Annotated in this window: 85 protein-coding genes and 1 pseudogene (2 of these 86 only partly in view); 38 read left to right on the forward strand and 48 right to left on the reverse strand. The window is 68.5% G+C overall.

Features of this window, described 5'->3' with window-relative positions:
- From AB0M87_RS08770 to AB0M87_RS08790, 5 genes and pseudogenes are all read right to left on the reverse strand, one after another.
- Positions 1–792: the 5' portion of a LacI family DNA-binding transcriptional regulator gene (locus AB0M87_RS08770; RefSeq protein WP_365851192.1), read on the reverse strand. Its footprint begins 210 nt before the window's first position; only the first 792 of its 1,002 coding nucleotides appear in the window; it begins with the start codon at positions 790–792; its stop codon lies off the left edge, out of view.
- Positions 793–923: 131 nt separating this feature from the next.
- On the reverse strand, positions 924–2,816 hold the full coding sequence (locus AB0M87_RS08775; RefSeq protein WP_365851193.1) for an arabinofuranosidase catalytic domain-containing protein: 1,893 nt from the start codon (positions 2,814–2,816) through the stop codon (positions 924–926).
- A gap of 211 nt (positions 2,817–3,027) precedes the next feature.
- A pseudogene (locus tag AB0M87_RS08780) lies at positions 3,028–3,911 on the reverse strand (aminoglycoside phosphotransferase family protein).
- 135 nt (positions 3,912–4,046) lie between these two features.
- Entirely contained in the window at positions 4,047–5,258 is a 1,212-nt protein-coding gene (locus AB0M87_RS08785) for an amidohydrolase (RefSeq protein WP_365851194.1), read from the reverse strand.
- Positions 5,255–6,679, reverse strand: coding sequence for an MFS transporter (locus AB0M87_RS08790; RefSeq protein WP_365851195.1), 1,425 nt, complete (start codon positions 6,677–6,679; stop codon positions 5,255–5,257). Before AB0M87_RS08790 ends, AB0M87_RS08785 begins: the two co-directional genes overlap by 4 nt.
- A gap of 142 nt (positions 6,680–6,821) precedes the next feature.
- On the opposite strand from AB0M87_RS08790, the gene AB0M87_RS08795 reads away from it, so the two are divergent.
- Positions 6,822–7,841 (forward strand): Lrp/AsnC family transcriptional regulator, encoded by a 1,020-nt coding sequence (locus AB0M87_RS08795; RefSeq protein WP_365851196.1) that lies wholly within the window; start codon positions 6,822–6,824, stop codon positions 7,839–7,841.
- Between the two features lie 20 nt (positions 7,842–7,861).
- On the opposite strand, the gene msrB is transcribed toward AB0M87_RS08795, so the two are convergent.
- The 4 genes from msrB to AB0M87_RS08815 form a co-directional block, all read right to left on the reverse strand.
- Positions 7,862–8,269: a peptide-methionine (R)-S-oxide reductase MsrB gene (msrB, locus tag AB0M87_RS08800; protein ID WP_365851197.1), complete on the reverse strand. Its 408-nt coding sequence runs from the start codon at positions 8,267–8,269 to the stop codon at positions 7,862–7,864.
- Positions 8,270–8,277: 8 nt separating this feature from the next.
- Positions 8,278–9,672: a UDP-N-acetylmuramate--L-alanine ligase gene (gene murC, locus AB0M87_RS08805; protein WP_365851198.1), complete on the reverse strand. Its 1,395-nt coding sequence runs from the start codon at positions 9,670–9,672 to the stop codon at positions 8,278–8,280.
- A 69-nt stretch (positions 9,673–9,741) separates the two neighbouring features.
- On the reverse strand, positions 9,742–10,194 hold the full coding sequence (locus AB0M87_RS08810; protein WP_365851471.1) for an indole-3-glycerol phosphate synthase: 453 nt from the start codon (positions 10,192–10,194) through the stop codon (positions 9,742–9,744).
- 123 nt (positions 10,195–10,317) lie between these two features.
- Complete coding sequence (locus AB0M87_RS08815; RefSeq protein ID WP_365851199.1) at positions 10,318–11,133, reverse strand: pyrimidine reductase family protein; 816 nt, start codon at positions 11,131–11,133, stop codon at positions 10,318–10,320.
- A gap of 58 nt (positions 11,134–11,191) precedes the next feature.
- On the opposite strand from AB0M87_RS08815, the gene zapE reads away from it, so the two are divergent.
- From zapE to AB0M87_RS08835, 4 genes are all read left to right on the forward strand, one after another.
- Positions 11,192–12,271, forward strand: a complete 1,080-nt coding sequence (gene zapE / locus AB0M87_RS08820; protein ID WP_365851200.1) for a cell division protein ZapE — start codon at positions 11,192–11,194, stop codon at positions 12,269–12,271.
- Between the two features lie 32 nt (positions 12,272–12,303).
- Positions 12,304–12,729 (forward strand): OsmC family protein, encoded by a 426-nt coding sequence (locus tag AB0M87_RS08825; protein WP_365851201.1) that lies wholly within the window; start codon positions 12,304–12,306, stop codon positions 12,727–12,729.
- Positions 12,730–12,978: 249 nt separating this feature from the next.
- Complete coding sequence (locus AB0M87_RS08830; protein WP_365851202.1) at positions 12,979–14,592, forward strand: endo-1,4-beta-xylanase; 1,614 nt, start codon at positions 12,979–12,981, stop codon at positions 14,590–14,592.
- Positions 14,593–14,703: 111 nt separating this feature from the next.
- Complete coding sequence (locus AB0M87_RS08835; RefSeq protein WP_365851472.1) at positions 14,704–17,460, forward strand: glycoside hydrolase family 48 protein; 2,757 nt, start codon at positions 14,704–14,706, stop codon at positions 17,458–17,460.
- 80 nt (positions 17,461–17,540) lie between these two features.
- Here AB0M87_RS08835 and AB0M87_RS08840 read toward each other — a convergent pair whose 3' ends face one another.
- From AB0M87_RS08840 to AB0M87_RS08855, 4 genes are all read right to left on the reverse strand, one after another.
- Entirely contained in the window at positions 17,541–19,598 is a 2,058-nt protein-coding gene (locus tag AB0M87_RS08840) for a SpoIIE family protein phosphatase (protein WP_365851203.1), read from the reverse strand.
- 149 nt (positions 19,599–19,747) lie between these two features.
- A complete protein-coding gene (locus AB0M87_RS08845; protein WP_365851473.1) occupies positions 19,748–19,927 on the reverse strand; it encodes a hypothetical protein in 180 nt (59 codons plus the stop codon).
- A gap of 386 nt (positions 19,928–20,313) precedes the next feature.
- Entirely contained in the window at positions 20,314–20,478 is a 165-nt protein-coding gene (locus AB0M87_RS08850) for an ATP-binding cassette domain-containing protein (protein ID WP_365851204.1), read from the reverse strand.
- A 55-nt stretch (positions 20,479–20,533) separates the two neighbouring features.
- Positions 20,534–21,211, reverse strand: coding sequence for an AIM24 family protein (locus AB0M87_RS08855; RefSeq protein ID WP_365851206.1), 678 nt, complete (start codon positions 21,209–21,211; stop codon positions 20,534–20,536).
- A 71-nt stretch (positions 21,212–21,282) separates the two neighbouring features.
- Between AB0M87_RS08855 and AB0M87_RS08860 the strand changes: the two genes are divergently transcribed.
- The 4 genes from AB0M87_RS08860 (at position 21,283) to AB0M87_RS08875 (ending at position 27,460) form a co-directional block, all read left to right on the forward strand.
- A complete protein-coding gene (locus AB0M87_RS08860; RefSeq protein WP_365851207.1) occupies positions 21,283–21,999 on the forward strand; it encodes a peptidyl-tRNA hydrolase in 717 nt (238 codons plus the stop codon).
- 121 nt (positions 22,000–22,120) lie between these two features.
- On the forward strand, positions 22,121–25,711 hold the full coding sequence (dnaE, locus tag AB0M87_RS08865) for a DNA polymerase III subunit alpha (protein WP_365851208.1): 3,591 nt from the start codon (positions 22,121–22,123) through the stop codon (positions 25,709–25,711).
- Between the two features lie 114 nt (positions 25,712–25,825).
- Positions 25,826–26,026: a DUF1918 domain-containing protein gene (locus tag AB0M87_RS08870; RefSeq protein WP_365851209.1), complete on the forward strand. Its 201-nt coding sequence runs from the start codon at positions 25,826–25,828 to the stop codon at positions 26,024–26,026.
- 108 nt (positions 26,027–26,134) lie between these two features.
- Positions 26,135–27,460: a DUF692 domain-containing protein gene (locus AB0M87_RS08875; RefSeq protein WP_365851210.1), complete on the forward strand. Its 1,326-nt coding sequence runs from the start codon at positions 26,135–26,137 to the stop codon at positions 27,458–27,460.
- Between the two features lie 173 nt (positions 27,461–27,633).
- Here AB0M87_RS08875 and hemQ read toward each other — a convergent pair whose 3' ends face one another.
- Both hemQ and hemG read right to left on the reverse strand, forming a co-directional pair.
- Positions 27,634–28,365 (reverse strand): hydrogen peroxide-dependent heme synthase, encoded by a 732-nt coding sequence (gene hemQ / locus AB0M87_RS08880; RefSeq protein ID WP_365851211.1) that lies wholly within the window; start codon positions 28,363–28,365, stop codon positions 27,634–27,636.
- Between the two features lie 4 nt (positions 28,366–28,369).
- On the reverse strand, positions 28,370–29,803 hold the full coding sequence (gene hemG, locus AB0M87_RS08885) for a protoporphyrinogen oxidase (protein WP_365851212.1): 1,434 nt from the start codon (positions 29,801–29,803) through the stop codon (positions 28,370–28,372).
- A gap of 128 nt (positions 29,804–29,931) precedes the next feature.
- Here hemG and AB0M87_RS08890 point away from each other — a divergent pair, with 128 nt between their 5' ends.
- Together AB0M87_RS08890 and AB0M87_RS08895 are read left to right on the forward strand one after the other, a co-directional pair.
- A complete protein-coding gene (locus AB0M87_RS08890) occupies positions 29,932–30,909 on the forward strand; it encodes a DUF4349 domain-containing protein (protein ID WP_365851213.1) in 978 nt (325 codons plus the stop codon).
- Between the two features lie 48 nt (positions 30,910–30,957).
- Complete coding sequence (locus AB0M87_RS08895) at positions 30,958–32,337, forward strand: FAD-dependent oxidoreductase (protein WP_365851214.1); 1,380 nt, start codon at positions 30,958–30,960, stop codon at positions 32,335–32,337.
- 8 nt (positions 32,338–32,345) lie between these two features.
- On the opposite strand, the gene hemE is transcribed toward AB0M87_RS08895, so the two are convergent.
- Positions 32,346–33,407, reverse strand: a complete 1,062-nt coding sequence (gene hemE, locus AB0M87_RS08900; protein WP_365851215.1) for a uroporphyrinogen decarboxylase — start codon at positions 33,405–33,407, stop codon at positions 32,346–32,348.
- A 92-nt stretch (positions 33,408–33,499) separates the two neighbouring features.
- On the opposite strand from hemE, the gene AB0M87_RS08905 reads away from it, so the two are divergent.
- From AB0M87_RS08905 to AB0M87_RS08930, 6 genes are all read left to right on the forward strand, one after another.
- On the forward strand, positions 33,500–34,150 hold the full coding sequence (locus AB0M87_RS08905) for a DUF3000 domain-containing protein (RefSeq protein ID WP_365851216.1): 651 nt from the start codon (positions 33,500–33,502) through the stop codon (positions 34,148–34,150).
- Positions 34,151–34,397: 247 nt separating this feature from the next.
- Positions 34,398–35,054, forward strand: coding sequence for a response regulator transcription factor (locus tag AB0M87_RS08910; RefSeq protein ID WP_365851217.1), 657 nt, complete (start codon positions 34,398–34,400; stop codon positions 35,052–35,054).
- Between the two features lie 103 nt (positions 35,055–35,157).
- Positions 35,158–36,438, forward strand: a complete 1,281-nt coding sequence (locus AB0M87_RS08915; RefSeq protein ID WP_365851218.1) for a ribonuclease D — start codon at positions 35,158–35,160, stop codon at positions 36,436–36,438.
- Positions 36,439–36,606: 168 nt separating this feature from the next.
- A complete protein-coding gene (locus tag AB0M87_RS08920) occupies positions 36,607–37,827 on the forward strand; it encodes an acetyl-CoA C-acyltransferase (RefSeq protein WP_365851219.1) in 1,221 nt (406 codons plus the stop codon).
- Positions 37,824–39,956 carry a 3-hydroxyacyl-CoA dehydrogenase NAD-binding domain-containing protein gene (locus AB0M87_RS08925; RefSeq protein WP_365851220.1) on the forward strand — a complete coding sequence of 711 codons (2,133 nt, stop codon included), beginning with the start codon at positions 37,824–37,826 and terminating at the stop codon, positions 39,954–39,956. The genes AB0M87_RS08920 and AB0M87_RS08925 overlap by 4 nt, the downstream gene beginning before the upstream one ends.
- A 313-nt stretch (positions 39,957–40,269) precedes the next feature.
- A complete protein-coding gene (locus AB0M87_RS08930; RefSeq protein WP_365851474.1) occupies positions 40,270–41,055 on the forward strand; it encodes an endonuclease/exonuclease/phosphatase family protein in 786 nt (261 codons plus the stop codon).
- On the opposite strand, the gene AB0M87_RS08935 is transcribed toward AB0M87_RS08930, so the two are convergent.
- The 3 genes from AB0M87_RS08935 to AB0M87_RS08945 form a co-directional block, all read right to left on the reverse strand.
- The gene (locus tag AB0M87_RS08935; RefSeq protein ID WP_365851221.1) at positions 41,015–42,460 is read right to left on the reverse strand and encodes a hypothetical protein; all 1,446 of its coding nucleotides are present in this window, start codon (positions 42,458–42,460) and stop codon (positions 41,015–41,017) included. The two genes, AB0M87_RS08930 and AB0M87_RS08935, sit on opposite strands and share 41 nt — an antisense overlap.
- Positions 42,461–42,525: 65 nt before the next feature.
- Positions 42,526–46,341 (reverse strand): bifunctional glycosyltransferase family 2 protein/CDP-glycerol:glycerophosphate glycerophosphotransferase, encoded by a 3,816-nt coding sequence (locus tag AB0M87_RS08940; RefSeq protein ID WP_365851222.1) that lies wholly within the window; start codon positions 46,339–46,341, stop codon positions 42,526–42,528.
- A 339-nt stretch (positions 46,342–46,680) separates the two neighbouring features.
- Complete coding sequence (locus AB0M87_RS08945) at positions 46,681–47,223, reverse strand: hypothetical protein (RefSeq protein ID WP_365851223.1); 543 nt, start codon at positions 47,221–47,223, stop codon at positions 46,681–46,683.
- Positions 47,224–48,071: 848 nt separating this feature from the next.
- On the opposite strand from AB0M87_RS08945, the gene AB0M87_RS08950 reads away from it, so the two are divergent.
- Complete coding sequence (locus AB0M87_RS08950; protein ID WP_365851224.1) at positions 48,072–49,163, forward strand: LCP family protein; 1,092 nt, start codon at positions 48,072–48,074, stop codon at positions 49,161–49,163.
- 35 nt (positions 49,164–49,198) lie between these two features.
- Here the strand turns inward: AB0M87_RS08950 and AB0M87_RS08955 are convergent, their stop codons facing one another.
- The 9 genes from AB0M87_RS08955 to ngcE all read right to left on the reverse strand — a co-directional run bounded on the left by AB0M87_RS08955 (position 49,199) and on the right by ngcE (position 60,827).
- Positions 49,199–50,242, reverse strand: a complete 1,044-nt coding sequence (locus AB0M87_RS08955; protein WP_365851225.1) for a hypothetical protein — start codon at positions 50,240–50,242, stop codon at positions 49,199–49,201.
- Between the two features lie 195 nt (positions 50,243–50,437).
- Positions 50,438–52,360: a 1-deoxy-D-xylulose-5-phosphate synthase gene (gene dxs, locus AB0M87_RS08960; RefSeq protein WP_365851226.1), complete on the reverse strand. Its 1,923-nt coding sequence runs from the start codon at positions 52,358–52,360 to the stop codon at positions 50,438–50,440.
- A 205-nt stretch (positions 52,361–52,565) separates the two neighbouring features.
- Positions 52,566–53,855, reverse strand: coding sequence for a sugar ABC transporter permease (locus AB0M87_RS08965; RefSeq protein WP_365851227.1), 1,290 nt, complete (start codon positions 53,853–53,855; stop codon positions 52,566–52,568).
- Positions 53,852–54,640, reverse strand: coding sequence for an ATP-binding cassette domain-containing protein (locus tag AB0M87_RS08970; RefSeq protein ID WP_365851228.1), 789 nt, complete (start codon positions 54,638–54,640; stop codon positions 53,852–53,854). Before AB0M87_RS08970 ends, AB0M87_RS08965 begins: the two co-directional genes overlap by 4 nt.
- A 158-nt stretch (positions 54,641–54,798) precedes the next feature.
- The gene (locus AB0M87_RS08975; RefSeq protein ID WP_365851475.1) at positions 54,799–55,905 is read right to left on the reverse strand and encodes a sugar ABC transporter substrate-binding protein; all 1,107 of its coding nucleotides are present in this window, start codon (positions 55,903–55,905) and stop codon (positions 54,799–54,801) included.
- 132 nt (positions 55,906–56,037) lie between these two features.
- Positions 56,038–57,237 carry an ROK family transcriptional regulator gene (locus tag AB0M87_RS08980; RefSeq protein ID WP_365851229.1) on the reverse strand — a complete coding sequence of 400 codons (1,200 nt, stop codon included), beginning with the start codon at positions 57,235–57,237 and terminating at the stop codon, positions 56,038–56,040.
- Between the two features lie 251 nt (positions 57,238–57,488).
- Positions 57,489–58,409 carry a carbohydrate ABC transporter permease gene (locus AB0M87_RS08985; protein WP_365851230.1) on the reverse strand — a complete coding sequence of 307 codons (921 nt, stop codon included), beginning with the start codon at positions 58,407–58,409 and terminating at the stop codon, positions 57,489–57,491.
- Positions 58,409–59,332 (reverse strand): sugar ABC transporter permease, encoded by a 924-nt coding sequence (locus AB0M87_RS08990; protein WP_365851231.1) that lies wholly within the window; start codon positions 59,330–59,332, stop codon positions 58,409–58,411. The genes AB0M87_RS08985 and AB0M87_RS08990 overlap by 1 nt, the downstream gene beginning before the upstream one ends.
- Before the next feature lie 49 nt (positions 59,333–59,381).
- Positions 59,382–60,827 (reverse strand): N-acetylglucosamine/diacetylchitobiose ABC transporter substrate-binding protein, encoded by a 1,446-nt coding sequence (gene ngcE, locus AB0M87_RS08995; protein WP_365851232.1) that lies wholly within the window; start codon positions 60,825–60,827, stop codon positions 59,382–59,384.
- Positions 60,828–61,298: 471 nt separating this feature from the next.
- Here ngcE and AB0M87_RS09000 point away from each other — a divergent pair, with 471 nt between their 5' ends.
- Complete coding sequence (locus AB0M87_RS09000; protein ID WP_365851233.1) at positions 61,299–65,126, forward strand: GH92 family glycosyl hydrolase; 3,828 nt, start codon at positions 61,299–61,301, stop codon at positions 65,124–65,126.
- A gap of 72 nt (positions 65,127–65,198) precedes the next feature.
- Here the strand turns inward: AB0M87_RS09000 and yicI are convergent, their stop codons facing one another.
- Positions 65,199–67,451: an alpha-xylosidase gene (yicI, locus tag AB0M87_RS09005; protein WP_365851234.1), complete on the reverse strand. Its 2,253-nt coding sequence runs from the start codon at positions 67,449–67,451 to the stop codon at positions 65,199–65,201.
- Positions 67,452–67,711: 260 nt separating this feature from the next.
- On the opposite strand from yicI, the gene xylA reads away from it, so the two are divergent.
- From xylA to AB0M87_RS09030, 5 genes are all read left to right on the forward strand, one after another.
- Complete coding sequence (gene xylA, locus AB0M87_RS09010) at positions 67,712–68,881, forward strand: xylose isomerase (RefSeq protein WP_365851235.1); 1,170 nt, start codon at positions 67,712–67,714, stop codon at positions 68,879–68,881.
- Between the two features lie 194 nt (positions 68,882–69,075).
- Positions 69,076–70,338, forward strand: a complete 1,263-nt coding sequence (locus AB0M87_RS09015) for a sugar ABC transporter substrate-binding protein (protein WP_365851236.1) — start codon at positions 69,076–69,078, stop codon at positions 70,336–70,338.
- 13 nt (positions 70,339–70,351) lie between these two features.
- Entirely contained in the window at positions 70,352–71,308 is a 957-nt protein-coding gene (locus AB0M87_RS09020) for a sugar ABC transporter permease (protein ID WP_365851237.1), read from the forward strand.
- A gap of 5 nt (positions 71,309–71,313) precedes the next feature.
- The gene (locus tag AB0M87_RS09025) at positions 71,314–72,162 is read left to right on the forward strand and encodes a carbohydrate ABC transporter permease (protein ID WP_365851238.1); all 849 of its coding nucleotides are present in this window, start codon (positions 71,314–71,316) and stop codon (positions 72,160–72,162) included.
- Between the two features lie 8 nt (positions 72,163–72,170).
- Complete coding sequence (locus AB0M87_RS09030) at positions 72,171–73,550, forward strand: GH1 family beta-glucosidase (RefSeq protein ID WP_365851239.1); 1,380 nt, start codon at positions 72,171–72,173, stop codon at positions 73,548–73,550.
- Positions 73,551–74,069: 519 nt separating this feature from the next.
- Here AB0M87_RS09030 and acnA read toward each other — a convergent pair.
- Positions 74,070–76,784: an aconitate hydratase AcnA gene (gene acnA / locus AB0M87_RS09035; RefSeq protein ID WP_365851240.1), complete on the reverse strand. Its 2,715-nt coding sequence runs from the start codon at positions 76,782–76,784 to the stop codon at positions 74,070–74,072.
- A 299-nt stretch (positions 76,785–77,083) separates the two neighbouring features.
- On the opposite strand from acnA, the gene AB0M87_RS09040 reads away from it, so the two are divergent.
- From AB0M87_RS09040 to AB0M87_RS09050, 3 genes are all read left to right on the forward strand, one after another.
- A complete protein-coding gene (locus AB0M87_RS09040) occupies positions 77,084–78,613 on the forward strand; it encodes a UDP-N-acetylglucosamine 1-carboxyvinyltransferase (protein ID WP_365851241.1) in 1,530 nt (509 codons plus the stop codon).
- Between the two features lie 107 nt (positions 78,614–78,720).
- A complete protein-coding gene (locus AB0M87_RS09045; RefSeq protein WP_365851242.1) occupies positions 78,721–79,128 on the forward strand; it encodes a VOC family protein in 408 nt (135 codons plus the stop codon).
- 187 nt (positions 79,129–79,315) lie between these two features.
- Entirely contained in the window at positions 79,316–80,152 is an 837-nt protein-coding gene (locus AB0M87_RS09050) for a lysozyme (protein WP_365851243.1), read from the forward strand.
- A 164-nt stretch (positions 80,153–80,316) separates the two neighbouring features.
- Here AB0M87_RS09050 and AB0M87_RS09055 read toward each other — a convergent pair whose 3' ends face one another.
- The gene (locus AB0M87_RS09055; protein ID WP_365851244.1) at positions 80,317–81,270 is read right to left on the reverse strand and encodes a YafY family protein; all 954 of its coding nucleotides are present in this window, start codon (positions 81,268–81,270) and stop codon (positions 80,317–80,319) included.
- 63 nt (positions 81,271–81,333) lie between these two features.
- Here AB0M87_RS09055 and AB0M87_RS09060 point away from each other — a divergent pair, with 63 nt between their 5' ends.
- From AB0M87_RS09060 to AB0M87_RS09075, 4 genes are all read left to right on the forward strand, one after another.
- Complete coding sequence (locus tag AB0M87_RS09060; RefSeq protein WP_365851245.1) at positions 81,334–81,813, forward strand: hypothetical protein; 480 nt, start codon at positions 81,334–81,336, stop codon at positions 81,811–81,813.
- Positions 81,810–82,265: a hypothetical protein gene (locus AB0M87_RS09065; protein ID WP_365851246.1), complete on the forward strand. Its 456-nt coding sequence runs from the start codon at positions 81,810–81,812 to the stop codon at positions 82,263–82,265. Before AB0M87_RS09060 ends, AB0M87_RS09065 begins: the two co-directional genes overlap by 4 nt.
- A 656-nt stretch (positions 82,266–82,921) precedes the next feature.
- Positions 82,922–83,590, forward strand: coding sequence for a HEAT repeat domain-containing protein (locus tag AB0M87_RS09070; RefSeq protein ID WP_365851247.1), 669 nt, complete (start codon positions 82,922–82,924; stop codon positions 83,588–83,590).
- A gap of 6 nt (positions 83,591–83,596) precedes the next feature.
- The gene (locus AB0M87_RS09075) at positions 83,597–84,601 is read left to right on the forward strand and encodes a HEAT repeat domain-containing protein (protein ID WP_365851248.1); all 1,005 of its coding nucleotides are present in this window, start codon (positions 83,597–83,599) and stop codon (positions 84,599–84,601) included.
- A gap of 13 nt (positions 84,602–84,614) precedes the next feature.
- On the opposite strand, the gene AB0M87_RS09080 is transcribed toward AB0M87_RS09075, so the two are convergent.
- Both AB0M87_RS09080 and AB0M87_RS09085 read right to left on the reverse strand, forming a co-directional pair.
- The gene (locus AB0M87_RS09080) at positions 84,615–85,511 is read right to left on the reverse strand and encodes a sucrase ferredoxin (RefSeq protein WP_365851249.1); all 897 of its coding nucleotides are present in this window, start codon (positions 85,509–85,511) and stop codon (positions 84,615–84,617) included.
- A gap of 10 nt (positions 85,512–85,521) precedes the next feature.
- Positions 85,522–86,727, reverse strand: coding sequence for a cupin domain-containing protein (locus tag AB0M87_RS09085; protein ID WP_365851250.1), 1,206 nt, complete (start codon positions 86,725–86,727; stop codon positions 85,522–85,524).
- Between AB0M87_RS09085 and AB0M87_RS09090 the strand changes: the two genes are divergently transcribed.
- On the forward strand, positions 86,661–87,011 hold the full coding sequence (locus tag AB0M87_RS09090; protein ID WP_365851251.1) for a hypothetical protein: 351 nt from the start codon (positions 86,661–86,663) through the stop codon (positions 87,009–87,011). The two genes, AB0M87_RS09085 and AB0M87_RS09090, sit on opposite strands and share 67 nt — an antisense overlap.
- Before the next feature lie 358 nt (positions 87,012–87,369).
- Here AB0M87_RS09090 and AB0M87_RS09095 read toward each other — a convergent pair whose 3' ends face one another.
- From AB0M87_RS09095 to AB0M87_RS09120, 6 genes are all read right to left on the reverse strand, one after another.
- Positions 87,370–89,223 carry an RICIN domain-containing protein gene (locus tag AB0M87_RS09095; RefSeq protein ID WP_365851252.1) on the reverse strand — a complete coding sequence of 618 codons (1,854 nt, stop codon included), beginning with the start codon at positions 89,221–89,223 and terminating at the stop codon, positions 87,370–87,372.
- A gap of 67 nt (positions 89,224–89,290) precedes the next feature.
- Positions 89,291–91,027 carry a trehalase family glycosidase gene (locus AB0M87_RS09100; RefSeq protein WP_365851253.1) on the reverse strand — a complete coding sequence of 579 codons (1,737 nt, stop codon included), beginning with the start codon at positions 91,025–91,027 and terminating at the stop codon, positions 89,291–89,293.
- 79 nt (positions 91,028–91,106) lie between these two features.
- Entirely contained in the window at positions 91,107–91,931 is an 825-nt protein-coding gene (locus tag AB0M87_RS09105) for a carbohydrate ABC transporter permease (RefSeq protein WP_365851255.1), read from the reverse strand.
- Positions 91,928–92,911, reverse strand: a complete 984-nt coding sequence (locus tag AB0M87_RS09110) for a sugar ABC transporter permease (RefSeq protein WP_365851256.1) — start codon at positions 92,909–92,911, stop codon at positions 91,928–91,930. Before AB0M87_RS09110 ends, AB0M87_RS09105 begins: the two co-directional genes overlap by 4 nt.
- 21 nt (positions 92,912–92,932) lie before the next feature.
- Positions 92,933–94,174, reverse strand: a complete 1,242-nt coding sequence (locus AB0M87_RS09115) for an extracellular solute-binding protein (RefSeq protein WP_365851257.1) — start codon at positions 94,172–94,174, stop codon at positions 92,933–92,935.
- Between the two features lie 130 nt (positions 94,175–94,304).
- Positions 94,305–95,333 carry a LacI family DNA-binding transcriptional regulator gene (locus AB0M87_RS09120; protein ID WP_365851258.1) on the reverse strand — a complete coding sequence of 343 codons (1,029 nt, stop codon included), beginning with the start codon at positions 95,331–95,333 and terminating at the stop codon, positions 94,305–94,307.
- A gap of 479 nt (positions 95,334–95,812) precedes the next feature.
- Here AB0M87_RS09120 and AB0M87_RS09125 point away from each other — a divergent pair, with 479 nt between their 5' ends.
- Positions 95,813–99,484: a LamG-like jellyroll fold domain-containing protein gene (locus AB0M87_RS09125; RefSeq protein ID WP_365851259.1), complete on the forward strand. Its 3,672-nt coding sequence runs from the start codon at positions 95,813–95,815 to the stop codon at positions 99,482–99,484.
- 97 nt (positions 99,485–99,581) lie between these two features.
- Here the strand turns inward: AB0M87_RS09125 and AB0M87_RS09130 are convergent, their stop codons facing one another.
- Entirely contained in the window at positions 99,582–100,637 is a 1,056-nt protein-coding gene (locus AB0M87_RS09130) for a rhamnogalacturonan acetylesterase (RefSeq protein ID WP_365851260.1), read from the reverse strand.
- Positions 100,638–100,804: 167 nt separating this feature from the next.
- On the opposite strand from AB0M87_RS09130, the gene AB0M87_RS09135 reads away from it, so the two are divergent.
- Positions 100,805–102,481, forward strand: a complete 1,677-nt coding sequence (locus tag AB0M87_RS09135) for a rhamnogalacturonan lyase B N-terminal domain-containing protein (RefSeq protein WP_365851261.1) — start codon at positions 100,805–100,807, stop codon at positions 102,479–102,481.
- 136 nt (positions 102,482–102,617) lie between these two features.
- On the opposite strand, the gene AB0M87_RS09140 is transcribed toward AB0M87_RS09135, so the two are convergent.
- Genes AB0M87_RS09140 through AB0M87_RS09155 form a run of 4 tightly spaced genes read right to left on the reverse strand, consistent with a single transcriptional unit; the run spans position 102,618 to position 105,940 of the window.
- Positions 102,618–103,541, reverse strand: a complete 924-nt coding sequence (locus tag AB0M87_RS09140; protein ID WP_365851262.1) for an acetamidase/formamidase family protein — start codon at positions 103,539–103,541, stop codon at positions 102,618–102,620.
- A 59-nt stretch (positions 103,542–103,600) separates the two neighbouring features.
- Positions 103,601–104,434: an alpha/beta hydrolase gene (locus AB0M87_RS09145; protein ID WP_365851263.1), complete on the reverse strand. Its 834-nt coding sequence runs from the start codon at positions 104,432–104,434 to the stop codon at positions 103,601–103,603.
- 1 nt (position 104,435) lies between these two features.
- On the reverse strand, positions 104,436–104,834 hold the full coding sequence (locus AB0M87_RS09150) for a RidA family protein (protein ID WP_365851264.1): 399 nt from the start codon (positions 104,832–104,834) through the stop codon (positions 104,436–104,438).
- Positions 104,831–105,940 carry an acyl-CoA dehydrogenase family protein gene (locus tag AB0M87_RS09155; RefSeq protein ID WP_365851265.1) on the reverse strand — a complete coding sequence of 370 codons (1,110 nt, stop codon included), beginning with the start codon at positions 105,938–105,940 and terminating at the stop codon, positions 104,831–104,833. Before AB0M87_RS09155 ends, AB0M87_RS09150 begins: the two co-directional genes overlap by 4 nt.
- 81 nt (positions 105,941–106,021) lie before the next feature.
- Here AB0M87_RS09155 and AB0M87_RS09160 point away from each other — a divergent pair, with 81 nt between their 5' ends.
- The 3 genes from AB0M87_RS09160 (at position 106,022) to AB0M87_RS09170 (ending at position 109,008) form a co-directional block, all read left to right on the forward strand.
- Positions 106,022–107,677 carry an AMP-binding protein gene (locus tag AB0M87_RS09160; protein WP_365851266.1) on the forward strand — a complete coding sequence of 552 codons (1,656 nt, stop codon included), beginning with the start codon at positions 106,022–106,024 and terminating at the stop codon, positions 107,675–107,677.
- Between the two features lie 85 nt (positions 107,678–107,762).
- Positions 107,763–108,110 carry a VOC family protein gene (locus AB0M87_RS09165; RefSeq protein WP_365851267.1) on the forward strand — a complete coding sequence of 116 codons (348 nt, stop codon included), beginning with the start codon at positions 107,763–107,765 and terminating at the stop codon, positions 108,108–108,110.
- Between the two features lie 79 nt (positions 108,111–108,189).
- Entirely contained in the window at positions 108,190–109,008 is an 819-nt protein-coding gene (locus tag AB0M87_RS09170; protein WP_365851268.1) for a GNAT family N-acetyltransferase, read from the forward strand.
- Here the strand turns inward: AB0M87_RS09170 and AB0M87_RS09175 are convergent.
- Entirely contained in the window at positions 108,995–111,295 is a 2,301-nt protein-coding gene (locus AB0M87_RS09175) for a bifunctional salicylyl-CoA 5-hydroxylase/oxidoreductase (protein WP_365851269.1), read from the reverse strand. The two genes, AB0M87_RS09170 and AB0M87_RS09175, sit on opposite strands and share 14 nt — an antisense overlap.
- Positions 111,280–112,107, reverse strand: coding sequence for an enoyl-CoA hydratase family protein (locus AB0M87_RS09180; RefSeq protein ID WP_365851270.1), 828 nt, complete (start codon positions 112,105–112,107; stop codon positions 111,280–111,282). Before AB0M87_RS09180 ends, AB0M87_RS09175 begins: the two co-directional genes overlap by 16 nt.
- Positions 112,108–112,399: 292 nt before the next feature.
- On the opposite strand from AB0M87_RS09180, the gene AB0M87_RS09185 reads away from it, so the two are divergent.
- A complete protein-coding gene (locus AB0M87_RS09185; protein ID WP_365851271.1) occupies positions 112,400–112,834 on the forward strand; it encodes an ATP-binding protein in 435 nt (144 codons plus the stop codon).
- Here AB0M87_RS09185 and AB0M87_RS09190 read toward each other — a convergent pair.
- Positions 112,806–114,233: an amino acid permease gene (locus tag AB0M87_RS09190; protein WP_365851272.1), complete on the reverse strand. Its 1,428-nt coding sequence runs from the start codon at positions 114,231–114,233 to the stop codon at positions 112,806–112,808. The two genes, AB0M87_RS09185 and AB0M87_RS09190, sit on opposite strands and share 29 nt — an antisense overlap.
- Positions 114,234–114,399: 166 nt before the next feature.
- Positions 114,400–115,343: the 3' portion of an ornithine carbamoyltransferase gene (gene argF, locus AB0M87_RS09195; protein WP_365851273.1), read on the reverse strand. It continues 64 nt past the right edge of the window; only the last 944 of its 1,008 coding nucleotides appear in the window; the start codon falls outside the window, past its right edge — the gene reads right to left on this strand; the stop codon is at positions 114,400–114,402.

Consider the following 115,343-nt stretch of genomic DNA (forward strand, 5'->3'; position numbering starts at 1 on the left):
GACGTTCACGCCCAGTTCGAAGAAGCGGGCGAGCACGCCGATCGCCACGAAGTCGTTGTACGCGATCACCGCCGTGGCGCCGCTCTCCAGCGCTGCCGGGGCCTTCTCGTACCCTTCGTCCGTGGTGGAACCGCAGGGCACCGAGCACACCTCGACACCGAACGCCTCTGCGCCCGCGAGGGCTCGCCGCCGCTCGTGATGGGCCCAGGCGTTCTCCGGGCCCTCCAGGTAGACCACTTTGCGGTGGCCGAGCCGGGCAAGATGCCCGCAGACGGCCATGATGCCGCCGAAGCAGTCGACGTTGATCGAGTGCAGCGCCAGGCCCGCGACGTCACGGTTGGTGACCAGCATCGGGACGCCCCGGCCCACCAGCGCGGCCAGGTCGGCGCGCGGCATCCGAGGCGAGCAGAGCAGCAGCCCGTCCGCATAACGGATCAGGTCCTCGGACAGTTCGCGCTCCACGTCCGCGTCCTCGTCGGAGTCCATCACCAGCACCCGGCTGCCGGTGGAACGGACCAGCAGGGAGACCGACTTGATGACGTCGTGGAAGTACGGATTGGCCAGATCCGGGACCAGCACGCCGATCGTGCCCGACCGGCCGCGCGCCAGGTCCTGTGCGGCGGCGCTCGGCCGGTAGCCGAGCCCGCCGATGGCCAGTCTGACCCGCTCGGCGAGGACGGGGGCCACCGTGTCGACCCCGTTCAGCACCCGGGATACGGTCGCGACCGAGGTACCCGCCTCCCGGGCGACATCGCCGATCGTGACCCTTCTGGCGCGATTCGAGGCAACCATCAGGAGCCACTCCTTGTACGCCCAGGGCCCGCACGGCCGGGATACCGCTTTCTCGACTCCGAAAAGTAGCAGAGCCGGACGGTGAGTGACCCCGCCGTGCGCCCCCGTACCCGGACCGGCGCCGCGGGATCTCAGTTCAGGGCGAACCTCTGGGCGGCGGTGCCGTTGCAGTTCGCGATCTGCAGGCGGGTGCCGTTGGCCGTGACGCCGTTGGGTGCGTCCAGGCAGCGGCCGGACTGCGGGTTGATCAGCGAGCCGTCGGCCTGCTGGTTCCAGACCTGCCCGCCGGCACCGTCGCAGTCCCACAGCTCGACCTTCGTACCGTCGGCGGTGCCGTTGCCGACGATGTCCAGACAGCGGCCGAGCGTCCGCAGCGAGCCGTTGGAGTTGTGGTACCAGTGCTGGTCCACCGCCCAGGACTGGCAGTCCCACAGCTGGACCGCGGTGCCGTTGGTGCCGGAGTCGTCGGCGGCCACGTCGGTGCACTTACCGCCGGGACCGGCGATCGGAGCGCCCGCGTTGACGGAGAACCGCTGGGCCGGTGAGCCGTTGCAGTCCCAGATCCGCAGCCGGGTGCCGTTGGCCGTCGCGCCGTTGGGCGAGTCCAGGCAGCGGCCGGACTGCGGGTTGAAGAGCGAGCCGTCAGTACGCTGCACCCACTTCTGGCCGCCCACCCCGTTGCAGTCCCAGAGCTCGACCTGGGTGCCGTTGGCGGTGCCGTTCCCGTTGATGTCCAGGCAGCGGCCGATCGTGCTGAGGGAACCGTTCGGGTTGTGCGTCCAGTGCTGGTCCTCGGCGTAGGACTGGCAGTTCCACAGCTGGACCGAGGTTCCGTTCCTGCCGGTGTCGTCCGCGGCGACGTCGACGCACTGGCCGCCCGGGCCGGTGATCGTTCCCTGCGGACCGTTGGGCACGCTGGTCTGGCCCGAGTAGCCGACCGAGACGATGTTCGCCTGGACCGCGTTCTCGGCGGCGTTGGTGGGGTAGCCGGAGACCATCACGCCCTCGAAGAACGTGCCCATGTTCCAGTTGCTGTTGTCACCGCCGGTGCCGAGGATGATGCCGCCCTCCTGCTGCATCGGCCGGTAGCCGCCCCGCGTCGGCAGAGCGCCGTCCCATTGGGTCCTGAGGCCGCCGGACTGTGCGTTGCCGCCCTTCAACGCGTAGGTGGTCTGCCCGTCGTTCTTCAGCATGGCGGTGACGTACGTGCTGTTGTTGCCGGTGTTCGCGGTGTTGGAGCCGTTGTCCCCCTGGAACATGCCGTTCTCCAGGTCGGCCTCGACCCAGGGACCCGATCCGGTGCACGGTGCGAAGTAGCAGGTGGTGGCGATGGACACGGCGTCCATGTGGCCGTTGCCGGTGTCGGCGGGGGTGCTCTCCGCGTTGCCGTAGTCGAAGCAGCAGGCTGAGCCCACGTGCGTACCGCTGGCCACCATGTAGGCGCCCTCGGCCTGGCCGTTCACGGCGACGCCGGACGCGGCTCCGGTGGAGCGGTAACCGACCCCCGGAGAGATCCAGATGCCGTACACCTTGTGGCCGCCGGCCGTGACCGATAGCTCACTCGCGTCCGCCCCACGATCGGCGCCCATGCCCGCGGTGCCCGCGGGCCCCGGGGTGAGGTCGTTGTGCCGCGAGGTCTGGTCGTAGACCTTCGTGATGGCGCACGTACTGTTCCCGCAGAACGTGTCCTGCTGCTCGGCATTGGCGTAACCGCCCTGGGACAGCAGTCCGATGGCGGCGGTGGCCCCGTCCGACGCGCGGGTGACCCGGTACAGGGGGCCGTTGTACGACGAGACGAGGGCGCGCACGGTGCTGTGCGCGGCGACGCACGGGGTACCGGCGGCGCCGTAGATGTCGCACGGCAGCGAACCGGCGGCCTGCGCCGTGCCGGGGAGGCTGATCAGAGCCCCGACAACGAGCCCGACGGCCGCCACGGTCGACAACAGTGCGTGCCAGTACCGGTGGACTCGTCGAATCACCGTGCCCTGGACGGCTCTCGCAGCAGCAGATCTCTTTGTGCGCATGGCATGCTCCTGGATTGGGGGGAAGGGAGCTAACTCATCTACGCGGCCCGCGAGTTGACGCCGCCGGGCGGTTGGACTGGACCAGAAGCTACGCGCACTGGTCGATTGGGTCAATGTTTGTTGCTTTGGTTTTCTCCGCCTTGGCGGCGATGTGCGAACGTGTTGCTTTCCCCGGGCTCCGGAGCCCCCGATGCGGACCCCTGGCGGCCGCCTAGCCGATGAGGGCTTCGCTGATCTGCCGGGTGGTCTGCGCGGCGACCCGTGGGTCGGTGGCGGCATAAGCGGAGTACGCGTTCAGGCCCGTGGCCAAAGCCCAGCCGCGCCCCCGGGTCCAGGTGGCGTCGTCCACGCCGAGCGCGGAGCGGAAAGCGGCCCGGCTTCCGGCCGACATCAGCGTGAAGGCGATGGTCAGATCACAGGCCGGGTCGCCGACGCCGAGCCCGCCGAAGTCGATGACCGCGCTGAGATGGCCGTCCACGGTGAGCAGATTGCCGGTGTGGAAGTCACCGTGAAACCACACCGGAGGGTGCTCCCATCCGGGAGCGCTCAGTGCCGCGTCCCACAGCTCGGTCATGGCCGCAGTGTCGAACAGCCCGTCGACCCGGGCGATAGCGGCCCGGGTCGCGCCGTCTCGAGCGATGAGATCATCGGCTCCGCCGTGGACCGGGCCTCCCTCGGGTGTGAGCCCCTGAAGGGCGGTCAGAACTCCGCAAGTTGGACGGCGGACCGGGTGGAGCCGGCCAGCATCTCGACGGTCGCCGTCTCACCGTCCAGCCAGCGCGATACCGACCACGGCCACGGATAGCCGAAGTCCGGCTCGCCCACGCCCACCGGCACGGGGACAGCCAGGGGCAGGCGCGGGGTGAGCCGGGGCAGCCACTCCGCCTCCTTCTCGGTCTGGCCGACGGCCCCTGCATGGCGGGGCAGCCGCACAGACAGCTCCTCTCCCAGCCGGTGGATCACATGGTCGGAGCCGGCCGGGTCGAGCAGTGCCAGCGGCAGCTCCGCCCAGTGAGGGAACTGCGTATCGACGAGCCGCCTGGCCAGTGCGGAATCGATCACGGGGCGGGTCGCCGTACTTCTCCCGGTTACCAAGAACGACTCCTGCGGTCGGCCCGCTCCGCGCGGCGGGCAGCGAAGGCCTATCACAGTGCGCGCCGAGCTCACCTGTCGAGCGGTTTTGAGGCGTGGCCAAGCATCCGTTGGTCCGTCGGGGGCGGTCTTTGGCCGTCAGGGACGCGTCCGCCGGGCAGCAACCCCGTCGATGAGACGGCGTCGCTGAGTGTCCGTGGTGGCGAGTTCGGCGCCGACCAGGGCGAGAGCGGTCGCTCCGTCGACGACGGCCCGGTCGGCGCCCGGACTCTTCCCGTAGCCGGTGAACTCGGGGGTGTGCTGCTTGGCTCCCTGGGTGTCGTAGCCGATGGTGGGGTGGATGGCGGGTACCTGGAGCGAGACGTTGCCCATGTCCGTCGAGGCAAGCCACTCCCCGTGCCGCGACGTCACCGTACGACCCAGCCCGCGGGCCGCGCGGGCGTACGCGTCGGTCATGTACGGGTCCTGGCGCAGTTCGGCGAAATCCCTTCCGTGGTTGTGCAGCTCGAGCTGCGCCCCGGTCGCCAGGGCGCCGGCCTCGAAACAGGCGCGTACCCTGCCGCGCACACTGGTCAGCTGCTCCAGCGTCGGAGCGCGGACCTCATAGCGGGCGCGGGCGCGTTCGGGGATGACGTTCACCGCCTGTCCGCCCTCGGTGACGATGCCGTGCACCAGCGCGCCGGGCGGCAGTTGCTGGCGCAGCAGGCCGACGGCGGTGTGGGCGAGGGTCATCGCGTCAAGTGCGTTGACGCCTTCCCAGGGTGCGACCGCAGCATGCGAGGGCGTTCCCCGGTAGGTGATCTCCCAGGCACCGATGGCCAGTGAGGAAGCACCGACGCTGTCCTCCGGTGCCGCGTGCACCATCATCGCCGCAGCGACGTCGTCGAACGCTCCGGCTTCCAGCAGCAGCGCTTTGCCGCCAATGTCCTCCTCCGCGGGGGTGCCGATGAGTTTGACGGTCAGGCCGAGTTCGTCCGCGACGGCGCCGAGCCCGAGGGCCGCGCCGACCGCCGCCGCGCCGTTGACGTTGTGCCCGCAGGCGTGCCCGATGCCGGGCAGTGCGTCGTACTCGGCGCAGAGTCCGAGCACCAGATCACCTGACCCCCGGGTGCCGACCAGCGCGGTGGGCAGTTGGCCGACTCCCCGGGTGACCGTGAACCCTGCTGTGTCCAGCAGCTCGGCAATCTTCGCTGCCGAGCGATGCTCCTGGAGGGCCGTCTCCGGCTCGTCGTGCAGGCTGTGGCTGAGAGCCCGCAGCCGGCCGCGCCAGGAACCGATGGATGACGCCACGGCCTGCCGCACCGTGCCGGAAGCAGGCGTGCGGGAATCAGGGATCCGGATGTCCGTCATGCCAGGCCTCCGCTCGGTGCTGTGTGGTCGGACTGCCGTCCGGCGGCCGCACGGGTGCCGGCGGTCCGGTGGCTGCGGTAGCAAAGGGCGAGCGCCGCGCCCAGCACACCGACGCATGCGCACGCTCCCCAGCTCCAGAGGTAGCCGGAGATCCCGATGTACGCGGTGCCGCGCACCGCGTGCGCCGCGAAGAACGCGCCGATCACCGCGGCCCCGATCGCCGCGCCCAGGGACAGCGCCAGCTCGTTGAGGCCGACCGCCAGTGCGGTCTCCTGCTCATCGACGATCTCTGCCGCAAGGGTGCGGGTGATCGACTCGAAGAGTCCGGTCGCCAGGCCCACGACGAGTACCGCCGCCAGGTACTCGGCGAGCGTGTCGTGGAAGAGGATCAGGCCCAGGAAGCCCAGCGCGATGAGTGCCCCGCCCAGGGCGAGGACGGCACGGTCGTCCACCCGGCGGGCAAGCCGCGGGGTCAGCGTGGAGCCGACGAATCCCGCGATCACCATGGCCAGCGAGACGGTGGCGATCGTCTGCGGCCCCATCCCCAAGCCGTAACCGGCCTGCGACGGCGAGGCGCCCAGGAAGAGGGCGTTGGCTCCGAGAAAGCCGATCGTCGCGAAAGCGGCACAGAAGGTGTAGCCGCTCACCACCGCCAGCCGGCGATTGCTCAACATCCGTACGCTCACCAGCGGATGAGCCGACCCGCGCTCGACCGCCACCCAGGCGGCGAGCACCACAACGGCTCCCGCGCAGGTGCCCAGAGTCAGCGGCGAGGCCCATCCCCACGCACTGCCTTGGGCCAGCACCAGGACGAGCGCCACCAGACCTGCCGTCAGCAGCGCCGCCGCACCGAAGTGGAAACGGCCGCCCCGCGCCGCATCGCTGTCGGGCAGCAGCAGACCGGCGACCACCGCGAGGACCGCGACCGGGACGGCCACCCACAAACCGGCTGCCGCATGCCGTTCGCTGAGCACGCCCGCCACCAGGCCGCCCACGCCGATCGAGATCAGCAGGACGCCCACCAGCAGCGAGATCCCGGTGCGGTTCCGCTCGGGTGCGTTCGACCGGAGGATCCCCACCAGCAGCGGGAAGAAGCCCACCAGCGCGCCCTGCAGAACCACCCCGACAGCCAGCGTGGCCGCTGAGGGCCACCCGGCCATCAGCAATGAGCCGCCTGTCACCATCGCCAGGGCCACCCGGAGCAGCCTGCGATGACCGTACAGATCACCCAGCCGGGACAACAGCGGCGTCATCACCGCGAATGCCAGCTGGGACAGCAGGTAGATGTTGTTCTGACCGACGGAGCCGATGTGCAGCCGCAGCCCGAGTTCGGGCAGCAGCGGCGTCAGGTAGCCCTGCACGATTCCGCTGAACAGCACGACGACCGCCATCGTCGCGAGCATGGCCGGGCCGGAGCTCACCGCCCCTGGCCGGCGTCTTCCCACTGGAGTGGTCACAACCTCACCTCGTCGGGTAGCCGGAACCAACAGTGGTGGCTACTGTGCGGGCGAAGGTACATGTGGGCCGGAACATCGATCGATTCGTACGTGCGGAGCACTCCTGATGCGAGAAACGGTCACCGCCAGCGAGCTGGACCTCGCCCTGGTGAACGCCCTGCAGCTGCGGCCCCGGGCGGCGTGGTCCGAGCTGGCGCCGGTGCTCGGCGTGACCGCGGGCACCCTGGCGCGGCGCTGGGAACGGCTGACCGGGTCGGGGCTCGCCTGGATCTACGCGGCGCCGGGGCGCGAGTTCTCGCGCAGCAGATGCACCGCTTTCGTACTGATCCGCTGCAGCCCGGGCGCGCGGTCCCGGCTGGCGGGCCGGGTCAGTGAGTTCCAGGAGGCGGCCACCATCGAGGTGACCGGGCCCGGCAGTGCGGATCTGCTGCTGGACGTCCTGACCCCTGACCTCCCCTCACTCAGCCGGTTCCTGACCGAGAAGCTGGACAGACTGCCCGGCATCACATCGGTAAGCTGCCTCTTCGCCACCTCGCTGTACGTCGAAGGAAGCCGCTGGCGCCTGCGTTCCCTGGACCCGGCTCAGCTCACCGCGCTCCACAGCTCCGCGTCAGCGGTGCGCGAGCCGCTGCGAACCGTCGAACTCGACCCCGTCGACCGCTCGTTGCTCCGCCACCTGGTGCGGGACGGGCGACTCGGCTGGGCCGAGCTGGCCCAGCTCAGCGACACGAGCCCGGCCACCGTCCGTCGCCGCCTGCGCCGTCTGACGGACTCCGGCGTGCTCACTTTCCGGTGCGATATCGCCGCACCGCTCGCCGGCCGCCCCGTCCCGGTCTCCTTCCTCGCCCAGGTGCCCGCGCGGGACATCGCAACGGTGCACCGCACGCTTGCCGCGTTCCCCGACTGCCGTCTGGTCGCCGGGGTGACCGGGCCGGCGAACGTCTTCGCCACCCTCTGGGTGCACGACATCGGCGACATCCAGCGCCGTGAGACCGCTCTCTGTGCCCGGCTCCCCACCCTGACCGTCACCGACCGCATCGTCGGGCTGCACACCGTCAAACGCATGGGGCACCTGCTCGACCACGACGGCAGCCGCACCGGCACACAGCCGATCTCCCCGTGGTAGGCGGGACGGCTGCCGGTCGCTCAGCCCTCGTCCGGGGTCAGCCTCAGCGAGATCGAGTTGATGCAGTACCGCTGGTCGGTCGGTGTCGCGTAGCCCTCGCCCTCGAAGACGTGACCGAGGTGTGAACCGCACCGGGCGCAGCGGACCTCGATGCGGCGCATGCCGTGCGAGCGGTCCTCGATGAGCTCGACGGCGTCGGTGTCCTTCGGGTCGTAGAAGGACGGCCAGCCGCAGTGCGACTCGAATTTCGTGTCCGAGCGGAAGAGCTCGGCGTCGCACGCCCGGCAGGAGTAGACGCCGGTGGTCTTGGTGTCGGTGTATTCACCGACGAACGCGGGCTCCGTGCCGGCCTTGCGCAGCACCGCGTACTCCGCGTCGGACAACTCCGCCCGCCACTGCTCGTCCGGCTTATCGATGTCGTACGCCATGACGCTCCTCAGCTCGAGAGATGGTCCAGGATCTGCGGGCCGAGGTCCGTGACATCGCCCGCTCCCATAGTGAGAACGAGATCGCCGGGCTTCGCCATTCCCGCGACGATCGTGGCGACCTGCGCCTTCTCGTGCACTGCGGTCACATCGGCGCCGGCCGCCCGGGCCGCGTCGATGATCAGTTCGCTGGTGATGCCGGGGATCGGGTCCTCGCGGGCCGGGTAGATGTCCAGGACCACCGAGGCGTCGGCGAGGCCGAGCGCCCGGCCCATCTCACCGCCCAGTTCCTGGGTGCGCGAGAAGAGGTGGGGCTGGAAGACCACCAGGATCCGGGCGTCACCGGCCGCGCCGCGCATCGCTTCCAGGTCGGCGGTCATCTCGGTCGGGTGGTGCGCGTACGAGTCGATGACCTGGACGCCCGCGGCCTCGCCCTTGAGCTGAAGGCGGCGCTTGACGCCGGTGTACTTGCCGAGCGCCGACGCCAGGTTGTGGGCCGGGACACCGAGTGCCACCCCCGCCGCGAGGGCGGCGACCGCGTTGTGGGCGTAGTGGCGGCCGGGGACCGACACCGTGAAGGTGAGGTACTTGCCGTTGAGTACGACGGTGACCTCGCTGGTCAGACCGCGCGGGGTGACCTTGTGGACCCGTACGTCGGCCGACTCGGACTCGCCGTAGGTGACGACCTCGATCCCGGCGAGGTCGCGGACCCGGGCGGTCAGCTCGACCGCACCCGGCTGATCCGCCGCGATGACCAGGGTGCCGCCGGGAACGACCTTGCCGACGAAGGTCTCGAAGGACTCGTAGATCTCGTCCATGGAGGCGTAGTTGGCGTGATGGTCGAGCTCGACGTTGAGGACGATGGCGACCTCGGGGTCGTACTTCTGGAAACTGCGGTCGCTCTCGTCGGCCTCTGCGACGAAGATGTCCCCCTTGCCGTGCCGGGCGTTGGTGCCGGGGCCCGCCAGCTCGCCGCCGATCGCGTACGAGGGGTCGAGGCCGAGCTCGGTCAGCGCGACGGCCAGCATCGAGGTGGTCGTCGTCTTGCCGTGCGTACCGGCGACCGCGATGGAGCGCCGGCCGTGCATCAGCGCGGCGAGGGCGTCCGAACGGTGCACCACCGGGACGGACAGCTCGGCGGCGCGGACGAGTTCCGGATTGTCCTCGCGGATGGCGCTGGAGACCACGACGCAGCCGGCGTCGTCCGCCAGGTGCGCGGCCGCGTGGCCGATGTGCACGGTGACCCCGAGCCCGCGCAGCGCCTCGGCGGTCGGCGACTCACGTGCGTCGCTGCCCGCCACCTCGGCGCCGCGCTCGGCGAGGATCTTGGCGATGCCCGACATCCCGGCGCCGCCGATGCCGATGAAGTGCGGTCGGTCCATGGCGGTCGGCCTACCGGATGCCATACGGATGTCTCCCCAAGGTGTACGGAACGAGCTGTGCGGAACGAAGCCGGTGCGAAAAGGAGCCCCAGCCTATTCGCTGTGCGCGAAGAGCTTGAGCACCGGTACGCCCACCTTGTGCCGGGCCCGCGAAGCCCAGTCGCGGTGGAAGAACTCCTCCACGTAGTGCGGCGCGGTCAGCACGATCACCTCGTCGGCCTTCGTGTCGGCGACCACGGTCGTCAGCACGTCGAGCGGGTGCTTCTCGACGACCTGCCCGACCGCCGTACTACCCGCGGCCTGCAGCGCGTGCAGTGCCTGCTGCAGAGCGACCTCCGCGGGCCCCCTCGCGGCTTCGCCCTCCGGCACCTCCGCCTCGTGGCCCACCTCGTCCAGCTCGCCCAGCGCCACATCGTCCATGGCCCGCAGCAGGACGTCGGCCTGATCGCCCCGGGGCTGCATGAGCACGACGAAGGAGACGGCCTCGTCACCGTGCAGCGTGGTGACGAACTCCACGTCCTGGGAAGTCAGAGGTTTCTCGATCATCAGTACGCTCGTGAACACCACGTTGAGCCCTTCTGCTGAAACCATCCTCCCCCGCGCTCGCACGGGGCTGCGAAAACAAGTGTGCCCAATGAAGGGAAAGCGGAACGCTGGATTCCGCATATCTCAGTCCCGTAGGTACCGGGCAAACAGAAAGCCGTCCTCCTCCAGCAGTGAGGCCAGCGAGAAGCGTTCCGGTACTTCGAGACCCAGCCCGCCCACGATGCGCTGGGCGTCACCCGATGTGACCATCGGGGAGACCGTCAGACAGAGCTCGTCCAGCACTCCGGCCGCCACGAACTGACCGAGCATCCGCGGGCCGCCCTCGGTCAGCAGCCGCCGGTACCCCCGGTCTGCCAGCTCCCGCACCGCACGGGCCGGGTCCACGATCGCCGCTTCGCCCGCGATCACGACCGTGACGCCCGCCTGCTCCGCCGCGTGGATGCGGTCCGACGGGGCCCCCGCCCCGGTGATCACCAGCGTCGGTACCAGAGGGGCGGTGAACAGCGGAAGCGAGAAGTCCAGGTCCAGACCGGCGCTCACCACCGCGATGGCCGGCGCCGGGCCCTGCCCGGCCGCCTCCCTGCGTGCCGCGAAGGCCTCGCGTGCACGGGCCGGGCGGTAACCCTCCAGGCGTACGGTCTCGGCGCCGACCACGACCACGTCGGCGAGGCCGCGCAGGGTGCCGAAGATCCGCATGTCCGTGTCGGTGGAGATCGGCTGCGAGCGGCCCTCGTGCTGGGCGGCCCCGTCGAGCGTGGAGACCATGTTGGCCCGCAGCCACGGGCCGTCGGCGGGCTCCGCCGGATACGGGTACGCATCGGCAAGCTCGTCGATGCTCCACGCGTGCGGAGGTGCCGTGGAGAGGGTGGGGTCCTTCGGGTCCGTGGAGCCCACACCGGTCACATCGGGCACGTCGGTCACAGGGAACAGGCGTCGCATGTCACGCAGTGTGGCACGGCGCTCGAGACCGCCCGGTAAATGGGGGCGGTCTAAGCTGGTGACTGTGTCCTCGTCCATAGCCGAAGTGGTTCCCCAGTCCCTGTGCGCCCGCGAGCCGCGCGTTCCCGCCGACCGCCTGGTCGCCGAGATGGTGCCGCCGCCACGCTTCGATGCGGTGCGCTTCGACACGTATGTGCCGGACCCGAAGCAGCCCAGCCAGACCGAAGCGGTGAACGTGCTGAGCGGCTTCGCGGCCGGGCTCGGCGGGGCGACCGCCACCGGGTCCGGGCGCAAACGCTGGTTCGGCGGCAAAAAGAAGCCCAATGCGCCCACCGGGCCGCGCGGGGTCTATCTGGACGGTGGATACGGCGTCGGCAAGACCCACCTGCTCGCCTCGCTCTGGCACGCGACCCCGGCCGCCCCTGAGCAGAAGGCCTTCGGGACCTTCGTCGAGTTGACCAACCTGGTCGGCGCGCTCGGTTTCCAGCAGACCGTGCAGACGCTGAGCGGTCACCGGCTGCTGTGCATCGACGAGTTCGAACTCGATGATCCCGGCGACACCGTCCTGGTCTCCTCGCTGCTCAGCCGACTGGTCGATGCCGGGGTCGCCCTGGCCGCCACCTCCAACACGCTGCCCGGCAAGCTCGGCGAGGGCCGGTTCGCCGCCGCCGACTTCCTGCGCGAGATACAGGGGCTCTCGGCGCACTTCCTTCCGCTGCGCATCGACGGTGACGACTACCGCCACCGCGGCCTGCCCGCGGCCCCCGCTCCGTACGACGACGAGCAGGTCACCAAGACGGCGTACGCCACCGAGGGCGCCTCGCTCGACGAGTTCCCCGCGCTCCTCGACCACCTCGCCCGGATCCACCCCAGCCGCTACGGCGCGCTCACCGAGGGCGTCGATGCCGTCTGCCTGACCGAGATGCAGCCGGTGGCCGACCAGTCGACCGCGCTCCGTCTGGTGGTGCTCGCCGACCGGCTCTACGACCGGGAAGTCCCGGTGCTCGCCTCCGGCCTGCCCTTCGACCAGCTGTTCAGCGAGGAGATGCTGAATGGCGGATACCGCAAGAAGTATTTCCGCGCGATCTCCCGGCTCACGGCGCTGGCGCGCGACGCAAAGGGGCTGGTGGCACAGTAGGTTGGGGCCACGCCACCAGAAGGGAAACGAACATGGCCACCAAGCGTGTCGCTCATACGGTCTGGGAGGGCGAGCTCTTCAAGGGCTCGGGCACCGTCACCTTCGACAGCTCGGGCATCGGCGACTACCCGGTCACCTGGGCCTCCCGCGCCGAGCAGCCGAACGGCAGGACCAGCCCCGAGGAGCTCATCGCGGCCGCCCACTCCAGCTGTTTCTCGATGGCTCTCTCCAACGGACTGAACGGTGCGGGCAATCCGCCGACCAGGCTCACCACCCAGGCCGAGGTCACCTTCCAGCCGGGTGAGGGCATCACCGGCATCCATCTGACCGTGCAGGGCGAGGTGCCGGGCCTCGACGCGGACGGCTTCACCGCCGCCGCCGAGGACGCCAAGGCCAACTGCCCGGTGAGCCAGGCGCTCACCGGCACGAAGATCACCCTCACCGCCAAGCTGAGCTGACCCGCCGCGGCCCGAGCGGACGGGTGCGGTGCCGGGGCCGCGCCATACACAGCCCCGGCACCGCCGATGCGCGGACCGACGCGCGGCGCTCGGATCCGCGCACAGAACGGTGGGCGAGAACTCTTGACAGGTGCACCCCCCTAAGCCACCGTGGGAGCGCTCCCAGTCATCCGGAGCCGCGCGCCGCACGTGCAGCACTGTTCTGTCCTCCGCACGTCCCCACACCAGAGCCGCGAAGCGGGACACACCATGCCGTCACTTCTCCAGTTCCTGCCGTCCCCCACCAAGCGGGCGCCCATGGGAGCGCTCCCACTCCTCCTGGTCGCCGCCCTCGCCTTCGCCGGTCCCCAGCCGGCCGCCGCAGCAGGCCCACCGGCTGCGGCAGCCCCCGTCGTCACGTCCACGACCGCAGCGTCGATGACGCTGGACGCGCTCGCCGAGGCCCACGGCCGGTACTTCGGATCGGCCACCGACAACCCCGAACTGTCCGACGCCGCCTACACGGCCACCCTGGGCAGCGAATTCGGCCAGATCACTCCCGGCAACTCGATGAAATGGGACACCATCGAGCCGCAGCAGGGGCAGTTCAACTTCGCCAAGGGCGACGCGGTCGTGGACTTCGCCCAGCAGCACGGCCAGAGCATCCACGCGCACAACCTCGTCTGGCACAGCCAACTCCCGAGCTGGGTCTCCGCCCTGCCGACCGGTCAGGTGCGGGCCGCCATGGAGAACCACATCACCACGGAGGCCGGGCACTACAAGGGCGAGGTCTACGCCTGGGACGTCGTCAACGAGCCGTTCAACGACGACGGCACCTATCGCACCGACGCCTTCTACAACGCGATGGGCACTGCTTACATCGGCGACGCCCTGCGCACCGCGCACGCCGCCGACCCCGGCGCCGAGCTCTACATCAACGACTACAACATCGAGGGCAGCGGCGCGAAAGCGGACGCCATGTACCGCCTGGTCAGCCAGTTGAAGGCGGACGGCGTACCGATCGACGGCGTCGGTTTCCAGACCCATCTCGCCGTGCAGTACGGCTTCCCCTCCGGGATGCGGGCCAATCTGCAGCGGTTCGCCGACCTCGGTCTCGATGTCGCCGTCACGGAGCTCGACGTCCGTGTGCAACTGCCCGCGGACGCCGCCAAGTCGGCCACCCAGTCCGACTACTACCGGCAGGTCGTCGAGGCCTGCCTCGGCGTGGCGCGCTGCGTGGGCATCACCGTCTGGGACTACACGGACAAGTACTCATGGGTGCCCAGCACCTTCCCCGGCCAGGGGTCGGCCTGCCTGTACGACGAGAACCTGCAGCCCAAGGCCGCCTACGACGCCGTCCGTGCGGCCCTGGGCGGCGGCAGCGGCGGAGGCGACGACGGCGGAGGTGGTGGCACCGGCAACAGCGCGCTCCTGGTCCAGTACCGGAACAACGACCAGAACGCCACCGACAACCAGATCAAGCCGGGCCTTCGACTGGTGAACACCGGTGGCGGCGCCGTCGATCTGTCCACCGTCACGCTCCGCTACTGGTTCACCGCCGACGACCCGGGCGGCTCGCCGGCCGCCACCTTCGACACCTGGTGCGACTACGCGGTGATCGGCTGCGGCACCGTCACCCACCGGGTGGCCGCCGCATCGGGCTCGCCGGCCGGCGCCGACCACTATCTGGAAGTCGGCTTCTCCTCGGGCAGTCTCGCCGCCGGTGCGTCCACCGGTGACATCCAGCTGCGGCTGAACAAGACCGGCTGGACCGCCTTCGACGAGTCGGACGACTACAGCCGTACGACCGGCGCTTCCTACGCGGACGCACCGCGGATCACCGCCTACCTGGGCGGCGCGCTCGCCTACGGCATCGAGCCGTAGGCCGGCGCTCCCTGCGCTTCCGCACCACCCACCCTCATTTGGCATGCCCACACCAAAGAGTTAGCTGTGCCCGTTTCCCGAAGAGCATTCACCGGTGCGATCGGCGGTTCGCTGGTCGCCCTCGGCATGGGCCAGGGCCTGGCCCATGCCGCCCCCGACCAGGCAACGGACGACGCGGCGGCGGTCGGCACCGCGGCCGCCGACGACACGTACACCCAGGCCTTTCTGACCCAGTACGGCAAGATCAAGGACGCGGGCAACGGCTACTTCAGCGCCGACGGCATCCCGTACCACTGCGCCGAGACGCTGATCGTGGAGGCGCCGGACCATGGCCACCAGACCACGTCGGAGGCCATGAGCTTCTGGATGTGGCTGGAGGCCGCGTACGGCAGGGTCACCGGTGACTGGGACCCGTTCAACAACGCCTGGGCGGTGGCCGAGAAGTCGCTGATACCGGCCGACGTGGACCAGCCGAGCAACGACTCGTACAACGCGAGCTCCCCGGCCACCTACGCACCGGAGGCACCGGAGCCGTCGGCCTATCCGACAGCGCTGGACTCCTCCGTGTCGACGGGCTCCGACCCGATCGCCGGCGAGCTGGCCTCGTCGTACGGGACCAAGGACATCTACGGCATGCACTGGCTGATGGACGTCGACAACATCTACGGCTACGGCAACAAGCCGGGCAGCGGCGGCGAGAACGGTCCCGGCGCGGGGCCCTCGTTCATCAACAGCTACCAGCGCGGCGCCCAGGAATCCGTCTGGGAGACCATTCCGCAGCCCACCACCGATCTCTTCAAGTACGGCGGCACGAACGGCTATCTCGACCTGTTCGTCAAGGACTCCGCCTACTCGAAGCAGTGGAAGTACACCAACGCCCCGGATGCCGACGCGCGCGCCGTGCAGGCCGCCTACTGGGCCTACACCTGGGCGAAGGCACAAGGCAAGGAGGGACAGATCGCCGGTTCGGTGGCGAAGGCCGCCCGGATGGGCGACTACCTGCGCTACGCCATGTTCGACAAGTACTTCAAGCAGATCGGCGACTGCACCAGTCCGACCGGCTGCTCGGCGGGCTCCGGCCGCAGCGCGCAGCACTACCTGCTCTCCTGGTACTACGCATGGGGTGGCGCCCAGCCCGGTGGCGGCTGGGCCTGGCGGATCGGGGACGGCGCGTCCCACCAGGGGTACCAGAACCCGCTGGCCGCCTGGGCGCTGTCGAACGTACCGGTGCTGACCCCCAAGTCGGCCACCGCGAAGGGGGACTGGCTCAAGAGCCTGACCCGCCAGCTGGAGTTCCTGTGCTGGCTGCAGTCCTCCGAGGGCGCGCTCGCCGGTGGCTGCACGAACAGCTGGGAGGGGCGGTACGGCACCCCGCCGGCCGGCACCCCGACCTTCTACGGGATGGCCTACGACTGGGAGCCGGTCTACCACGACCCGCCCAGCAACAACTGGTTCGGCTTCCAGGCCTGGGGCGTGGAGCGAATCGCCGAGTACTACTACGTCACCGGGAACGCCACCGCCGAGACGATTCTGCGGAAATGGGTGGCCTGGGCCTCGTCCGAGACCACGGTCGGCGCGGACGGCAGCTACTCCTTCCCCTCCAACCTGAGCTGGACGGGCAAGCCCGACACCTGGAACGCCACCAGCCCGGGGGCCAACGCCGGACTGCACGTGTCCGTGGTGGACTACAGCAACGACGTCGGTGTCGGCGCCTCCTACGTCAAGACGCTGACGTACTACGCGGCCAGGGCAAAGGACGTGGACGCGGCGGCCCTCGCCAAGTCACTGCTCGACGCGATGGCGCTCAACGGCGACGCCAAGGGCATCGCGGTGCCGGAGACCCGCACCGACTACAGCCGTTTCAAGGACGAGGTGTACGTTCCCACCGGCTGGAAGGGCACCATGCCGAACGGCGACCCGGTCGAGCCGGGCGTCACCTTCATCGGGATGCGCTCCTGGTACAAGGATGACCCGGACTGGCCCAAGGTCCAGGCGTATCTGGACGGTGGCAGCGCCCCCTCCTTCACTTACCACCGCTTCTGGGCGCAGGCCGACCTCGCCCTGGCCTTCGCCACCTACGCCGAACTCCTGGTGGACGGCGGCGACAACGGCGGCGGCAGCACCGACACCCGGCCTCCGTCCGTACCGGAGAACCTCGCGGTGGGGACGGTCACCAGCAGCAGTGTGGCGCTGTCCTGGTCCGTGTCCACGGACGACACCGGGGTGACGGCGTACGACGTCTTCCGCAGCGGCACGAAGGTGGGCAGCGCGACCTCGACGTCCTACGCGGACACCGGTCTGACCGCGGCCACCGCCTACAGCTACACGGTGTCGGCGCGTGACGCGGCGGGCAATTCGTCGGCCCTGTCGGCCGCCGTCACGGCGACGACGAAGTCCGGCGGCGGTACCGGCGGCGGTGCGGTGAAGGTGCAATACAAGAACAACGACCAGAACGCCACCGACAACCAGATCAGACCGGGCCTGGTCGTGGTCAACACCAGCAGCGCCCCGGTGGATCTGTCGAAGCTGACGCTGCGGTACTGGTTCAGCTCGGAGGCCGGCGCGAGTTCGTTCGGCACCTGGTGCGACTACGCGGCGCTGGGCTCCGGTTCGATCACCCACAAGGTGGTGGCGGCCGGCGGTTCACTGACCGGCGCCGGCTACTACCTGCAGGTCGGCTTCAGCTCCGGCAGCCTCGCCGCCGGGGCGTCCACCGGTGACATCCAGCTCCGCCTCAGCAAGACCGACTGGTCCAACTTCAACGAGGCCGACGACTACAGCCACGGCACCAACACCGCATACGCGGACGCCCTCAAGGTCACCGCCTACGTGGGCTCCACGCTCGCCTGGGGAACGGAGCCGACGTGACCGGCTGACCCACGGCTCGGCCACGGGGCCTCCTGGTCGCCGTGGCCGACGGGCACCCGTCCGTATCGGGGCGGTCCGTCTCAGTCCCCGTCGAGCAGTTGTTCCGTCCAGATCGTCTTGCCGGAGGAGGTGTATCTGCTCCCCCAACGATGCGTCAGCTGGGCGATGAGGAACAGCCCCCGGCCGCCCTCGTCGGTGAGGCGGGCGCGGCGCAGGTGCGGCTGGGTCTGGCTGGGGTCCGACACCTCGCAGATCAACCGCTGGTCCTTGATCAGACGCAGCCCGATCGGGGCCCCGGTGTAGCGGATCGCGTTGGTGACCAGTTCGCTGACGATGAGTTCCGAGGCGAAGACCAGCTCGTCCAGCCCCCAGTCGGCCAGCTGGGCGGCGACCAACGTCCTGGCCCGGGCCACCTCCTGCGGATCTGCGGACAGCTGCCACGCCACGGTGCTCGACGGTGGCAGTTCCCGCGTCCGAGCCAGCAGCAGTGCGATGTCGTGGTCGGGCGGGGTGTCGGTCAGCCCGGCAAGAATCTGTCGCCCCACATCGGCCAGCGGCTGCCCGTCGGCGGCGGCCGACCGTGTGCCCGTACGCACCGCCTCGAGACGGTGCGCCGACGGCAGGGCCCCCGCCCTGAGCAAGCCGCTGTGAAACGCCAGCACGTCACCCGGCTGCAACTGGAGCGTCACCGCCTCGAACGGTTCTCCACCGGTTCCCAGTGCCGGACCGCAGCCGACCGGCACCTCTTCGGCGGTCTGTTGTCCGGCGCGGGCGAGCATCGGCGCCGGATGTCCGGCGCAGGCCACCACGCAGACCCGGGTGACCGGATCGTATGTCGCGTACGTGCAGGTGGCACCGCGCACGGCCCCGGCGCCCCCGGGGTCATCGTGGCCGGCCCGATCGCTGCTGCCGAAGCGCATCACCAGGTCGTTCAGATGGCTCAGCAACTCGTCCGGCGCGGGGTCCAGATCGGCCAGCGTCTCCACGGCGGACCGCAGCCGTCCCATCGCCGCGGTGGCGCCCAGACCGTGCCCCGGCACAGTGCCGACCACAAAGGCCACCTGGGCCGACGAGAGCTCGATCACGTCGTACCAGCAGCCGCCGATGCCCGCCGGGGTGCTGGCCGGCACATACACCCCGGACGTCTCAGCGGCCGTGCTGTTCGCCGCGGTCCGCGGCAGCAGACTCCGCTGCAGCATCTCGGCGGTGCGCCGCTCCTTGGTGTAGCGGCGGCCGTTGTCGATGCTCAGCGCGGCGCGTGAGCTGATCTCCTCGGCGAGTACGGCGTCGGTGGGGTCGAAGGGCCGCCGGTCACCGGCGCGCCAGAGTACGACGATGCCGAGTACCAGGCCCCGCGCCCGGACAGGGGCGACCAGCAGCGACGTCGCGGCCCGGGGCAGCACCAGCCGGGACAGTTCCTCCTCCTCGGCCAGCGCCAGGCGCACGTCGCTGAGGTCCGGCAGAAAGCCCGCCGGTCCCTTGAGCAGTTGTCCCCGGATGAAGCTGGTGACCTTGAAGGTGTCACCGAGTGCGTGGATCTCTTCGGGCCACTGACCGTCGGCAGCGGCGACCGCCAGCCGCCGCATGGTGATGTCGACGGTGAAATCGCCGGGTTCGTCACCGACGAGCACCGCCTCGGGGATGTCCACGGCTGCCAGGTCCGCGAGATTCGGTACCAGGATGTCGACCAGGTCCCGGGCGTTCCCCGCGATGTCCAGCGAGGCGCCGATCCGGGAGGCTGCCTCGTTGAGCAGGTCCATGCGTTCCCGTGCGCGGGGGTCCGACGTGGCGGGCGGCAGCGCGGCGGGCTGCGGATCCGGCGTGTCAGCGCCCTGCAGCGACTGCAGCCTGACCAGCAGCCGGGTTCCGGCCGGCTCGACCGGGAGCAGCGGGGACACGCCCAGCAGCGTGTCGACGGTCCCGCCGCCGGGACGCAGCAGCGCCGCCCGCCCGAACCGTCGCTCGCCTCCCGCGGATTCCGCCGCGAACAGTTCCCACTGAGCCGGGTCCTCCAGCATGCTGACGAACGGCCGCCCGCGGACTTCTTCCGCCGTCGTGTCCAGCAGATCGAGTGCGGACCGCGTGCAGCTCAGCACAGAGCCGTCGGTGTCCAGCAGCATCTCCGCTGGGCTTTTCACCGCGGGCATCCACCGGGGTGACCGGTTGCCACTCATCTGTGACTCGATTCCTGTGCTGCCGGCCGGGCGTGCCTCCATTCAAACCCGTGCCGCCCCCCACTGCCCGGCGCCGCGCTGTGGACGACCCGCCGGACCAGCGGATTCCGCTGCTAACCGGAACAGACCGTGCGGCCGGCCTCCTGCCACTGACAGACGGGGCAGAGCGTCGCGCCACGCGTCGATTCCGGGTATTCGGTCGGCTTGCGACACAGCACGCACTCCGCGTACGGCGGGCCACCGGGGGCGGGGGCCCGAGGGGTCCCGGGGGTTTCACAGGAGGACTCGTCCATTTGGGGGAGCTTAGACCGACCGGCAAAGGGGAGGGCGGCGTCGGGCGGTGAGCTCGGCCGCCGTGGCTGTCCGGCAGCGGCGACCACCGCGCCGACCAGGGGCAGCACCCGAGTGTGCACCGTGTCCGTCTGCGAGCCCGACACCAGGCCGTGCACCGCCGCGCGAGCGGGCGAGCCGCGCTTCACCAGGAGCAGGATCGAGGCGAGCACGGTGGCCGGGAACAACCGGCCTCTGCTGTACAGCACCGGCCGGGTGAGCAGCGCACCGGCCGCTGTGCCGGTCAGTACGCAGACCAGCGCGGCGAGCAGTCCCGTGACCCCTGCCGGGGCCACGAAAGCCGGTGGCGCGAGCGGCGGCGACGGGCTCCGCAGGCCGTGGATCCGTCTCAGGGGGACGAGATGGCGGGGACGTACGCGGCGCGGGGGCGTTCCGTGGCACGGCCCTCGGTCGGTCTCCCGATTCCGGCGATCAGCCGCAGCAGAGTCGACTTGCCGCTGCCGTTCGCCCCCTCGACGCGAACCGGGGAGCGCGCGGGAAGGCCGAGATCCACCCCGCGCAGCAGCCGGGGCCTCCCCCGCCGTAACGGCGGCCGGCGTGTCGCAGTCTCAGTGTTGCTGCGCCTTCTCCGGCCGGGCCTCGCTGGGCCGTACGATCACGAATCCCTCACCCTGGAGCATGAGTTGGACCGCCTCGCCGGATCCACCGCGGATCATGGAGCCTATCGACTGCGAACGGTGCAGCGAGGTCTGCAGGTGGGTGGACCAGCCGACGACCGCGTCGGTGTCCACGTAGACCGGCTGCTGGGCGGTGACCGGGATGACGATGGGGTTGCCCTCGCAGATCACGGCGAGCTTGCCGTGGCCCGCGAAGACGCTGTTGAAGAGTCCGCCACCGGCCATGCCCGCCCCCTTCACCGTCTTGATCTCGTAGCCGAGGGTGGAGTCGAAGCAGAGCACGTTGCGGCCGTTGATGGTCAGCGAGTCGCCCTGTTCGATGTCCACGATGAAGCAGTTCGCCGCCTCGTGGGCGAACCAGGCCTCGCCCTGTCCGGTGACCGACATCAGCGGGAGTCCCTCGCCGGTGACCGCGCGCTTGAGCATCCCGCCTATGCCCTGGCCCTTGCGTTCGAACTGCAGATTTCCACGGAAAGCGATCATCGCGCCCTGCCGCGCGAGCATGTCACCGTTGACTGCGTACTTGATCGATTTGGCGTTCTGCAGGGTCATCCCGGGGGTGGTCGCCTGCTGCGCCATGTTCTCGTTCTGGAAAAGATCGCTCTTCATGGGTGCATCCTCACCCGGAGGGTTCCCCTCCGCCAAGAAGCCGTGCGGCACAGGCTGGCAGACTGGGGCGGGTGAGCAGCAACGACAGTCCTTTCCTGGCGGAGCCGACGGCCCGCGACGAAGCCCCGCAGTTCGTCCTCCCGTTGGTGGTGCACATCGAGAAGGCGGACCCGCCGGCCCGCACCGATGCGCTGGAGACGTCGGCCCGGGCGGTCCTGGTGATGCTGTCGGACGAGCGGTCGCTGGGCGACGGTGAGTGGGCACAACGGATCCGCGACTGGCAGGATGCCCGGATCCGCAAGGTCGTGCGACGGGCGCGCGGGGCGGAGTGGCGCAAGGCGTCGGCGCTTCCCGGCATCACGGTCACCGGCGCATCGGCCGAGGTGCGGGTCTTCCCTCCGGTGCCGCTGGACGGCTGGCCGAAGGAGCTGGCGAAGCTCCAGGTCAGCGGCACGGACCTGGACGACCCGGCGCCGCCGCCCGCCCCGGACCCCACCGCCCCGGTGCTCTGGCTCAACCCGGACCTCGACATGTCGGCCGGCAAGACCATGGCCCAGACCGGCCACGGAGCCCAACTCGCCTGGTGGGAACTCTCCGGCCAGGAACGCACCGCGTGGCGCGCGGCGGGCTTCCCCCTGTCGGTCCGGACCGCCGCACCGGGCCGGTGGGGCGAGCTCACCTCGAGCGGGCAGCCGGTGGTTTTCGACGCGGGGTTCACGGAGATAGCCCCCGGGGAAACCGTGGCCGTCGAAGGACACCACCGGGTGTTGGCTGCTTCGGAGTCGTAGCCGCTGGTCACGCCGGTGACCGCTTTTCGATCACGATCGGAGCCCCCCGCGGCGCCTGATCCGACAGGTTCGGAGGGATAGGGTGGGTCCTTCCCCGCCCCACCCCGGAGGTGCCTTCCCGGTGACCGATTCCTTCGTCCACCTGCACAATCACACCGAATACTCGATGCTTGACGGCGCCCAGCGGCTCAAGCCGATGTTCACCGAGGTCGAACGCCAGGGCATGCCCGCGATCGCGATGAGCGACCACGGAAACATGTTCGGTGCGTACGAGTTCCAGCAGGTGGCCAAGGGCTTCCAGGGCGTGAAGCCGATCATCGGGATCGAGGCGTACGTCGCGCCGTCCTCGCGGCGCAGCCGCAAGCAGGAGTTCTGGGGCCCAGGCGGCGTGCGGGCCATGTCGGACGACGGCGAGGGGTCCAAGGACGTATCGGGTGGCGGCCGCTTCACCCACATGACGATGTGGGCGCGGAACGTCACGGGCCTGCGGAACCTGTTCTACATGTCGACGGAGGCGTCCTACACCGGCCAGTTCCCGGCCGGCAAGCCCCGGATGGACATGGAGCTGATCTCCGAGCACGCCGAAGGGATCATCGCGACGACCGGCTGCCCGTCGGGTGCGATCCAGACCCGGCTGCGCCTGAACCAGTACGACGAAGCCCGCCAGGTCGCCGGGGCGTATCAGGACATCTTCGGGAAGGAGAACTACTTCCTGGAGCTGATGGACCACGGCCTCGACCTGGAGCGCAATGTCCGGGGCGACCTGCTGCGCCTGGCCAAGGACCTCGGCATCCCGCTGCTGGCCACCAACGACGCCCACTACGTGCTGGAGGAGCACGCGGACGCGCACGACAACCTGCTGTGCATCGGGGTGGGCAAGAACAAGGATGACGCGGGCCGGTTCCGGTTCAACGGCAGCGGCTACTACCTCAAGACCGCGGCCGAGATGCGGGAGCTGTTCTCCGAGCTGCCCGAGGCCTGCGACAACACCCTGCTGATCGCCGAGCGCATCGAGTCCTACGAGGAGGTCTTCGCCCCCGAGGACGAGATGCCGCAGTACCCGGACGTGCCCGAGGGCGAGACGCAGGAGTCGTGGCTGCGCAAGGACGTCCTCAAGGGCCTGGAGATGCGCTACGGCTCACCCATCCCCGATCACGTCATGGAGCGGTTCGAGACCGAGATGACGGTCATCGGACCGATGGGCTTCTCCTCGTACTTCCTGGTGGTCGCCGACATCGTCCAGCACGCCCGCGACAACAAGATCCCGGTCGGCCCGGGCCGTGGGTCCGCGACCGGTTCGATCGTCGCCTACGCCACCCGTATCACCGAACTGTGCCCCTTGGAGCACGGCCTGCTCTTCGAGCGCTTCCTGAACCCCGAGCGCATCAACCCGCCCGACGTCGACCTCGACTTCGACGACCGCCAGCGCGACGCGATGGTCCGCTACGTCGTCGACAAGTACGGCGACGAGTACACGGCGATGGTGAACACCTTCGGCAAGCTGAAGGCCAAGAACGCGATCAAGGACACCTCGCGGCTGCTGGGATACCCGTTCTCGCACGGCGAGCGCATCACCAAGGCGCTGCCGCCGGACGTGATGGGCAAGTCCATCCCGATTTCCGGGATCTTCGATTCCTCGCACCCGCGCCACGGGGAGGCCGGCGAGATCCGGGCTCTGTACGAGAACGAACCGGACGTCAAGAAGGTCGTCGACGGCGCCCGCGGCGTGGAGGGGCTGATCCGCGGCACCGGCGTCCACGCGGCGGCCGTCATCCTCTCCAAGACCAAGCTGACCGACCGCATCCCGCTGCACATGCGCGCCAAGGACGGCGTCAAGATCACCGGATTCGACTACCCCAGCTGCGAGGACATGGGGCTGGTCAAGATGGACTTCCTGGGGCTGCGCAACCTCGGGGTCATCGACCACGCGATCCAGAACATCCGCGAGAACCGCGGGATCAACCTGACCACCGACACCGTGCCGCTGGACGGCTCCCGGGCGATCCCGCTGGACGACAAGAAGACCTTCGAACTGCTGGCCCGCGGCGACACCTTCGGTGTGTTCCAGCTCGACGGCGGCGGCATGCGGACCCTGCTGAAGCTGATGGAGCCCTCCCGATTCGAGGACATCGCAGCCGCGCTCGCCCTGTACCGGCCGGGTCCCATGGCGGCCAACGCGCACACGAACTACGCGCACCGCAAGACCGGCCGCCAGGAGATCACCCCGATCCACCCCGAGCTCAAGGACGCCCTGGAAGGGATCCTCGGCAACACCTTCCATCTGCTCGTCTACCAGGAGCAGATCATGGCCATCGCCCGGGAACTGGCCGGGTACACCCTCGGCGGCGCCGACCTGCTGCGCCGCGCGATGGGCAAGAAGAAGCCGGAGGTGCTGGCGGCCGAGTGGGACAAGTTCCACGCCGGCATGCAGGGCAACAATTACTCCGAGGAGTCCATCAAGGCTCTCTGGGACGTCATGCTGCCCTTCTCCGGTTACGCGTTCAACAAGTCCCACACCGCCGGATACGGCCTCGTCTCGTACTGGACCGCCTACCTCAAGGCGAACTATCCGGCCGAGTACATGGCCGCGCTCCTCACCTCGGTGGGTGACGACAAGGACAAGGCGGCGATCTACCTGGCGGACGCGCGCAAACTGGGTGTCCAGGTCCTGCAGCCGGACATCAACGAGTCCGTGGCCAACTTCACCGCCATCGGCGACGACGTCCGCTTCGGCCTGCGCTCGGTACGCAACGTCGGTGAGAACGTCATCGAGTCCCTGGTCGCCTCCCGCAAGTCCAAGGGCAAGTACACCTCGTTCGCGGACTTCCTCGACAAAGCGGATCTGCCGGCGCTGAACAAGCGGGCCGTCGAGTCCCTGATCAAGGCGGGGTCCTTCGACTCCCTGCAGCACAGCCGCAAGGGTCTGTGCGCGATCCACGAACCTGCCATCGACTCCGTGATCCCGGTGAAGAAGGCCAAGGCGTTCGGTCAGGACGACCTCTTCGCCGACTTCGGCGGGGACGACAGTGAGGAACCCGGCTTCGGGCTGGACTTTCCCGTCGACCCGGGAGAATGGCCGCGCAAGCAACTCCTGGCCAGCGAACGCGAGATGCTCGGCCTGTACGTCTCGGCGCACCCGCTCGACGGAACCGAGCACATCCTCTCCCGCCACCGCGACACAACCATCAGCGAGCTGCTCGGTTCGGGGCGCACGGAAGGCAACGTACGGCTGTCCGGTCTGATCGCCGGCGTCGACCGGCGGATGACCAAACAGGGCAACGCCTGGGCGATCGTCAATCTCGCCGACCGTGACGGCGAGATGGAAGTCCTGTTCTTCCCGGCTGCCTACAATCTGGTCCAGCACGCGCTCATCGAGGACAGCGTGGTCTCCGTCGAGGGCAGGCTGAACGACCGGGACGGCGCGGTCAGTATCTTCGGCCAGGAGCTGCAGGTTCTGGACGTGTCGGCTGCGGAGCACGGCGGCAGGCCTCCGGTCCAGTTGTCCTTCCTCTCGCACAAGGTGAACGAGCCGGCCATCAAGGAGCTCAAGCGCATCCTGGCCGCGCACAAGGGCGAGAGCCCGGTGCGTCTGCAGGTCCGTACCCGCGAGAAGACGGTCGTGTACCGGCTCGGGTTCCTCGTCGATCCGACCTCGGTCGCCTCCGACGTCAAGGGCGCTTTCGGGCCCGACGCGTGGATCGGTGTGGTGTAGGCCGGGGCGTGCGGCCCGGTGGGCGTCGCCGTTCGCGGTCCGGCCCCGCATGTATCACCCTGAAGAGGAAGCAACGAACCGAAATTGATCACATTCAGTGACGGAGGATTGCAGATGCATGCAGACAAGGGCGACCGCCTGGTGACACACGGCAGGATCGTCGGTGACCACGACCGGGTGGTGGAGGTCGTGGAGGCGCTGGGGCAGGACGGCAACCCGCCCTTCCGGGTGCGCTCCGCGAACGGGCACGAAACGATCGTGACGCCGGGGCCCGACACCGAGGTGGAGCATCCTCGCGGCGGCGGCATCCGCTAGCCGGAACCTCAAATGAAGCTCTGAACGTCCGCCGCGGTGGGTTCGACGGCCCGGCCCCGGGTCATCACCCCTGCGCACGCCACAGCACCGACGACGCAGGGGGACGGGATGGAGCATCTGGGGATCGGAATCGGCTGGCGGCCGGAGATCGCCGCGGCAGTGGAGGAGCTGCCGGGTGTCGACTGGGTCGAGGTGGTCGCGGAGAACCTCTGCCCCGGGCACCTGCCCGAGTCGCTGCGGCGGCTGCGACGGCGGGGTGTCAGGGTGATACCGCACGGCGTCTCGCTGGGGATCGGTGGCGCCGAGCGACCGGACGCGGGCCGGCTGGCGGCACTGGCCGAGCGGGCGCTGCTCCTGGAGTCCCCGCTGGTCACGGAGCACATCGCGTTCGTCAGAGCCGGTGGACCGCTCACCGCGTCCCCGGCCCTGGAGGCGGGTCATCTGCTGCCGGTCCCGCGTACCTGGGACGCGCTTCGGGTGCTCTGCGAGAACGTCCGGGCCGCCCAGGATTCGCTGCCCGTTCCGTTGGCGCTGGAGAACATCGCGGCGCTGATTTCGTGGCCCGGTGAGGAGCTGACCGAAGGCCAGTTCCTCGCGGAGCTGGTGGAGCGCACCGGGGTGCGGCTGCTGATCGATGTGGCCAATCTGCACACCAATCACGTCAACCGGGGCGAGGACCCGGCGGCCGCCCTGGACGAGCTGCCGGTGGATGCCATCGCCTACGTCCATGTGGCCGGCGGGGTGGAGAAGGAGGGTGTCTGGCACGACACCCACGCGCATCCGGTGACCCGTCCGGTGCTGGATGTACTCGCCGCACTGCGCGCCCGGGTCGACCCGCCGGGGGTGCTGCTGGAACGGGACGACGCTTTCCCGCCGGCCGCCGAGCTCGCGGGTGAACTCACCGCGATACGGACGACCTTGTCGATCCGGCACCCGGTGCCCCGCTCGGGGTCGGCGCCGGTCGCCCGGGCGGCAGCCCCCGCGGCGGAGCCCGCCGTCGACCCGGCCCGGCAGCGGCTCGCCCTCGCCGAGACGACGCTGCTCTCGGCCCTGGTCGCGGGCACCCCCACACCCGAGGGCTTCGACCACAGGCGGCTGGGCGTGCAGAGCCGGTCGCTGGCCGCCAAACGTGCGGACGTGGTGGCCAGGGTCGCCCCGGAGCTCCCGGAGTTCCTCGGTGCCGAGTACCGGCGCGCGTTTCTCGCGTACGCCAGGTTTCGCCCGATGACCGGCGGCTACCGGCGGGACGCGCTGGACTTCGTGCGGCAGCTGTTGGACACCGGCCGTCCGGCCGACGCCGAGGTGCGACGCGCGCTGCGCCTCTGGTGGCAGGAGCGCGCGGCCCCGCATCCGCCGACCAGGACGGCCCGCTTGGCGCGAGCGGCCCGCAGGACGCTGCTCCGCGGCGCTCGGCGCGGTGTACGCACCGGCTGACGGCAGCACCTGACGGCTGCCTCTGACGGCGCCGGTGCGGCGCGCTGGGTGCGCGCCGCACCCGCTGCCGGACCCGGTGTCGCTGGACGAGCGGGCGCGACCGCGCTCCGCTCTCTGATCTTCCGGGTCATGGACGGCCGGTTCCGACCGGCCACGGGTGTAGGGCGGACCGGTCAGGCGAGCCCGGCCACCAGGTCACCCACCGACTTGCGCCGGCCGGTGTAGAAGGGGACCTCCTCGCGCACGTAGTTCCGCGTCTCCGAGCCGCGCAGGTGACGCATCAGGTCGACGATGCGGTGCAGCTCGTCGGCCTCGAAGGCGAGCACCCACTCGTAGTCGCCGAGCGCGAACGAAGCGACCGTGTTGGCCCGGACGTCCGGGTAGTCCCGGGCCATCTTGCCGTGCTCGGCGAGCAGCCTGCGCCGCTCCGCGTCGTCCAGCAGGTACCAGTCGTAGGAGCGCACGAAGGGGTACACCGCGATGTAGTCGCGCGGCGTCTCGTCGGCGAGGAACGCCGGGATGTGCGACTTGTTGAACTCGGCGGGGCGGTGCAGCGCCATGTTCGACCAGACCGGCTCCAGCGAGCGTCCCAGCCGGGTGCGGCGGAAGAGGTTGTACGCGGACTGCAGCTCGTCCGCGGTCTCCGCGTGCCACCAGATCATCAGGTCGGCGTCGGCCCGCAGACCGGAGACGTCGTAAGTGCCCCGCACGGTGATGTCCTTGGCCGCGAGCTGATCGAACAGCTCCTGGACCTCGTCGGCGAAGCCCGTCCGGTCCTCGGGCAGCGCGTCCCGCAGCTTGAAGACGGACCACAGGGTGTAACGGACGACCTCGTTGAGGTCCTTGGCCTTCTTGCCTGCGTGGGGCGCCTTGGGCGATGTCGCAGTCTCCGGAGCATCTGTCATGTGGCTATTGTCCCGCGTCACTGACGGTGCCCGACGCCAGGGTTGCTGTGATCTCGTTCGCAGCCCGCCGGGCACTGGCGATGCATGCCGGGATCCCCACTCCGTCGTAGGCCGCGCCGCAGACCCGCAGGCCGGGCAGGCCGGCGACGGCGCCGCGAAGCCGCGCGACGCGGGCCAGGTGCCCGACGGGGTATTGCGGCAGTCCGCCGATCCACCGGGTCACCTCGGAGGCCACCGGCTTCGCATGAACTCCGGTCGCCTCGGCCAGGTCGTGCAGGGCCGCCTCCACCAGATCGGCGTCCTCCCGGTGCAGGTGCTCCTCGTCGCCGTAGCGCCCGAGCGAGGTGCGCAGCACGGCCAGTTCGGGGTCGGCGTCGGACCAGGACCATTTCTGGCTGGAAAAGGTGGCGGCCTTGATGGTGTGCCCGTCCACCGGCGGCACCAGGAAGCCGGATCCGTCCGGGAGGTTCAGCTCGGAGCGACGGAAGGCCAGGGTGATCAGGCTCATCGACGCGTACTCGATGGCCGCCAGTTCGGCGGCCGCTGCCGGGGACACCTGCTCCAGCAGCGCCGATGCCGACCAGGCGGGCACGGCGAGGACCACGGCGTCGGCGTCGAAGGTCCGGTCATCGCTGCGGATCCACCAGCCGGTCCCGGTCCGCCGGAGCTCCAGCGCCGGCCGGTGCACCAGCACGTCGCCGCCGCCCGCACGGATCGCGTCGGCGACGGCGAGCGGCAGGGTGCCGATACCGCCGGCCAAGCCCATGAAGACCGGAGTCGGGGCGGGTGCGGCGGATTCCGCGGCTCGTTGCTGGATCGCCCGCACGGCTTCGCCCAGCGTCCGGTGGCCGCGGGCGGCCTCGTAGAGCGCGGGGACAGCGGCCCGCATCGATGTGCGGTAGACGTCCCCGGCGTACACCCCGCCGAGCAGCGGCTCGACGAGCCGGTCGACGACCTCCCGGCCCATCCGGGCGGCCACGAACCCGCCGAGCGCGATGTCCTCACCGATCTCGGTGGGCGGCAGTTCGCGGTCCTGGGCGATCCGGCGCAGACCGTCCGTGGACAGTACGCCGTCGAGCCCCGTCGCATCGGCGGGGACGCCCATCACGTGTCCCTTGGGCATCGGCGTCAGCGCGCCACGGTTCCAGAGGCGGGCGCTGCTGGTGGCGGGCGGCTGGAGCTCGGCGCCGAGCCCCACCGCACGGGCCAGAGCGACGGCTTCGGGGCGCCTGGCGAGCATCGACTCGGCGCCGAGGTCGACCGGTATGCCTTCGATCCGCCCGGCGTGCAGTTTGCCGCCGACCCGGCCGGAGCCTTCGAGGACGGTCACCCGGGCGCCGGTGCCGAGCAACTGATGGGCTGCCGCCAGACCGGCGATCCCGCCTCCGATGACGACGACGTGGCCGGCCGGCGCGGGCGAGTCGCTGTGCGCATTCATGTCCCCACTCTCTCAAACCCGTTCCGAGTCCCGACCGTGACCGCTTCGGGACCGGAATCGGGCAACCCGTTCCACCGTCCCGCGCGTCGAACCTGCAACATTGATCGTCATCTCCGGGGGGAGCCCCTATGCGCGCAGCCAGAATCCTTGCGGCGGTTCTGCTCACCGCGTCGGTCGCCGTCAGCGGGTGCGGTGCGGCCGGCGACAGTGGCGGAAGCCGCAGTGCCCACAAGGCGGCCGCCGACAGCGGGGGCGGTGCGGCGAGGCCGGCCGAGGGGAGCGCCGCCACCGGCTCGGGGTCGGGTCCCGGGTCCGATGCGAAACCGGGCGGCACGGCGCCGTCGCCGATCGCCAACAAGATCATCCGAACGGCCGAGCTCACCGTGCAGGTCAAGAACACCGAGAAGGCGCTCGACGATGCCCGCACGGCGGCCGGGGACGCCGGGGGTTTCGTCGGCAACGAGTCCACCGAACGCGACGGCAGCGGCCAGGTGCGCTCCACCGTCGTACTGCGCGTCCCGCAGGACAAGTACGACACGGTCCTCACCGAACTCCAGGGCTCCGGCACGTTGTTGGGCCGCAAGGCCGACGCCGAGGACGTCACGGACCAGGTCGTCGACGTCAAGAGCCGGATCGCCTCGCAACGGGCTAGCGTCGCCCGGGTCCGCAAGCTCATGGATCAGGCCCGACAGCTCAGCGATGTGGTGTCACTCGAGGGCGAACTGAGCAGCAGAGAAGCGGAGTTGGAGTCGCTGCTGGCCCAGCAGGCCTCGCTCAGGGACCGCACCGATCTCGCGACCATCACCCTCCACCTCTCCGAGCCCGCGAAGAATCAGCAGACGAAGGAGAAGAAGAAGGACCACGGTCCGGGCTTCCTGGACGCGCTCGGTGGCGGCTGGCACGCCTTTGTCGTGGTGCTCAAGTGGATCGTGATCGTGGTCGCCGCGGTGGCCCCGTTCGCCGCTTTGATCGCCGTCTGCTGGCTGCTCCGGCGGCTGTTCCGCGAGCGGCTGCCGCAGCTCCGGAAACCCCGGCCGGCCTCGCGGGGGAATGTTCCGCCGCCCGCGCACGTACCTTCTCAGGAAGAGACACGACAGCAGAGCTGACGGCCGGTCCGGTGCCCTCGGGTCCCGGCTGCCACGGAAGGACGCGCCATGGCGGCGGAACGACTGGTGGTCATCGGCGGGGACGCGGCGGGCATGTCCGCGGCGTCCCAGGCCCGTCGGCTCAAAGGCCCGGACGAGCTGGAGATCATCGCCTTCGAGCGCGGCCGGTTCACCTCCTTCTCGGCGTGCGGTATCCCGTACTGGGTGGGCGGCGAGGTCGAGAAGCGCGACGACCTGGTGGCGCGTACGCCCGAGGAACACCGCGCGCGGGCGATCGATCTGCGGATGCGGACCGAGGTCACCAAGATCGATGTCGCCGGGCAGCAGGTGCGGAGCCGGGATCTCGATTCGGGCGTCGGGTCCTGGACCGGGTACGACGAGTTGGTCATCGCGACCGGCGCCCGGCCGGTGCGCCCGGCGCTGCCCGGTATCGACACCCCGGGCGTGCACGGGGTGCAGACGCTCGACGACGGCCAGTCCCTGATCGACTCCCTGCGAGCGACAGGGGGCAGGCGTGCGGTCGTCGTCGGCGCCGGCTACATCGGCGTCGAGATGGCCCAGGCGCTGCTGCACCGCGGCTACGGAGTGACGGTGCTGACCCGGGACGCCCAGCCGATGTCCACCCTGGACCCCGACATGGGGCGGCTGGTGCGACAGGCGATGGACGGCATGGGCATCACCACCGTGTCGGGCGCCGAGGCCACCGCGATCCTCAACGACGACGCCGGGCGACTGCGGGCGGTGGCCACCGAGGACACCGAGTACCCGGCGGACATCGTGGTCCTGGGCATCGGTGTGACCCCGCAGACCACCGTGGCCCGTGCGGCGGAACTCCCGCTCGGCGACCACGGGGGCCTGCTGACCGACCTGTCGATGCGGGTGCGGGGCTACGAGAACATCTGGGCCGGCGGCGACTGCGTCGAGGTGCTCGACCTCGTCTCGGGGCGGATGCGGCACATCGCGCTCGGCACCCACGCGAACAAGCACGGCCAGATCATCGGCTCGAACATCGGCGGCGGGTACGGCACGTTTCCCGGCGTCGTCGGCACGGCCGTCAGCAAGGTCTGCGACCTGGAGATCGCCCGTACGGGCCTGCGCGAGAAGGACGCCCGTGCGGCGGGACGCCAGTTCGTCACGGCGACCATCGAATCGACCAACAGAGCCGGCTACTACCCCGACGCCACCCCGATGACGGTGAAAATGCTCGCCGAACGCCGCACCGGCAAGCTGCTGGGCGTGCAGATCGTCGGTCGCGAGGGATCAGCGAAACGGGTGGATGTCGCGGCGGTGGCGCTCACCGCCGGGATGACCGTGGAGCAGATGGTCTCCCTCGACCTGGGGTACGCGCCACCGTTCTCCCCGGTGTGGGACCCGGTCCTGGTCGCCGCGCGCAAGGCGGTGACGGCGGTCCGGGCCTCCGGCGGGTGAGGCCGCCTTCACGCCGTCCGGGTGTGGACGTAGTCCACCAGGCGGGTCAACGCGTCCGGGTCGGTCGTCGGCAGCACCCCGTGGCCCAGGTTGAAGACATGCCCCTCCAGGCCGGCGCCCGCGGCAAGCACCTCGTCCGTCTTGGCCCGCACCGCCTCCGGCGAGGCGAACAGCACGGCCGGGTCCAGGTTCCCCTGGAGCGCCTTGCCCGGCCCGACCCGGCGTACCGCCTCGTCCAGCGGCACCCGCCAGTCGACGCCCACCACATCCGCGCCCGCCTCGCCCATCAGCCCGAGCAGTTCGCCGGTACCGACGCCGAAGTGGATGCGCGGGACCCCGTACGGGGCCACCGCTTCGAAGACCTTCGCGGACGCGGGCAGCACCGAGCGCCGGTAGTCCGCGGGGGCCAGCGCGCCCACCCAGGAGTCGAAGAGCTGGACGGCGCTCGCGCCCGCCTCGATCTGGATCCGCAGGAAGGCGGCGGTGATCTCGGCCAGCCGGTCCAGCAGATCAGCCCACAGCTCCGGGTCCCCGTACATCAGGGCCTTGGTGTGCTCGTGGTTGCGGGACGGCCCGCCCTCGACCAGATAGCTCGCCAGCGTGAACGGCGCCCCGGCGAAACCGATCAGCGGGGTCGTGCCGAGCCGGTCCGTCAGCAGGCCCATCGCCTCCGTGACGTACCAGACGTCGGCCGGCTCCAGGTCGCGGAGCTGAGCGAGGTCGGCGCGGGAGCGGATCGGCTGCGCGACGACCGGGCCGACACCGGGCTTGATGTCGAGGTCGACGCCGATGGCCTTGAGCGGCACGACGATGTCGCTGAAGTAGATAGCGGCGTCGACCCGGTGGCGGCGGACCGGCTGCAGCGTGATCTCGGTGACCAGGTCGGGCCGCATGCACGATTCGAGCATCGCGGTGCCCTCGCGCACCTTCTTGTACTCGGGAAGCGAACGACCGGCCTGCCGCATGAACCAGACCGGCGTGTGCGGCACCGGCTCGCGCCTGCACGCCTTGAGGAAAGCGGAGTCATATGTCGGGTTCTGGGCGCCCATGGGGCGGTCGTTGGCACTCACACTCAGAAGTTTCGCACGCAGTGCACAAGCCGTTGCCCCGGGCCGGGTGTCTCTCCCCACGCCCGGGCCTCGTTCCGCCTAGTCTTCCCGGCATGGCTGCGGCTCAGGGACGATTTTCAGATGGCGCTGACGGTGTGAACACTGCGGAGACGGCCTCCGTCCCGTCGGCTTTCCGGCAGGCGGTCGATGCCTTGCAGTCGGCCCGGCTCAGGCCCGAGATGGAGATCGACCCGACCAAGCCCCCGAAGCGTCTGGCGCCGTACGCCTACGCGCTGGAGGCCGCGGTCGTCGAGGAAGATAACGATCTGGCCGACGGCAGACTGGTGCTGCTGCACGACCCGGCCGGGCAGGACGCCTGGCACGGGTCCTTCCGTCTGGTGACCCTGGTGAGGGCGGAACTGGAGCCGGAGATGGCCGTGGACCCGCTGCTGCCCGAGGTCTGCTGGTCGTGGCTGACCGGTGCCCTGCAGGGCCGGGGCCTGCCCTTCACCGACGCGAGTGGCACCGTCACGCGGGCGGGCTCCCACTACTTCGGCGGCCTGGCCGAGCGCAGGCCCGCCACCCAGATCGAGATCCGAGCCTCCTGGACACCGCGGGAGGGCACGAACGGCGTCCCGGACACCGCGGCCCATCTGGCCGCGTGGTGCGATCTGCTGTGCCAGATCGCCGGCCTGCCGCCGGCCGGCCCGGTGGACACCGGTGTGGTCTCGCTGCCGCAGCGGCGGGGACCGCAGGCGCCGTAGCCCCACGGAGGCGAGATCCCGCGTTCCTCCCCCCGACCGGGGCTTCTCTGCGGACGGATTCCGGCACGGGCATTCTTCGAAAGATCGATCGCGTGTCCGATTTGCCCGAATTATTACTCACCAAATCGTGATCATTCTCTAAAGCCGGGCGGCATTGCTGCCGAAGGAGTCTGTGACCCTTCAAGCACGGTTCCCCCCCGGCGCTCATCCCCCGCCGGCACCGTCCCGCACCTTCCCAGGAGGCCTGGTGTCCGTTCTCCTCGAGCAGCCCGCAAGCCTGGTCGCCTACCGCCCGAACAAACCGACGGCCATGGTCGTCGTGGCCGACCCCCGCGTCCGCTCCACCGTCACCCGCCATCTGTGGGCCCTCGGAGTACGTGACGTCATCGAGGCGTCGTCCATCGCGGAGGCCCGCCCCCGCGTCGGCAATCCGCGCGACATCTGCGTGGCCGACGTCCACCTGCCCGACGGTTCCGGGCTGACCCTGCTCTCCGAGACCCGGGCCGCAGGCTGGCCGAACGGCCTCGCACTCTCCGCCGCCGATGACATCGGCGCCGTCCGCAACGCCCTCGCGGGCGGTGTCAAGGGCTACGTCGTCACCGGCACCCGCTCGAACATCGGACACCCGACCCGGCCCGGCGCCGCACCCATCGGCGCCACCCGGATGCAGCGCCGCCCCCCGGGTGCCCCGAGCCACCCGGGCGGCTATCGCGAGCTCTCGGGCCGCGAGGTCGAGGTGCTGCGACTGGTGGCGGAAGGCCAGTCCAACAAGGCCATCGGTGTCTCCATGGGGTTGTCGGCCCTGACCGTGAAGAGCCACCTCGCCCGCATCGCCCGCAAGCTCGGCACGGGCGACCGGGCCGGCATGGTGGCGGTGGCCCTCCGCACCGGAATCATCCACTGACCCGAGACACCGCACAGGCGGCACTGACTCAATTGCACCCTCGGCACCCGTCGACGGAACGTTCCGTCGACGGGTGCCGTGCGTTCACAGATACTCTTGGCGCGTGACCGACGCTCAAGAGACCGCAGCAGAGACAGCACTGCGAACCACCGGGGGCGCTCCCCTGGTCGACGTCGAACAGGCGCCGATCCCCTTGTTGGAGCCCCGCGAGGGCATTCCGCCGGTGGTCGCCACCGATGAAGCACTGGCCCACGTGGTCGCGGCGTTCGCCGCGGGGACCGGGCCGGTCGCCGTCGACGCCGAGCGGGCGTCCGGCTACCGCTACGGACAGCGCGCCTACCTGGTCCAGCTGCGCCGTGCGGGCGCCGGCAGCGCACTGATCGATCCGGTCGGCTGTCCGGACCTCTCCGCCCTCGGCGCGGTCATCGCCGACGCCGAATGGGTGCTGCACGCAGCCACCCAGGATCTTCCGTGCCTGCGCGAAATAGGCATGATCCCCACGCGCATCTTCGACACCGAGCTGGCCGGCCGGCTCGCCGGGTTCCCCCGGGTGGGGCTCGGCGCGATGGTCGAGAACGTCCTGGGCTTCACCCTGGAGAAGGGCCACTCCGCCGTCGACTGGTCGACCCGTCCGCTGCCCGATCCCTGGCTGCGTTACGCCGCACTCGACGTAGAACTGCTGGTCGACCTGCGGGACGCGCTGGAGAAGGAGCTGGACCGGCAGGGAAAGCTGGGCTGGGCGATGGAGGAGTTCAACGCCATCGCGACGGCGGCCCCCGCACCACCGCGCAAGGACCCGTGGCGCCGTACGTCGGGCATGCACAAGGTGCGCAGGCGCCGTCAGCTCGCGGTCGTACGCGAACTGTGGAACGCCCGCGACGCAGCCGCGCAGCGGCGCGACATCTCGCCCGGAAAGGTGCTGGGTGACGGCGCGATCGTCGAGGCGGCGCTCGGTCTGCCGCTGAACGTCCAGCAACTCACCGCACTGCCCGGTTTCGGTCACCGGATGGGCAAGCGCCAGCTCGAACAGTGGCAGGCGGCGGTCGACCGCGCCAAGGCCCTCCCTGACAGTGAGCTTCCGCAGCCCGGCCAGCAGGTGGCAGGGCCGCCACCGCCGCGCGCCTGGGCCGACAAGGACCCCGCTGCCGCCGTCCGGCTCTCCGCAGCGCGTGCCGCCGTCTCGGAGCTCGCTGAACAGCTGAACATGCCGCAGGAGAATCTGATGACGCCGGACACCGTGCGGCGGGTGTGCTGGGAACCTCCGCGGGAGCGGAGCCTGGAGACGATCTCGGCCGTTCTCGCCGGGCTCGGGGCGCGCCGGTGGCAGATCGAGCAGGTCGCGCCGCTGCTGCTCACCGCGGTACGGGCGGCGGACGAGGCCTGACACCGTGGTCGCCGGGGTGTTCGCCCCCGGCGACCACGGTGTGACGTTCACCGCTCCCTCCCCCAATACTGTGCAGCATGGTTACTCGTGGGTAGCATGGCAGTGCGCAAGCGCGCCCCGGCGTGCCCGCAGCAGCAGTGCCATCCCGCACCCTGGAGGAGAGCCACCGTGCCTCGTACCATCCGGGACGTCGTCTTCGTCGACGGCGTCCGCACCCCGTTCGGCAAAGCGGGCCCGAAGGGCATCTACCACGAGACCCGCGCCGACGATCTTGTCGTGAAGGCGATCCGGGAGCTGCTGCGCCGCAACCCGGATCTGGACCCGGCGAAGATCGACGAGGTCGCCGTCGCGGCGACCACGCAGATCGGCGACCAGGGACTGACCCTCGGCCGCACCGCGGGCATCCTCGCCGGGCTGCCCCAGTCCGTACCCGGTTACTCCGTCGACCGCATGTGTGCCGGCGCGATGACCGCCGTGACCACCACGGCGGGCTCGATCGCCTTCGGCGCGTACGACATCGTCGTCGCGGCCGGCGTCGAGCACATGGGCCGGCACCCGATGGGTGAGGCGGTCGACCCGAACCCGCGCTTCGTGTCCGAGAAGCTCGTCGACGAGTCCGCCCTGTTCATGGGCATGACCGCCGAGAACCTGCACGACAGGTACCCGACGATCACCAAGCAGCGCGCCGACGAGTACGCAGTCCGTTCGCAGGAGAAGGCCGCCAAGGCGTACGCCAACGGCAAGATCCAGCAGGACCTGGTACCCGTCTCCGTACGCCGCACCAACGCGGAGGCCGGCGAGACCGGCTGGGGCCTGGCCACCGCCGACGAGCCGATGCGCCCCGGCACCACCCTGGAGTCGCTCGCGGGTCTCAAGACACCGTTCCGTGCGCACGGCCGGGTCACCGCCGGAAACGCCGCCGGTCTCAACGACGGTGCCACCGCTTCGCTGATCGCCTCCGAGGAGACCGCGCGCGAGCTGGGCCTGCCGGTCAAGATGCGCCTCGTCTCGTACGCCTACGCGGGCGTCGAGCCCGAGGTGATGGGTTACGGCCCGATCCCGTCGACCGAGAAGGCCCTCGCCAAGGCCGGGCTCTCCATCGACGACATCGGCCTGTTCGAGATCAATGAGGCCTTCGCCGTCCAGGTGCTCGCCTTCCTCGAGCACTACGGCATCGCGGACGACGACGCGCGGGTCAACCAGTACGGCGGCGCGATCGCCTTCGGTCACCCCCTCGCGTCCTCCGGTGTGCGTCTGATGACGCAGCTGGCGCGGCAGTTCGAGGAGCAGCCGCAGGTCCGGTACGGACTGACCACCATGTGCGTCGGCTTCGGCATGGGCGCATCGGTCATCTGGGAGAACCCGCACTTCGACGGAGGCACCAAGTGAGCACCACCACCTCTGAGCTTCTGAAGGGCGCGGCCGAGCTGTTCCCCGGCGAGGTCGTCACCGAGGCGCACGTACGCCACCTCGACCTGCCGGGCGGCGCGGGCCGGTTCGCGCTGATCACACTCGACAACGGCCTGGACCACACCAAGCCGACCACCTTCGGTCCGCAGTCGCTGGCCAATCTGGACGCCGCCATCGACCAGGTCGAGAAGGAGGCCGCCGACGGCACGATCGTCGGTGTCGGTATCACCGGCAAGCCGTTCATCTTCGCGGTCGGCGCCGACCTCAAGGGGGTCGAGCTGCTCAAGGACCACTCGGACGCGCTCGCCATCGGCAAGGGCGGCCACGACGTCTTCAAGCGGCTCTCCGCTCTCGCGGTGCCCACCTTCGCGTACTACAACGGCGCGGCCATGGGCGGCGGTGTCGAGGTCGGGTTGCACTGCGCGTACCGCACCGTGACCAAGGCGCTGCCCGCCTTCTCGCTCCCCGAGGTCTTCCTCGGCCTGGTGCCGGGCTGGGGCGGCTGCGCGCTGCTCCCGAACCTGATCGGCGCCGACCGCGCGGTCTCGGTGATCATCGAGAACTCGCTCAACCAGAACCGTCAGCTCAAGGGCAAGCAGGTGTACGAGCTCGGGATCGCCGACGCGATCTTCGAGGGCGCCGACTTCCTGGAGCAGTCGCTCATCTGGACCTCCGCCGTACTGCGCGGCGAGATCGAGGTCGTCCGCCCGGAGATCGACCGCGGCGAGGCCTGGGACCAGGCGGTGGCGCGCGGCAGGGCGATCGCCGACTCCAAGGTGCACGGCGCCGCCCCGGCCGCATACCGCGCGCTGGACATCATCGCCGCGGCGAAGAACGGCGACCTGCGCCAGGGCTTCGACGCCGAGGACCAGGCCCTCGCGGACCTGATCATGGGCGGCGAGCTGCGCAGCGGCATCTACGCGTTCAACCTGGTCCAGAAGCGCGCCAAGCGCCCGGCCGGCGCCCCGGACAAGAACCTGGCGCGCCCGGTCACCAAGGTCGGCGTGGTCGGCGCGGGCCTGATGGCCTCTCAGCTGGCGCTGCTCTTCCTGCGTCGCCTCGAGGTGCCGGTGGTGCTGACCGACATCGACCAGGAGCGGGTCGACAAGGGCGTGGGGTATGTCCACGCGGAGGTCGACAAGCTGCTCGGCAAGGGCCGCATCAACCAGGACAAGGCCAACCGCCTCAAGGCGCTGGTGACCGGCGTACTGGACAAGGCCGAGGGCTTCTCCGACGCCGACTTCATCATCGAGGCGGTCTTCGAGGAGATCGGCGTCAAGCAGCAGGTGTTCGCCGAGGTCGAGGCGGTCGCTCCGGCCCACGCGATCCTCGCCACCAACACCTCTTCGCTCTCGGTCTCCGAGATGGCGTCGAAGCTGGAGCACCCCGAGCGGGTCGTCGGCTTCCACTTCTTCAACCCGGTCGCGATCCTGCCGCTCCTGGAGATCGTCCGCGGTGAGCAGACCGACGACGCTTCGCTGGCCACCGCCTTCGGTGTCGCGCGCAAGCTCAAGAAGACCGCGGTCCTGGTGAAGGACGCCCCGGCGTTCGTCGTCAACCGCATCCTCACCCGCTTCATGGGCGAGATCCAGAACATCATCGACGAGGGCACCCCGGTCGTGGTCGCCGAGCGCGCCATCGAGCCGCTGGGTCTGCCGATGTCCCCGCTGGTGCTGCTGGAGCTGGTCGGCCCGGCGATCGGTCTGCACGTATCCGAGACCCTGCACCGCGCCTTCCCGGAGCGCTTCACCGTCTCGGAGAACCTCGCCGCCGTCGTCAAGGCGGGCAAGCGCGGCTTCTACGTCTACGACTCGGGCAAGCCCGAACTGGACCCCGAGGTCTCCGCCCTCCTCAAGCAGGGCTCCTCGGTCCTGACCGAGGAGCAGACCCGCGACCGGGTACTGGACGCCGTGGCCCAGGAGATCGGGCTGATGCTGGCCGAGGGTGTCGTGGCCGAGGCCCAGGACATCGACCTCTGCCTGATCACCGGCGCCGGCTGGCCCTTCCACCTGGGCGGCATCACGCCGTACCTGGACCGTGAGGGCGTCAGCGAGCGGGTGAACGGCAAGCCGTTCCTCGAGCGTGGCTTGGCGAGCGTTCCGGCGTAACCTGATCGACCGAACATGGGATGGGCCGTACGGATCGGTGATTCGTACGGCCCTTCCGCACAGGTCGGGGGCGTCACCACCTCTCCGCGCCGGGCCGCTACAGTGCGAAGTCAAGTTCCACAGTGGATCTTTGGGTAATGCTGGCAGGGGACTGTAGAACCGGATGGACAGACCACGCCGCAGTAAACGCGCCCTGCTCGTGACCGCCGTGGTGCTGGGCCTCACGATGCTGGTGTCCCTGCTGTACGCCGTACGCTCCGGCACCGACGCCGCCCGGGCCGGAGAGCGGAAGCTTTGGGTCACTACGTGGAACATGTGTGGCGTACGGCAGTGGGGATGCGAGAAAACCGGAAGTCGGCAGCGCAAACAGGAGCGGATCAGAGCGCTGACAGAGGCACCCGGGGCGCGCGTTCTCCTCCTCCAAGAGGTGTGCAGCGGCGATCTCTCCGCAGCTCGAAAGAGGCTGGGCGAGAGTTGGCACAGCACCTTTGAACCCTACGTGTCGGTCAGCGCCAACGGCAGTCGCAGCGAGGTTCGGTGTGCCGAATCAGAGCAGGGCACTGCGGGGTTCGCCATACTGTCGGCCTGGCCACTGACCAGCATCTCGCATGTCGTTTCCGCGCAACCGAGTGCCGGGCTCCGCCGGGGCATACTCTGCGCCACAGTTGCCGCTGAGAGGGTCCGGGTATGCAATGCGCACCTCAGTCCGCCGGGCAGCGACCGGGCCCACCCGACCTGGGAACTCAGGGACGACCAGTTGAAGGCATTGGTCCGCGCCGCATCGGGTCAACGAACTGTCTTCGGCGGAGATCTGAACACAGCCCCGCCGGGTGTGGCCGGCAACTCGGGCGCCTGGGTTTGGCCTTCCAGCCTGTACACCTCTTACCGGGAGTGCGACCAATCAGGGTCTTCCCGGGCCGGACGGTACACGCATCAGAGCGGATACAAGATCGACTACCTGTTCACAGCTCTACCGCGGTCAGGCTGCACTGTGCTCCCCTCCGGCGCTTCCGACCACTGGGCCCTCGCGATGCAGGTGGTGACAGGCCAGTCCCCCGTCAGTACCTCTGGCCGTAGTACGGGTCGGCCGGGGCGGTAACCATGTTCTGCGCAGTGAAGGACACCAAGGACGCCAAGGATTCGCTCCCACCTGCGTCGACTCCGAAGACCTCGACCACATGCTGTCCCGCGCTCCACGACCACCCCGACTCCCATGACCAGCTGCCGTCCGGGGCGACCGGTGCAACGCCCAGCGGGATTCCGTCCTCCCTGAAACCCACCTGTGTGGCGTCCCTCGCGGCCCCCGTGAAGCGAACCGCTGCACTCGCCACCTGTTGACGGTCGGTCGGCATCGAAACGAGCGGAGCCGGGAGCCGGTCCAAGATGGTGAAGGCCACCTCGGTCCGCTCGGAGTGAAAACCGCTCGGGTCCACCGAGAAAAGCCGAATCAAATGGTTCCCCTTGGTCCAGGGCCTCCCCAGCTCCCAGGACCATGTGCCGTCTGCCGCCACGGTCGGGGAACCCAGGAACTTGCCGTTCTCCCACAGGCTTACTCGTACGGCACCCGGGGCCAACCCGGCAAAGCGCACCACGTCTCCGCGCACCTGCTCATGGGGCACCGGGACCGCAACCGTCGGAGTAGCCACCAGTCCGCTCTGTACCACAGAAGTCGATTTCAGGTAGGCATCAATGGCCGATTTGTCGCGATCGGGCTCTTCGAAGCCATTTCGAACAAACCCAAGACGCGGCGGCATCCCATCGATAAGAAGATTCACCAGCCCCATGATGACAGGAACGTTCCGCCTGGTCACTTCGGTGTGATCGCCGATAAAGGGCGAATCACTGAAGATGAAATTGAAGTTGTCGTAACCGTTGAAAAATCCGAGGAATGGTTCTATTTGATCCTTGAACTGCTCGTCCTGCGCCGCGGAGAACATGTATATGTTGGCTCCGCGATTTCCCCCCTCTCGCACCAGATCAGGGATCAGGGAGTCAAGGAATCTTAGGTTTTCGTCCGGTACGCCCTCACCCATCATAAACTCGGCGACAGTTGGGACCGACTTTTTAACATAACTGCCGACCCTGAACTGCGGAACAATCGACACAATGCTGCCGAAGCCGTATTTCAAACCAAAATACAGTGCCGCACTTCCGCCCTTTGACCCTCCGAACATGGTGCAGTGGTCGGGCGTGATGGAGAGAGAGTTCATCACGTTCGATATGAGCGTGATGACAGATCGCTCCAGTGAGAAATCCATCCCCTTGCACATGTAGTAGCTATTTTTTCCGTCGAACAGGTCGCGAATCCACAGTATATTGGATCGAAGGTTGTCGAAGACGCCGTTCGACCATCCATACTCATCGGGGGCTGAGAAGTTTGCAAAAACAACGACCAAATGTCGATTTCCGTTCTTCGCATGAGAGAATCGGTATTCAACGGGGAAGGTCCCTGACGCTTCTATCCCCCTGATCACGGGACGTTCATTTGATCCTGATTTAGACATGTTCGATATCCAGTTCCATAAGAGACTTCGAAACCTTCATAAGATCCGGTCGGGCCGGCATCAATTTAGGCACCCAGCGTCGCCGACGCACTGACGTCCGCCCTCCGGCTCTGCGGCAGGACCGGCCGGTAGGGCTCGACCGAAACACTGTCTGCCAAGCGGCGCGGCTCTGGGCTCTGAGCACCACTTCCCAACGCCGCGAGTCGGCCGGGCCCTGACGGCGCCACCGCACCTACGGCGGGCGCCTGCGCCATAGCGGCGTCGAGATCGCCACCGGCTACAAGGATGCGGTCAGCCAGCCTCGCCGACGCGAATCCGTCATCCAAATCGCAGAACTCGCCCTGGAACCAGCGGTAGCGCTCCGCATAAGCCGCTTGTATGCGGTCGACATTCCTTATAGCAGAGATCAGTTCTGCCGACTCGAAGACCAACGGACCCGGAGCACTGTGCTCGAAATCGAAATAGAAGCCGCGCAGAGTGTCACGGTAATGATCCAGGTCGTAGGTGTAGAAGAGTATCGGGCGTCCCGTGTTGACGAAGTCGAACATCAGGGACGAGTAATCCGTGATCATCACGTCAGCGATGAGCGACAGATCCGCCATATCTGGGTAATCGGATACGTCGAAAACAAAGCCATCCCCGGCTCCCGGGACCGGGTCCACCACGTTCGGGTGCCGACGTACCATCAGCACATGGTCGGCGCCGAGCCGGGTACGGGCGTCATCGAGGTCGATGCGGAAGTCGAACTTGTACTTCCCGGGAGCGTAATACTGGTCATCACGCCAAGTGGGTGCGTACATGACGACACGCTTTCCCGGCGGCAGTCCGATCTTTCTTCGAATCTCCATCTGTCTTCGCCCCATTCCAGGACGGCGCAGAATGTCGTTCCGAGGGTACCCGCATTCGACCATCTCGCCCGGAAAGCGGAACGCGCGTTTAAGAATCGGCGTGGAGAAGCTATTGGGAGAAACCAGCATGTCCCAGTTCTGCACCTCCTTCTCGACTCGCTCCAGATACCGACGGTCCGCGAAGTGGACCGATTCGATGTCATGGCCGATGCGCTTGAGCGGCGTGCCGTGCCACGTCTGCACCACTACCTGATCCTCACGCTTCTCGAACCAGTCGGGAAGGTGGTTGTTGGCAACGATGTACTTCGCGGTGCCGAGCGCTTCGTACCACTCCGGCGACCACATACGCACTGGCATGGCTGTCGGGGGCACCTCTACCTGGTCGTCACGGACTACCCAAAGGTGATTCAGCGCCACCCCCCGCTGAACCATCTCTTCATGGACGGCTCGGGGACTGTCTGAGTACTGGGTTCCCTTGAAGGCATCGAAGAGCACGGTTTGCTGGATCTTCTTGCGCCGGGCATGCGGGTATGTCTTGGTCCGCAACAGCTTCTGCCGGTACGGACCTCGGGCGCTCTCCGGCATGGCGGATTGTACAAGCATCGAAAGCCGGTCGTATGCCTCTGCCTGGAGCGCGTACGAACGGTCATCCCGCTCCATCTCTTGAGGCATGGATTCGATGAGAGTCTGCTGGACCTTGAGCATGAGGTCAGGTGAGCGCTCCTCCGGCGCAACGGCAGAAGGATCCTGGCGGCGCAGGAAGAAGTCCCAGCGACCCGCGGCGAGCGGTATGGCACCGGCCAACGTCTGCATCGCGGCAGGGCTGACCAAGCAACGGAATTGGTAGCCGGCCCACGCGATCGGCACCGCCCGCTCAGCACCGTGCGCACGTGACCTGACCACCACGTGCGCGGCAGCCCTCTCCGTGGGGGGGAGTAGATCTGCACAGGAGTACTCACCGATAAGCTCCAGCGACCCGTCCTCCCCCCAACATCCATCAACCAGCATGGGCAGGGCCGCACGTTCGAAGAGCACGACGTAGCCTGAGCCGTTCCGGTGGACGACGATTTCCCGGTCTCCGTCCGGGGTCTGGAGCGATTGAGGCATGCGGTAGTGGCCGTCGACAGCCTCTTCGGCCATCACCGGATACATAGGTGCCTTCCGGCCCTCAACGTGGACGGTCGTCTTCCAGCCATTGCTGCCCATGGTCCACGCCTGCGGTACGGCACCGTCACCGGAACTGCGGAAGCCGGGCACCACGCTGCGGAGCGGCACACGCGTGACGAAGGTGCACCATCCTTCGCCCCCCGGCTGGAATTTCATCCACGCGTCGTGCCGACCCGCGCCGCTCATGCTGGTCACACGGAACTTGCCCCACTCCGGCACCTTCGGGCCAAGGTAGACGCCGCCGAGTTCGAGCTGGTCCCCGACAATTCGGTGCCTCGTGATACGGCACCGCACAATCTCCACGCGGAGCTTCAGGCTTCCCTGTATGAAGAGGGGGACGATCCGCGTGTTTTTGTCGACGTATCGATACGGCGGATTCGCCGCGCTGCCGGCGCCACCCCGGCCAATGCTCTTGTAACGGAACAGCCCGCGACTGAACACCCCGGCGGCTACATCCCACGTACCCTCGACCCACTCGCCCTTCTTCTTCAGTCGAGTGGTGTCGAACCGGGTCTCGAAGCCTGCCCAGTCGTAGCAGTAGCGGTTTTGATTGGAGTGCTCGGTTGCCTGCGGGTAGTAGGTCGTCTTCGCCATGTTGATGACCGTGCTGCCGGCCTTCTTGTTGCGCAGTGCCAGCATTTTGGTCGACATATGCCGCTTGTGCACATTTATGTAGCGGACATACGCGGAGCCCGTCAGAGTGAGCCACTCGCTGTTCCAGTGCGCCCCTACGAGGGAACTGTACGGGGACAGCTCCTTGTCGAGGCGGTAGTCGCTCTTCTCCAGCCCCGTGTCCCTGTTTCCGAGGTGAGGGTAATTCAGGTACCGGTGCAGGCGTCGACGGACCGGAAGTGGACCGCCCTTGCGTTCGAACTCGATGACGTCCAGCAGGGCATCGAGCTTTCCTTCCTGGACGAGCAGCCACTTCACCCTGACGTCGGCAGGAAGCTCGTCGATGATGCCTTCGTCGGCCTCGTCAAGGAACTCCCCGGCCCAGAACATGAAAGCTTCGCGGTACTCCTCGTCAGCATCGGGAAGCACCTTCAGGTGGAGCAGGAGGTCTGACTTGAGACAAGCAAGGTCGTACTTTCGCTTGTGCTCGGCGAACGCGCGCGAACGGTGCTGCGCGAGGAATCGGCTCACGGACTGCACTGCCGCGACCCGGTCGCGCAGATTGCTGAGTTCAGTGTGCCGCTGCGTAATGGAGGGTGCGGCGCCGCCGTCACGCCGGCGCCAGAAGTAGACGATGTCAGAGATGACATCTACCTTCTTGGCACGGAAATGGGCGAACATGTTGACCCAGGAGTCCTCATAGAGAACACCTTCGGGGAACTGAATGAAGTGGTGATCCCAGAAGCTGCGGCGAAACACCTTGTTCCAGACCGTACGGTCGTAGATCAATGCGTCGAAGCGAGTGATATGGGTGCCCTTACGATCCTTCTGCATAGGGCCCTTGTGAAGTGGAGACTGCCACTTCTTTGTCGAGTTCATCATCTGGACATTGCCGGAAACGAAATCCGAGCCTGATTCCGAGAGGGTACGTATGAGCAACTCATAGGCGTACTCCGGAATAACGTCGTCACCATCCGCGAACACCAGGAACTCACCGTCAGGGTGCATGGACCGGAGTCCAGTGTTCCGCGCGTGCCCGGGACCATGGGAATCTTGGCGAACCAGCTTGAAACGCGCGTCCTTGGCGCAGAACTGTTCGGCCATCGCTGTGGATTGATCTGTCGACCCGTCATCGACCATGATCACTTCGAAGTCACGGAAGGTCTGCCGGGCTATGGATTCCAGGCACTCTGCGAGGTACGTCTCAACGTCCTGAAAAGGGACGACGACACTCAGACGTGGCCCACCGGCCATGCTTCACACTCCACTTCAAAGCAGCAGCGAGCACCTGCGCCACCGCTCAAGATCCCAACCCCCCGTGCGCTGCCTCCGTCGAGCCACACCGCCCGCAGCCAGCCCCGGCTGAACGCCTCTCGCTCAACTTCCAAACTTTTGAGCCAAGGGTGAATCTTAAGTGAACATTAATGGATGTCAATACGTCCGTTCCTGGACGATGTGTGACAAACGCGGCTCACTGGTACCTGTGATTGACCTCATGCTGCTCGCCGCACAACCCTCGGATGCCGTGAGAGATCCAAGTCAGAACAGCCTCTCGCGCCGGGGCAGGGAGGCGTACCCCGCGCTCGGCCGCGTTCAGAGCTCCTGCCACTGAGCGAATGTCAACCCCGGCTCGTCCGTCTGGCGGGCGACCCGTGGAGCCCCGTTCTCGTCCACAACTGCCAATACCATCCGGCCGAGTGCGTCCTGGGCCAGCGCCGGAGTTCCGTAACACGGCACCCCGGTGTCCGACCACCACATGCCATTGGCCTCGTTCTCGGTGACGCCCACGCCGATCGCGGCTGTGCCGTTCGCTCCCCGATGCGCCAGCACAGTGCAGTCGTAGCCGTCCAGGAATGCGCGGGCCGCGGCGTGCGCCCCGTCCCCGGGTGCACCCCCAAGAGCCATCGGCCAGCCACCCGGACGGTAGGCCACGACGCCATAGCCGGCAGGGTCGGTCCAGTAGTAAGTCGCCCGGTCGGAAGCCGTTTCAAGAGCGGTCAGACTCCGGGGAGCCACCGCGAACCGCGAGGCCTGGCCCTCACCCCAAGCACCGCCGGGTTCCCGCTGTCGCCAGTGCAACGTTCCGCCTCCGGTTGCGGCGAACACCTCGACGCATCCCGACGTGAGAGCGATCATCACCGGAACGTCCTCAAGGTCCGGCCCCCGCAAGCCTTCCCACCCTCGCCAGGCCCCATCGGCTCGCTCGCGGCGCAACGAGAGACCTCCCCCTCCGCTTCGGGCGGAGATGTGCACGCTACCCGAATTGTCCACTACGCCGACGGGGATACCGAACCTGCGGGCCTCTTCGGGGTCCTTGCTGGGATTGCCCAGCGAGCGCCACGCTGAAAGCGGACGCCCCGTTTGGTACTGGATCGCATACGCGAGATCGACAACGGGCCGCCCTCCGTCACCCCCTCGCTCGCGCCGACCGATGAAATGGACGTAGGCTTTGCTGTCCTGGGCAATGGACAGGTGGGTCAGGTGCGGCACCGAGACCAACTGGGAGCTGCCCCACTCCGCTCCTCCCGGGCGAGTCTCCGTCCAGCGCAGGAAACCCCCATCGACGGAAACGTACGCGGTGAGCCGGTCATCCTTGCCTCGGGCCAGCCAGATCCCCCGTTGCGGCTTGACTGCCGGGGTAACCCCTGAGGTGGCGCGGGCTTCCTGTCCGAGCATGGATCTGCCGTCACCTTTCCAGAACCTACATCCGAAGACTCGCGCAGCTTTTCGAATCTGCCACATCCTAAGCCCAGGCAACCAGGTGTGTTCCAGAGTTCGAATCGTGGCGGCCCGAGGCCGATCGGAGTCTCGGAAGCGCCACCGGGGGCCGCACAAAGTGCCATGGCCCTCGTACGTACGCCCGATTGACTGTCTATAGTGCTCAATTACCAGGCAACCGCGGACCGGCTCTCCTCCCCCCACCCGAGTCCCACCCCCATCACATGAGCCCTGCCCGGGCTACGAGTTGTGAGGACTCACACAGGATGAGCCAAGACGTAATGCCGCCCGGCCACCGAAGTTCCCGGGAAAGCTCCCGCCGCAGTCGCAAGCGTGCACGGACCCGTGGTCAGCGCATACGGCGTGGACTTCTCGTGACCCTGCTCGTGCTCGTACTGGCAGGCGGCAGCGCCGCTTGGTGGATGTACAGCAATCTCGACGGCAACATCAAGGGCGTCGACATCAATCAGGCGCTCGGCAAGGACCGTCCCGAGAAGCTCCCGACTGCCGGGCAGAACCTGCTGGTTCTGGGCTCCGACTCAAGGGCCGGGGACAACGGGAAGATAGCCGGAGGCAATGTCAGCGGCGCCCGTTCGGACACCGCGCTGGTGATCCACATACCGCAGGGCCGGACCCGGGCCACCGCGGTGAGCATCCCGCGCGACACCCTGGTGACCCGGCCCGAATGCACCAAGAAGGACGGCTCCACGATGCCGTCCGCGAAGCGTGTGATGTTCAACTCGGTCTACTCGCTGGTCGGTCCGGCGTGTGTGGTGAAGACCGTGGAGAAGATGTCCGATGTGCGGATCGATCACTACATGGAGATCGACTTCGCCGGGTTCAAGGGCCTGGTCGACGCGATCGGCGGCGTCACCGTCGACGTCCCACAGGACATCCACGACGGAGCGAGCGGTCTCAACCTCAAGAAGGGCTCGCAGAAGCTGAACGGCACCCAGTCGCTGGAGTTCGTGAGGACCCGGCACGGCATAGGGGACGGCAGCGACCTCGGCAGGATCGGGCTCCAGCAGCAGTTCATGCTCGATCTGCTCGGCGAGGTGCAGCGGCAGGACCTGCTGAGCAGCCCGACCAAGTCGTACAAGATCGCGAACTCGGCGACCAAGTCGCTGACCACCGATTCCGATCTGGCCTCACTCACCTCGCTCGCCAAGTTCGCCCGCAGCATGAAGGGCGTCAACCCCGACACGATGGAAACCATCATGCTTCCGGTGGCGTACGACAAAGTCGACCCCAACCGGGTGGTCGCGGCCGAGCCACAGGCCACCGAGTTGTGGAAGGCCATCCGCACCGACACCGAGGTGCCGGCGTCGGCGAAGAAGTCGCCCGCCCACGGCGGCTGAGCCCGGGCGGGTCCGGGCCTGGGCGGACCCGCCCCTCAGGCCCGGGTCCAGGCGGCGAGTGCCAGGCCCGGTTCGGACTTCTGGCGGGCCACGCGTAGGGTGCCGTCCTCCGCGATGGCGGCGAGGACCACCCGGCCCGCCGCGTCCACCGCGAGGGCCGGGGCGCCCAGTGCGGGCTCGCCGGTCTCCGTCCACCAGAGGCCGTCCGCCTCGCCCTCGGTGGGGCAGGCCGCCAGGGTGGGGCGGCCGTTGCGGGCGCGGAAGGCCAGGACCGTGCAGTCGTAACCCTCGATGGGCGTACGCAGCGCGGCCACCGGCCCACCGTCCGGTTCACCGCCCAGGTCCAGGTCGTCGGAGCCGGGGCGGTGGGCGACCACGCCGGCCCCCGGGTCGCACCAGTAGTACGTGGCACGGTCGTCACCGGTGCGCACACCGGTGACCGATCCGGCGGCCGCTCGGGCGGCGGCCGGTTCGGCCTGGACGAAATCACCGTCAGGCTTCTCCTGGCACCAGCGCAGGACCTGCTTGTCCGCCGGGGCCAGCAGCTCGACGCGGTCGGCCAGGGCAACAGCGGCAGGTGCCCCGTCCAGGACCTTGGCGCCCTTGAGGTCCTTCCAGCCTTCCCACTTTCCCGTTTTGCCCTGCTTCCGCATGCTGATGCCGCGCCCCGCGTTGCGTACGAAGACATGAACGCGGCCGTCGGAGCCGACGGCAGCTGCCGGAGCCCCGAAGGTGCGGGCGAGTTCGGGGTCCTTGTGGTGGTTGCCGAGAGAGTGCCAGGGCCCGAACGGCCGGCCCGTCTGGTACTGCGTGGCGTGCATGATGGTGACCCCGCGGGCGTCGCTCCGCCGGGACAGCAGATGAACGTAGGCGTCCGGTCCCTGCGCCAGGGTGAGATGGGTGCTGTCGGGGACCGCGATCAGGTCGGGTCCCGTCCAGTCGGGGCCGCCGGGGCGCTGCTCGGTCCAGCGCGCGATGCCGCCGTCGGCCCGGGCGTACGCACTGAGCGTGCCGTCCTTGCCGCGCAGCAGCCGGCAATCGGTGGCCGGGCCCGAGGAAGATGCGGTACGCGACGACATGGCTGGCTGCCGGCCTTCCCCTCAACTGGTCCCACGCTGCGGTGACCTGAGCATTTTGATGTTCTGACCGGTTCCGGACGGGAGCGGTGCGGGACTACCGGACCCCACTCGCCGGCCACCCTTGGTGCCACCCGACGAGCCGCCCCCACCGACTTGCAGGCCGGATACGGCGGCTCGTCCGCAGTCGCGCACCGTTCAGTCGCGGGCAGGCTCCACGGTCCCGGCCGACTCGCTGTCGTACCGGCCGTCGATCTTCGCGACCAGACCGGTGACCTGACGGGCGATGTCCGGGGCGGTGAGCCCGATCTCGGCCATGATCTGCTTGCGGCTCGCGTGGTCCAGGAAGCGCGGCGGGATACCGAAGTCGCGCAGCGGGACGTCGACCCCCGCGTCGCGGAGTGTCTGGGCGACGGCGGAACCGACGCCACCGGCACGGCTGTTGTCCTCGACGGTGACCACCACCCGGTGCTGCTCGGCGAGCGGCGCCAGAGCTTCGTCGACCGGCTTGACCCAGCGGGGGTCGACCACCGTGCTGGTGATGCCCTGCTTGTTGAGCAACTCGGCGATCTCCAGGCACATCGGGGCCAGCGCGCCGACGGAGACCAGCAGCACATCCGGCTTCACGGTGCCGGCCGTGCGCAGTACGTCCATGCCTCCGATCCGGCCCACCGCGGGTACGGCCGGGCCGACCACGCCCTTGGAGTACCGCACCACGGTCGGCGCGTCGTCGACCTGGACGGCCTCGCGCAACTGGGCGCGCACCTGTTCGGCGTCGCGCGGTGCGGCGATCCGCAGGGTCGGGACGCACTGCAGGATGGACATGTCCCACATGCCGTTGTGCGAGGCCCCGTCGTCGCCGGTGACGCCGGCCCGGTCCAGCACGAAGGTGACACCGCACTTGTGCAGCGCCACGTCCATGAGCAACTGGTCGAAGGCGCGGTTGAGGAAGGTCGCGTACACCGCGAAGACGGGGTGCAGGCCGCCGGTCGCGAGGCCGGCCGCGGAGACCGCGGCGTGCTGCTCGGCGATCCCGACGTCGTACACCCGGCCCGGGAATTCCCTGGCGAACTTGGTCAGACCGACCGGCTGGAGCATGGCCGCGGTGATCGCGACGATGTCCTCGCGCTCCCGGCCGAGCTTGACCATCTCGTCGCCGAAGACCGAAGTCCAGCTGGCCGACGCGGCCTTGATGGGCAGGCCGGTGTCGGGGTGAATCGGGCCGATGCCGTGGAAGTGGTCGGCCTCGTCCTGCTCGGCGGGCTGGTACCCGCGGCCCTTCTCGGTGATGCAGTGCACGATGACCGGACCGCCGAAGCCCTTGGCGCGCTCCAGCGCCGACTCCAGGGCCTCGACGTCGTGACCGTCGATCGGTCCGACGTACTTCAGGCCCAGGTCCTCGAACATGCCCTGCGGGGCGATGAAGTCCTTGAGGCCCTTCTTGGCCCCGTGCAGCGTCTCGTAGAGCGGCTTGCCGACGACCGGCGTGCGCCCCAGGAGGTCCTTACCACGGGCCAAGAAGCGCTCGTAACCGTCGGTGGTGCGCAGGGTTGCCAGGTGGTTGGCGAGGCCGCCGATGGTGGGCGCGTAGGAGCGCTCGTTGTCGTTCACCACGATCACCAGCGGACGGTCCTTGGCGGCGGCGATGTTGTTCAGCGCCTCCCAGGCCATGCCACCGGTGAGTGCGCCGTCACCGATCACCGCGACGACGTGGTCGTCCTTCTTGAGTACCTGGTTGGCCTTGGCGAGACCGTCGGCCCAGCCGAGCACCGTGGAGGCATGCGAGTTCTCGATGACGTCATGGTCGGACTCGGCACGCGAGGGGTAGCCGGAGATGCCGCCCTTGGTGCGCAGCAGCCCGAAGTCCTGCCGGCCGGTGAGCAGCTTGTGTACGTAGCTCTGGTGCCCGGTGTCGAAGAGGACCCGGTCCTTCGGCGAGTCGAAGACCCGGTGCAGGGCGATCGTCAGCTCGACGACCCCCAGGTTGGGGCCGAGGTGTCCGCCGGTCTTGGACACGGCGTCGACGAGGAAGGTCCGGATCTCTCCGGCCAGCTGTTCCAGCTGCTCCGGGCTGAGCCGGTCAAGATCGCGCGGTTCCCTGATGCGGGTCAGCAACGGCACCCGTGCCTCCTTGCGGTCGAACTGTGATCGAGCTTTGCCGGGCCAGTCGAGTCTAATGTTCCATTCACGGCGGACGTCATCGGGCGGTGCGTCGTACGTCACTCGTACGGCGCAATGGGACGCCCGGCACCACACGCGTGCGCCCGGTACCGGGGCGTTCCGGTACCGGGCGTCAGTGCGGTGCCCGTCAGGGCCTGTCCGGGCGTTACGCGCGGCCCGCGGTCTTCTGGGTCTTGCGGGTCACGGCGTCGATCACGACGGTCGCCAGCAGCACGCCACCGGTGATCATGTACTGGATGGGCGATGCGATGCCCTGCAGCGAAAGGCCGTACTGGATCGAGACGATCACCAGGACACCGAGCAGCGCGTTCCAGGTGCGGCCCCGGCCGCCGAAGAGGCTGGTGCCACCGATGACGGCCGCCGCGATGGCGTTCATCAGCAGGTCACCGCTGCCGGCTCCCTGGTTGGCGGTGGCGATCTTCGAAGCGAGGAAGAGGCCGCCGACCGCGGCGAACGTACCGGCGATCGCGAAGACCGAGATCCGGATCATGGTGACGTTGATACCGGCGCGCCGGGAGGCCTCGACGGAACCGCCGAGCGCGAAGATCTTGCGTCCGTACGTGGTGCGGCGGAGCAGGAAGTCCGTGCCGACCAGCACCACCAGGAAGATCACGACGGCCAGCGGCAGGCCCTTGTACTGGTTGTACATGAACGCGACGGCGAAGGCGACGATCGCCAGCAATGCGCTGCGCAGGACGATCTCGCTGAGCGGGCGGGACGGCACGCCCGCTGCCTCCCGGCGCCGGGCGTCGACGAACGAGGAGACGAAGAAGACCGCCACGCCGAGCAGGGCGAAGCCGTAGGCGACCGCGACGTCGGAGAAGTAGTAGCCGGTCATGTTGGCGATCGGGCCGTCGCCGGGCAGGTTGATGGTGCCGTTGGCCCCGAGGACCTGCAGCATGAAGCCGTTCCAGAACAGCAGACCGGCCAGCGTCACGGCGAACGCGGGGACACCGATCCGGGCGAAGAAGAACCCGTGGATCGCGCCGGCGGCAGTGCCGGTGAGGATGGAGAGCAGCAGTGCGAGCCACTGGTTCATCCCGTGCGTGATGGTCAGCACACCGAAGGCCGCACCTGCGACACCACTGACCGAGCCGACCGAGAGGTCGATCTCGCCGAGCAGCAGGACGAAGACGATACCGACGGCGATCATGCCGGTGCCGACCATGGTGACGGAAATGTCGGTCAGGTTGCCCGCGGTGAGGAAGCGCGAGTTGACGCTCTGGAAGATCGCGGCGATCACGATCAGACCGATGATCACCGGTATGGAGCCGAGATCACCGGCCCGTACCTTGCGCTTGAACTCGGACAGGTAGCCGGCGAATCCCTGCTCGCGCACCAGCAGCCGGGGGTCGACCGCGGTCACCGCGGCGGGCGCCGGAGCCGGTGCGTCCACCGTGACCGGCTTGGTGGTGGAGGTCTTGTCGATGCTCACTTCTGAACCTCCACGCTGCGCGACGCACGACGGGTCACAGCGTTGTCCGTGGCGCCGGTGATGGCGGCGATGATCTCTTCCTGCGAGGTGGTCTTCACGTCGAAGACACCGTTGTTGCGGCCGAGGCGCAGCACCGCGACCTTGTCGGCGACTGCCTTGACGTCCGCCATGTTGTGGCTGATGAGCAGGACGGCGTGGCCGCGCTCGCGAAGCCGCTCAACGAGGTCGAGCACCTGTGCCGTCTGCTCCACACCGAGCGCCGCCGTCGGCTCGTCGAGGATGACGAGCTTCGGCTCACCGAGCATGGACCGGGCGATGGCCACGGTCTGGCGCTGTCCGCCGGAGAGCGAGGCGATCGGGATGCGCACGCTGGGGATGCGGATCGACAGGGTGGTGAGCAACTCGCGGGAGCGGCGCTCCATTTCCACCTCGTCGAGGACCCCGCGCTTGCGTAGTTCCCGGCCGAGGTAGAGGTTTCCGACGACGTCGATGTTGTCGCACAGCGAGAGGTCCTGGTACACGGTCGCGATGCCCAGGTTCTGCGCGTCGTGCGGCCGGTTGATCTGGACGGCCTTGCCGTCCCACTCGATGACGCCGTCATCGATGGGGTGCACGCCTGCGATCGTCTTGACCAGCGTGGACTTTCCGGCTCCGTTGTCGCCGACCAGCGCGATCACTTCACCACCGTAGGCCTCGAGCTCCACGTCGGTGAGCGCCTGGACGGCACCGAATCGCTTGGAGACCCCACGCAACGCCAGCACGGGCGTAGCGGACACTTGAACCATCTCCTTCGCCGCCTGACCGGCGGGGATGCCGCGCTGCCTTGCGAGCGCGGGTTGAGCAAGGTGTTCCGTCCGGCGCCCCGCCCCGGTAGCGGGACGGATGGAGGGCGGAGCGCCGGACAGGCTTCAGTAACGCGTAAGTCCCTTGCGGACGAGGGAACTTACTTCAGGCCGATCTTGTCGCACGCGGCCTTGTAGGCCGGGGTGCAGATCTCGCTGACCTTGTAGATGCCGTCCTTGATGACGGTGTCCTGGATGTTGTCCTTCGTCATGGCGACGACCGGAAGGATCACCGAGGGGACCTTCTTCACGCTGGCCGAATCGACCGTGGAGGTGGTGAGCGAACCGAGGTCCTTGCCCTGGGCCAGCTTGACGGCCATCTCGGCGGCGATCGGGCCCTCGAGGACGTAGGGCTTGTAGACGCTCATGTACTGCGTGCCCGCCACGACGCGCTGCACGCCGGCGAGTTCGGCGTCCTGGCCGGTGACCGGCGGGATCGGGGAGATGCCCGCGGACTTCAGGGCGGTGATGATGCCGCCCGCCATGCCGTCGTTGGCGGAGTAGACGCCGATCACGTTCTTCTTGCCGAGCGCGGTGATCGCGCCCTCCATGTTGGCGTTGGCGTTCTCCGGCTTCCACTCCTTGGTGTCGTACTCCTTGCCGATGTTCACCTTGCCGTCAAGGACGGAGTGAGCGCCCTTCTTGAACTGGGCGGCGTTCGGGTCGGTGGCGGACCCGTTCATCATGACGATCTTGCCGTCCTTGGCGTGCGAGCCGAGCGCCTCCAGGAGGGCCTTGCCCTGCGTCTTGCCGACGGTCTCGTTGTCGAACGAGACGTACGAGTCGATCGGGCCCTCGGCGAGGCGGTCGAATGCGACGACGGGGATACCGGCGTCCTTGGCCTTCTTCACCGAGGTGGCTATGGACTTGTAGTCGACGGCGTCGACGATGATGGCGTCCACCTGGTTGGTCACCATGGTGTCCATCTGCTGGCTCTGCGTCGCTGCCTGCTGGTTGGCATTGGCGTAGGTGACCTTGCCCTTGCCGTGGGTCAGGTCCGTGATCTTCTTGCTGATCAGGGGCTTGTCGAACTTCTCGTACCGGGCGGTCTGGTTCTCCGGCAGCAACAGACCGATGGTGATGTTGTCGCCCTTCTTCTTGCCGGAGTCCGAGCTTGCCTTGCTCCCGCCCGAGTCCTTGGCGCTGCCACAGGCGGCGAGAGAGACGGCCATTGCGGTGGCGGCCACGGCCACGGCGGCACGACGCATACGCGTGTTCACTTCAGAAACCTCCCTGACGAGGCCGCAACGTTGCGACCGAGGTGCCTGGAGTCAACTCGGCCGCAGAGGCAACGTCAAGGATTAAATCCTTAACGAGATGGCAACGGTGTCATTCGTTATCTAAGTGAAGGCAGGGGTGGAGATCGGAATCGCGTTCTCCAAAAGGCTCGAATCGCCCATCTCGCTGAGGACGAGCGCCAGTGCGCCCAGCACCTCGGCCCGCCCGCCGAGCGCCCCGGGAAGTACCGAGAGCTGCCGCGCCGCACTGGGAATCGCGTACCTGCCGACGGATTCACGGATGGGGCCGAGCACCAGCTCGCCGGCTTCCGCCAGGTCGCCGCCCAGTACCACCCGGCTCGGATTGAGGAGATTGCACAGGTTGGCGACGCCGCTGCCGATGTGCCGCCCGACGTCCGCGACCACCCGGCGGCAGCCCGGGTCGCCGCCGCGGGCCAGCTGGACGACCCGCTCTATGGTCAGATCGGTGCCGTGGCTGGACTCCAGCAGGGGCAGGACGTACCGGGCCGCCGTGAAGGTCTCCAGGCACCCCCGGTTGCCGCAGCGGCACACCGGGCCCGATTCGTCGAGCGTGATGTGCCCTATCTCGCCGGCCGTGCCGCCGGGTCCGCGGTAGATCTGGCCGTCTATGACCAGACCGGCGCCCACGCCGCTGGCCACCTTGATGTACGCGAGGTCCCTGACCCCGCGGCCGCTCCCCCACACCAGCTCGCCGAGCGCGCCCAGGTTGGCGTCATTGTCGACGTACACCGGTACGCCCAGCCGGGCGGCGAGCTCGTCGCTCGGGTTGATACCGGTCCAGCCCGGCAGGATCGAGGTGGAGCCCAGCGTGCCGGACTCGACGTCGATCGGTCCCGGCACCCCGAGGCCCACGCCGACCACCTTGTCGGCGCCGATACCGGTGGCCGCGATGAGCCGGTTGACCAGCTCTTCGGCCCGGCCGAATCCCTGCGCGGACGAGGCGTCGACGTCCAGCGGCTCGGACTCCTCCGCGAGGACCTGGTGCGCCAGATTGCCGACCGCGACCCGCAGATGCGTATGTCCGAAATCGACACCGATCACGATGCCGGCCGAACCGCTGAGCGAGACGCTGCGGGCCCGGCGGCCGCCGGCCGAGGTCGGGGTGACCTCGACCGTGCCACCGTCCTTCAGTTCCCGGACGATGTTGGAGACCGTGGCTGCGGAGAGCCCGGTACTACGGGCGATCTCCGCCTGGGTGAGCGAGCCCGCCATGCGCACGGCACGCACGACCCGCTCGAGGTTGGCCCGGTGCAGAGATGTCTGCGACCCCGGAGTCTCCATCGACTCATCCACTCCTGCCATGGGTGGACGGCGCGACGGCCGTCCCCGCGCGGGGCGCGTCTGACGAGGCCCCGCCCTATCTCCAACATGTGAACCCTAAGCTGAGCCTTTGCGGCTCCCTTCCGTCAAGACCTTGAGCGAGTCCTGACGCGGATGAGCGGACGATACAAGACTCAAACAGGACGAACCGCCCGACAGCCTATGCCGTCGGGCGGTTCGTCGTCAGAACGGAGCAGGAAAGCCCGAGAACGCTACTTCAGGGCTCCCGCGGTCAGCCCGGCCACCACCTGCCGCTGGAAGATGATGTACGCCGCCAGCACCGGCAGCATCGCCATCACCAGGCCTGCGAAGAGACCGGAGTAATCACCCTTGTAGCCCTGGCTGGTGGCCAGTTCGACCAGGCCCTGGGCCAGCACGCGTTTGTGCGGGTCGGTGTTGAGGACCGTCGGCAGCATGTACTGGTTCCACTGCCCGAGGAAGTTGAAAATGCCCACGCTGATCAGTCCCGGCTTGGCCATCGGCAGCATGACCTGGAAGAACGTCCGGGTGTGCGAGGCGCCGTCGATCATCGCCGCTTCCGCCACCTCTCCCGGCATCGTCCTGAAGAACGACGTGAGGAAGAAGACGGTGAACGGCAGCGAGTACGCGATATAGACGAGGATCAGCCCGTAGGTCGTGTTGAGCAGGCCCATGTTGTTCATCACGAAGAACAGCGGGACCAGCGCCAGGATGATCGGAAAACTCATCCCACCGATGAACAGGTAGTAGATGAAGCGGTTCCCGGGGAAGTCGAAGCGCGCCAGCACATAGGCGGCCATGGAGCCGAGCAGCAGCGTGCCGACGAGCGAGAAGCCGACCACCACGATGGTGTGACCGAAGTACTCACTCATGTGCGCCTGGTTCCAGGCGCGCGACCAGTTCTCGAAGTGCAGGCGGTCCGGCAGCTTCCAGGGCGAGGTGAGGATGTCGTGATCGTTCTTGACGGACGACATCACCGCCCACAGCAGCGGCAGCGCGGCCAGAGCGGCCCAGATGATCAGGATGCCGTGCGAGAAGAAGTTGAGGGTCTTGCCCTCGGTGGGCTTGTCCTCGACGACCGGCACCGGCGGCGTCTCGATCGGGGGCGTCGGGTCCTTCGTCAGGTCGGCCGGAGGGGTGTCGGTGGTCTTCATCAGAACTCCAGCCGCTCGCGCCGGCCCAGCCGCATCACGATGGCCGCGAAGACCAGGGTGACGGCGAGGAGGCCGACGCCGATCGTTGTCGCGTATCCGGCCTGACCGTCACGGAACGCTGCTTGGTAGACGTACAGGGGCAGCACTGTGGTCGAGTAGGCGGGACCGCCCGGTCCCACGCTCATGATCTGTACGACCGTGAACGCTTCGGCGCCGAGGGCCAGGATGCCCATGTAGACCCAGCCGGACTGCACGGTGTCCCAGAGCAGCGGCAGGGTGATCTTGAAGAAGGTGGTGATCCGGCTCGCCCCGTCCAGCAGCGCGGCTTCGTAGAACTCCTTCGGGATCGAGGCCATGCCGGCGGAGAAGAGCACCACGTAGAAACCGACCTGGGACCAGACGAGGACGGCCGCGATGCACCAGAGGGCCAGCTTCGGGTCACCGAGCCAGTTCGGCTGGATACTGCCCAGCCCGACCGCCTCGAGGGTGCTGTTGAGGACGCCGCCGTTGGGGTTGTACATGAAGCGGAAGAGCAGGGCCACGATCGCGATCGAGAGCACCTGCGGGAAGAAGTACACGATCTTGTAAAACCCCGAGCCGCGCACGCCCGCGATCGCGGCGCCCTTACGGCGCCGCCCGCCCACATTGATCATGAATGCGAAGAACAGCGCGAGGCCGAGCGTCACCAGCGGCAGCAACAGCACATACAGCACGCTGTGTTCCAACGACTTCCAGAAGACGTCGTCCTGGAACATCCGGCTGTAGTTGTCGAAGCCGACCATCTTGAAGTCCGGGCTCAGACCGGTCCAGTCGGTGAACGAGTAGTAGATCGACTGGATGAACGGCCAGATGACGAAGACCCCGTACAACACCAGTGGGAGCGACAGAAACCCCACAATAAAACCGTATTTACCGTGTTGCATGGTTACCGACCTCGATCTTCCGGCCATGACCGCCGCTGGTGACGCTTGCTCACTGGTGCTTGTAGTGCTTGATCGACTGGTCCTTGGCGGCCGCGTCGGCGTACGCCTGGCACTTCTTGACGGCCTCGGCCGGTGTCATCCGGCCTGCCATCATCTCGCCGAGGACGGACACGCCGATCTGCTCCTTCTGGAGCTTCACGTACCAGTCCTGGAGGCGGGGGTTGAGCACGTTGGTACCGGCGGCCTTCAGCGCGTCGATGCCCGACTGGAGCGCCGTGGACAGCGTCAGGCCGTCCGTACCGCCGTTGAGGGCGGAGAGCGACTTCACCTTCGAGGTGAAGTTCTTCGACGAGGCCTCGCTGAGCATGATGCGCAGCTGCTCCATGCCCGCCAGCGGGTTCTTCGCCTTCGCCGGGACGATGAAGGGCTCGCCACCGGACGCCCAGAGGGTGCCGAAAGGCAGCTTGTCCGACGAGTCGAGACTCGACGGCGCGCCGACCTTCATCTGGAAGTCCTTGGGCGTGGTCTTCGAGGCCTCGTTCTCCACCCAGGAACCGTTGGGGATGAACAGCGCCTTGCCACCGGTCCACGCGGTCTGGGACTGGATGTGGTCCATCCCGGGCGTGCCCTTGAGGATGTAGCCCTTCTTGAAGAGCTCGTAGTACGCGTCGAAGCCCGCCTTGACGGCCGGGTCCTTCCAGGCGTTCGGCTCCAGGTTGTCGATCTTGTCGAGGACCTCACGGCCACCGATCTTGCCGATGAAGGGGTAGAGCGAGAACGGGATGTAGTACGGGTACTTGCCCGCGTACGTCCAGCCGGCGATGCCCTTCTTCTTCGCCTTGGCGCAGACCGAGATCATCTCGTCCCAGGTCTTGGGGTACTCCACCTCGAGCTTATCCAGGGCGGTCTGCGAGTACCACACACCGTAGACGGTGTACGCGTAGTTGAAGATCCAGCAGGGCTCGCCGTCGTACTGGCCCATCTCCACGATGCCCGGGCGCAGCGTGTCCCTGACCTTCTTGCTCGGGTCGTCGACGGACGGCGCGTCCAGCAGCGGAGTGAGGTCGGTCAGCTGGTTCTTGCCGACCAGGACCCCCATGTCCATCTGTTCGGCGCCCGAGTTGTCGATCAGGTCCGGCGGGGTGCCACCGTTGAAGCGCGGCTGAAGCTCCGACTGGATCTTCTGGGTGGACGAGAAGTGCACCTTCGACTTGGGGTGCGCCTTCGCGTACAAGGCGTTGGCGTCCTTGGCGTACTGCGTGCCGAAGCCACCGTCGAAGAGCACCATGTCGAGCGGTGCGGTCTCGTTGATGCCGAGCGGGTTGTTGGCGCTCTTCGTGCCCTTTGTGACCTTTTTGTCGCCGGAACTGTCGCTGCTCGCACATGCGGACAGGAAGCTCATCGTCGGGACAGCGATCAGGCCGAGCGCGGCAGACCGCTTGATCAGATCACGACGGCCGAGGCCCTCATTGGTGCGGGCGGAGGTGGATCCCATGCTCAAGTCCTCGCCTTCTACAGGACTCAGGCGGTGTACCGGTCGCCCGTTGAGAATTCGCCTCAGGCGAAGGGCCCCGCCACCGCGGTCAGTTGAAGCTGGGTTGTACGTGGCTGCAGGAGGGAAGACTGGGAATGCGGACGAGGATGCTCCGAAGCTCCCCCGCCCGACCCCCGCCCCCCTGGACCGCTGCCGAAACGCGGCTGGGCGGACGCCGACAGGTATAGTCCACTTCCCTCGAGCTGGGCAAGATCAAATGCACGTTTACGCGCCAGTCTTTCCCGAGTTGAGACCTCACGGACATCTGGACCCTTGCGTACCGGACTGCCCCACCGCAAATGGGAGCGCGCACCTCTCACTCGTATGCACCACGCAACACCCTTGACGCCACCCGCCACTTGCCTTCCTACTGGACCTTGCGCAAGTGAGTGACAACGTTGTCCAAGCGCTAGGTGAGAGGAAAGGCCCCTCATGCAGACCAGACCACGACGGAGAGCCGGCTCGGCCGCCGCCCTGGTGGCGGCCGCTTTTGTGCTTGTCGTGACGGCCCAGGGCGCTGCCGTTGCCCGGCCGGCCCATCATCCCCGGGGCGCGGACAAGGAGTTCAGCTCCTCGTTCGAAGCGGACCAGCCGCAGCCGGATTGGCGCAATACCGTAGATATCGGCCCGGACGGGAAGAAACGCGCCTCCGGTATCGACGGCAACGTCGCCTCCGGAATACCGGGCGATGTGACCGACCATGTCGTCGCGGTGCGCGCCAGCGACGAGAACGCCGGAAGCGGCGAGGGCAAGGGCAGCCTCGTCGACGGCGACTCGTCCACCAAATGGCTGGCTTTTCACCCGACCGCGTGGGTGGAGTTCGACCTCGACGAGGCCGTCAAGATCACGCAGTACGTGATGACGTCCGCCAACGATCACGACGAGCGGGACCCGAAGGACTGGACCCTGCAGGGGTCCACCGACGGGAAGGACTGGAAGACCCTGGACACCCGGCAGGGCCAGAGCTTCGACAAGCGTTTCCAGGCCAAGACCTACGACATCGCCGGCGCGTCCACCGCGTACGAGCACTACCGGCTGGACATCACGGCCAACAACGGCGCAACGGACGCCACCCAGCTCGCCGATGTTCAGTTCTCGAACGGTGACACCAGTACGCCCGCACCCCAGGACATGACCACCAGGATCGACAGCGGACCGCTGTCCTCGCCGACCGCGAAGACCGGTGCGGGTTACACCGGAGTCCGGTCGCTGCGCTATGCCGGTACGCAGAAGGGTGACGGCCGGGCCTATTCGTACAACAAGGTCTTCGACGTCAACACCCCGGTCGTCCGCAACACCGAGCTGTCGTACATGATCTTCCCCGAGATGAAGAAGGGCGATCTCAGTTACGCCGCCACCAACGTCTCGGTCGATCTGGCCTTCACCGACGGTACCTACCTGAGCGATCTCAAGGCCACCGACACCAACGGCGGACTGCTGACCCCGCAGGGCCAGGGGACGGCGAAGCGGCTCTACGTCAATCAGTGGAACCAGGTCCGGGCGAACATCGGCCAGGTGGCGGCCGGCAAGACCGTCGACCGGATCCTGGTCGCCTACGACTCCCCCAAGGGTCCCGCGACCTTCCGGGGCTGGATCGACGACGTCTCGCTCAAGGCGAAGGCCCCCGAGAAGCGGCTCAAGCATCTCTCGGACTACGCACTCACCACCCGTGGCACCAATTCCAGTGGGTCGTTCTCGCGCGGCAACAACTTCCCGGCGACGGCCGTCCCGAACGGTTTCAATTTCTGGACCCCGGTCACCGACGCCGGCTCCACCAGCTGGCTCTACAACTACGCGAGCCGCAACAACGACGACAACCTGCCCACCATCCAGGCCTTCAGCGCCAGTCACGAGCCCAGCCCGTGGATGGGCGACCGGCAGACCTTCCAGCTGATGCCCTCGGTGGCCGCCGGCGTCCCGGACGCCTCGCGCACCCAGCGGCAGCTGCCCTTCAAGCACGAGAACGAGGTCGCGAAGCCCCACTACTACGGAGTCACCTTCGAGAACGGCCTCAAGGCGGAGATGACGCCGACCGACCACGCGGCGATGATGCGGTTCACCTATCCCGGTGACAACGCATCCATGATCTTCGACAACGTCAGCAACGACGGCGGGCTGACCCTCGACCCGAAGACCGGATCGTTCAGCGGTTACTCGGACGTCAAGAGCGGCGGCTCGGCCGGAGCCACCCGACTGTTCGTGTACGGCGTCTTCGACACCCCGGTCACCGAGGGGTCCAAGCTCCGCGGTGGTGGCGGCGACAACGTCACCGGCTACCTGCGCTTCAAGCCGGGCAAGAACCGTACGGTCACGCTGCGCATGGCGACCTCCCTCATCGGCCTCGACCAGGCGAAGGCGAACCTGTCCCAGGAACTCCCCGCGTCGGCCACCTTCGCGGGCACCGAGGCGAAGGCACAGTCGCAGTGGGACAAGATCCTCGGCAAGATCGAGGTGCAGGGCGCGGACCACGACCAGCTGACCTCGCTCTACTCCTCCCTCTACCGGCTGTACCTGTACCCGAACTCCGGGTCCGAGAAGGTCGGTTCGAAGGTCCAGTACGCGAGCCCGTTCTCCGCGCACACCGGCGAGAACACCCCCACCCACACCGGCGCGAAGATCGTCGGCGGTTCGGTCTACGTCAACAACGGCTTCTGGGACACCTACCGGACCACCTGGCCCGCGTACTCGTTCCTCACCCCGAAGAAGGCCGGGGAGATGGTCGACGGCTTCGTCCAGCAGTACAAGGACGGCGGCTGGATCTCCCGCTGGTCGTCCCCCGGCTACGCGGACCTCATGACGGGTACCAGCTCGGACGTGGCCTTCGCGGACGCCTATGTGAAGGGCGTGAAGTTCGACGCGAAGGCGGCGTACGAAGCGGCCCTGAAGAACGCGACGGTCGTCCCGCCGAGCTCGGGCGTCGGCCGCAAGGGAATGGACACCGCGCCGTTCCTGGGCTACGCGTCCACCGCCACCAACGAGGGCATGTCCTGGTCGATGGAGGGCTATGTCAACGACTACGGCATCGCCCAGATGGGCAAGGCGCTCTACGCGAAGACCCACCAGGCCCGCTACAAGGAGGAGTCCGACTACTTCCTCAACCGGGCGCAGAACTACGTCAAACTCTTCGACCCCGAGGTCGGCTTCTTCCAGGGCAAGGACCTCAACGGGAAGTGGCGGCTGCCGGCTGACCAGTACGACCCGAGGGTCTGGGGTTACGACTACACGGAGACCGACGGCTGGGGCTACGCCTTCACCGCCCCGCAGGACTCCCGCGGGCTGGCCAATCTCTACGGCGGCCAGGCAGGTCTCGCGAAGAAGCTGGACACCTACTTCTCCACCCCGGAGACGGCGTCCCAGGAGTTCGCGGGTTCGTACGGCGGGATCATCCACGAGATGACCGAGGCGCGTGACGTACGGATGGGCCAGTACGGCCACAGCAACCAGGTCGCGCACCACGTCACCTACATGTACGACGCGGCCGGTCAGCCCTGGAAGGCCCAGGAGAAGGTCCGCGAGGTGCTGGGGCGGCTCTACACCGGCAGCGACATCGGTCAGGGCTACCACGGCGACGAGGACAACGGCGAGCAGTCGGCCTGGTACATCTTCTCGTCCCTGGGCTTCTACCCCCTGGTGATGGGCAGCGGTGAATTCGCCATCGGCTCACCGCAGTTCACCAAGGCGACCGTCCACCTGGACAACGGCCGCGACCTGGTCGTGAAGGCTCCGAACAACAGCAACAAGAACATCTACGTGCAGAGCCTCAAGGTCAACGGCAAGTCCTGGAACTCCACCGCCCTGCCCAACGACGTGCTGACGCACGGCGGGACCCTGGACTTCACCATGGGCTCCAAGCCGTCGAACTGGGCCACCGGCAAGAAGGCGGCCCCGGTCTCCATCACCCAGGACGACAAGGTGGCTACGCCGCGGGAGGACGCGATCAGCGGGCCCGGTGCGCTCTTCGACAACACCTCGGCCACCAGCGCCTCGTTCACCTCGGTCGACCTGCCGGTGAAGTCGGCGACCCGTCCGGTGCAGTACACGCTCACCTCGGCGGACAAGGCGAAGGCGCCGGCCTCGTGGGTGCTCGAAGGATCCAACGACGGTGCGCAGTGGACACCGTTGGACAAGCGCTCGGGAGAGACCTTCTCCTGGGACAAGCAGACCCGGGTCTTCACGGTGGACCACCCGGGGACGTACACCAAGTACCGCCTGGTGAGCACGGACCCGGCGACCCTCGCGGAGGTGGAGCTGCTGTCCTGATCACCCTGTCCTGAAGGGGGGCCGGTACGGACTCCGTACCGGCCCCCCTTTCGTTCATCCCGCCCCGGTGTGTCAGTCCTGCACGATGTCGAGCCGTTCGCCCATGACCGAGACCCGGTAGGGCCGGTCGGTGTCGGCGGTCACCCGGACCGCCCCGCCCGTGCGGACCACCCGGTACGTCGCTGCGGTGGCACCGGTGAGGTCCGGGACCGTCACCGTACGGGTGAAGTCACCGCTCCCCTCGGGGGCGAAGACCCGCAGCTCCGGACCGTCGGTCCAGTCCCCGTCGGGGCGCGAGACGTCCGCGCCCAGCGCGAGCACCGCGCCGGGGCGGACCAGCAGCGGCAGGCTGTCGAAGCCGTACGTATCCTCGCGCCAGGCCGGACCGGTGACGGTCTCGCCGGACAGCAGGTGGGTCCAGGTGCCCTCGGGCACGTAGTACTCGACCCGGCCCTCCTCGCTGAACACCGGGGCCACCAGCAGGTCCGGGCCGAGCAGGTACTGCCGGTCCAGGGTGCGGCTCGCCGGGTCGTCGGGGAACTCCAGCAGCATCGGGCGCATCACCGGCACGCCGGTGCGGTGCGCCTGCACGGCCACGCCGTACAGGTACGGCATCAGCCGGTGCTTCAGCTCCGTGAACTGCCGTGCCACGTCCACCGCTTCGTCGCCGAACTCCCACGGCACCCGGTAGGACGACGAGCCGTGCAGCCTGCTGTGCGAGGAGAGCAGTCCGAAGGCCAGCCAGCGCTTGAACACGGCGGGGTCCGGCGTCCCCTCGAAGCCGCCGATGTCGTGGCTCCAGAAGCCGAAGCCGGACAGCGAGAGGGAGAGGCCGCCGCGCAGCGACTCGGCCATCGCGCCGAAGGACGACCAGCAGTCACCGCCCCAGTGCACGGGGAACTGCTGGCCACCGGCCGTGGCCGAGCGGGCGAACAGCACCGCGTCACCCGGCCCGCGCTCCTTCTCCAGGAGTTCGAAGACGGCCTTGTTGTAGAGGTGCGTGTAGTAGTTGTGCATGCGCTCCGGGTCCGAGCCGTCGTGCCACACGACATCGGTCGGGATGCGCTCCCCGAAGTCGGTCTTGAAGCCGTCCACGCCCTGGTCGAGCAGCACCTTCAGTTTGCTCCGGAACCAGGCGGTCGCTTCCGGGTTGGTGAAGTCCACCAGCGCCATACCGGCCTGCCAGCGGTCCCACTGCCAGATGTCGCCTTCGGCCGTGCGGACGAAGTAGCCCTTCTCGGCACCCTCCGCGTAGAGGGCGCTCTTCTGCGCGATGTACGGGTTGATCCACACGCAGATCCGCAGTCCCCTCGCCTTCAGCCGGGCCAGCATGCCGACCGGGTCGGGGAAGGTCCGGGGGTCCCATTCGAAGTCGGACCACTGGTACTCGCGCATCCAGAAGCAGTCGAAGTGGAAGACGGACAGCGGGATCCCGCGCTCCTCCATGCCGTCGACGAAGGAGGCGACAGTCGCCTCGTCGTAGGAGGTGGTGAACGACGTGGTCAGCCAGAGGCCGAAGGACCAGGCCGGGGGCAGTGCGGGCCGGCCGGTGAGCGCGGTGTACCGGCCGAGCACCTCCTTGGGCGTGGGGCCGGCGACGACGTAGTACTCGAGCGTCTGGTCCTCGACGCTGAACTGCACCTGGCCGACGGCTTCGGAGCCCACCTCGAAGGACACCTTGCCGGGGTGGTTGACGAAGACGCCGTAACCGCGCGACGAGAGGTAGAAGGGGACGTTCTTGTAGGCCTGTTCGCTGCTGGTGCCGCCGTCGGCCTGCCACATGTCGACGATCTGGCCGTTCTTCACATAGGGCGTGAAGCGCTCCCCCAGACCGTGGACGGTCTCGCCCACCCCGAGTGACAACTGGGCGAACATGTGGTGCGCGCCGTCGGCCAAGGTGGCGAAGGCGGTCCCCTTGCGGCCGGCTGCCGTCAGCAGCGCACCGTCCGGGTCCCGGAACTCGAGGGCGAACGCACCCTCGGTGGGCAGCCGGAGCGTCAGCGGCCCGCTGGTCAGCTCGGCGGCGGCGCCGTCCGTCCGGGTGGTCGCGGCGGCGGTGCCGGTGGCCCCCGGCAGCTCGAAGTCGGGGCCGCGGTGGCGCCGGCCGGCGTGGTGGGTGACGCGCACCCCGATGATCCCCTCGGCGGGCGCGAACGCCTCCACGGTGAGCAGCGGCGCGTTCAGGGTGTCCCCGCGCCGTTCGACTCGCTGGACGGCGGCGTAGGCGGTGAGGCGGTCGGCTGCGAGCTGCAGGTCGCGGAGGTCGGTGGCGTACGAGGCGTGCACACCGTCGCGCATCTGCCAGAAGCCGTCGGTGAACTTCATGGGGGTCCTTAGCCGTTCGTTCAGGTGAGTACGCATTTGATCGTACACAAAACAAATTCTGCGGGAAGCCTCCGGAAAGCCTCTGGTCGGACCCCGTGCGAGCTCGCGCATCACAGATTGTGACCTGTAGACCACCCACGGGGTCTAGAAACGGTCGAGGGAATGCAGTATTAGTACTGTCAACAAACAAATATGTCTTCCGGCCCCTTCGGCTGGTCCGGCCTTCACCCGTTCCTTCCTTCGTCGACAAGAGGCAGATCATGTCGGATCGATTCACCCCCACCAGCGCTGACAAGTTCACCTTCGGTCTGTGGACCGTCGGGTGGCGGGGCAACGACCCCTTCGGTGAGCCCACCCGCGCCGCCCTGGACCCCGTCGAATCCGTCGAGCGGCTGGCCGAGCTCGGCGCGCACGGCGTGACGTTCCACGACGACGACCTGATTCCCTTCGGGTCGTCGGACGGTGAGCGCACGGCGCTCGTCGCACGCTTCAAGGACGCGCTGGACCGCACCGGTCTCACGGTGCCGATGGCCACCACCAACCTCTTCACCCACCCGGTGTTCAAGGACGGCGGCTTCACCGCGAACGACCGGGACGTCCGCCGGTTCGCGCTGCGCAAGGTCATCCGAAACATCGACCTCGCGGCTGAGCTGGGCGCCGAGACCTACGTCGCCTGGGGCGGCCGCGAGGGCGCGGAGTCCGGCGGCGCCAAGGACGTACGGGTGGCGCTGGACCGGATGAAGGAGGCCTTCGACCTGCTCGGCGAGTACGTCGTCGACCAGGGCTACAACCTGCGCTTCGCGATCGAGCCGAAGCCCAACGAGCCCCGCGGCGACATCCTGCTGCCCACCGTCGGTCACGCCCTGGCCTTCATCGAGCGCCTGGAGCGCCCGGAGATGTACGGCGTGAACCCGGAGGTCGGCCACGAGCAGATGGCCGGGCTCAACTTCCCGCACGGCATCGCCCAGGCCCTGTGGGCGGGCAAGCTGTTCCACATCGACCTCAACGGCCAGTCGGGCATCAAATACGACCAGGACCTGCGCTTCGGCGCCGGTGACCTGCGCCAGGCCTTCTGGCTGGTCGACCTGCTGGAGACCGCCGGTTACGAAGGCCCGAGGCACTTCGACTTCAAGCCGGTCCGCACCGACGGCTTCGACGGGGTGTGGGAGTCCGCGAAGAACTGCATGCGCAACTACCTGATCCTCAAGGAGCGCGCGCTGGCCTTCCGCGCCGACCCGGCCGTGCAGGAGGCGCTGGCCGCCTCCCGTCTTGACGAGCTCGCGCAGCCCACCGCGGCCGACGGCGTCAAGAGCCTGCTCGCGGACCGCTCCGCGTACGAGGAGTTCGACGTCGCGGCGGCTGCCGGGAAGAGCATGGCCTTCGAGGCGCTCGACCAGCTCGCCATGGAGCACCTGCTCGGCGTCCGCTGACCGTCCCGGGGTGTCCGGCGGCCCGGCCGCCGGACACCCCGCGGGCCGGGGCACCGCCCGGCCCACCCACACCCTCGGCGTATGGACACCCTCCGCCTACGGACCTGCCGGATCCGTATCGGGCCGTGCGCCGCCACCTCGTTGGGACAAGGCGTCCCCCCGGGCCGGCACCCCTCCCATGCAAGGGCACCACCGTGACAACTCACCCCCCGGACAGCACGCGCCGTCGGCCGCGCCGTCACCGCCGAAGGGTTCTCGTCCCGCTCGGGCTTGTCTCCGCGTTCGTCGCCGCCGCGGCGCTCTCGGGTTGCGGCCAGCAACGCGACCCCGACGTGTACACCGTCCTGAACTCGTCGACCGACGAGTCCTACCACCGCTGGGACGCGGACACGCTGTCCCGGTGCAGCAAGCAGCTCGGGGTGCGGATCGAGCAGCAGAGCGTGCCGGCCGCGCAGGTGATGACGAAGGCGCTGCGGATGGCGTCCTCGAAGTCGCTGCCCGACGTGCTCCAGCTGGACGCATCCGAGATGCCGACCTTCGCCGAGGCCGGCGGGCTGATACCGCTGAAGGACCTCGGCCTGTCCACCCGGGACATACCGGACGGCATCGTCAACTTCGGCTCGTACAAGGGGACGTACTACGGCGCCGCCCTCACCGTGAACACCCTGGCGTTGTTCTACAACAAGGACACCCTCGCCGAGGCCGGTCTGAAGGTGCCCACCACCTGGGCGGAGATGCGGGCGACAGCGAAGCAGCTCACCCGGGGCAAGCGCTACGGCCTGGCCCTGAGCGCCGGCGGCGCGGAGGACGGGGTCTTCCAGTTCACGCCGTTCATGTGGTCCAACGGCGGTGACGAGACCAAGCTGGACAGCCCGCAGGTCGTCGAGGCGCTCGACTACTGGAAGAGCCTGCTGAAGGACCGCTCGCTGTCCAAGTCCACGGTGAACTGGACCCAGGCGGACGTCAACGACCAGTTCATGGCGGGCAACGCGGCCATGATGATCAACGGTCCCTGGCAGGTGGAGACGCTCAACACCAACAAGAGCCTGCACTGGGGCATGGCGAAGATCCCGGTGCCCAAGGCCGGCGACGATTCGGTGGGGCCGCTGGGCGGTGGCGTGCTGACCGTGCCCAACACCGGGGACAGCAAGCGGCAGAAGATGGCCGCGCGGATCATCACCTGCATGTCCAGCGAGCAGGAGGAGATCACCTACGCGCTGAACAGCTGGATGGTGCCCGCCGACGAGAAGGCCGCAGCGGTCTGGCGCAAGAAGGTCCCGGAGCTGAGCTCCCTCGCCGACCAGGTCGCCACCGCCCGGTCGCGTACCGCGAAGCTCGGCGCCGGCTGGTCGTCGGTCTCGCTGGCGCTGCAGAGCGCCTTCCAGTCCGCACTCACCGGTGAGTCCAGTGAGGCCGCCCTCAAACGTGCCCAGCAGCGCGCCACGAGCGGGAACTGAGGTAACTGAACCCATGTCGACCACCACTGCTTCCGCCGCCGCGCCCCTGCCGCAGACGTCCACCGCACCGAAGAAGGTGAGCCCGGCCCGCAACAGGCGCCGCAGGAAGCTCACCCAGTGGGGCTTCATCGCCCCAGCCGTCATCTTCATGGTGCTGTTCTTCGGCTACCCGCTCGTCCGCAATGTCGTGATGAGCTTCCAGGACTACTCGCCGTCCACGTTCTTCACCGGCAAGGCTCCGTTCAACGGCACCGCCAACTGGAGCAACGTCTTCAAGGACGAACTGTTCGGCAAGGCGCTGTGGCACACCATCGTCTTCACCATCGGCTCGCTGATCGGCCAGTTCTGCATCGGGCTCGGCCTCGCCGTCTTCTTCAGCCGGCGCTTCCCGCTCAACGGTCTGCTGCGGTCGCTGATCCTGCTGCCCTGGCTGGTCCCGATGGTCGTGTCCGGTGTCGTCTGGCGGCGCATCTTCGACCAGGACACCGGCGTCCTCAACTCCTTTCTCGCCACCGTCGGCTTCGGTGGCCACACCCCCTGGCTGACCAGCACCAGCATGGCGCTGGTTTCGGTGATCCTGGTCAACATCTGGATCGGCATCCCGTTCAACATGGTGATCCTCTACGGAGGACTCCAGGAAGTCCCCAAGGAACTGCACGAGGCCGCTTCGCTCGACGGTGCCTCCGCCTGGCGGACCTTCCGGTCCGTCACGCTGCCGCTGCTCAAGCCGGTGATCACCGTGGTGCTGGTGCTCGGCTTCATGTCGACGGTGAAGATCCTCGACCTGGTCCTCGCCCTCACCGACGGCGGACCTGCGGACTCCACACAGACCCTGGGCACGCTCACGTACCAGAACTCCTTCGTCCAACTGGACTTCGGCGCCGGCGCCGTGGTCGGCAACATCCTGATCCTGATCTCCGCCGTCTTCGCGGTGTTCTACCTGCGGGCCAACCGCAACGAGGGGAAGTGACCGGCATGGCGACCACCGCCCCCGCCGCCCCGCCGGCGGCCGGCAGCAAGCCGAAGCGCCGCTGGGGTGCGACCGTCTTCGGCGTGCTCGTGCTCTGCGTGATGCTCTTTCCGCTGTACTGGATGGTCAACACGGCGCTGCAGCCCGCTTCAGGACTGCTCGAAGTGCACCCGGTCCCGCAGAGCCTCGACCTGTCGGGCTTCCGCTCGGCCATCTCCGACCAGGGCACCCATCTGCTCACCTCGCTCGCCGTCGCGCTGGGCGCCGTGGTCATCTGCCTGGCGATCGCCGCGCCGGCCGCCTACGGTCTCTCCCAGTTCAAGCTGCGTGGCACCAAAACCATCGTGTTCGGCACCCTGATCACCCAGATGGTGCCCGGCATCGTCATCGCCAACGCTTTCTACAGCGCCTATGTGGACCTCGGCCTGGTCAACTCCTACTTCGGGCTGATGCTCGCGGACGCCTCGCTGGGCATTCCGTTCGCGATCGTGCTGATGCGCGCCTTCATGGTGGCCATCCCGCGTGAGGTCATCGAGGCGGCCGAGGTGGACGGCGCGGGGCGGCTGCGTACCTTCGTCCGGGTCGTGCTGCCGATGAGCCGCAACTCGCTGATCACCGCGGGGTTGTTCTCGTTCCTGTACGCCTGGAGCGACTTCATGTTCGCCCTCACGCTGAACACCACGGACGACGTCAAGCCCATCACGCTGGGCATCTACCAGTACCTCGGCGCGCACGTCGGTGACTGGGGTTCGGTGATGGCCGCCTCGGTGCTGTCGGCGATCCCCGCGGCCGTACTCCTCGTCCTGTCCCAGAAGTACATCGCTGCCGGAATCACCGGCGGCTCGGTCAAGTAAGGTCCCGCATGCCAGAGCTGCCCACCTTCCCGCCCGGATTCGTCTTCGGCGCGGCCACCGCCTCGTACCAGATCGAGGGTGCCGTGCGGGAGGACGGCCGCGGCCCGTCCATCTGGGACACCTACAGCCATCTCCCGGGCGCCACGGATCGCGGCGACACGGGCGATGTCGCCTGCGACCACTACCACCGCTATCCCGAGGACGTGGCGCTGCTGCGTGACCTCGGCGTGGAGTCCTACCGCTTCTCCGTGGCCTGGCCGCGTATCCAGGCCGAGGGCTCCGGGCCCGCCAACCCCAAGGGCCTCGACTTCTACTCACGGCTGGTCGACTCGCTGCTCGAAGCGGGCATCGAACCGGCCGCCACCCTCTACCACTGGGATCTGCCGCAGGCGCTGGAGGACCGCGGTGGCTGGCGGGTGCGGGACACCGCGGAGCGGTTCGCCGAGTACACGGCGATCGTCGCCGAGCACCTGGGTGACCGGGTGCCGCGCTGGATCACTCTCAACGAGCCCTGGTGCAGCGCCTTCCTGGGCTACTCGGTGGGCCGGCACGCGCCCGGCGCGAAGGAGGGCAAGGGCGCGCTGGCCGCCGCCCACCACCTGCTGGTCGGCCACGGCCTGGCCATGCAGGCACTACGTGCGGCGGGTGCCGGCGAGGCGGGGATCACTCTCAACCTGGACCGCAATCTCCCGGCGACGGACTCCGACGCCGATCTGGCCGCGGTGGTCCGCGCCGACACCCTGCACAACCTGGTGTGGACCGAGCCGATCCTCGCGGGCCGCTACCCGGCCACCGAGGAGGAGACCTGGGGCGAGCTGATCACCGCGCCGGACTTCCGCCGGGACGGAGATTTGGAGCTGATCGCGCAGCCGCTGGATTTCCTGGGCATCAACTACTACCGGCCGATCGTGGTCGCGGCCGCTGCGCACCGGGAACCCGATCCGGCGCGCCGGGTCGCCACCGACAACCGCTTCACCGAGACGCAGTACCCGAACGTCCGGCGCACCGCGATGGGCTGGCCGGTCGTGCCCGCGTCCTTCACCGATCTGCTGACCACCCTGAAATCCGCCTACGGGGACGCGCTGCCGCCGGTGTACATCACCGAGAACGGCTCGGCCGAGCCGGACACCGTCGACCCGGACGGCGCCGTCCACGACACCGACCGGGTCGAGTACCTCCGGAGCCATCTGACGGCGCTGCGGGCTGCCATGGACGCGGGGGTCGATGTGCGGGGCTATTACGTCTGGTCGCTGCTCGACAACTTCGAGTGGGCGCTGGGTTATGCCAAACGGTTCGGGATCGTCCGGGTCGACTACGACACTCTGGTGCGCACCCCGAAGGACAGCTACCACTGGTACCGGGAGCTGATCGCGGCACACCGCGGTTAGCCGCGCACCGCAGCTGCCGTGTGGGGTCCCTACTCGCGGATCAGGGCAGTGACCACTGCCGGCAGCAGGACACAGCACACCGACCGCTGCCGGCAAAGCGAAGAGCACCAGGGACGGGTCGACCCAGGGCGGCACGAGGTCGAAGTTCCCGTTGCACTTGCTGTGCAGCGGGAACCAGTGCTGGAACTCCGCGGCGTGCGCCTCCCGGTAAGCCTCGTCGTAGCGGACACCGTGCCCGTGGACACAGGCCTGGCTGACGTCCAGGCCTCCGGAGAGGCCCCCGTCAGCCAGGCCACCGAGCACCCGGCTCCACCGGTCGACACGCAGGCCGTGCTCAGTGACAGCCATGTTCCGGGCTTTCCCCAGCGGCCGGCACCGGCAGCTCGAATGCTGCCGCGGACTCCGGCGACCATACCGAGGCACAGGATCCCGCCCACGGCGGCCACCATGATGCCGAAGCTTGTACAGCGACGGGCCGCACCCCGGAGTCCCGGGATGCGGCCCTTCCGTGCGTGATTCCTACTTGCGGATCAGGCTGCGCAGCACGTACTGCATGATGCCGCCGTTGCGGTAGTAGTCCGCCTCACCGGGGGTGTCGATGCGGACGACCGCGTCGAACTCCACGCCGGTGTCGGTGGACACCTTGACCGTGCGGGGCGTCACGCCGTTGTTCAGCTCGGTCACGCCGGTGAAGGAGAAGGTCTCCTGACCGGTGAGGCCGTAGGACTCGGCGGTCTTGCCCTCCGGGAACTGCAGCGGCAGGACGCCCATGCCGATGAGGTTCGAGCGGTGGATGCGCTCGTACGACTCGGCGATGACGGCCTTGACTCCGAGCAGCGCGGTGCCCTTGGCCGCCCAGTCGCGGGACGAGCCCGAACCGTACTCCTTGCCCGCCAGGATGGTCAGCGGGATGCCGGCCGCCTGGTAGTTCTGCGAGGCGTCGAAGATGAACGACACCGGGCCGTCGGGCTGGGTGAAGTCGCGGGTGTAGCCACCTTCGGTGCCCGGGGCGATCTGGTTGCGCAGCCGGATGTTCGCGAAGGTGCCGCGGATCATCACCTCGTGGTTACCGCGCCTCGAACCGTACGAGTTGAAGTCGCGGCGCTCGACGCCGTGCTCCGTCAGGTACTTGCCGGCCGGGGAGTCGGCCTTGATCGCGCTGGCCGGGGAGATGTGGTCGGTGGTGACCGAGTCGCCCAGCTTGGCGAGGACCCGGGCGCCGGTGATGTCCTCGACCGGGGCGGTCTCCATCGTCATGCCCTCGAAGTACGGGGCCTTGCGGACGTAGGTGGAGTCCGGGTCCCACTCGAAGGTGTCGCCGGTCGGGATCGACAGGGACTGCCACTGGGCGTCGCCCGCGAACACGTCCTGGTAGGACTTGTTGAACATGTCCTCGCCGATGGAGTTCGCGACGACGTCGTTGACCTCGGCCTCGGTCGGCCAGATGTCCTTGAGGTAGACCGGCTTGCCGTCCTGGTCGGTGCCCAGGACGTCCCGGGTGATGTCCACCTTCATGGACCCGGCGATGGCGTAGGCGACGACCAGCGGCGGGGAGGCCAGGTAGTTCATCTTGACGTCCGGGTTGATGCGCCCCTCGAAGTTGCGGTTGCCGGAGAGCACCGAGACCACGGCCAGGTCGTGGTCGTTGACGGCCTGGGAGACCTCCTCGGGCAGCGGGCCCGAGTTGCCGATGCAGGTGGTGCAGCCGTAACCGACGAGGTTGAAGCCGACCTTGTCGAGGTAGGGGGTCAGACCCGCCTTGTCGAAGTAGTCGGTGACGACCTTGGAGCCGGGGGCGAGGGTGGTCTTGACCCACGGCTTGCGGGTCAGGCCCCTCTCCACCGCCTTCTTCGCGACCAGCGCGGCGGCGACCATGACGTACGGGTTCGAGGTGTTGGTGCAGGAGGTGATCGCGGCGACCGTGACGGCACCGTGGTCGAGGTCGTACGTCGTACCGTCGGGGGCGGTCACCGGGGTACGGCGGGTCGGCACACCGTTGTGGGTGGCCGGGGCGTCGGAGGCCGGGAACGACTCCTTGCCCGCCTCCTCGTCGTCGGATACGTAGTTCCGGACGTCCTGCGCGAACTGCTGCTTGGCGTTGGCCAGGACGATGCGGTCCTGCGGGCGCTTGGGGCCGGCGATGGACGGGACGACCGTGGCGAGGTCGAGATCCAGCTTCTCGGAGTAGTCCGGCTCGGCGGCCGGGTCCAGCCAGAGGCCCTGCTCCTTGGCGTACGCCTCGACCAGCGCGACCTGCTTCTCGTCACGGCCGGTCAGACGCAGGTACTTCAGCGTCTCGTCGTCGATCGGGAAGATCGCGGCGGTGGAACCGAACTCCGGCGACATGTTGCCGATGGTGGCGCGGTTCGCGAGCGAGGTGGCACCGACGCCCTCGCCGTAGAACTCGACGAACTTGCCGACCACGCCGTGCTTGCGCAGCATCTCGGTGATGGTGAGCACCAGGTCGGTGGCGGTGGTGCCGGGGTTCAGCTCACCGGTCAGCTTGAAGCCGACGACGCGCGGGATGAGCATGGAGACCGGCTGACCCAGCATCGCGGCCTCGGCCTCGATCCCGCCGACGCCCCAGCCCAGCACGCCCAGGCCGTTGACCATGGTGGTGTGCGAGTCGGTGCCGACCAGCGTGTCGGGGTACGCCTGGCCGTTCCGCACCATGACGGTACGGGCCAGGTGCTCGATGTTGACCTGGTGGACGATCCCGGTGCCCGGGGGGACGACCTTGAACTCGTCGAAGGCGGTCTGGCCCCAGCGCAGGAACTGGTAGCGCTCCTTGTTGCGGCCGTACTCCAGCTCGACGTTCTGCGCGAAGGCGTCGCTGGTGCCGAACTTGTCCGCGATGACGGAGTGGTCGATGACCAGCTCTGCCGGGGCGAGCGGGTTGATCTGTGCCGCGTCACCGCCGAGCTCCTTGACGGCCTCGCGCATGGTGGCGAGGTCGACGACGCACGGTACGCCGGTGAAGTCCTGCATGATCACGCGGGCCGGCGTGAACTGGATCTCCTGGTTGGGCTGGGCCTGCGAGTCCCAGCCGCCGATGGCCCGGATGTGGTCGGCGGTGATGTTAGCGCCGTCCTCGGTACGCAGCAGGTTCTCCAGCAGCACCTTCAGGCTGTAAGGGAGGCGCGCGGAGCCCTCGACCTTGTCCAGCTTGAAGATCTCGTACGACTCGTCGCCCACGCGCAGCGTGCTGCGGGCGTCGAAGCTGTTCGCCGACACGACAGTCTCCTTCATCAAATGTGCGCGTACTACCGCGCCGCGCCTCATTTTGCGGCCGGCGCCGCGGGTGCGCCTACGGCTCCTCGACCATCCGCTAGAGTAAGGGCTGGTTAGGTAACCCTTACTTTCGGCGGCCGTCTGCGCCTTCGGCAGATATCTCGATGTCGAGATAACTCTAGTACACGACCGGCCGGAGGTCATGTGGGGACTGTCACTGTCCCTACCCGCCCCCGCCGCGTCGTCACTCCAACAGCCCCCCCGGCAAACTGTCATCTCATATCTGAGATAGCGTCTGCCGTATGGCAGACGACTACCTCGTACGCATCGGAAAGCTCATCCGTGACGCCCGCCAGCACCGGGGCTGGACACAGACTCAGCTGGCCGACGCGCTCTCCACCAGCCAGAGTGCCGTGAACCGCATCGAGCGCGGGAACCAGAACATCAGCCTTGAGATGATCGCCCGCATCGGCGAGGCGCTGGACAGTGAGATCGTCTCGCTCGGATACGCGGGGCCGATGCATCTGCGGGTGGTGGGCGGACGCCGGCTCTCCGGATCGATCGACGTCAAGACGAGCAAGAACGCGTGCGTGGCTCTGCTCTGCGCCTCTCTGCTCAACAAGGGGCGCACCGTGCTGCGCCGGGTGGCGCGCATCGAGGAGGTGTACCGGCTCCTCGAGGTGCTCAACTCCATCGGCGTGCGCGCCCGTTGGATCAACGACGGGAAGGACCTGGAGATCGTCCCGACGGGCCCGCTGGACATGGAAGCGATCGACGCGACGGCCGCCCGCCGTACCCGCTCCATCATCATGTTCCTCGGCCCGCTGCTACACCGCCTGGACACCTTCAAGCTGCCCTACGCGGGCGGATGCGACCTCGGTACGCGCACCATCGAGCCGCACATGATCGCGCTGCGCCGCTTTGGCCTGGAGATCAGCGCGACCGAGGGGCTCTACCACGCCCGGGTGGTCCGCGGCGCGGCACCCGACCGTCCGATCGTGCTGACCGAGCGCGGCGACACCGTCACCGAGAACGCACTGCTCGCCGCCGCCCGCAATGACGGTGTGACGATCATCCGCAACGCGTCCTCCAACTACATGGTCCAGGACCTGTGTTTCTTCCTGGAGGCCCTGGGCGTGAAAGTCGAGGGCATCGGCACCACGACACTGACGGTGCACGGCACCCCGTCCATCGATGTCGACGTCGACTACTCGCCGTCCGAGGACCCGGTCGAGGCGATGAGTCTGCTGGCGGCCGCCGTGGTGACGGAGTCGGAGCTGACGATCCGCCGGGTGCCCGTCGAGTTCCTGGAGATCGAGCTCGCGGTCCTCGAGGAGATGGGCCTCGACCACGACCGGAGCGCCGAATACCCGGCCGACAACGGCCGCACCCGGCTGGTGGACCTCACCGTCCGCCCCTCCAAGCTGGAAGCGCCGATCGACAAGATTCACCCGATGCCCTTCCCCGGGCTGAACATCGACAACGTGCCGTTCTTCGCGGCGATCGCCGCCGCCGCGCAGGGACAGACCCTCATCCACGACTGGGTCTACGACAACCGGGCCATCTACCTGACAGACCTCAACCGCTTGGGCGGCCGGCTGCAACTCCTCGACCCGCACCGGGTCCTGGTCGAAGGCCCGACCCGCTGGCGAGCCGCCGAAATGATGTGCCCGCCCGCCCTGCGCCCCGCGGTGGTGGTGCTGCTGGCCATGATGGCGGCCGACGGCACATCGGTACTGCGGAACGTGTATGTGATCAACCGCGGGTACGAGGAACTGGCCGAGCGGCTGAATTCGATCGGGGCGCAGATCGAGATCTTCCGGGATATCTGAAGACCTGCAGAAATAACTCCGTCACACCTCTCCTGACTTGTACAAATGCGGGGCGAGGCGGGGGTGCGGCGGAGTCTCTGGGGCTGTAACCGAGAGCAAGGAAAGCCATGGCGACCGTGAGCGTCCGCTATATCGTGAACGACGTCGACGAGGCAATCTCGTTCTACTGCCGGCAGCTTGGCTTCAGCGAGGTGATGCACCCCGCTCCGACCTTTTCCATGCTCTCGCTAGGCGATCTTCGTCTCGTACTCAGCGCCGCCGGGGACGGTCCCGGAGGCGGACAGGCCATGCCAGATGGCACACTGCCGCATCCCGGTGGGTGGAACCGATTCACGATTGAGGTCTCGGACCTCACGGCAACCGTCGAGACATTGCCTGCGAGTGGTGCGCACTTCCGCAACAACATCGTGACCGGCGTGGGCGGCAGGCAGACACTGCTCGAAGACCCCTCGGGCAACCCCATCGAGCTTTTCGAACCGATCCTGCCGGAAGCCGGGCTCTCGTCCCAGGACTGACAGTTCCCTCAGCGGTAGGCCCTGACGGCCGAACCGCGACGCCACCAGCCAGAAGCGGGCGACACGCGACCGATCGGTCGCCGTCCACCGTACGCCGTATCGGGTGACATGAGCCGCGCCCTCCGCGCGTCTCTCAGTGCTTCCCAAGGACTCCATGCAGGCTGGGGTCGATCCTTGGAGGCTTCTCATGTCTGTACCCGCCCGCGCACCTCGCCACCTGTCGCACGTCCTGGTCGCTCTGGCCGTGGGCATTCCCGCACTCGCTCTGGCGTGGTCCAGCACCGCGGGCGCCGCCACCGGCGTCCCCGAGCCCTCTCGACCCGGCGATGACTTCGCCGGCTCCCAGATCCTCCGGCACGAAGGCACGAGCAAGAGTGGCGTCGCACTCACCGCCACCCGGGGCACCCAGGGCGTCGACGTCAGCAGTCATCAGGGCAACGTCGCATGGTCCACGCTGCGGAAGTCCGGCGTGCGGTTTGCCTACATCAAGGCGACGGAGTCCACCAGTTATAAGAACACGTCGTTCACTCAGCAGTACAACGGGTCATACAAAGCCGGTATCATCCGTGGCGCCTACCATTTCGCCACCCCCAACACATCCAAAGGCGCCACCCAGGCCAAGTACTTCCTCGCCCACGGCGGCCGCTGGTCCAAGGATGGCAAGACCCTGCCCGGCGCTCTGGACTTGGAGTACAACCCTTACGGCGCCGCCTGTTACGGACTGAGCCACCAGGGCATGGTCAACTGGGTCAGGGACTTTTCCAGGACCTACAAGGCGAAGACCGGCCGGGACGTCGTCCTGTACACCTCCACCAAATGGTGGAAGACCTGCACAGGGAACAACTCCGGGTTCGGCAAGACCAATCCGCTGTGGGTGCCGCACTACGGTTCGTCCGTCGGGGTCCTGCCCGCGGGCTGGACGTACCAGACCCTGTGGCAGTACACCTCCACGGGAGCGACCGTCGGTGACCATGACCGGTTCAATGGGAATCTCGACCGAGTGAAAGCCCTCGCGAACGGCTGACCAGCGTCCTTCAGGCCCCGGCAGGCCCAAGGCCATGACGCGGATTCCCGAGATCATCACATGGTTCCACCGGCGTGGCGAACGGGTCGGACGGGCGCTCGGTCAGGGCGCCATGGCTCGTCGTCCTGCTCACGAGGGGCGACAGCCTGCCGGCACTCCCTCCCTCAGCCGGCGTTGAGCGCAGCGATGGCGCGAGCCGTTTCGGCCATCCGCTCGCGCAGCGCCGCCGGTTCGATGACCTCGATCTCCGCGCCCAGAGCCAGGAATTCACGGCAGGTGTGGTCCAGGGACTCGATCGGGAGGACCGCGCGGGTCCAGCCGTCAGGCTGCACTTCGCCGGAGGCGTCCAGTGACCGTGCCGCCGCGCCCGTCAAACGGGCCGCGCCGTCGGGCGACACCCGGACGACAGCGTCCGCGGAGTGCAACCAGGCGTGGAACTCCGCTTGGTAGCCCTGCCAGTACCCGAGCAGGTCGAAATCCTCAGGAACGGTGAACTCCTCCTCCTGGACCCCCAGTTCGAGGATCTGGTCCACCCGGTATACGCGCGGGCCAGGAGCCGCGACCACGTACCAGCGCCCCGCCTTGAGAACCAGCCCGTACGGTTCCAGCCGCCGCTCCACATCCGTGGGCTCCTGCCAGCGCCGGTAGCGCAGCTGCAGCACGCGGCCGTTCCACACGGCATCGGCGACCGCGGACAGGAACGGAACCGGGTCCGCCTCCGCATACCAGCCGGGCGCGTCGAGGTGGAACCGCGCCTGGATCCGGCCGGCCTGCTCCCGCAGCGCGGGCGGCAGCGCGGCGCGCACCCGCAGTTGCGCCGCGGCCAGCACCGACCCGAGACCGAGCTCCGCCGCCGGTCCGGGGATACCGGACAGGAACAGCGCCCCGGCTTCCTCCGAGCTGAGGCCGGTGAGGCGGGTGCGGTAGCCCTCGAGCAGTTGGTAGCCGCCCCGGTGCCCGGCGTCCCCGTACAACGGGACACCAGCCGCGTGCAGTGCGTCCATATCCCGGTAGACGGTCCGCACCGAGACCTCCAGTTCGTCGGCGAGCTCGGAGGCGGTCATCCGGCCTCGGGTCTGGAGCAGTAGCAGGATCGAGACGAGTCGACTGGCGCGCATGGAGAAGATTCTCTCGTTCTTCACTGACAGGAGGTGTCAGTAGATCGGCCCTAGCGTGCGGGCATGGGTTTCGAAGAGAAGATTCTGAGGACTCCGCCACCGATCGAGGTGGGCGGGCGTCGCTTCAAGCGCTACCACGTCAGCGCCGATCCGACGGGTATCGCCCCCGAGATCGAGAAGGCGGCCTACGCCGTCCTGCCCGAGCTGCTGCCGGCACCGGACGGTACCCCGTCGGCCGGTTTCGTGGCGTTGCACCGGGGCGGCGACACCGGCGCCTACCTGAACGCGTACAGCTGGGTCTGGGACAACGTGCTGGACTTCCGCGGTGCAGCGGCGGGCCGGCCGGTACGGGGCTGCCCTGACCTGGACCCGGCGCATTTCATCGTGCAGCCCCGGCCGTGGATCGGCTGTGTGTGGGAACTGCCGCCGCTCACCCACGAGCGCGACGCCTGGGTCAGGCACATGCTCGTGCCGGAGCAGCCGGATCTGGACGCCTACCTCGCCGATTCGCCGGCCGAGGAAACCACGGGAGGACGCGCATGAACGACTTCGACTTCCTTCTCGGGGAGTGGGACGTGGCCAACCGCAGGCTGCGCGACTCCCTGGTTTCGGACAGCGGGTGGGAGCAGTTCGGCGGGAAAAGCCGCTGCTGGAGCCTGTTCGACGGGGCGGCGAACATCGACGAGATAGATTGCCAGGAGCGGGACTTCAAGGGACTGACGCTGCGTCTGTTCGACCAGAACACCAAGGAGTGGTCGCTCAACTGGTCCAACAACAACTTCGGCCGACTGGATCCGCCGGTACGGGGGCAGTTCGGGGAGAACGGTGTCGGTGAGTTCTACGGCGACGACGCGTACGCGGGCACGGCGGTGCGGGTGCGGTTCCTGTGGTCGCACATCACCGACACGACCGCTCGCTGGGAGCAGGCCTTCTCCGTGGACGGCGAACGCAGTTGGGTGACGAACTGGATCATGGATTTCGCCCGCAGGGGCTGAGGCCAGACGCGCTCCTGGCACCAGGGACGCCATGTCCACCAGCGACACCGGGCTGGGCAAGGCCGATCAGGTTCGTGGCCCATGGCGAGGCTATCACCCGCCGAACCTCGCGCAGCAGCGCCCGGTCGACCGCGGCACGGAGGGGTTGCCGAGCAGGTGGGCCGGGCGGGCACGGCCCACCTGGCCTGACTTGCCGTTTCTGCGCATGTCGGCACGGCCTGGAAAGGCTGCTCCTGAACACCTTTGTGCACGAAGCCGAGCGCCACCTCGGGCGGGACGCCCTTCGTCGGACGCGGCACGCCAGGCTCGAACGACGTCACCGCACCGCCCCGGCAGGCATGGTCGACGCGATGGGAGCCCTTCGCGTTGCGATGCATACAGAACGCCCGTCCCCCCTCGGACCGCGCCGCGAGGTACCTGCCCGCTTGGCAGTGGAATTCCTCCGGCGCCGACGTCCGGACCGCCGCCGAACCCGCTGCCGTACCTACGCCCGCCGGGCACGCGCGACGCGCCGCCCGACCGACCGCGGGCTACCGCGCGTCGGTCCTCCTGTACGCCCGCCCGGAGGTCCGCTACGTCGTCGACGTCTCGCGGCGTGAGGCCGCTTGACCTTGACACGGTGACAAGGCTTTCCCTGTGTCGAGGAGGTGATCCCGATGACCATGCCCACAGCGGACACGAACACGACCCGGGCTCTCCGGGGGCTGGAGCACAGCAGCTCGTCGGTGCGGCTGCAGGCAGCGCTGGCGGCCGGCACGTCCCCGGGCCCGCAGTTCGTCGACAAGCTCATCGAGCGGTGCACGATCGAACCCACGTTTCACGTGCGTGAAATGCTCACCTGGGCACTCACCCGCCACTCGGCATCAATAACGGTCCCCAAGCTCATCGACGAACTCCGCTCGGAGCGTGCGCAGGCACGGAGCCAGGCGCTGCACACACTGTCGAAGATCGGGGATCGGCAGGCATGGCCGGCCATCACACGGGCGCTTCTGACCGATGCCGACGACGAGGTGGCGCGGAGCGCCTGGCGAGCAGCAGTCGTACTCGTGCACGAAGGCGAAGAGCCCGATTTGGCCGGGGCGTTGGCGACACAACTCGGGCGCGGCGAGCGTGCCACGCAGCTGAGCCTCAGCCGTGCGCTGATCGCTCTCGGTGAGGTGGTCATGCCGTATCTGCGCGCCGCGATGACGGATCTCGACCCTCGGGTACGTCAGCACGCGATCGCCACCGAACGGCTGTTGGACAACCCCGATGCCGGATTCGAGTTCGCGATCGAGGAGGCGAAGCGCATCGTAGCCCTCGAGAGAACCGGCGGGGAGAGGTGACAGGCAGTGTTGATCGGTGAGGTGGCACGGCAGTCCGGGGTCAGCGCCCGGATGCTCAGACATTACGACTCGCTCGGCCTGGTGCGGCCAACGGGTCGTACCGAGGCGGGTTATCGAGAGTACTCCGGCGAGGACATCAGGCGGATCTTCCATATCGAGAGCCTGCGGTCATTGGGGCTGTCGCTGCGTGACGTCGGGCGCGCGCTCGATGATCCCGGCTTCGCGCCCTCGGAGCTCGTCGCTGACCTCATCGGCCAAACCCGCGAACGCATCGCAGCGGAGACGGAACTGCTCACACGACTGGGTCGGATCGGTGCGGCGGAACCCGCCGGCTGGGAGGACGTCCTCCGGATCGTTGCGCTCTTCCAGGCGTTGGGGTCGCAGAGCGCCGGGAGGCGCCAGCACGCGGCCCTTTCCTCGGTCGGAGAGGTTCCGGTGCCAGTGGAAGCACTGGTCGAGGCAGTGCTGAGCGAGACGGACCCCAACGTCGCCGGAGCCCTTCGATGGGCTCTGGCGCAGTCGGGTGATGGCGGATCGGAGCTGCTGGCGGAGGGCCTCGGCTCACCCGTGGCCGAGGTGCGGAGACGTGCCGTCCAGTCCATCGCCGAGATGCCGGACGGTACGGCGACCGCGCTGCTGCGGGACGCCCTCACGAACCCCGACGTCGTGGTCCGCAGGTGTGCGGCTCTGGCACTCGGGGCACGTGGAGGAGCTGCCGCGGTCCCGACCCTTATCGACATGGTCGTCGAGGAGGTGAACGACGTCGACGCAGCCGACGCACTGAGCGCGCTGGCGAGTGATCCCGCGTTGGCGGACGGGATCGCCACCGGGCTCATTGACTGTCTCGCCCATGACGCCGCTGCCTCGTCCGCACGTCGACGGCTGACGCAGGCGCTCGCGGATATCCCGGGGAGCATGACGTCGCGTGCCCTCGCGGATCTGTCACATGACGAGGACCGTGCCGTCGCGCTCACTGCGACATACGTTCTCGGGCTGCGCAACGCCCGATAAAGGTCATGACCGCTCAGCCGGCGCGGATCGAAGTGACCTCGTAGTCGACGGCCGAACCGGTCGCCGGTCCGCGGCAGGTCAGCTGACATGGCGGTGTGCGGTGGGCCCGTACCTCCACCTCGAAAGCCGTCGGGTGAGGCGGGCGGCCGGTGATGCGGATCCGCCACTGGTCGTCGTCGCGGGACGTCTCTGTGACGACGTAGTCATGCCGGCCGGCCGGGCCGAAGCGCCCGAGCACGGCGGCGACTGCGGCCTGCTGCGGCGGGAAGAGGTTGGTGTATCCGCGCAGGTGCTCCGCGTGAATACGGTCCGCCAGATGCTCTTCCACCGCTGTGACGGACGACCTGGCGTCGAGACCGCCGTAGTAGACGCCGTCGGGCGCGACGACGACGTTGGCGGCGAACCTGTCGCCGCCCACATGCGTGCATTCCCACACCAGCTCCGGCCAGCGCTCGCTCAGCGTACGTCCCACGGGCCGTCCGCGCACCGCGCAGCAGGTGTCGTGCTGACCGTGTGCGCAGACGAGGACGACGGGCGGACAGCCGAGTTCCCCGGGGGCTCCGAGCGCTCCGGCGATCTCCGCCAAGTCCTCGTCACCGCTCCACGTGCCCCATTGCTGGCGGTGGGCGCCGGAATTCTCGTAGCGCAGTACGGCCCAGTGCCTGGGGCCCTCGGACCTGCGGCGTCCGTGCCGCCTGACCAGGAGCACTCGGGCCCGCGCCGCCCGGGCGGCGGAGAACACGAGTGCTTTGGTTTCAGGCTCGAGATCGAGGCCTTCGAAGCCGTTGGCCGGCCAGCCGCCCCGGTACTCGATGAGGACCCAGGCGAAGCCGTGCGGTGCTGTGCCCACCATTGAGTCACCGCGGATCCGGGCGGCATCGGCGCACAGGAAGCGTTCTGACCCGGTCACCGCGGCGAGGTCACCTTTCGGCGGGCACCAGTACGCCCGCGCGCAGCATTCTCTCGACGAGTTCGACGCCCAGATCACCGGCGGTACGGACCGCACCGTCGAGCAGGCGGGACACCGACGGCAGATCGTTTTCCTGGAAGTCGAGCCTGCCCACGCGCGTGGTCAGGCGCGGGCCCTCCAACCGCGCCTCCAGCGCCTCACGGAGCCGCACCGGCGACTCAGGGCCGAGGCCGTCCACGGCCCTGAACTGGGCCAGCGGTCCCAACGGCGCCGGGCGTCCCTGGCCTCGCCGGGTGCGGTGGAACAGCGGAGCGGAATCGGCCTCCGCGACGGCGGCGACGAGGCGTTCACGGACGAGGTCGATCTCGCCGGCCGGTCCGTCCACGCCCAGGGGCAGGGTGCTGCGCATCCGGGGATCATCGCGCAGCAGCGCGAGTGCGGACTGGGCGAGCTGTTCGGCCAGCGCGTAGCGGGTCCAGCTGTGGATTCCGAGCGTCAGGTGGATCGAGACCTCGCCTTGCGCCCGGGCGGTGTGCAGCCAGCCCCGCGGCAGGTAGAGGGCATCGCCGGGCTCGAGCACGGTGTCGATGGACGGCGTGCCCTTCGCGGCCTCGGCGACGGCGAAGCGGTGATCGGTCCACGGCTGATCGCGCAGCGGGTCGGGATGGACGGGCGGGTGGACGAGCCATCGCTTGGTGCCTTCGATCTGAAGGACGAAGACATCGTGCACATCGTAGTGTGCGTCGAATCCGCGGTTCTGCGGCGGAGTGACGTAGGCATTGGCCTGCACCGGATGTCCCAGCTCGGTGCTCAGCCCGGCGCTGAGGTCCCCGACCGGCCCCCACGTGCGATGCAGAGCCTGCAGGACGAGGGTGGCGCCGTCGGCGAACCCGCGCCACAGAGCGGTGTCGTCGAGCTGGTCGGAGATGGTGGCGCCGACACCGGCGGGCGCGGTGAATGACGACTCGGGAAGTGTGGAGCCGTCCTTGGCAACGCGGAGGAAGGGCGTACGCAGTCCACGACGCGAGATCAGTTCGTCCACGGCGTCGGCCGAGAACAGGTCCGAGAAATCGCCGGCGCGGCGTGTGAGCAGCGGCGCCCGCGCCCAGACGTCACGGGCGAATTCCTGCTGGCTCAGGCCGGTCAGGCGTGTCTCCAGAACCCCGGCGCCTGCTGTGGCGCCGGCGTCCCGAAGCTCGGTCCCGGGGGTGCTCAAAGGCGGCTGCCGGACTCTCCGGCACCCCCGTCGGCGCCACCATCAGCGCCGCCGTCGGCACCCCCGTCGGCCCCACCATCGGCACCCCCGTCAGCGCCGCCGTCGGCCCCACCGTCGTGGACGCCGGGCGTACCGGCCGCTCCACCGTCCGCAGGACCCTCCGCACCGCCATCGGCGCCGCCGTCGGCACCACCGTCGTGGACGCCCGGCGTACCGGCCGCTCCACCGTCCGCAGGACCCTCTTGCTCATTCGGATGCTCGGGATTGGTCATAGTTCCTCCTGAGAATCAAACGGCTGGGGCCGGGCTCCCGTATGGGCGCCTGATCGTCAGACAGGGCGATCCCTCGTGGGCACCGACCACAATCACCGTATCGCTCCGGGCTCAAAGCATCGATTCGAGCGGCGGACCCCGGGCTGTGGGGTTCATTGCCGGCCTGTCGTTGGGAGCAGGGGGCTGGAGGTCAAATTTGCGGGAGACCCACCGCAGCCTCGCAGGTCACTCGGCAATCCAAGGTCCGAACCACCGGCTTCGCCCGGGTCGCGAGCGCCCCCGCAGATGCGGACGACAGGCGAGCACGCCCGGCCGTCGGCGCGATGCCGGACGGCCGGGCATATGGGTGGCTCGCGGGAGCTGTGGGCCGTTAGTCCTTGCCTTGCAGCCGCCAGATCTGGTTCCTCTTGGTGCCCAGTGCGCTCCCGGGGTCGCAGGTCCACTGGTGGATCTTCGCGCCGGCCGTGGTGGAGACGTCGCTGACGTCGACGCACTTGCCGCTGTGCACGGCGACCAGTTGGTAGTCCTGGCTGTTGCCCAGCGCGGTGACAGGCTTGAGGGTGAACATCTGGTTGGTCTGGCCGTTGCAGGTGTACTGCTGGACGGCGGCGCCTTCGGCGGTCGAGGCGCCGGCGACGTCGAGACACTTGCCACTGAGTTCGTTGACGACGGTATAGGTTTTGGTCCGGCCTGCGACCGGCTTGAAGTCAAGCGTCTGCTGGTAGCCGCCCTCGCAGTAGTACTGCTGGTACTGGGTGCTGTTGGCGGTGCTCAGGTTGGTGTCGTCCAGGCACTGGCCGCTGTTCTCGCTGACAGCGACCGTCGAGATCGTGGCGTTGGACGGCGGGAGGAGGGTGACGGTGTAGCCGTCCTTTGCGTTACTGAACGGGACGCTGAGGGAGGCGGCGTTGTTGCCGACCGTCAGGGTGGTGTCGTAGATGGTCGTCGGTCCGGTCACGGCTGCACCGTTGTTGTAGGGGATGCGCTGGACGACGGCGCGGACCCGGCTGTTCTGCACCACGGAAGTGGTGTTGAGGCCGGTGAGGTTGACGGTGACGTTGCCGGTGTTGCCGCTGCTGCCGAGCAGGATCTTGGCGTTTTTGGCGGTGTTGTCCTTCGTGGCGAGTCCGTCGGTGCCCGTGCCGGCGCTGAAGCTGACGATGTTGCCGGTCTGCGAGCCGTAGTAGCGGTACATGAGCCACTCGCCCAGCGGCAGGTACTGGCCGGCGCTGTTCTTGGTGAGCAGGTTCGCCTCGTCGTCGTGCAGGTGGGTGCCGGAGGCCCAGTTGCCGCGCAGACCGTCGGCACCGGCCCGCTCCAGGCGGCCGATGAACCAGGCGCCGCCGCCCGGGGACTGCATGGACAGGGTGGCGTACTCGTTGATCTGGTACGCGCGGGTGTTGGTCAGGCCCGCCGCGGCGAGGGTGGAGTTGGCGCGGCCGACGTCGGTGACCGGGTCACCGGGTTCGTCGTGCCAGCTGTAGATGTCGGGGGCGACATTATTGGCCTTCACGTAGTTCAGGTACGTGGTCCACCAGGTGTTGGACGAGTCCGGCTTGCCCGCGATGCTCGGCCCCACGATCAGCTGGTTCGGGAACGCGGCCCGGACCCGGGCGTAGAAACGGGACCACATCTGCAGGTACTGGGCCTCGGACGGCGCCCAGAAGCCCTTGCCGTCCGGCTCGTTCCACAGGTCCCACTCGACCGTCATGTTGTTGGCCTTGACGTCGCCTATGAGCTGGTCGAGGAACTTGTCGAACTGCGTCCAGTCGCCGTTGTCACCGGGGAAGGCCTGGCTGGTGGTGCCGTCGGCGCCCCACAGGTCGTGCGGCAGCAGGACGAAGGTCCCGCCGAGGGCGGCGGTGCGCTTGTACTGGGCGAGGGTGGAGTTCCAGCGGGTCTGGTAGTCCGCGAGGCTGGTGGCGTAGCCGCCGCTGTTCAGCTGGGCGCCGCCGGCCCGCATGAAGTGCCACTTGATGTCCTTGAAGAAGTGGTCCTGCGGCAGCGAACCGCCCGGCGTCATCCCGTAGATCATGCCGGAGGCGTGGTAGGTGGGGGCGCCTCCGGCGGTGGCGAAGTTGACAGTGACACTGGTGTCCGCGGCCTGCGACGAGGTCGCGGGCAGCAGGGTCGTGGCCAGGGCGGCGAGGAGGACTGCGACGGATGAGACTGTTCGGCGTCTGGTTCGGGTTGCGGGTCCGGAAAGCTTCCCAAGGGATTTCATGGTGCGGCTCCTGGGGGGAGGGGGCGGACCGGCGCCAGGATGGCCCGGGTCTGTGGGATACGGCTGGTCAGTGGCCGTTTCGGTGTGCGTGGGCTTCGGCGAGGAGGAGGTAGCTGCTGGCGGTCCAGGTATAGGCGCGGTCGCGCAGGCCCGTTCCGGTGAGGGCGTCGAAGTTCTCGGCGAAGCCGTGCGTCTCGCACAGGGCACGAAAACGGGCGCTGAGGTCGTCCGCCAGCCGGTGGTGGCCTGCGCGGCGCAAACCGTCCTCGATGAGGATGGTTGCGGGGGCCCAGATCGGGCCGCGCCAGTAGCCGTCGGCGAGGTAGTGCGGTGAGGCGGCCAGTTCGGTGGCGAGTCCGTACGGAGTCAGGTGCGCCTTGATGTGGTCGGCCAGTGCGCTGCTGACATCGGCGGGCAGATGTTCGCCCAGCACGATGGGCACCAGATCGAGGAGGCTGGAGCTGCTCCAGGTGTCCCCGGTGACGACTGACCGGGCGACGAACCTGTCGCCGGTCCAGAGCTGTCCAAGCAGCGTGGCCTGAAGCTCCTCGGCTGCTCGCGTCCATCGGCGCACCTCGTCGGCTTTCAACAACTGCCGTGCCAGGTCGGCGAGTTCATGCATCTGGAGGACGAGGAAGGCAGTCAGATCGGCGGTGACGACCACCCGCTCGGGGTCGAAGGTGGTGGCGTTGTCCCACCCGCTGTCGTTGCCGTGCTGGTAATGGGCGAGGGCGGCCCCGGGAGCGCGGCGTGCGGTGAGCCAGAAGTCCGTCCATCGCTCCAACCGCTCGTACGCCTCGGTCAGTTCCGCGCGGCTGAGCGGCGTCCGCAGCCGGCGGCGCAGGTGGCCGAAGGCCCAGCCGTGGATCGGTGGTTTGACGAAGTTGTAGAGGACCTCGGAGTGGGTGACGGAGTCCGGCAGGGCACCGCTGTCGTCCTGGTGGTCGAAGGGCAGGGCGAACTGGTCCCAGGCCAGTTCGGGGCATCCGGACGCCAGGGCAAGGGCGTTGAAGCAGTGGTCCCAGCTCCAGACCTTGTCCATCCAGTGCTTGGACATCAGTACGGCAGGCCGAGTGACCAGGCCGGCCGGGCGGACGGTGGCCGACCAGACGACGTAGGCGGCGAGTTCCGCGGCCGGCGTGGCGGACGAGCGCCAGGGGGCGACCCTGTCCACGAAGTCCGCGAAGGAGCTCTGTACGGCCTCTACGATCGCGTCGAAGGCCGCCGAGGCCGTGTACGGGGGGCGCGCGGTGTCGAGTTCCTCGATCGCGATCTCCCAGGCGCCGCCCGCCTCTCCGGTCACCACGAGGCCGCGGTCAGTGCTGCCCAGGGCCTGGGCTCCGGCCGTGTCGGCGACGGTGCCGGACACGACGGTGACCCGGTAACGGCGTCCGGTCTCGTACGACGTGAAGACATGCGCGTCCGTTGCCGGGTCGTGGAAGAAGTACGTTCCGCTGAACGGGGTCAGCGCCTGCGCGGCGGCGGAGACGCTCATACCCAGGCCGCTCCCCCGCAGACGTACGGTGTCCGCCGACTCGTAGGCGAGATCGACCTGCCCGCCCTCGCTGATCCAGCTGAGCAGGCCCGGTGTGGCCTCGACGCGGGTCTCGGCGCGGTCGCCCGTCGCCGTGTCCAGGGGGACCAGGCGCAGCACGGCGTGCATGCCGTTCTGGTGCGAGACGAGGTGGAGGTCATCGGCGTACGTCTTCTCCGCCACCACGGGCGAGATGCCGAACCAGGATCCGTGCGTGCTGAAAGGGATGTCGTGAACGGAGAAGGCTGGTCCGGATCGGGCGGCGGTCATGAAGGGTGACTCGTTTCTCGAGCAGGGGACATCGGCCGGCTGACCGGCAGTCGGCTCAGTCGTGACGGGGTGGAAGCACTCAGTCCTTGACGGCGCCCGCTGCGACACCGGCGGCGACGTAACGCTGGGCGAGAACGAGGATGACCGCGGTCGGCAGCGAGGCCACGACAGCGGTGGCCATGATGGCGTTCCACTCCTGGTTGTTGTTGCCGATGTAGTGGTAGATGCCGAGGGTGATCGGCTCGTGTGCGCCGCCGTTGACGAGGGTGTTGGCGAAGACGAAGTCGGACCAGGACCACAGGAAGGCGAACAGGGACACCGTGACGACGGCGTTACGGCTCATCGGCAGGACGATCGACCGGAAGGTGAGCAACGGCCCGGCACCGTCCATCTGCGCGGCCTGGAGCAGTTCGCCCGGGATACCGGACATGAACGCGGTGAAGATGAGCACCGCGAAGGGAACGGCAAGCGTGGAGTCGGCGACGATGAGGCCGGGCACTGAGTGGAGAAGGCCGAGGCTGAGGTAGATGGCGTAGAAGCCCATCGCCATGATGATGCCGGGGATCATCTGTGCGGCCAGCAGCACGAAGCTCAGCAGGCCGCCGCCGCGCGGGCGCAGCTTGGCCAGCGCATATCCGGCGGGCGCGGCCAGGACCACGGTCAGGACGACCGTGCCCAGGGCGACGACCAGGCTGGTGCCGAGGAAGGGCAACTGCTCGTCGAGGACACTGCGGTAGCCGGCCAGGGTGCCGTGGATCGGCAGCAGGTCCGGCGGGCTCTTGCGCATGTCCTGATCGCGGGTGAAGGACACGTTGAGCATCCAGTAGACCGGGAAGAGCATGGCCCCGGTCAGCAGGAGACCGGCGGCCGTCTTCCACCACGTACGGCTGGTGCTTCGGTTCATGACAGCGCCTGCTTTCGCTGGACTCGGAGGTAGACAAGGCCGAAGACCAGGGCGGCGACGACCAGCAGGTTCCCGACGACCGCGCCCGGGCCGAAGGCGGGCAGCAGGTTGCCGAAGCCGAGCTGGTAGGACCAGGTGGCGAAGGTGGTGGACGAACCCGCCGGGCCGCCCTTGGTCATGATCCAGATGATGTCGAAGACCTTCAGCGTGTAGACCAGCCCCAGCAGCAGCGTGATCGCGGATACCGGGCGCAGCAGCGGGAACGTGATCCGCCGGAAGCGATGCCAGGCGTTCGCCCCGTCGAGGGCCGCCGCCTCGTACAGGCTCGCCGGGATGGACTGCAGACCGCTGTGGAGCACGACCAGGTTGAACGGGACGCCGATCCAGATGTTCGCGATGATCACCGAGGTCAGCGACCAGGACGGCGAGGTCAGCCAGTTCACCGGGCCGATGCCGATGGCGTGCAGGGCGGTGTTGACGATGCCCGATTCACTGTTGAGCATCCACGACCACGTGGAGGCCGACACGATCAGCGGCAGCAGCCACGGCACCAGGAACAGGGCCCGCAGGGTCGCCGACAGCCGGAAGTTCTGGTTGAAGAAGACCGCGAGCGCCAGGCCGATCGCGTACTGGAAGACCAGGCACACGGCGGTGAAGACCACGGTGTGGAGCAGGGCCGGGGAGAAGGTCGGGTCATCGAGAACGGCCCGGTAGTTCTTCAGGCCCGTGAAAGGCGCGTTGCCCTGGACGAACGAACGAACGGTGTAATTGCGCAGGCTGAGGTCGATATTGCGGTAGAGGGGATAGGCGTAGAAGAGGGCGAGATAGAGGGTCACCGGGGTGAGGAATCCCCAGGCGGCCCACTGCGGGGAGGTGGGCCGGCGCCGCTTTCCGGTGCGGGCCGGGGGCGGACCGGCGTGGGCCGCCCCGCCCCCGCCGCGAACGGACCGGCGGTCCGGCAGCTGTGTCATGTGGTTCATCTGTGGTCCCAGGGTTCCTGGCTACTTGGCGGCGGACTGAGCCGCGGCCAGCGCGTCCTGGGGCGACGTGGATCCGCTGAGGGCGGACTGGACGGCCTTCCACAGCTGCTCGGAGATCTTGGGGTACTTGGTGCCCAGGTTGTTACTGGTGCGTCCCTTGGCGGCCTTCACCGCGTCGACCCAGGGCTTCAGCTGGCCGTTCGCCGCCACCTGCTTGTCCTGGACCTCGCCGGTCGGAGCCACGTAGGACAGGGTGGTGTCGGTGTTGTACAGGTTCTGGTCGCTGGTGAGGCAGGTCGCCAGCTTCTGGGAAGTGGCGTAGCGGGCGGTGTCGTCCTGGACCGGGATGGTGACGAACTCGCCGCCCGTCGGGGCGGCAGCGTGACCTCCCGAGGCGCCGGGGATGGGAAGGACGCCGTAGTCGAAGCCCGCCTTGCCGGCGTTCGCGAGCTGCCAGGTGCCGTTCTCGCTGAACGCGTAGTCGCCGCTCGCGAACTCCTGCCAGCTGGTCGTCTGGGTGTTGTTGAGCACCGAGTTGGGGGCGTAGCCCTTCTTCAGCCAGTCCTTCCACAGCGACAGGGCGGACACGGCCTGGGTGGAGTCGAGTGCCGTCAGCTTGGCACCCGCGCCCCAGAACCACGGCAGGAACTGGAAACTGCCCTCCTCCGTGCCGATCGCGGAGAACGTGATGCCCTTCTTGCCGGCCTTCTTGACCTTGCCCAGGGCCGCCGTCAGCGACGTCCAGTCCTTGACCGAGGCGATGTCGACCCCCGCCTCCTTCAGCACCTTCTTGTTGTAGTAGAGGGCGAGGGTGTTGGCCCCGACCGGCGTGCCGTACGTCTTCCCGCCCGACTGGCCGGCCGCAAGCAGGTTCGGGTCCATCTTCGAGGTGTCCAGCTTGTTGTCATCGGTCGTGGTGAGCACTCCCGCCTCAGCCAGGGTCGACACCACCGGGTTGTCGACGATGAGGACGTCCGGTGAGTTGCCCTGCTGAGCCGCCAGCAACGTCTTGTTGCCCAGGTCGCTGGTGTCGAAGCCGGTCCGCTTGATCTTCACGCCGGCCTCGGTGCCGCACTGGTCCAGCAGCTTCGTCCAGGCCGAGCCCCCAGCGAACTGCGGGTACGGGTCCCAGATGGTGTACGTGCCGCTGCCGGTGCCCTTGGCGTCGGTACCGGCCGAGGATGAGGAACAGGCGGTGCCGACGAGGGAGACGACGGCCGACAGGGCCACTGCGGCAAGACGCCGTCTGGAGGAGCAGTGCATGGTGGTTCCTTCGTTTTTGACAGGGGGTGCCATGGGAGGGACGACAGGATGGAGGCGGGCGCACCGAGCGAAGGAGACGATCGCCTGTCGGGTGTACCCGGGGAAGAGGGACAGCGGGGCTGGGAGGCGGTCAGGTCCAGGCGGACGATGTGCCGGTGGCGGGTCCGGTGCTGGCCCGCAACGAGATCGGCGGCGTGAGCAGGTGGTGCCGGGGTGAGGCATCGGGATGGTCGAGCCGCTCGACGAGCAGGTCGATGGCGTGACGGCCCATCTCCTCCGCCGGTACCTCCGCCGCGGTGAGCTGCGGAGTCACCGTCTCCGCCCAGCGGCTCGCTACGACTCCGGTGACGGAGAAGTCGCGCGGCACATGTCGGCCCGCCTGCGCGAGCCCCCGATAGAGACCCCCCAGGGCAGCCTCGTTCAGCGTGACCAGGGCAGTGGTGGCCGAGTCGTCGCACAGGATCTTTTCCAGGCAGGCCTGGCCGGAGGCGGCATCGTCCTCGCAGCAGTACGTCCGCACGGTCAGCCCGCGCTCGGCGGCGGCCTTGGTGAACCCGTCCAGTCCCCGGTGCGCGGACTCGTAACCGGCCCGCAGGAGTTGCTCCGGCCTGTTGACGAAGGCGACCGTGCGGTGGCCGAGGTCCGCGAGGTGGTGGACGCACGCCTCCACCAGCGCGGTGTGGTCGAGGCTGACCCACCAGTCGCCCTCCGGACGGGCGGTGCGGCCGATGGTGACGGCGGGGAAGTCGAGCGCGGCCAGGTGTTCGACCCGGTCGTCCTCCAGCCTGATCTCCATCAGGATCGCGCCGTCGACCCGCCGCTCCCCCAGCAGCCGCTGGAAGGACCGGTCGCTGTCCACGCCGCTCGGTGACAGCAGCACGTCGTAATCGTGCGCCGCGGCGGCCTCCACCACACTGCCGATGAAGTCCAGCTGCATCCCGGTGTAATGGTTGCCGGCCGGCGGAAACACCAGGCCGATCGTGCTGGTCCGGCCGTTCGCCAGGGCACGCGCGCTCGCGTTGGGCCGGTACCCCAGCTCGTCGATGACCTGCTGGATCTTCCGGCGGGTGTCGTCCGACACGGGGCGCTTGCCGCTCAGCGCGTAGGACACGGTGCTCCGCGAGACACCGGCCCGCCGGGCGATCTCACCGATGTTCACGGGGAACTCCTTGCTCGAACCGGTTCGATGCTGCCTTGGTGGAAGCAGGCCACCGGTCGTGTGGATGCGGGGTGAGGAGAAGAGCGGCGGCCGGTCATCGAACCGGTTCGCGTGAAGTGAAGGTAGGAACAACGCGGATGTCTGTCAACACCTGGGCCAACACTTCTCGTCATGGCGCCGGCCATCCTGGCGACCCACCCATCTCCTCGCTTCCCAGGTATTGCTGCGGGGATTTCGGCGGTGCTAGCTTCCTGCGAACCGGTTCGACGAAGTGATCCTTCCCATCGTGAGCCCGGTCGACGCACTCCGCCGAGCCCGGGACTTCTTCAATGCCGTCTCGACACGACGTTGCCCGCGCAGCAATCGAACCGGTTCACCATGCGGCCCCTCAGGCTTTCCTCACTGGCCAACGGCACGCGACGAGCAGCCGGCTGAGGGGGCCGACCCGAGCCCGTCACTCAAGATTGAGGACGCAATCCATGCCATCCGCTGACAGTCCCGCCCGGCGCCGGGCCCCGGCCGCCGTGGCGCTGGCCCTCGGCGCGGGCCTGCTGGCCGCGCCGGCCGCCCCTGCCCAAGCGACCGACCCGCCCCAGCCCACCGCCCGCTACACCTTCGATCAGGACGACCTGGCCTCCGGAAAGATCACCGACAGCTCCGGCAACGGCCTGACGGCGAGCCTGATGAACGGCTCGACCGCCCAGACCGTCGCAGGCACGGACGGAGGCAAGGCGCTCGCCCTGCCCGGCGGTGTGCCCACCTCCGCCGGCGCGTATGTCCGGCTGCCCCGCGAAGTGGTCGGCGACGCAACCGACTTGACGGTCTCCGCCCGGGTGAAGTGGAGCGGCGACAAGGCGCCCTGGCAGCGGATCTTCGATCTGGGCACCAACACCACCAAGTACCTCTTCGCCACCCCGTACAACAACAGCGGGCTGCTGCAGACCTCCGTGACCACCGGCGGAGGGGGCGCGGAGACGCAGGTCCGCGGCTACGCGATGCTTCCCGCGGATGAGTGGCGGACCGTCACCGTCACTCTCGACACCTCCGCCGACCGTCTCACCACCTACCTCGACGGCGTGGCGGTCTCCTCCGCGGCGACCACCATCACGGCGCGTGACCTGCTGGACGGTTCGGCCACAGCCGCCGGTTACATCGGCAAGTCCCTCTACCCCGACCCGCTGCTCAAGGGCGCGATAGACGACTTCACGGTGTGGCACTCGGCGCTCAGCGCCGAGCAGGTGGCCGGTATGGCCGGGACCGTGCCGACCGTGCAGGAACTCTCGAAGACGTCCTTCGAGGCCCGAACGACGACCGGGACCGCGCCCTCCCTCCCGGCCCCCGTCCGTTCCTCCTTCTCGGACGGCTACGACCGCGACACGCCGATCACCTGGGACGCCGTACCGTCCGAGAAGTACGCCCGGCCGGGGACCTTCACGGTGGCGGGAACGGCAGCCGGACGCGCCGTGCGGGCAGCCGTCACCGTGGTCCGCGAGGGCGAGCTCACCGTCGACCTCGGCTCGGACACCGGCCCGTTCCACGGGGGCGCTTCCGGCACCCTGTACGGCGTGTACGGGCCGGACGTCCCCACCAACAACCTCATCCAGGGCATGGGCCTGCGCACGGTCTCCACCAAGGCGCAGGACGGCCCGCAGCACCCGGGGGCCGACGCGCTGGACGTGGTCAAGCCGCTGGCCGACTCCACCGACGGTGACGTCTACATCTACATGACCGACATCCACCGCGGCTTCCCGTACGAGTGGCCGGGCGACACCCCCGACGAAAAGATCAAGCTCTACGACGAGAAGATCGCCAAGCAGGTCGACCAGGTCCTCCAGCTGCCGAAGGAGTACCAGGACAACATCGTCTTCGTGCCGTTCAACGAGCCCGAGGGCAACATGTTCGGTACCGGCGAGTGGAGCTACGACAAGGTCAGCTGGCTCGACGACCCTGACGACTACTTCGCCGCCTGGGACGCCGCCTACAAGCTCATCAAGGGAAAGATGCCCAGCGCGCGCATCGCCGGCCCCAACACCAGCGTCCTCTACGACCAGGTGAAGGGCTTCCTCACGCACGCCCTGGCCGCCGGCACCCTCCCCGACGTCATCACCTGGCACGAGCTGAGCCACCCGGAGGCGGTGCGAACCAGTGTCGCCAAGTACCGGGCGTGGGAGAAGGAGTTGTTCAAGGGCACCGACAGGGTCGGCACCCAACTCCCGATCAACATCAACGAGTACGCCTTCAACTACCACACCTCGGTCCCCGGCCAGATGATCCAGTGGGTGTCCGCGATCGAGGAGTCCAAGGTGGACGCCGACATCGCCTACTGGAACATCGACGGCAACCTCTCCGACTCCGCGGTGCAGTCCAACCGCGGGAACGGCCAGTGGTGGCTGCTGCACTCGTACGCCTCGATGACCGGGCACACGGTCAACGTGACCCCGCCGTTCCCGGGCGAGAACTACACCATGCAGGGCGTCGGCACGCTCGACAAGGACAAGCGGCAGGCCCGGCTGATCTTCGGCGGCTCCACCGGCAAGGGCCACATCACCTTCGACAACGTCCCCAAGAAGCTCTTCGGGGACGACGTGCACGCCTGGGTGAGGGAGATCGAGTGGACCGGGCAGGTGGGCGACTCCGCCGACCCGAAGCTGCTGTCGGAGCAGAACCTGAAGGTCGGTGACGACGGCAAGGTAGTTGTCGACTTCGGTGACGGCGCGCTGCCGAAGCTGAAGGAGTCATCGGCGTACGAGATCGTCCTCAGCCCGGCCGGTGAGGCGGCCGGCACGCAGACCCCGCCCGTGCGCTGGCAGGCGTCGTACGAGGCGGAGGACGCCGCCCACACCGGTTCCGGTTACTCCAAGAACGGCCCGGAGGGCTCGACGAGCGACGTGTCGAAGTTCTACACCTCCGGCGGCTACGACGTGGGCGGCCTGCGCACCGGCTCGGACGTCACGCTCGGCTTCACCGTGGACGTACCGCAGGACGGCACGTACGACCTGAGCGTCTTCGCCAACTCCCTCAACACCTTCGACAAGGTGAAGGACCAGGGCCCCACCAATGTGTTCCTGCGCGTGGACGGCAAGGCGGACGGTGAGCAACAGCTCTACCTTCCGCTGGGCTACAAGTGGGCGGTCTGGGACCACACCGACACCAGGGTCCACCTCACCAAGGGCAAGCACACCCTGACACTCGCCGCGCAGAGCGCCGACGGCAAGCGAACCACCCGGGGCGACGCCATAGTCGACCGCCTCACCCTGTCCCTCCCCGAGGCTTCGGCCGCCACCCAGGTGTACGAGGGAGAACTGGCCTGGCTGGACGGCGGGGCACAGCCCGTGTACCAACTGCCGAAGCACGACGCCGCACCGGCCACCGGCTCGGGCGCGGCCCGGCTCGCCAAGGGCCAGACCGCCACTTTCTGGGTCTACTCCCCCGCCGACCGCGAGGCCACCCTCACGGTTGACACCCTCGGTGGGACGGGCGCCCGACTGTCCGTCAACGGCCATGACGTCCTGCGCCTGGCCAAGAGAAGGAACAGCGTGGCGGTCTCGCTTTCGGGCGGCGTCAACAAGGTGACGCTGACCGGAGGTTCGTCTGCCACCCTCGTCGACCGCCTCAGGGTCACGCCCACCGAGGGCGCACTGCCGGCGCGTACCTACGAGGCGCAGGACGCCCAGCTCGCGGGCTCGGCCACACTCGCCCCGCTCTCCCTGGCCACCGACGGAACGGCGATCACCGGCATCGGCGGTGACCCGGGCAACGGCAACACCGCGACGTTCACCGTCGCCGCCGACCGGACCGGCATGTACGCGCTGCGCATCCGCTACTCCAACCCCGAGCAGTCCGAAGCCACCCACTACAACCCGGACCCGCTCGCCCGCCACGCCGACATCACCGTCAACGGCGGCGACCTGCGACGCGTCAGCTTCCCGCACACCTTCCATCAGAACAATTTCTGGGAACTGACCGTCCCGGCGCGCCTCAAGAAGGGGCAGAACACGATCGCCTTCCGTTCCGAGGAACTGCCGAACTTCGACGGCACCACCTACGCCTCGGACACCTTCCCCGGGGTGCTGCTCCGCTCCCGCTACGCGCCGCTGATCGACCGGATCACCGTCGCGCCGTACGCGCGGGAGGTGGCGATGAGGCGCTGACCACCGGCTGGACGTGACGTGCACGTAGGGCGGGCAGCAGCACGCCCTGCGACCAGCACCTGGGGCGCCCCGGTTCCGGTCGGGACGCCCCAGGAGTTCAGTCCTGCCTCACCAGGCCCTCGGGTACCAGATGGCGGGCGACGAGTTCGTCGCGGACCAGGCCGGCGTACACCGTCGCGCCGTGCACCGAGGTGTGGGTGTTGTCCCGCTCCTCGTTGTAGAGATAGACCGCCTTGGATCCCTCGACGCCGAGGGACTCGACGAGCGTCTTCGTCCGGGCCGTGAGGTCGATGAGGGGGACGCGCTCGGCGGCGGCGACGGAGCGGATGACGGCCGGCTGGTCCACCCCCAGGCCGTTCACCAGCAGCGCGATGTCGTTGTTCAGGGTGCCGTCCGCGTTGAACCAGCGGCGGACGATGGGGGTGACCAGGACGGGTTCGCCGCCCTGTGCGCGGACGCCCGCGACGAGCTTTTCCAGGTTCGCGCGATACGTCACCTCGTCGGTCGTCTTGTCGTTGTGAGCAAGCTGGATCAGCACCAGGTCGTGCCGCCGGACGAGCGGCTGGACGGTCGGGAAGAGCGCCGGGTTGGCGAGGTAGCTGACCGTACTCTCGCCGGAGTCCGCATAGTTGGCGACCGACAGTCCGCTGCGGAGGTACTGCGGCAGTTGCTGGCCCCACCCCGAGTACGGAGCGCCCGGCTGGTCGCAGACCGTGGAGTCACCGACCAGGAAGATCTGCCGGGTATGCGGGCGGGCCGGCGTCACCCGGATGTCGGCGAGCGCGGGGGCCGAGCCGCCGAGGGTGAGGTCGAGGCCCGGCGTGCCCTCGGGGCCGGTCGGCTCGCCCTCCGGGGTGCGGACGTTCACCGTGAAGCTGCGGGCCACCGAGCGACCGGCCTCCGTCGCCGTCTCCGGCAGCAGCGAGCGGCGTGTCTCGCCACTGATGCTCGTACGGGACGCCGCATTCCCGCCGAGCAGCACGCGCACGTCGTACGTGCCGGGTGGGACGTCGAAGTGGCAGGCCGTTGCCGTGCAGTTCTCCGGGCCCAGAGCATGTCGCCCGCTGTAGTGGGACTGCGCCCGCGCCGGCGCGACCGACAGCACGGTGGCTGCGGTCAGTGCCCCGAGTACAGGAATCATGAAACGTCTCATTACGCTCCTCCGCACGGCGGAAAACCTAACGGCTGGACTGTACTGCTGCCAGCAAGCGCTTTCTAGTAGACCCTTCGAATTCGGTGAAAGCCCTTTCCCAAAAACGATTCAGTCTGCCAGTCTGCCAGGCACTCGCACCCCCACACCCTCCCCAAGGAGGTACCCCCATGTCCGGATCCGCTCCCGGACCGGTCCGACGCCGCACCTTCGTGCTCGGCAGTGCGGCCGCGGCCGGCTCGGTCGCCCTCGCCGGTGCGTCCGCCTCCACGGCGAGCGCCGCGAGCTTCGGCTACACGGACGACGGCTCGAACTACGTCATCAACACCGGCGCGAACCTGATCCTCAAGGTCAGCAAAACCAATGGCGACCTCACCTCACTCCTCTACCGGGGCACTGAGTACCAGGGTTACGGCGGCAAGAACTCGCACATCGAGTCGGGGCTCGGGACTTCGACCGTGACGATCAAGCAGTCCGGTTCGACGATCCTGGTCAGCGTCGCGCACGGCACGCTCAAGCACTACTACGCGGCCCGCAGCGGCGAGAACAACGTCTATCTGTGGACCAACAAGGCCGACACCTCGGTCAGCGCGACCCGTTACATCGTGCGCGTCAAGGCGGGCAAGTTCCTCAACGACGAGCCCGATTCCTACACCTACGCGCCGACCACCATCGAATCCGCCGACGTGTTCGCCAAGTCGGACGGCCAGACCCGTTCCAAGCACTACTCGAAGCACCGCGTCGCCGACTACGACTACATCGGCTGGAGCGCCGGCAACGTCGGCCTGTGGATGGTGCGCAGCAACCACGAGAAGGCCTCCGGCGGCCCCTTCTACCGCTCCCTGCTTCGGCACCAGAGCGCGGACGGCGGCGGCCTGTACGAGATCCTCTACTACGGCGAGAACCAGACGGAGGCCCAGCGGTTCGGGCTCCAGGGCCCGTACGTCATCGCCTTCACGGACGGCGGCGCGCCCTCGTCGTCGCTGTACCACGGGAACCTCGCCACGCCGTGGGCGGACTCGCTCGGCATCTCCGGTTATGTAGCCGCCGGCGGTCGCGGCAGGGTCGCGGGCGTCGGCATCTCGGGCCGCGACACCGCCTATGCCTACACGGTCGGGCTCGCCAACTCGGCGGCGCAGTATTGGGGTTCGGCCGGGTCCTCGGACGGCTACTTCTCGATCGGGGGCGTCCTGCCGGGGACGTACACCCTGACCGTCTTCAAGGGCGAACTCGCCGTCCACACCACCTCGGCGACCGTGGCGGCGGGCGGCACGACCACCCTCAACACGATCACCGTGCCGTCGTCGAACGACCCGAGCAACGGGAAGGCGATCTGGCGGATCGGCGACTGGGACGGCACGCCGAGCGGCTTCAAGAACGCGGCTCTGATGACGTACGCGCACCCGTCCGATGCCCGGGCCGCCGCCTGGAAAGGCAACGTGGTGATCGGCAGCGGCAGCGAGACCTCGGCGTTCCCGGCGTACATCTGGAAGGACGTCAACAGCGGCCTGCTGGTCTACTTCAAGCTCAGCGCCGCCCAGGCCGCCGCCGCGCACACCCTGCGCATCGGCGTGACGACGGCCTATGCGAACGGTCGGCCGCGCGTCACGGTGAACGACTGGGTCTCGGCCATCCCCTCGCCACCCAGCCAGCCGAGCACCCGTTCACTGACCGTCGGTTCGTACCGGGGCAACAACCACACGTTCACCTACAGCGTTCCGGCCGCGGCGTGGCTCACGGACACCGGACAGTACAACGTGTTGAAGATCGACGTGGTGAGCGGCTCGGGGACGACCGCCTACCTCAGCGCCGGGACGTCCATCGACGCGCTGGATCTCCTCGCCTGACCAGCCGATGGCGCGTCATGTCCAGTGAGCAGAGCGCTGGTTGGTTCCTGCGTTGCTGGTGTACCTGATCAGGCGGCGGAGTCGGCGGTGGTATCCGGGAACGATGGCCCCGACCGGTCGCGCGAGTGGGTCCGGCTCAGGCCGCGTCGAGCAGGGCGCGCTCCAGATGCGCGGAGACGACCCAGTTGGGGGCATCCACCACCTCGGAGATCTTGAGATCCGCGGCCACGCTCGCCAGCAGATACGCATCCTCCGGGGTCAGCCCGGTGCGGGCGGTGATCTCCTCGATCAGTGCGCGGACGGCGTCCTTCGCCGCCGCCATCAGGTCGGGGCCGATACCAGTGGTCGCCAGCGCCGCGCCGGCCCGGGCGGTCATCGCGTCGGTCTCGATGACGGGGGTGCGCGGGGCCGCTCCCTTCCGTACGTCCACCCGGAGCCGCACGGTCGCCGCGGTCTCGATACCGGTGCCGCAGACCTCCCCGTCGCCCATCGCCGCGTGTGCGTCACCGGCGGACAGCAGCGCGCCCTGTACACCGACCGGCAGGATCAGCCGGGCGCCGGGGCCGATGTGCCGGATGTCCATATTGCCGCCCCAGCGTCGGGGTGGGATGACCGAGTGCGGTCCCGGCTCGGGCGGGGCCACGCCGATCGTGCCGACCATCGGTACGACGGGAATGCTCAGCCCCGGCAGTAGTTCGGCATAACCCCCGGCGATGCGGGAGATACGCAGGTAAGGGTCGGGGTAGTCGTCGGCGAGCAGCCCGAACCCCGGCAGGCAGGCCGTCCAGCCCCACTCCTCCACCCGTATGTCGAGGATGTCGACGACGAGTGCGTCACCGGGCTCCGCCCCCTCCACATACAGCGGGCCGGTCACCGGGTTGAGGCGGCCGAAGTCGAGCTTGGTCAGTTCGGCGGCGGACGAACCCGGTCGGAGCTGTCCACCGCTCGCGTCCTGCAATTCCAGGACCCCTTCGGCGCCCGGAACAAGGGTGGCGACAGGGGTGGTGGCACGGTCCCATGTGTGATGTATCCGGTCGCTGTGGACGCTGAATTCAGACATGGAAGGGTGGTTCCTCCGGGGCGAGTGCGGTGCGGGTACGGGTCCGGGTGCGGGCTGCTTCAGGCCGTGTCAGCGATGAACTCCCGCAGTGTGGTGGTGAGCTGTTGCGGCTGGTCCTCGGCGATCAGTGTGCGGCTGTCATCGATCTCCACCAGCCTGCCCTGTGGCAGGAGTTCGGCCAGTCTGCGGCCGTGCGCCCGTGGCATCATGCGGTCCTCGGTCGCCCATACCACCAGGGCCGGCTTGTCGAACTTTCTTAGTCCATCCGCTGCTTCGAGCAGCTCGGATTTGCGCACGCCCAGCGTGTAGCGGCGGAAGTCGGCCCGGATCGCCGGGTCGGTGAGCAGCGGACGCAGCCAGCCGTCCACGATCTCATCCTGCACCGGCCGCTTGGTGAGCGCGCCGACACCCACCGGGAGTCGGCGGAGCGGTTTGAGCGCGAGCGTGCGAGCCAGGAAGGTGATTCCGCCGGGCACCCGGCAGGCCACCCCGATGAGCTTGCCCGGGACGCCCGGCGGGTAGTTGTCGAAGGCCTCGCAGGAGATGAGGACGAGTCGGGCGAGGCGTTCCGGATGGCGCGCGGCGACGGACTGCGCGCGGCCGCAGTCGCTCTCGACGAGGGTCACGCCGGTCAGTTCGAGACGGTCGAGGAACTCGGCGATGAGCTCCGCCACCGAGTCCGGGGTCAGCGGCACGTCGGGGCGCATGGGCGTGCGGTGCGAACCGTACGGCAGGTTCGGGGCGAGCACCCGGTGGTCGGACCGCAGGTCCGCGATCACCGCGCGCCAGACGGTGGCGTCGTGGACGAGTCCGTGGAGCAGGACCACCACGGGGCCGGATCCCCCGGTGTCCTGGTAGCTGACGGTGCCTGCGGTGAGCTCGATCTCGGGCATGTCAGGACAGTACGGCGACCCCGTCGATTTCCACCATGGTTTGCTCGTCCCAGAGCCGCATGGCGCCGATCACGGCCATGGCGGGATAGTCACGTCCCGCCAGTTCGCGCCAGATTCGGCCGAGTTCGGCGGCGTGAGCGCGGTACTCCGTGACATCGGTCGCATAGACGGTGACCCTCGCTAGGTCGCCCGGGGCGCCGCCCGCCGCGCGCAGCGCGGTGAGCAGATTGGTCAGTGCCCTCTCGAACTGGTCGGGCAGGGTGGTGCCGACGACCTTGCCGTCGCCGTCCAGCGCGGTCTGCCCGGCCAGGAAGACCAGCCTGCTCCCGGTGGCGGCGACGGCGTGCGAGAAGCCGGTGGGCGGCGAGAGCTCTGCCGGGTTGATGCGGTCGAGGCTCATCCGTACAGCTCCTTGGCGATGATGGTGCGCTGGACCTCGGTGGCGCCCTCATAGATCCTGGGCGCACGGACCTCGCGGTACAGGTGTTCCAGCAGATGGCCGCGTTGCAGCGCGCGGGCGCCGTGCAGTTGGACGGCGGCGTCGACGACGTACTGTGCGGTCTCGGTGGCGAACATCTTGGCCATCGCGGAGCGCTTCGCGATTCCGTCGGCGCCCGCGTCGTACGCCGAGGCTGCCGCATACACCAGCAGCCGTGCCGCTTCGGTCCGGGTGGCCATCTCGGCGACCTGGTGGGCGACGGCCTGCAGGTCCTTCAACGGACCGCCGAACGCCGTACGGCTCGCGGTGTGCGCGAGGGTGGCGTCCAGCGCCGACTGGGCCATACCCACGGCGAAGGCGCCGACGCTCGGGCGGAACAGGTTGAGGGTGTTCATGGCCACCCGGAAGCCACGGTCGGGCCCACCGAGCAGGTCGTCACGGGTGACCGGAACGCCGGCGAAGGTCAGCGCTCCGATGGGGTGCGGGGAGAGCATGTCGAGCGCGCTGCCGGTCAGCCCCGGTCGGTCGGCGGGGACCAGGAACGCGCTGATGCCGCGGGCCCCGGCGCCTTCGGTGGTGCGTGCGAAGACCGTGTAGAAGTCGGCTTCGGGAGCATTGGAGATCCAGCACTTCTCGCCGGAAAGCCGCCACCCGGCGGCATCCGGTTCGGCTGCGAGCGCGAGGGCCGCCGCGTCGGATCCCGCGTCCGGCTCGCTCAGCGCGAAGGCCGCCACCGCGCGGCCCGCGATCACCTCGGGGAGCAGCCGCTTCCGCTGCTCCGGGGTGCCTGCCTGCACCAACGGGTAGCTGCCCAGGCCCTGGAGAGCGAGGGCGGTCTCCGCCTCGGTGCAGCCGTAGGCGAGCGATTCCCGCATCAGACAGAGGTCCAGTGCACCGGCTCCGAAGAGCCGCTCCAACAGGCCGGCTGCACCGAGGGCGGCCACCAGGGGACGGTTGATCCGTCCCGGCTCGCCCTTCCGGGCGAGTGGGTGCAACTGCTCGGCGGCGAGCGTCCGCAGCTCCTCGCACCATCGCTGCCGGCCCTTTTCCAGCGCGAATGCGGGCATCGACGATCCCCTCTATCGTGAACCGTTGACTGTCGTCACGCAAACGATACGCTCCATAGGCGACAAGGGGGCGATCCCGTCATGGAGCTGAAAACATCAGCGCACGTCGACACCTTTCCCCGCGAGCAGCTGCCACCCGCTCACCAGTGGCCGAAGCTGCTCCTCGACCCTCCCGACCTTGCGGAACGGGCGCGCCCGGACGGGGCCGCTGCCGACGGGGCTCCTGCGGACGGTACGTATCCGGACCGGCTCAACTGTGGCGCCGAGCTCCTCGACCGGACCATCGAGCGCTTCGGTGCGGACCGCCCTGTCTTCCGTACCGCCGCGGGCGAGGTGTGGACATACGGCGAACTCCGCGCCGAGGTCGGACGGATCGCCCATGTCCTCACCTCCGACCTCGGGGTCGTGCCGGGCAACCGGGTGCTGTTGCGCGGGCCGACCACGCCGCATCTGGCGGCCTGCTGGCTCGCGGTGATGAAGGCGGGCGCGGTGGCGGTGACCGTGCTGGCCGCGCAGCGTTCGCACGAGCTGGCCACGATGTGCGAGATCGCCCGGATCAGCCACGCCCTGTGCGACATCAGATCGGTGGACGATCTGGCGAAGGCCGACGTGCCGGGCCTGCGGATCACCACGTACGGGGGCGAGGGGCCCGAGGACCTGCTGCGGCTGGCCGCAGCCAGGCCCGACGACTACCGGGCCGTCGATACCTCGGCCGATGATGTGGCGCTGATCGCCTTCACCTCGGGTACCACCGGGCGCCCCAAGGGCTGTATGCATTTCCACCGGGATGTGCTGGCGATCGCCGACACCTTCTCGCGGCACCTCCTGAAGCCTCAGCCGGACGATGTCTTCGCGGGCAGCCCGCCGCTCGGGTTCACCTTCGGCCTCGGTGGCCTGGTCATCTTCCCGATGCGGGCCGGCGCGTCGGCCCTGCTCCTCGAACAGGCCGTTCCCCGGCAGTTGTTGCCCGCGCTCGCCGAGCACCGGGTGACGGTGCTGTTCACCGCCCCGACCGCGTACCGCACGATGCTCGGTGAGATCGGCGCCCACGATCTCTCCGCCCTGCGGCGCTGTGTATCGGCCGGCGAGAACCTGCCCGCGCCCACCTGGCAGGACTGGTACGACCGGACCGGCCTGCGCATCATCAACGGCATCGGCGCCACCGAACTGCTGCACATCTTCATCTCCGCGGCGGACGACGCGATCCGCCCCGGGACGACCGGGCTGCCGGTCCCTGGCTGGCAGGCTCGGGTGGTGGACACTGCGGGCCGGCCGGTACCCGACGGCGAACCCGGTCTGCTGGCTGTGCGCGGCCCGGTGGGGTGCCGCTACCTCGCTGATGAGCGGCAGAGCGACTACGTCAAGGACGGCTGGAACCTGACCGGCGACACCTACACCCGGGATCCGGACGGCTACTTCCGCTATGTCGCCCGGGCGGACGACATGATCATCTCCGCCGGGTACAACATCGCGGGCCCCGAGGTCGAGGACGCACTGCTGCGGCACCCGGATGTGGTGGAGGCCGCAGTGATCGGCAGGGCGGACGACCGGCGGGGGCAGGTGGTGGCCGCCTATGTGGTGCTTCGGGAGGGAGCGGAGCGGCACCCGGAGGCGCTGAAGGAATTCGTGCGGGGCGAACTGGCGCCGTACAAGTGCCCGCGCGAGGTGGTCTTCCTGGACGCGCTGCCGCGAACGCCCACCGGGAAACTGCAGCGATTCAGGCTGCGCGAGGGGTGATGCCGCGGTCGGCGATGAGAATCCCGCGCTGCGCGGGTCTGCACTGGTACGGGTGGCGGACGCACAGGGAAAGGTGGTCCAGCCCATGTCCTTCACACATGTTCTCGCGGTGGCCCCGGTGAGCGACATCGGGACGGCGGTGGCCTGGTACGAGCGGCTGCTGGGAAGGCCTGCCGATAGGCGACCGATGCCCGGGCTGGCCGACTGGCATATTTCTCCGAGCGGATGGATCCAGGTGTTCGTGTCCCCCGAGCACGCGGGATCGACCCTGCTCAACCTGGTGGTCGACGACCTGGACACCACCCTGTCGGAACTTGCCGCTGTCGGAATCGCCGCCGGCGCGATTCAGCCGGGCGGCGTGAACGTGCGGTTCGCCGCCGTCCATGACCCCGACGGCAATCGGGTCACCCTGCTCGAGAACCCGGTGTCCTAGCGCCGCTCCCGGCAAGCTTTGCCCCGTCGGGCGTGACAACTCAGGTGCCGGGCCACCACCGGGTCCGGCATGCTGAGGCATGTCCTGGACATTCACCCATGATCTCGACGCCTTCCTGGCCACGGCGGGCCCCGCGCTCGCCGCTCACCCCGCCGAGAACACCGTGCCGCTGACCGTCACCGAAGGTCTGCAGCGGCGGGGTCTGCAGGTGTACGGCGATGCGGCCCCCCTCTTCGGCTGGTGGTGCGGGCGGGACGGAACCGTGAACGGGACCGTGGCATGGACACCGCCGCATCCGCTGCTGGTAGGCGTGAGCCCCGCCGAGGCGCTCGGGCCCCTTGCCGAGGCGCTCGAAACGCTGGACGTGACCGCCGTCAACGCCGAGCGTTCGGTCGGCGAAGCACTGACCGCCCGGTGGCCTTCGGCGGTGACCGAGGGAGAACAATGTCTCTACCGACTGGTCGAGTTGGTGCCGCCCCGACCGGCGCCTCCGGGTTCGCCCCGCACCGCAGGCGCGGACGATCGGGCACTGCTGACGGAGTGGTACACGGCCTTCGGCCGGGAGACCGGGCAGCCGGCGCCGGCGGGGGCGGTGGACGACCGGGTGTCGTACGGCGGACTGGTCCTCTGGGAGATCGACGGCCGTCCGGTCTCCCTGGCCGGGTTCACCCGGCCGACCGCCGGCTCGGTGCGGGTCGGCCCCGTGTACACCCCGCCGGAGCAGCGCGGACGGGGCTACGCAGCGGCCGTGACAGCGCACGTCAGCCGGGCGGCGCTGGACGCGGGCGCCGCCGGGGTGCTGCTCTTCACCGACCTCGCCAATCCCACCAGTAACGGCGTCTACCGGCGCATCGGATTCCGCCCGATCGCCGAACGCGTCGTCGTCAGCCGAGGCTGAGCCGCGGCTTGGGCGCGTCGGTTCTGCCCGTCTGCGGCGGGCGGCTGCCTGCCCGGTATGGCAACGGCCAGGGTGCGGCATCGCCCGCATAGCCCTGTTCCGCTGCCGCGTGCAGCGTCCAGTGCGGATCGTAGAGATGCGGGCGGGCCAGCGCGCACAGATCGGTACGCCCCGCCAGCAGCAGTGAGTTGACGTCGTCCCAGGAGGAGATCGCGCCGACCGCGATCACCGGGACGTTCACCTCGTTGCGGATACGGTCGGCGTACGGGGTCTGGTAGGAGCGGCCGAAGGCCGGCTTCTCGTCCGCGACGACCTGACCGGTCGACACATCGATGGCGTCCGCGCCGTGCGCCGCGAAGGCGCGGGCGATCTCCACTGCCTCGTCGGCCGTGTTGCCGCCCGGTGCCCAGTCCGTCGCCGAGATGCGGACTGTCATGGGCCGTTCGGCGGGCCAGATCTCCCGGAGAGTGTCGAAGACCTCCAGCGGGAAGCGCAGGCGGGCCCGGAGCGACCCGCCGTAGCCGTCGGTGCGCCGGTTGGTGAGCGGGGAGAGGAAGCCGGAGAGCAGATAACCGTGTGCGCAGTGCAGTTCGAGGAGATCGAAATCGCACCGCAGCGCATGCCGGGCTGAGGCGGCGAACTGTTCGCGGACCTCATCGAGTCCGGCCCGGTCGAGCATGCCGGGCACTTGGCTGACGCCGGGGAGGTAGGGGAGCGGGGACGCCGCCGAAAGCGGCCACTTGGCGCCCTCGGGGAGCGGCTGGTCCATGCCCTCCCACATGAGCCGGGTGGAGCCCTTGCGGCCCGAGTGGCCGAGCTGGACACCGATGGCCGCGCCGGGTGACTGCTGGTGGACGAATCCGGTGATCCGCTGCCAGGCGGTGACCTGTTCGGCGGTGTAGAGACCGGTACAGCCCGGGGTGATGCGGCCCTCCGCGCTGACACAGACCATCTCGGTCATCACCAGTGCGGCCCCGCCGAGCGCCCGGGCGCCCAGATGGACGAGGTGGAAGTCGCCGGGGACCCCGTCGACCGCCGAGTACATGTCCATCGGTGAGACCACGATGCGGTTGCGCAGTTCGAGGCCGCGCAGCCGGAAGGGGGTGAACATCGGGGGCCGGTCCGGCAGGCAGCCGAAGTCCCGTTCCACCGCGTCGGTGAAGGCGGCGTCACGCAGCCGGAGATTGTCGTGGGTGACACGGCGGCTGCGGGTGAGCAGGTTGAAGGCGAACTGGCGCGGCGGCTGGTCGAGATACGTTTCCAGCTGCTCGAACCACTCCAGGCTGGCGCCGGCCGCCCGTTGGGTCGAGGCGACCACGGGCCGGCGCTCGGCCTCGTAGGCGGCGAGGGCGGCCGGCAGGTCGGGCTGCTCCTCGATGTTCGCGGCCAGCGCCAGAGCGTCCTCGACGGCGAGCTTGGTGCCTGAGCCGATGGAGAAATGGGCGGTGTGCGCGGCGTCACCGAGCAGCACCGTATTGCCGTGCGACCAGCGGTCGTTGACGACGGTACGGAAGGCGGTCCACGCCGAGTTGTTGCTGGTGAGAGGCTGGCCGCCGAGCGCGTCGGCGAAGATTTTGGCGCATCGCTCGGTGGACTCCCGCTCGTCGCAGCGGTCGAATCCGGCGGCCCGCCAGACCTCCTCACGCATCTCGACGATGACGGTGGAGGCATCGTCCCGGTAGGGATAGCCGTGCAACTGCATCACGCCGTGTTCGGTCTCGGCGATCTCGAAACGGAAGGCGTCGAAGGCGAAGGGCGCGGAGAGCCAGATGTAGCGACACCGGTGGGTGGCGATCCGGGGTGCGAAGGCGTCCGCGTATGCCTCGCGGGTGGTGCTGTGCACCCCGTCGGCGGCTATCACCAGGTCGTGGGTGACCGCCAGTTCCCCGGCGGGCGGTGCCGTCTCGCGGAAACGCAGCCGCACGCCCAGCGAGGTGCAGCGCTCGTGCAGGATCTCCAGCAGGCGGCGCCTGCCGAGCGCCGCGAAACCATGGCCGCCCGAGGTGAGCACCGTGCCGCGGTGCACGATGTCGATGTCGTCCCACCGCACGAATTCGGCCTGCAGCGCCCGGTGCACGACCGGATCGGCGTGCTCGATGCCGCCGAGCGTCTCGTCCGAGAGAACCACGCCGAAACCGAAGGTGTCGTCCGGGCCATTACGCTCCCAGACGGTGACGGAGCGCGCCGGGTCGAGACGCTTGAGCAGCGCGGCCGCGTAGAGACCGCCCGGGCCGCCGCCGACGACCGCGACCCGTAGGGCCGGTGGCACGGCTACCTGCCCTGCCACTTCGCCGGCCGCTTCTCGGTGAAGGAGGCGTGAAACTCCGCGTAGTCCGCACCGTTCATCAGCAGCGCCTGCGTCGCGGCGTCCAGCTCCACGGCGGCGCCGAGCGGCATGTCGAGCTCCGCGGTGAGCAGCGCCTTGGTCTGTGCGTACGCGAGGGCGGGGCCTTCCGCGAGGTGGCGGGCCAATGCGGCGGCCCGCTCATCGGTCCGGCCCTCATCCACCAGCTCGCTGATCAGACCGATGCGCTCGGCCTCCGGGGCCCGGACGGGCTCGCCCAGCATCAGCAGCCGGGTGGCGTGGCCGAGCCCGACGACCCGGGGCAGCAGATAGGCGGCTCCCATGTCGCCTCCCGACAGCCCGACCTTGGTGAAGAGGAAGGCGAACCGGGCGGACGGATCGGCGATCCGGAAGTCGGCGGCCAGCGCCAGCACCGCTCCGGCGCCCGCCGCTACCCCGTGTACGGCGGCGATCACCGGGAAGGGGCACTCACGCAGCGCCCTCACCACCTGCCCGGTCATCCGGTTGAAGTCCAGCAGCTGGGCGGTGTCCATGGCGAGCGTGGCACCGATGATCTCGTCGACATCGCCGCCCGAGCAGAAACCGCGGCCCTCCCCGGCGAGGACCAACGCCCGCACCGATCGCTCACGGGAGAGCTCGGCGAGCAGGTCACGGAGATCCGCGTAGCCTCCGAAGGTGAGCGCGTTGAGTTTCTCGGCGCGCGCCAGGGTAACCGTGGCCACACCGTCCTGCCTGGTCAGATGGAGGTGGCGCCACTGCTCCGTGCGGCTGGACGAACCGGAAAAGGGGCTCATGAAAATGCGGCCTCCTATGATCGGAGAACCCAAAATATCACTTCTCCGTGACTACCGTCACGGGTACGCAATAAAGAAGTAGCGGGTCGGCTCCTGCCGAAATTCACGGCCGGATGTGTCGCATATCCCTTTTCCTGTTGGTCGCCGTCCCTTCTCGCACGGGTCAGCCGTTCGTAAGGTTGAAAGCAGGACATTCCTCGACACCGAACGCCGTATGACCCCTGTGCCTCATACGACCCATGCGCCTTGTACGACCCGAAGGACACCGAACGAGACCGATCGGAACTCCGCTGTGCCCGACCTCCATCACCCCGCCGCCTGGCGTCTGGCGCTGCCGCACAGCGCGGCTGCCGTACCCATCGCGCGTGCGCTGATCCGGACGGTACTTGCCGACATCGAGGGCGAAGCGGCCTCGGCAGACCGTGACACGGCCGAGCTGCTCACCGCCGAGCTGGTGGGCAACGCCGTGGAGCACACCGTCGGCGACGGGCCCATCGAGCTGGTCATCGAGTTGCTGCCCGCGGGCTGCCAGGTCGAAGTGCACGACCGCGATCCGGTGCCACCGGGCGATCTCGTCCGCCCGCCGCCCTCCGGGGTGCCCGACCCCTGGCAGGAGCACGGCCGCGGCCTGCTGCTCATCCGTACGCTCAGCTCGGACTACGGCCACCGGCCCACCGAACACGGCAAGGCGATCTGGTTCACACTGCCGCCGGCTCCGTCCCGCTGAGCCGCGAGTTGCGGCGGCCGTACCCGGCGTAGACGACCAGGCCGACGACGAGGAACGCCGCGAACTGAGCCCAGGCCTGCCGGCCCGTCCCGTACATCAGGTACACGCAGAAGCCCACACCGGCGATCGGGCTCAACGGGAAGAGCGGCACCCGGAAGGAGCGCGGCAGCGCGGGGTGGCTGCGACGCAGCACGATCACGGCCACGTTCACCGCGACCATGGTCGCCAGCGCGCCGATGGTCGTCAGATTCACCACCACGTCGAGCGACGCGAAGGCGGCCGGCGCCGCGAAGACGGACGCCACGATCCAGGTGTTGGCAACGGGCGTCGAGGTCCGCGTCGAGACCTTCTCGAAGACTCGGGGGACCAGCCCGTCGCGGGACATCGACATCAGGATGCGGGTCTGTCCGTACATCACCGCCAGCACCACCGAGGCGATGGCCACGACCGCGCCGAAGGCGATGATGCCGCCACCGATCGTCGAATCGGTGACCTGGTCGACGATCAAGGAGAGCGCGGCGGGCTTGCCGCCGACGGCATCCGCGCCGAAGGCACCGATGGCTGCCACCGCGACCGCGCAGTAGAGCACCGTCACGACCCCGATACAGACCATGATCGCGACGGGGATGTTGCGCCGGGGGTTCTTGACCTCTTCGCCTGCCGTGGTGATCGCGTCGAAGCCGATGTAGGAGAAGAAGGCGACCGACGCGCCTGACGTGATGCCGCCGACGCCGGCCGTCGCGAACGGAACGAGGTGACCGGCCCGGAACGCGGTGAAGGCGATGGCGCAGAAGAAGAGCAGGACCCCGATCTTGAGCACCGCCATCGCCGTGGTGGCCCGTGCGCTTTCCCGGACCCCGCGAACCAGGAGCACGGCGGCCAGCGCGATCACGATGACAGCGGGGAGATTGATCACGCCCCCGTCACCGGGTCCGCTGGAGAGTACGGCGGGCAACTGCACGCTGATGATGCTGTTCAGCAGCTCGTTCAGGTACTGGCTCCAGCCGACGGCGACGGCGCTGACCGAGACGCCGTACTCCAGCAACAGGCACCAGCCGACCAGAAAAGCGGCGCGCTCACCGAGCGTGGCGTAGGCGAAGGAGTAGGAACTGCCGGACACCGGGATGGCGCCGCCCAGCTCGGCGAAGGAGAAGGCGGTGAAGACGCAGGTGATGGCCGCCAGCACGAACGAGACGATGACAGCGGGACCGGCCTCGGCGACGGTGTCGGAGAGACCGACGAAGATGCCGGTCCCGACGATGGCGCCGACACCGAAGCACACCAGCTGGAAGAGCCCCATGGTGCGCCGCAGACCGTGCCCCTCCAGGTCCGCGCCGGATTCGGCGATCAGGGTTTCCGGGGGCTTGATGCGCAGCCCGGACGGACGCAGCGGACTCATCAGGTGGTTCTCTCTCTGGGCGTACAGCTCGCTGCGGGGCCGGCCGGGGCGGTGGCCCGGCCGGATGCGAACGCAGCGAAGGGGGGTTCGAGCGTGCGAGCCCGAACCCCACCGATCGGCGACACACTAACCGCCGCGACCCATATTCACCCAATTGGCGGAATTTCTATGCTTTGCCCGCCAGCGTGGCGACCATGATCGCCTTGATGGTGTGCATCCGGTTCTCGGCCTGGTCGAAGACGATCGAGTGCTCCGACTCGAACACCTCGTCGGTGACCTCCAGCTCGCTCAGCCCGTACTGCTCGTGGATCTCCCGCCCGACCGCGGTGCCCAGGTCGTGGAAGGCGGGCAGACAGTGCAGGAACTTCACGTTCGGGTTGCCAGTGGCCCTGAGCACATCCATCGTCACCGCATACGGCGCGAGGTCGGCGATACGTTCCGCCCAGATCTCCTTGGGCTCTCCCATGGAGACCCATACATCGGTGATGACGAAGTCGCAGCCGCGGACGCCGGCCGCGGTGTCCGCGGTGAGGGTGACGGTCGCACCACTGACCGCGGCGAGCTTGTTGGCCCGGGCGATCACGTCCTCGGCGGGCCAGTACGCCTCAGGCGCGACGATCCGTACGTCCAGGCCCAGCAGCGCGCCGGTGATCAGGTACGAATTGCCCATGTTGAAGCGGGCGTCACCGAGGTAGGCGAACGAGGTCTGTTCCAGCGGCTTGTCGCTGTGCTCGGTCATGGTCAGTACGTCGGCCAGCATCTGGGTGGGATGCCAGTCGTCGGTCAGGCCGTTGTAGACGGGCACCCCGGCATACGCGGCGAGCACCTCGACGTCGGGCTGGCTGTCGCCGCGATACTCGATGGCGTCGAACATCCGGCCCAGCACCCGAGCGGTGTCCTTGAAGGACTCCTTGTGCCCGATCTGGGAGCCGGAAGGGTCCAGATACGTCGTCGACGCACCCTGGTCGGCGGCTGCCACCTCGAAGGCACAGCGGGTGCGGGTGGAGGTCTTCTCGAAGATCAGGGCGACGTTCCTGCCGCGCAGCCGCTGCACTTCGGTGCCGGACTTCTTGGCTGCTTTGAGTTCGGCGGCCAGCTCGACCAGACTGC

This window comes from Streptomyces sp. NPDC051320, assembly GCF_040682175.1.
In the GTDB taxonomy this organism is placed as follows: domain Bacteria; phylum Actinomycetota; class Actinomycetes; order Streptomycetales; family Streptomycetaceae; genus Streptomyces.

Coding starts and splice junctions, on each gene's coding strand:
- AB0M87_RS08945 (WP_365851223.1), bottom strand. CDS start 47,223: ATGATCGCTCTCACGTCGGGATGCGTCGAGGTGTTCGCCGCAACCGGA.
- AB0M87_RS09160 (WP_365851266.1), top strand. CDS start 106,022: ATGGAGCTGAAAACATCAGCGCACGTCGACACCTTTCCCCGCGAGCAG.
- AB0M87_RS09000 (WP_365851233.1), top strand. CDS start 61,299: ATGCAGACCAGACCACGACGGAGAGCCGGCTCGGCCGCCGCCCTGGTG.
- AB0M87_RS08970 (WP_365851228.1), bottom strand. CDS start 54,640: ATGGTTCAAGTGTCCGCTACGCCCGTGCTGGCGTTGCGTGGGGTCTCC.
- AB0M87_RS08895 (WP_365851214.1), top strand. CDS start 30,958: ATGGCGGCGGAACGACTGGTGGTCATCGGCGGGGACGCGGCGGGCATG.
- ngcE (WP_365851232.1), bottom strand. CDS start 60,827: ATGGGATCCACCTCCGCCCGCACCAATGAGGGCCTCGGCCGTCGTGAT.
- AB0M87_RS09140 (WP_365851262.1), bottom strand. CDS start 103,541: ATGTCTGAATTCAGCGTCCACAGCGACCGGATACATCACACATGGGAC.
- yicI (WP_365851234.1), bottom strand. CDS start 67,451: ATGAAGTTCACCGACGGCTTCTGGCAGATGCGCGACGGTGTGCACGCC.
- AB0M87_RS09055 (WP_365851244.1), bottom strand. CDS start 81,270: ATGCGCGCCAGTCGACTCGTCTCGATCCTGCTACTGCTCCAGACCCGA.
- AB0M87_RS09040 (WP_365851241.1), top strand. CDS start 77,084: ATGGCAGACGACTACCTCGTACGCATCGGAAAGCTCATCCGTGACGCC.
- AB0M87_RS09065 (WP_365851246.1), top strand. CDS start 81,810: ATGAACGACTTCGACTTCCTTCTCGGGGAGTGGGACGTGGCCAACCGC.
- AB0M87_RS08950 (WP_365851224.1), top strand. CDS start 48,072: ATGAGCCAAGACGTAATGCCGCCCGGCCACCGAAGTTCCCGGGAAAGC.
- AB0M87_RS09135 (WP_365851261.1), top strand. CDS start 100,805: ATGTCCGGATCCGCTCCCGGACCGGTCCGACGCCGCACCTTCGTGCTC.
- AB0M87_RS09020 (WP_365851237.1), top strand. CDS start 70,352: ATGTCGACCACCACTGCTTCCGCCGCCGCGCCCCTGCCGCAGACGTCC.
- AB0M87_RS08935 (WP_365851221.1), bottom strand. CDS start 42,460: ATGTCTAAATCAGGATCAAATGAACGTCCCGTGATCAGGGGGATAGAA.
- AB0M87_RS09045 (WP_365851242.1), top strand. CDS start 78,721: ATGGCGACCGTGAGCGTCCGCTATATCGTGAACGACGTCGACGAGGCA.
- AB0M87_RS09030 (WP_365851239.1), top strand. CDS start 72,171: ATGCCAGAGCTGCCCACCTTCCCGCCCGGATTCGTCTTCGGCGCGGCC.
- AB0M87_RS09070 (WP_365851247.1), top strand. CDS start 82,922: ATGACCATGCCCACAGCGGACACGAACACGACCCGGGCTCTCCGGGGG.
- AB0M87_RS09060 (WP_365851245.1), top strand. CDS start 81,334: ATGGGTTTCGAAGAGAAGATTCTGAGGACTCCGCCACCGATCGAGGTG.
- AB0M87_RS08955 (WP_365851225.1), bottom strand. CDS start 50,242: ATGTCGTCGCGTACCGCATCTTCCTCGGGCCCGGCCACCGATTGCCGG.
- AB0M87_RS09125 (WP_365851259.1), top strand. CDS start 95,813: ATGCCATCCGCTGACAGTCCCGCCCGGCGCCGGGCCCCGGCCGCCGTG.
- AB0M87_RS08795 (WP_365851196.1), top strand. CDS start 6,822: ATGCGAGAAACGGTCACCGCCAGCGAGCTGGACCTCGCCCTGGTGAAC.
- xylA (WP_365851235.1), top strand. CDS start 67,712: ATGTCGGATCGATTCACCCCCACCAGCGCTGACAAGTTCACCTTCGGT.
- AB0M87_RS08930 (WP_365851474.1), top strand. CDS start 40,270: ATGTGTGGCGTACGGCAGTGGGGATGCGAGAAAACCGGAAGTCGGCAG.
- AB0M87_RS08815 (WP_365851199.1), bottom strand. CDS start 11,133: ATGCGACGCCTGTTCCCTGTGACCGACGTGCCCGATGTGACCGGTGTG.
- AB0M87_RS08830 (WP_365851202.1), top strand. CDS start 12,979: ATGCCGTCACTTCTCCAGTTCCTGCCGTCCCCCACCAAGCGGGCGCCC.
- AB0M87_RS09145 (WP_365851263.1), bottom strand. CDS start 104,434: ATGCCCGAGATCGAGCTCACCGCAGGCACCGTCAGCTACCAGGACACC.
- AB0M87_RS09100 (WP_365851253.1), bottom strand. CDS start 91,027: ATGACCGCCGCCCGATCCGGACCAGCCTTCTCCGTTCACGACATCCCT.
- AB0M87_RS08775 (WP_365851193.1), bottom strand. CDS start 2,816: ATGCGCACAAAGAGATCTGCTGCTGCGAGAGCCGTCCAGGGCACGGTG.
- AB0M87_RS08990 (WP_365851231.1), bottom strand. CDS start 59,332: ATGCAACACGGTAAATACGGTTTTATTGTGGGGTTTCTGTCGCTCCCA.
- msrB (WP_365851197.1), bottom strand. CDS start 8,269: ATGGCGTACGACATCGATAAGCCGGACGAGCAGTGGCGGGCGGAGTTG.
- AB0M87_RS08855 (WP_365851206.1), bottom strand. CDS start 21,211: ATGAAGAGCGATCTTTTCCAGAACGAGAACATGGCGCAGCAGGCGACC.
- AB0M87_RS09130 (WP_365851260.1), bottom strand. CDS start 100,637: ATGAGACGTTTCATGATTCCTGTACTCGGGGCACTGACCGCAGCCACC.
- AB0M87_RS09155 (WP_365851265.1), bottom strand. CDS start 105,940: ATGCCCGCATTCGCGCTGGAAAAGGGCCGGCAGCGATGGTGCGAGGAG.
- AB0M87_RS09105 (WP_365851255.1), bottom strand. CDS start 91,931: ATGAACCGAAGCACCAGCCGTACGTGGTGGAAGACGGCCGCCGGTCTC.
- AB0M87_RS08890 (WP_365851213.1), top strand. CDS start 29,932: ATGCGCGCAGCCAGAATCCTTGCGGCGGTTCTGCTCACCGCGTCGGTC.
- AB0M87_RS09025 (WP_365851238.1), top strand. CDS start 71,314: ATGGCGACCACCGCCCCCGCCGCCCCGCCGGCGGCCGGCAGCAAGCCG.
- AB0M87_RS09150 (WP_365851264.1), bottom strand. CDS start 104,834: ATGAGCCTCGACCGCATCAACCCGGCAGAGCTCTCGCCGCCCACCGGC.
- AB0M87_RS09095 (WP_365851252.1), bottom strand. CDS start 89,223: ATGAAATCCCTTGGGAAGCTTTCCGGACCCGCAACCCGAACCAGACGC.
- hemG (WP_365851212.1), bottom strand. CDS start 29,803: ATGAATGCGCACAGCGACTCGCCCGCGCCGGCCGGCCACGTCGTCGTC.
- hemQ (WP_365851211.1), bottom strand. CDS start 28,365: ATGACAGATGCTCCGGAGACTGCGACATCGCCCAAGGCGCCCCACGCA.
- AB0M87_RS09180 (WP_365851270.1), bottom strand. CDS start 112,107: ATGAGCCCCTTTTCCGGTTCGTCCAGCCGCACGGAGCAGTGGCGCCAC.
- AB0M87_RS09170 (WP_365851268.1), top strand. CDS start 108,190: ATGTCCTGGACATTCACCCATGATCTCGACGCCTTCCTGGCCACGGCG.
- AB0M87_RS08985 (WP_365851230.1), bottom strand. CDS start 58,409: ATGAAGACCACCGACACCCCTCCGGCCGACCTGACGAAGGACCCGACG.
- AB0M87_RS08940 (WP_365851222.1), bottom strand. CDS start 46,341: ATGGCCGGTGGGCCACGTCTGAGTGTCGTCGTCCCTTTTCAGGACGTT.
- AB0M87_RS08845 (WP_365851473.1), bottom strand. CDS start 19,927: ATGGACGAGTCCTCCTGTGAAACCCCCGGGACCCCTCGGGCCCCCGCC.
- AB0M87_RS09165 (WP_365851267.1), top strand. CDS start 107,763: ATGTCCTTCACACATGTTCTCGCGGTGGCCCCGGTGAGCGACATCGGG.
- AB0M87_RS08825 (WP_365851201.1), top strand. CDS start 12,304: ATGGCCACCAAGCGTGTCGCTCATACGGTCTGGGAGGGCGAGCTCTTC.
- AB0M87_RS08870 (WP_365851209.1), top strand. CDS start 25,826: ATGCATGCAGACAAGGGCGACCGCCTGGTGACACACGGCAGGATCGTC.
- AB0M87_RS08975 (WP_365851475.1), bottom strand. CDS start 55,905: ATGCGTCGTGCCGCCGTGGCCGTGGCCGCCACCGCAATGGCCGTCTCT.
- AB0M87_RS09050 (WP_365851243.1), top strand. CDS start 79,316: ATGTCTGTACCCGCCCGCGCACCTCGCCACCTGTCGCACGTCCTGGTC.
- AB0M87_RS08785 (WP_365851194.1), bottom strand. CDS start 5,258: ATGACGGACATCCGGATCCCTGATTCCCGCACGCCTGCTTCCGGCACG.
- AB0M87_RS08810 (WP_365851471.1), bottom strand. CDS start 10,194: ATGATCGAGAAACCTCTGACTTCCCAGGACGTGGAGTTCGTCACCACG.
- AB0M87_RS08980 (WP_365851229.1), bottom strand. CDS start 57,237: ATGGAGACTCCGGGGTCGCAGACATCTCTGCACCGGGCCAACCTCGAG.
- AB0M87_RS08905 (WP_365851216.1), top strand. CDS start 33,500: ATGGCTGCGGCTCAGGGACGATTTTCAGATGGCGCTGACGGTGTGAAC.
- AB0M87_RS08875 (WP_365851210.1), top strand. CDS start 26,135: ATGGAGCATCTGGGGATCGGAATCGGCTGGCGGCCGGAGATCGCCGCG.
- AB0M87_RS09190 (WP_365851272.1), bottom strand. CDS start 114,233: ATGAGTCCGCTGCGTCCGTCCGGGCTGCGCATCAAGCCCCCGGAAACC.
- AB0M87_RS09110 (WP_365851256.1), bottom strand. CDS start 92,911: ATGAACCACATGACACAGCTGCCGGACCGCCGGTCCGTTCGCGGCGGG.
- murC (WP_365851198.1), bottom strand. CDS start 9,672: ATGGCATCCGGTAGGCCGACCGCCATGGACCGACCGCACTTCATCGGC.
- AB0M87_RS09115 (WP_365851257.1), bottom strand. CDS start 94,174: ATGCACTGCTCCTCCAGACGGCGTCTTGCCGCAGTGGCCCTGTCGGCC.